104 protein-coding genes, 2 pseudogenes and 1 riboswitch (2 of these 107 only partly in view) are annotated in these 115,343 nt (G+C 61.8%); of the genes and pseudogenes, 83 read left to right on the top strand and 23 right to left on the bottom strand.

All coding sequences use genetic code 11. The annotated features are described in order from the left end of the window. The 33 genes from wecB to galU all read left to right on the top strand — a co-directional run. Positions 1-194, top strand: partial view of a non-hydrolyzing UDP-N-acetylglucosamine 2-epimerase gene (gene wecB / locus K2M58_RS12100; protein WP_220677743.1) — the final stretch only. The gene continues 979 nt to the left of window position 1, outside the view; only the last 194 of its 1,173 coding nucleotides appear in the window; its start codon lies beyond the left edge, outside the window; it ends in the stop codon at positions 192-194. Between the two features lie 126 nt (positions 195-320). After that, positions 321-578: an AtpZ/AtpI family protein gene (locus K2M58_RS12095; protein ID WP_248844457.1), complete on the top strand. Its 258-nt coding sequence runs from the start codon at positions 321-323 to the stop codon at positions 576-578. A gap of 1 nt (position 579) precedes the next feature. Then, positions 580-948 (top strand): hypothetical protein, encoded by a 369-nt coding sequence (locus K2M58_RS12090; protein ID WP_220677742.1) that lies wholly within the window; start codon positions 580-582, stop codon positions 946-948. A 5-nt stretch (positions 949-953) separates the two neighbouring features. Next, the gene (gene atpB, locus K2M58_RS12085; protein ID WP_220678926.1) at positions 954-1,664 is read left to right on the top strand and encodes a F0F1 ATP synthase subunit A; all 711 of its coding nucleotides are present in this window, start codon (positions 954-956) and stop codon (positions 1,662-1,664) included. Positions 1,665-1,777: 113 nt separating this feature from the next. Then, entirely contained in the window at positions 1,778-1,990 is a 213-nt protein-coding gene (gene atpE, locus K2M58_RS12080; RefSeq protein WP_220678925.1) for a F0F1 ATP synthase subunit C, read from the top strand. 88 nt (positions 1,991-2,078) lie between these two features. After that, positions 2,079-2,603, top strand: a complete 525-nt coding sequence (atpF, locus tag K2M58_RS12075) for a F0F1 ATP synthase subunit B (RefSeq protein WP_220677741.1) — start codon at positions 2,079-2,081, stop codon at positions 2,601-2,603. Further along, positions 2,600-3,169: an ATP synthase F1 subunit delta gene (gene atpH / locus K2M58_RS12070; protein ID WP_220677740.1), complete on the top strand. Its 570-nt coding sequence runs from the start codon at positions 2,600-2,602 to the stop codon at positions 3,167-3,169. Before atpF ends, atpH begins: the two co-directional genes overlap by 4 nt. A gap of 13 nt (positions 3,170-3,182) precedes the next feature. Next, positions 3,183-4,700, top strand: coding sequence for a F0F1 ATP synthase subunit alpha (gene atpA, locus K2M58_RS12065; RefSeq protein WP_220677739.1), 1,518 nt, complete (start codon positions 3,183-3,185; stop codon positions 4,698-4,700). A 21-nt stretch (positions 4,701-4,721) separates the two neighbouring features. After that, on the top strand, positions 4,722-5,636 hold the full coding sequence (atpG, locus tag K2M58_RS12060; RefSeq protein WP_220677738.1) for an ATP synthase F1 subunit gamma: 915 nt from the start codon (positions 4,722-4,724) through the stop codon (positions 5,634-5,636). A 21-nt stretch (positions 5,637-5,657) separates the two neighbouring features. Continuing rightward, on the top strand, positions 5,658-7,085 hold the full coding sequence (atpD, locus tag K2M58_RS12055; protein ID WP_082718256.1) for a F0F1 ATP synthase subunit beta: 1,428 nt from the start codon (positions 5,658-5,660) through the stop codon (positions 7,083-7,085). Next, the gene (locus tag K2M58_RS12050; RefSeq protein WP_220677737.1) at positions 7,082-7,510 is read left to right on the top strand and encodes a F0F1 ATP synthase subunit epsilon; all 429 of its coding nucleotides are present in this window, start codon (positions 7,082-7,084) and stop codon (positions 7,508-7,510) included. Before atpD ends, K2M58_RS12050 begins: the two co-directional genes overlap by 4 nt. Before the next feature lie 415 nt (positions 7,511-7,925). Continuing rightward, the gene (ndhC, locus tag K2M58_RS12045) at positions 7,926-8,294 is read left to right on the top strand and encodes an NADH-quinone oxidoreductase subunit A (RefSeq protein WP_066201548.1); all 369 of its coding nucleotides are present in this window, start codon (positions 7,926-7,928) and stop codon (positions 8,292-8,294) included. After that, positions 8,291-8,863 carry a NuoB/complex I 20 kDa subunit family protein gene (locus tag K2M58_RS12040; RefSeq protein ID WP_220678924.1) on the top strand — a complete coding sequence of 191 codons (573 nt, stop codon included), beginning with the start codon at positions 8,291-8,293 and terminating at the stop codon, positions 8,861-8,863. Before ndhC ends, K2M58_RS12040 begins: the two co-directional genes overlap by 4 nt. After that, positions 8,856-9,350, top strand: a complete 495-nt coding sequence (locus tag K2M58_RS12035) for an NADH-quinone oxidoreductase subunit C (protein WP_289628254.1) — start codon at positions 8,856-8,858, stop codon at positions 9,348-9,350. Before K2M58_RS12040 ends, K2M58_RS12035 begins: the two co-directional genes overlap by 8 nt. Before the next feature lie 2 nt (positions 9,351-9,352). Next, a complete protein-coding gene (locus K2M58_RS12030) occupies positions 9,353-10,462 on the top strand; it encodes an NADH-quinone oxidoreductase subunit D (protein ID WP_220677736.1) in 1,110 nt (369 codons plus the stop codon). Next, positions 10,462-11,418, top strand: a complete 957-nt coding sequence (gene nuoH / locus K2M58_RS12025; protein ID WP_220677735.1) for an NADH-quinone oxidoreductase subunit NuoH — start codon at positions 10,462-10,464, stop codon at positions 11,416-11,418. The genes K2M58_RS12030 and nuoH overlap by 1 nt, the downstream gene beginning before the upstream one ends. Before the next feature lie 118 nt (positions 11,419-11,536). Continuing rightward, positions 11,537-11,959: an NADH-quinone oxidoreductase subunit NuoI gene (nuoI, locus tag K2M58_RS12020; protein WP_220677734.1), complete on the top strand. Its 423-nt coding sequence runs from the start codon at positions 11,537-11,539 to the stop codon at positions 11,957-11,959. Further along, on the top strand, positions 11,956-12,639 hold the full coding sequence (locus K2M58_RS12015; protein WP_220677733.1) for an NADH-quinone oxidoreductase subunit J family protein: 684 nt from the start codon (positions 11,956-11,958) through the stop codon (positions 12,637-12,639). Before nuoI ends, K2M58_RS12015 begins: the two co-directional genes overlap by 4 nt. Positions 12,640-12,647: 8 nt before the next feature. After that, entirely contained in the window at positions 12,648-12,995 is a 348-nt protein-coding gene (nuoK, locus tag K2M58_RS12010) for an NADH-quinone oxidoreductase subunit NuoK (RefSeq protein WP_220678922.1), read from the top strand. 11 nt (positions 12,996-13,006) lie between these two features. Continuing rightward, on the top strand, positions 13,007-14,845 hold the full coding sequence (locus tag K2M58_RS12005) for an NADH-quinone oxidoreductase subunit 5 family protein (protein WP_252393628.1): 1,839 nt from the start codon (positions 13,007-13,009) through the stop codon (positions 14,843-14,845). Between the two features lie 7 nt (positions 14,846-14,852). Further along, a complete protein-coding gene (locus K2M58_RS12000) occupies positions 14,853-16,388 on the top strand; it encodes a complex I subunit 4 family protein (RefSeq protein WP_220677731.1) in 1,536 nt (511 codons plus the stop codon). Next, positions 16,385-17,920, top strand: coding sequence for an NADH-quinone oxidoreductase subunit N (locus K2M58_RS11995; RefSeq protein WP_220677730.1), 1,536 nt, complete (start codon positions 16,385-16,387; stop codon positions 17,918-17,920). The genes K2M58_RS12000 and K2M58_RS11995 overlap by 4 nt, the downstream gene beginning before the upstream one ends. 115 nt (positions 17,921-18,035) lie before the next feature. Further along, complete coding sequence (locus K2M58_RS11990) at positions 18,036-18,272, top strand: DUF1146 domain-containing protein (protein WP_066201567.1); 237 nt, start codon at positions 18,036-18,038, stop codon at positions 18,270-18,272. A 119-nt stretch (positions 18,273-18,391) separates the two neighbouring features. Further along, positions 18,392-19,741 (top strand): UDP-N-acetylglucosamine 1-carboxyvinyltransferase, encoded by a 1,350-nt coding sequence (murA, locus tag K2M58_RS11985; protein WP_220677729.1) that lies wholly within the window; start codon positions 18,392-18,394, stop codon positions 19,739-19,741. Between the two features lie 264 nt (positions 19,742-20,005). Next, a complete protein-coding gene (gene spoIID / locus K2M58_RS11980; protein ID WP_220677728.1) occupies positions 20,006-21,067 on the top strand; it encodes a stage II sporulation protein D in 1,062 nt (353 codons plus the stop codon). 43 nt (positions 21,068-21,110) lie between these two features. After that, a complete protein-coding gene (locus K2M58_RS11975) occupies positions 21,111-21,863 on the top strand; it encodes a M23 family metallopeptidase (protein WP_220677727.1) in 753 nt (250 codons plus the stop codon). Between the two features lie 183 nt (positions 21,864-22,046). After that, positions 22,047-22,310 (top strand): sporulation transcriptional regulator SpoIIID, encoded by a 264-nt coding sequence (gene spoIIID / locus K2M58_RS11970; RefSeq protein ID WP_220677726.1) that lies wholly within the window; start codon positions 22,047-22,049, stop codon positions 22,308-22,310. A gap of 86 nt (positions 22,311-22,396) precedes the next feature. Continuing rightward, positions 22,397-23,431 (top strand): rod shape-determining protein, encoded by a 1,035-nt coding sequence (locus K2M58_RS11965; protein WP_066201579.1) that lies wholly within the window; start codon positions 22,397-22,399, stop codon positions 23,429-23,431. Between the two features lie 124 nt (positions 23,432-23,555). After that, entirely contained in the window at positions 23,556-24,596 is a 1,041-nt protein-coding gene (locus tag K2M58_RS11960; protein ID WP_066201582.1) for a flagellar hook-basal body protein, read from the top strand. Beyond that, a complete protein-coding gene (locus K2M58_RS11955) occupies positions 24,596-25,468 on the top strand; it encodes a flagellar hook-basal body protein (RefSeq protein ID WP_220677725.1) in 873 nt (290 codons plus the stop codon). The genes K2M58_RS11960 and K2M58_RS11955 overlap by 1 nt, the downstream gene beginning before the upstream one ends. A gap of 79 nt (positions 25,469-25,547) precedes the next feature. After that, positions 25,548-25,871 (top strand): DNA-directed RNA polymerase subunit beta, encoded by a 324-nt coding sequence (locus tag K2M58_RS11950; protein WP_066201589.1) that lies wholly within the window; start codon positions 25,548-25,550, stop codon positions 25,869-25,871. Positions 25,872-26,000: 129 nt separating this feature from the next. Beyond that, on the top strand, positions 26,001-26,456 hold the full coding sequence (gene fabZ, locus K2M58_RS11945; RefSeq protein ID WP_220677724.1) for a 3-hydroxyacyl-ACP dehydratase FabZ: 456 nt from the start codon (positions 26,001-26,003) through the stop codon (positions 26,454-26,456). Positions 26,457-26,564: 108 nt separating this feature from the next. Beyond that, positions 26,565-27,470, top strand: coding sequence for a UTP--glucose-1-phosphate uridylyltransferase GalU (galU, locus tag K2M58_RS11940; protein ID WP_220677723.1), 906 nt, complete (start codon positions 26,565-26,567; stop codon positions 27,468-27,470). A gap of 32 nt (positions 27,471-27,502) precedes the next feature. Here the strand turns inward: galU and K2M58_RS11935 are convergent, their stop codons facing one another. The 4 genes from K2M58_RS11935 to K2M58_RS11920 all read right to left on the bottom strand — a co-directional run bounded on the left by K2M58_RS11935 (position 27,503) and on the right by K2M58_RS11920 (position 31,847). Then, complete coding sequence (locus K2M58_RS11935) at positions 27,503-28,420, bottom strand: copper amine oxidase N-terminal domain-containing protein (RefSeq protein WP_220677722.1); 918 nt, start codon at positions 28,418-28,420, stop codon at positions 27,503-27,505. Between the two features lie 390 nt (positions 28,421-28,810). Then, a riboswitch (cyclic di-GMP riboswitch) is annotated at positions 28,811-28,941 on the bottom strand. A gap of 113 nt (positions 28,942-29,054) precedes the next feature. Further along, the gene (locus K2M58_RS11930) at positions 29,055-30,755 is read right to left on the bottom strand and encodes a hypothetical protein (RefSeq protein WP_220677721.1); all 1,701 of its coding nucleotides are present in this window, start codon (positions 30,753-30,755) and stop codon (positions 29,055-29,057) included. A gap of 13 nt (positions 30,756-30,768) precedes the next feature. Beyond that, the gene (locus K2M58_RS11925; RefSeq protein ID WP_220677720.1) at positions 30,769-31,341 is read right to left on the bottom strand and encodes a PulJ/GspJ family protein; all 573 of its coding nucleotides are present in this window, start codon (positions 31,339-31,341) and stop codon (positions 30,769-30,771) included. Next, a complete protein-coding gene (locus tag K2M58_RS11920; RefSeq protein ID WP_220677719.1) occupies positions 31,338-31,847 on the bottom strand; it encodes a prepilin-type N-terminal cleavage/methylation domain-containing protein in 510 nt (169 codons plus the stop codon). Before K2M58_RS11920 ends, K2M58_RS11925 begins: the two co-directional genes overlap by 4 nt. 141 nt (positions 31,848-31,988) lie before the next feature. Here K2M58_RS11920 and K2M58_RS11915 point away from each other — a divergent pair, with 141 nt between their 5' ends. The 13 genes and pseudogenes from K2M58_RS11915 to K2M58_RS12905 all read left to right on the top strand — a co-directional run. Continuing rightward, complete coding sequence (locus K2M58_RS11915; protein ID WP_220677718.1) at positions 31,989-33,674, top strand: GspE/PulE family protein; 1,686 nt, start codon at positions 31,989-31,991, stop codon at positions 33,672-33,674. A gap of 2 nt (positions 33,675-33,676) precedes the next feature. Then, on the top strand, positions 33,677-34,885 hold the full coding sequence (locus K2M58_RS11910; RefSeq protein WP_220677717.1) for a type II secretion system F family protein: 1,209 nt from the start codon (positions 33,677-33,679) through the stop codon (positions 34,883-34,885). A 21-nt stretch (positions 34,886-34,906) separates the two neighbouring features. Beyond that, on the top strand, positions 34,907-35,410 hold the full coding sequence (locus tag K2M58_RS11905; RefSeq protein ID WP_066441801.1) for a prepilin-type N-terminal cleavage/methylation domain-containing protein: 504 nt from the start codon (positions 34,907-34,909) through the stop codon (positions 35,408-35,410). Positions 35,411-35,452: 42 nt separating this feature from the next. Beyond that, positions 35,453-36,211 carry a prepilin peptidase gene (locus tag K2M58_RS11900; RefSeq protein ID WP_066201615.1) on the top strand — a complete coding sequence of 253 codons (759 nt, stop codon included), beginning with the start codon at positions 35,453-35,455 and terminating at the stop codon, positions 36,209-36,211. Positions 36,212-36,281: 70 nt separating this feature from the next. Beyond that, positions 36,282-37,238, top strand: a complete 957-nt coding sequence (locus K2M58_RS11895; protein WP_220677716.1) for a type IV pilus biogenesis protein PilM — start codon at positions 36,282-36,284, stop codon at positions 37,236-37,238. Between the two features lie 12 nt (positions 37,239-37,250). Then, positions 37,251-37,871, top strand: a complete 621-nt coding sequence (locus K2M58_RS11890) for a hypothetical protein (protein ID WP_220677715.1) — start codon at positions 37,251-37,253, stop codon at positions 37,869-37,871. After that, positions 37,868-38,470, top strand: coding sequence for a hypothetical protein (locus K2M58_RS11885; RefSeq protein WP_220677714.1), 603 nt, complete (start codon positions 37,868-37,870; stop codon positions 38,468-38,470). The genes K2M58_RS11890 and K2M58_RS11885 overlap by 4 nt, the downstream gene beginning before the upstream one ends. 41 nt (positions 38,471-38,511) lie before the next feature. Beyond that, complete coding sequence (locus K2M58_RS11880; protein WP_220677713.1) at positions 38,512-38,862, top strand: hypothetical protein; 351 nt, start codon at positions 38,512-38,514, stop codon at positions 38,860-38,862. Positions 38,863-39,275: 413 nt separating this feature from the next. Further along, the gene (locus tag K2M58_RS11875; RefSeq protein ID WP_220677712.1) at positions 39,276-40,601 is read left to right on the top strand and encodes an extracellular solute-binding protein; all 1,326 of its coding nucleotides are present in this window, start codon (positions 39,276-39,278) and stop codon (positions 40,599-40,601) included. Positions 40,602-40,655: 54 nt separating this feature from the next. Then, positions 40,656-41,516: a carbohydrate ABC transporter permease gene (locus K2M58_RS11870; RefSeq protein ID WP_252393483.1), complete on the top strand. Its 861-nt coding sequence runs from the start codon at positions 40,656-40,658 to the stop codon at positions 41,514-41,516. A gap of 32 nt (positions 41,517-41,548) precedes the next feature. Continuing rightward, the gene (locus K2M58_RS11865; RefSeq protein ID WP_220677711.1) at positions 41,549-42,340 is read left to right on the top strand and encodes a carbohydrate ABC transporter permease; all 792 of its coding nucleotides are present in this window, start codon (positions 41,549-41,551) and stop codon (positions 42,338-42,340) included. A 27-nt stretch (positions 42,341-42,367) separates the two neighbouring features. Beyond that, complete coding sequence (locus K2M58_RS11860) at positions 42,368-44,182, top strand: sensor histidine kinase (protein WP_220677710.1); 1,815 nt, start codon at positions 42,368-42,370, stop codon at positions 44,180-44,182. Beyond that, positions 44,163-44,873 (top strand): annotated as a pseudogene (locus K2M58_RS12905) (response regulator); the annotation flags it as partial. The gene K2M58_RS11860 and the pseudogene K2M58_RS12905, both read left to right, overlap by 20 nt. 69 nt (positions 44,874-44,942) lie before the next feature. Here K2M58_RS12905 and K2M58_RS12755 read toward each other — a convergent pair. Continuing rightward, the gene (locus K2M58_RS12755; RefSeq protein ID WP_220676936.1) at positions 44,943-46,166 is read right to left on the bottom strand and encodes an IS256 family transposase; all 1,224 of its coding nucleotides are present in this window, start codon (positions 46,164-46,166) and stop codon (positions 44,943-44,945) included. A gap of 101 nt (positions 46,167-46,267) precedes the next feature. Between K2M58_RS12755 and K2M58_RS11850 the strand changes: the two genes are divergently transcribed. From K2M58_RS11850 to K2M58_RS11830, 5 genes are all read left to right on the top strand, one after another. After that, complete coding sequence (locus tag K2M58_RS11850) at positions 46,268-46,414, top strand: AraC family transcriptional regulator (RefSeq protein WP_220677708.1); 147 nt, start codon at positions 46,268-46,270, stop codon at positions 46,412-46,414. 3 nt (positions 46,415-46,417) lie between these two features. After that, positions 46,418-48,925 (top strand): beta-mannosidase, encoded by a 2,508-nt coding sequence (locus tag K2M58_RS11845; RefSeq protein ID WP_220677707.1) that lies wholly within the window; start codon positions 46,418-46,420, stop codon positions 48,923-48,925. Further along, positions 48,916-49,962 carry a zinc-dependent alcohol dehydrogenase family protein gene (locus K2M58_RS11840; RefSeq protein WP_252393482.1) on the top strand — a complete coding sequence of 349 codons (1,047 nt, stop codon included), beginning with the start codon at positions 48,916-48,918 and terminating at the stop codon, positions 49,960-49,962. The genes K2M58_RS11845 and K2M58_RS11840 overlap by 10 nt, the downstream gene beginning before the upstream one ends. A 27-nt stretch (positions 49,963-49,989) precedes the next feature. After that, positions 49,990-50,904, top strand: coding sequence for an ROK family protein (locus K2M58_RS11835; RefSeq protein WP_220677706.1), 915 nt, complete (start codon positions 49,990-49,992; stop codon positions 50,902-50,904). Positions 50,905-51,037: 133 nt separating this feature from the next. After that, positions 51,038-52,141 carry an Rpn family recombination-promoting nuclease/putative transposase gene (locus K2M58_RS11830; protein WP_252393627.1) on the top strand — a complete coding sequence of 368 codons (1,104 nt, stop codon included), beginning with the start codon at positions 51,038-51,040 and terminating at the stop codon, positions 52,139-52,141. A gap of 254 nt (positions 52,142-52,395) precedes the next feature. On the opposite strand, the gene K2M58_RS11825 is transcribed toward K2M58_RS11830, so the two are convergent. The 3 genes from K2M58_RS11825 to K2M58_RS11815 form a co-directional block, all read right to left on the bottom strand. After that, a complete protein-coding gene (locus K2M58_RS11825; RefSeq protein WP_220677704.1) occupies positions 52,396-53,823 on the bottom strand; it encodes an ABC transporter substrate-binding protein in 1,428 nt (475 codons plus the stop codon). A gap of 169 nt (positions 53,824-53,992) precedes the next feature. Further along, on the bottom strand, positions 53,993-54,811 hold the full coding sequence (locus K2M58_RS11820; RefSeq protein ID WP_066201638.1) for a carbohydrate ABC transporter permease: 819 nt from the start codon (positions 54,809-54,811) through the stop codon (positions 53,993-53,995). Beyond that, a complete protein-coding gene (locus K2M58_RS11815; RefSeq protein ID WP_220677703.1) occupies positions 54,808-55,755 on the bottom strand; it encodes a carbohydrate ABC transporter permease in 948 nt (315 codons plus the stop codon). Before K2M58_RS11815 ends, K2M58_RS11820 begins: the two co-directional genes overlap by 4 nt. 780 nt (positions 55,756-56,535) lie before the next feature. Between K2M58_RS11815 and K2M58_RS11810 the strand changes: the two genes are divergently transcribed. Further along, a complete protein-coding gene (locus tag K2M58_RS11810; RefSeq protein WP_220677702.1) occupies positions 56,536-57,333 on the top strand; it encodes a twin-arginine translocase subunit TatC in 798 nt (265 codons plus the stop codon). Positions 57,334-57,472: 139 nt separating this feature from the next. Here K2M58_RS11810 and K2M58_RS11805 read toward each other — a convergent pair whose 3' ends face one another. Both K2M58_RS11805 and K2M58_RS11800 read right to left on the bottom strand, forming a co-directional pair. Next, complete coding sequence (locus tag K2M58_RS11805; RefSeq protein ID WP_066201646.1) at positions 57,473-58,135, bottom strand: ABC transporter ATP-binding protein; 663 nt, start codon at positions 58,133-58,135, stop codon at positions 57,473-57,475. A gap of 250 nt (positions 58,136-58,385) precedes the next feature. Further along, complete coding sequence (locus K2M58_RS11800) at positions 58,386-60,023, bottom strand: ABC transporter permease (RefSeq protein WP_220677701.1); 1,638 nt, start codon at positions 60,021-60,023, stop codon at positions 58,386-58,388. 141 nt (positions 60,024-60,164) lie between these two features. Between K2M58_RS11800 and K2M58_RS11795 the strand changes: the two genes are divergently transcribed. Next, entirely contained in the window at positions 60,165-61,481 is a 1,317-nt protein-coding gene (locus tag K2M58_RS11795; RefSeq protein ID WP_220677700.1) for an RNA-guided endonuclease InsQ/TnpB family protein, read from the top strand. 124 nt (positions 61,482-61,605) lie between these two features. Here K2M58_RS11795 and K2M58_RS11790 read toward each other — a convergent pair whose 3' ends face one another. Next, complete coding sequence (locus K2M58_RS11790) at positions 61,606-62,772, bottom strand: Fe(3+) ABC transporter substrate-binding protein (protein WP_252393481.1); 1,167 nt, start codon at positions 62,770-62,772, stop codon at positions 61,606-61,608. Positions 62,773-62,953: 181 nt separating this feature from the next. Between K2M58_RS11790 and K2M58_RS11785 the strand changes: the two genes are divergently transcribed. Both K2M58_RS11785 and K2M58_RS11780 read left to right on the top strand, forming a co-directional pair. Then, positions 62,954-63,745 (top strand): WecB/TagA/CpsF family glycosyltransferase, encoded by a 792-nt coding sequence (locus K2M58_RS11785; protein ID WP_220677698.1) that lies wholly within the window; start codon positions 62,954-62,956, stop codon positions 63,743-63,745. A gap of 147 nt (positions 63,746-63,892) precedes the next feature. Continuing rightward, positions 63,893-64,966 carry a glycosyltransferase family 4 protein gene (locus tag K2M58_RS11780; protein WP_252393480.1) on the top strand — a complete coding sequence of 358 codons (1,074 nt, stop codon included), beginning with the start codon at positions 63,893-63,895 and terminating at the stop codon, positions 64,964-64,966. Positions 64,967-65,436: 470 nt separating this feature from the next. Here the strand turns inward: K2M58_RS11780 and K2M58_RS11775 are convergent, their stop codons facing one another. After that, a complete protein-coding gene (locus tag K2M58_RS11775) occupies positions 65,437-66,915 on the bottom strand; it encodes a transposase (RefSeq protein ID WP_220677697.1) in 1,479 nt (492 codons plus the stop codon). Positions 66,916-67,057: 142 nt separating this feature from the next. On the opposite strand from K2M58_RS11775, the gene K2M58_RS11770 reads away from it, so the two are divergent. Further along, entirely contained in the window at positions 67,058-67,594 is a 537-nt protein-coding gene (locus K2M58_RS11770) for a DUF2848 family protein (RefSeq protein ID WP_220677696.1), read from the top strand. 25 nt (positions 67,595-67,619) lie between these two features. Here K2M58_RS11770 and K2M58_RS11765 read toward each other — a convergent pair whose 3' ends face one another. Then, complete coding sequence (locus K2M58_RS11765) at positions 67,620-68,900, bottom strand: transposase (RefSeq protein WP_252393479.1); 1,281 nt, start codon at positions 68,898-68,900, stop codon at positions 67,620-67,622. A gap of 54 nt (positions 68,901-68,954) precedes the next feature. Here K2M58_RS11765 and istA point away from each other — a divergent pair, with 54 nt between their 5' ends. The 6 genes and pseudogenes from istA to K2M58_RS11735 all read left to right on the top strand — a co-directional run bounded on the left by istA (position 68,955) and on the right by K2M58_RS11735 (position 73,913). Next, entirely contained in the window at positions 68,955-70,232 is a 1,278-nt protein-coding gene (gene istA / locus K2M58_RS11760; protein WP_252393391.1) for an IS21 family transposase, read from the top strand. Next, positions 70,229-71,014: an IS21-like element helper ATPase IstB gene (gene istB, locus K2M58_RS11755; protein ID WP_220676869.1), complete on the top strand. Its 786-nt coding sequence runs from the start codon at positions 70,229-70,231 to the stop codon at positions 71,012-71,014. Before istA ends, istB begins: the two co-directional genes overlap by 4 nt. A 435-nt stretch (positions 71,015-71,449) precedes the next feature. After that, positions 71,450-71,737, top strand: a pseudogene (locus K2M58_RS13050) (DUF2848 family protein); the annotation flags it as partial. A 40-nt stretch (positions 71,738-71,777) separates the two neighbouring features. Continuing rightward, positions 71,778-72,326 (top strand): nitrilase-related carbon-nitrogen hydrolase, encoded by a 549-nt coding sequence (locus K2M58_RS11745; protein WP_220677694.1) that lies wholly within the window; start codon positions 71,778-71,780, stop codon positions 72,324-72,326. A gap of 10 nt (positions 72,327-72,336) precedes the next feature. Continuing rightward, complete coding sequence (locus K2M58_RS11740; RefSeq protein ID WP_220677693.1) at positions 72,337-72,591, top strand: nitrilase-related carbon-nitrogen hydrolase; 255 nt, start codon at positions 72,337-72,339, stop codon at positions 72,589-72,591. 35 nt (positions 72,592-72,626) lie between these two features. After that, positions 72,627-73,913, top strand: coding sequence for an MFS transporter (locus K2M58_RS11735; protein WP_220677692.1), 1,287 nt, complete (start codon positions 72,627-72,629; stop codon positions 73,911-73,913). Positions 73,914-73,921: 8 nt separating this feature from the next. Here K2M58_RS11735 and K2M58_RS11730 read toward each other — a convergent pair whose 3' ends face one another. The 7 genes from K2M58_RS11730 to K2M58_RS11700 all read right to left on the bottom strand — a co-directional run bounded on the left by K2M58_RS11730 (position 73,922) and on the right by K2M58_RS11700 (position 81,058). Then, entirely contained in the window at positions 73,922-74,677 is a 756-nt protein-coding gene (locus K2M58_RS11730; protein WP_220677691.1) for a GntR family transcriptional regulator, read from the bottom strand. A gap of 17 nt (positions 74,678-74,694) precedes the next feature. Continuing rightward, a complete protein-coding gene (locus K2M58_RS11725) occupies positions 74,695-75,891 on the bottom strand; it encodes an MFS transporter (RefSeq protein ID WP_220677690.1) in 1,197 nt (398 codons plus the stop codon). A gap of 49 nt (positions 75,892-75,940) precedes the next feature. Next, a complete protein-coding gene (locus K2M58_RS11720) occupies positions 75,941-77,152 on the bottom strand; it encodes a CaiB/BaiF CoA transferase family protein (protein WP_354667518.1) in 1,212 nt (403 codons plus the stop codon). A gap of 80 nt (positions 77,153-77,232) precedes the next feature. Next, a complete protein-coding gene (locus K2M58_RS11715) occupies positions 77,233-78,339 on the bottom strand; it encodes an ABC transporter substrate-binding protein (protein ID WP_220677689.1) in 1,107 nt (368 codons plus the stop codon). Positions 78,340-78,388: 49 nt separating this feature from the next. Then, on the bottom strand, positions 78,389-79,240 hold the full coding sequence (locus K2M58_RS11710) for an ABC transporter permease (RefSeq protein WP_220677688.1): 852 nt from the start codon (positions 79,238-79,240) through the stop codon (positions 78,389-78,391). Next, a complete protein-coding gene (locus tag K2M58_RS11705; protein WP_220677687.1) occupies positions 79,209-80,105 on the bottom strand; it encodes an ABC transporter ATP-binding protein in 897 nt (298 codons plus the stop codon). Before K2M58_RS11705 ends, K2M58_RS11710 begins: the two co-directional genes overlap by 32 nt. Positions 80,106-80,137: 32 nt before the next feature. Continuing rightward, complete coding sequence (locus K2M58_RS11700; RefSeq protein WP_220677686.1) at positions 80,138-81,058, bottom strand: hydroxymethylglutaryl-CoA lyase; 921 nt, start codon at positions 81,056-81,058, stop codon at positions 80,138-80,140. 358 nt (positions 81,059-81,416) lie between these two features. Here K2M58_RS11700 and K2M58_RS11695 point away from each other — a divergent pair, with 358 nt between their 5' ends. Beyond that, on the top strand, positions 81,417-82,784 hold the full coding sequence (locus tag K2M58_RS11695) for a UDP-glucose dehydrogenase family protein (RefSeq protein ID WP_220677685.1): 1,368 nt from the start codon (positions 81,417-81,419) through the stop codon (positions 82,782-82,784). A gap of 73 nt (positions 82,785-82,857) precedes the next feature. Then, on the top strand, positions 82,858-83,817 hold the full coding sequence (locus K2M58_RS11690) for an NAD-dependent epimerase/dehydratase family protein (RefSeq protein ID WP_220677684.1): 960 nt from the start codon (positions 82,858-82,860) through the stop codon (positions 83,815-83,817). A 77-nt stretch (positions 83,818-83,894) separates the two neighbouring features. Here K2M58_RS11690 and K2M58_RS11685 read toward each other — a convergent pair whose 3' ends face one another. Both K2M58_RS11685 and K2M58_RS11680 read right to left on the bottom strand, forming a co-directional pair. After that, complete coding sequence (locus tag K2M58_RS11685; RefSeq protein ID WP_220677683.1) at positions 83,895-84,755, bottom strand: SDR family oxidoreductase; 861 nt, start codon at positions 84,753-84,755, stop codon at positions 83,895-83,897. Between the two features lie 168 nt (positions 84,756-84,923). Continuing rightward, the gene (locus tag K2M58_RS11680; protein ID WP_220677682.1) at positions 84,924-86,351 is read right to left on the bottom strand and encodes an ISLre2 family transposase; all 1,428 of its coding nucleotides are present in this window, start codon (positions 86,349-86,351) and stop codon (positions 84,924-84,926) included. Positions 86,352-87,035: 684 nt separating this feature from the next. Between K2M58_RS11680 and K2M58_RS11675 the strand changes: the two genes are divergently transcribed. Then, positions 87,036-88,352, top strand: a complete 1,317-nt coding sequence (locus K2M58_RS11675) for an RNA-guided endonuclease InsQ/TnpB family protein (protein WP_220677681.1) — start codon at positions 87,036-87,038, stop codon at positions 88,350-88,352. On the opposite strand, the gene rpoN is transcribed toward K2M58_RS11675, so the two are convergent. Beyond that, entirely contained in the window at positions 88,335-89,822 is a 1,488-nt protein-coding gene (rpoN, locus tag K2M58_RS11670; protein ID WP_220677680.1) for an RNA polymerase factor sigma-54, read from the bottom strand. The two genes, K2M58_RS11675 and rpoN, sit on opposite strands and share 18 nt — an antisense overlap. A 105-nt stretch (positions 89,823-89,927) precedes the next feature. Here rpoN and K2M58_RS11665 point away from each other — a divergent pair, with 105 nt between their 5' ends. From K2M58_RS11665 to K2M58_RS11580, 18 genes are all read left to right on the top strand, one after another. Then, positions 89,928-91,685, top strand: coding sequence for a sigma-54 interaction domain-containing protein (locus K2M58_RS11665; protein WP_252393626.1), 1,758 nt, complete (start codon positions 89,928-89,930; stop codon positions 91,683-91,685). Positions 91,686-91,826: 141 nt separating this feature from the next. Next, a complete protein-coding gene (locus K2M58_RS11660) occupies positions 91,827-93,149 on the top strand; it encodes an ABC transporter substrate-binding protein (RefSeq protein ID WP_220677678.1) in 1,323 nt (440 codons plus the stop codon). Positions 93,150-93,254: 105 nt separating this feature from the next. Further along, positions 93,255-94,124 carry a branched-chain amino acid ABC transporter permease gene (locus K2M58_RS11655; protein ID WP_245637642.1) on the top strand — a complete coding sequence of 290 codons (870 nt, stop codon included), beginning with the start codon at positions 93,255-93,257 and terminating at the stop codon, positions 94,122-94,124. A gap of 65 nt (positions 94,125-94,189) precedes the next feature. Continuing rightward, positions 94,190-95,170: a branched-chain amino acid ABC transporter permease gene (locus K2M58_RS11650; protein ID WP_220677677.1), complete on the top strand. Its 981-nt coding sequence runs from the start codon at positions 94,190-94,192 to the stop codon at positions 95,168-95,170. After that, complete coding sequence (locus K2M58_RS11645; RefSeq protein WP_245637641.1) at positions 95,148-95,876, top strand: ABC transporter ATP-binding protein; 729 nt, start codon at positions 95,148-95,150, stop codon at positions 95,874-95,876. Before K2M58_RS11650 ends, K2M58_RS11645 begins: the two co-directional genes overlap by 23 nt. Continuing rightward, positions 95,869-96,573 carry an ABC transporter ATP-binding protein gene (locus tag K2M58_RS11640; protein ID WP_220677675.1) on the top strand — a complete coding sequence of 235 codons (705 nt, stop codon included), beginning with the start codon at positions 95,869-95,871 and terminating at the stop codon, positions 96,571-96,573. The genes K2M58_RS11645 and K2M58_RS11640 overlap by 8 nt, the downstream gene beginning before the upstream one ends. A 26-nt stretch (positions 96,574-96,599) precedes the next feature. After that, positions 96,600-97,982, top strand: a complete 1,383-nt coding sequence (locus K2M58_RS11635) for an amidase (RefSeq protein WP_220677674.1) — start codon at positions 96,600-96,602, stop codon at positions 97,980-97,982. After that, entirely contained in the window at positions 97,979-99,232 is a 1,254-nt protein-coding gene (locus K2M58_RS11630; protein ID WP_289628253.1) for a Zn-dependent hydrolase, read from the top strand. The genes K2M58_RS11635 and K2M58_RS11630 overlap by 4 nt, the downstream gene beginning before the upstream one ends. 176 nt (positions 99,233-99,408) lie before the next feature. Beyond that, positions 99,409-103,533, top strand: a complete 4,125-nt coding sequence (locus K2M58_RS11625) for an S-layer homology domain-containing protein (RefSeq protein WP_220677673.1) — start codon at positions 99,409-99,411, stop codon at positions 103,531-103,533. A gap of 373 nt (positions 103,534-103,906) precedes the next feature. After that, entirely contained in the window at positions 103,907-106,120 is a 2,214-nt protein-coding gene (locus tag K2M58_RS11620) for an S-layer homology domain-containing protein (protein WP_220677672.1), read from the top strand. Between the two features lie 137 nt (positions 106,121-106,257). Next, positions 106,258-107,679, top strand: a complete 1,422-nt coding sequence (locus tag K2M58_RS11615; RefSeq protein ID WP_220677671.1) for an Ig-like domain-containing protein — start codon at positions 106,258-106,260, stop codon at positions 107,677-107,679. Between the two features lie 216 nt (positions 107,680-107,895). Beyond that, on the top strand, positions 107,896-108,768 hold the full coding sequence (locus tag K2M58_RS11610) for a YveK family protein (protein WP_220677670.1): 873 nt from the start codon (positions 107,896-107,898) through the stop codon (positions 108,766-108,768). A 4-nt stretch (positions 108,769-108,772) separates the two neighbouring features. Further along, positions 108,773-110,140 carry a UDP-glucose dehydrogenase family protein gene (locus K2M58_RS11605; protein ID WP_220677669.1) on the top strand — a complete coding sequence of 456 codons (1,368 nt, stop codon included), beginning with the start codon at positions 108,773-108,775 and terminating at the stop codon, positions 110,138-110,140. Next, positions 110,137-111,090: an NAD-dependent epimerase/dehydratase family protein gene (locus K2M58_RS11600; protein ID WP_220677668.1), complete on the top strand. Its 954-nt coding sequence runs from the start codon at positions 110,137-110,139 to the stop codon at positions 111,088-111,090. Before K2M58_RS11605 ends, K2M58_RS11600 begins: the two co-directional genes overlap by 4 nt. A gap of 336 nt (positions 111,091-111,426) precedes the next feature. Further along, complete coding sequence (locus tag K2M58_RS11595; RefSeq protein WP_220677667.1) at positions 111,427-112,560, top strand: glycosyltransferase; 1,134 nt, start codon at positions 111,427-111,429, stop codon at positions 112,558-112,560. A gap of 39 nt (positions 112,561-112,599) precedes the next feature. After that, entirely contained in the window at positions 112,600-113,844 is a 1,245-nt protein-coding gene (locus K2M58_RS11590) for a glycosyltransferase family protein (RefSeq protein ID WP_220677666.1), read from the top strand. Further along, positions 113,831-114,961 carry a glycosyltransferase gene (locus tag K2M58_RS11585; protein ID WP_220677665.1) on the top strand — a complete coding sequence of 377 codons (1,131 nt, stop codon included), beginning with the start codon at positions 113,831-113,833 and terminating at the stop codon, positions 114,959-114,961. The genes K2M58_RS11590 and K2M58_RS11585 overlap by 14 nt, the downstream gene beginning before the upstream one ends. After that, positions 114,958-115,343, top strand: the 5' portion of a protein-coding gene (locus tag K2M58_RS11580; RefSeq protein WP_220677664.1) for a glycosyltransferase family 4 protein. Its footprint extends 727 nt past the window's final position; only the first 386 of its 1,113 coding nucleotides appear in the window; its start codon is at positions 114,958-114,960; the stop codon falls past the right edge of the window. The genes K2M58_RS11585 and K2M58_RS11580 overlap by 4 nt, the downstream gene beginning before the upstream one ends.

The following is a 115,343-nucleotide window of genomic DNA, read 5'->3' as shown; positions in this document are numbered from 1 at the left end:
CCCGCATCGAGGCGGCGGTCCGGACGCTTCTCACGGACGAGGCGGCGTACCGGGCGATGGCGACGGCGGTGAACCCGTACGGCGACGGCCGGGCGTCGGAGCGGATCGTTGCCGCCCTCCGGTACGCCTTCGGCGAGGCGCCGGAGCCGCCGCCGCCGTTTCGCCCCGTCCGTTCACGAAACGTTCACCGTTGAAGGGGGCTCGGGCCGACCGGGACCCGCCCGGTCGCGTTGACAAACAAAGTTCCATACGCTACGATTGGTGAGGATCATCGCGAATTCCGCGCACGACGGCGGTGAAGCGGGGAGGGCGGTGCGGCCTTGGACAGATCCGACGGTCCGTCGAGCCCGTGGCACTTGATGGCGCTGGTCGGGGAGGCGAGCGGCAAGCTCGTCGGGCCGATCCTCCTCGGCTACTGGCTCGGTACCGCATTGGACCGCCGGCTGGGGGTCGCGCCGCTTTTTTTGCTGCTCTTTATCCTCCTCGGGATTGCCGCCGGAATCTTTTTGCTCGTGCGGACCCTCATGGCGGTCCTCGGCGATGACCGCCGGCCGAATTCCGGCGGCGGGAGGGAATGAGATGGAGGCGGCCGGCGTGCCCCGGGCGATCGCCGCCCTCTTTGCCCTTGCCGGGGCCGTCGCTCTGCTCGGCTTCGCCGGCGTCTGGCCGCCGGTGAGCTTCGGCCTCGCCCTCGGGGCGGCGATCGGGCTTGTGAACGCCGTCCAGCTCGCCGGGCGGGTTCGCCGCCTGATCGAGGCGCCCGGCCGTGGCGGGCTGGGGACGGCCTTCCGTTTTGCCCTGGCGGCCCTCGGCGCAGCGCTGGCCGTCCGAAGCGGCGGGGCGATCGACGTCCGGGCCTACGCGGCCGGGCTTCTGGCCGTGCCGTTCCTCCTGGCCGCCGCGGCGTCGCTTCAGCGCCGCCTGCCACCCGGCGCCCGAAGGAGGTGAGACGCGTGACCCATGCGGCGCCGATCGTCACCTGGATGGGGATGCGCTTTAACCTTTCGACGATGCTCATGGACGTCGTCGCCGCGGCGATCGTCTTCATCCTTGCCGTCCTCGGGACGCGACGGCTCACGACCGGCGTCCCCCGGGGGATGCAGAACGTCCTCGAGTGGGTGATCGAGTTCGTCCGGGGCATCATCGGGAGCGCCATGAACCCCCGCCTCGGCGAGCGCTATCTCCTGCTCGCGACGACCCTCCTCCTCTTCATCTTCGTCTCGAACATGCTGGGGCTACCCTTTGCCATCGTCGTCGGCGGCGTCCAGTGGTGGAAGTCGCCGACGGCCGACGCCAACGTGACCTTGACGCTCGCGATCGCGGTGCTCCTCGTCGCCCACTACTCCGGCATCCGGGAGCACGGGTGGGGCGGCTATCTGCGGTCGTACTTGAAGCCCAATTTTCTCTTTCTTCCGATCAACGTGATCGAGCAGTTTTCCAACACCCTGACGCACGGCATGCGTCTTTACGGCAACATCTACGCCGGCGAGGTGCTCCTCGGCCTGCTCGCCGGGGCGGCCAAAGCCGGCGTGCTGGCGATGCTTCTGGCCGCCGTGCCGCTTATGGTCTGGCAGGCGTTCAGCATCTTCGTCGGCGCGATCCAGTCGTTCGTCTTCGTCGTGCTGGCGATGGTCTACATCGCCCACAAGGCCGAGGCCCACTAGGGAACGGACGCCCGGCCCCTGGCCAGCGGACGTCGCCGCGGGTTTTGCGGCCCGTCCCCTCAGCCCGTAAACCAATTTCAAAAAGACGATGAAGAAAGGAGATCCCGATGAGCATGGGAGTGCTTGCTGCTGCGATCGCCGTCGGCCTGGCCGCCCTTGGCGCCAGTTTGGGCAACGGTCTTGTCATCAGCCGGACGATCGAAGGGATCGCCCGTCAGCCGGAGTACCGCGGCGCGCTGCAGACGACGATGTTCATCGGCGTTGGCCTCATCGAGGCGATTCCGATCATTGCCGTCGTCATCGCCTTCCTCACCCTCGGCCGCTGACGGCCGTCCGGAGCCGACCGCCTGAGGCGGTCGCTCGTTTTATCGCCGCCAAAACCGATGGCACCGATGTGCGAAGGGAGGATTGGGCGTGCTCCTGGCCCAGCCCGAAGTCCACGCCCAGGGCGGGATCAACCTCGAGCTCGGCACGATGCTCTTTACCCTGGCGACGTTCCTCGTCCTCCTGTACCTTTTGAGCCGCTACGCGCTGAAACCGCTTCTTTCCGTCATGGAAAAGCGAGAAAAGCGCATCCATGACCTCATCACCGGCGCCGAGGCCGATCGGCGGGCGGCGGAAGAAAAGCTTCGGGAGGCCGAAGCCCGCCTTGCCGAAGCGCGGACCGAGGCGGAGGCGATCCTCGCCCGCGCCCGGCACATGGCGGAAAAAGAAGCCGAGGCGCTTCTCGTCAAAGCCAACGAAGAAAGCGTTCGCCTCCGGGAAGAGGCCCGGCGGGCGATCGAAGAAGAGCGCGCCCGGGCGGTGGCGGCCCTCCGGCGGGAGGTGGCCGACCTTTCCGTCCTCATCGCCGGCCGCATCCTCGAACAATCCGTCGACGAGGCGGCCGAGCGGGCGTACGCCGAACGGGTGCTGGAGGAAGTGGGGGGCCTCCGATGAGCTGGCGGGATGAGCGGATCGCCCGGCGGTACGCCCGGGCCCTCTACCAGGCGCTCCCGCCGGAGGCCCGCCGGCCGGCCGTCGAACGTCTGACCGACGTCGTCACCTGGCTCCGTGAGACGCCGGGCGCCCTCGAATGGCTCCGGCATCCCCTCGTCCGCTCAGAAGACAAGGTGGCCCTGCTCGAACGGGCGCTGGAAGGGGCCGACGAGCGCCTCGTCCGGTTCGTCCGCCTCCTCGTCGAGCACGGTCGGGCGGCCCTCCTCCCCGCGGCGGCGGACGCCTTTCGGGCGGAGGTCGACCGGGCGGACGGGCGCCTTCGGGTGCGCGTCCGAAGCGCCCGGCCGCTTCCGGAGCGCGTGCGTGAGCAGATTGAAGCCCTCTTTCTGGCCCAGGGCTATCGGGGCGTCGAGCTCGAGGCGACCGTCGACCGGCGCCTCATCGGCGGCTTCGTCCTCGAGGCCGACGGGCGCCTGTACGACGCGAGCATCGCCCGGGCGCTCGAGAAGCTGAAGGACCGCCTCATCGCCGACGCCGGCGCCCGGGAGCCCGGGAAGATCGGGTGAAGGGTGGGAGACGATGAGCGCCATCAAGGCGGAAGAGATCAGCGCGCTTTTAAGGCAGCAGATCGAGCGATACCAGACCGCCCTCGACGTCGCCGAAGTCGGCACGATCATCCAGGTCGGGGACGGCATCGCCCTCATTCACGGCCTCAAAAACGCCATGGCCGGCGAGCTCCTCGAGTTTCCCGGCGGCACGATGGGCATGGTGCTCAACCTGAACGAAGACAGCGTCGGCGCCGTCATCATGGGGCCGTACCAGCACATCAAGGAAGGCGACGTCGTCCGGCGGACGAAGCGCATTATGGAAGTGCCGGTCGGCCAGAACCTCATCGGCCGGGTCGTCAACCCCCTCGGCCAGCCGGTCGACGGCGGACCGCCGATCGAGCCGGAAGGCTATCGCCCCGTCGAGTCGCCGGCGCCGGGCGTCATCGACCGGCAGTCGGTCAAGGAGCCGATGCTCACCGGCATCAAGGCGATCGACGCCATGATCCCGATCGGCCGGGGCCAGCGGGAGCTCATCATCGGCGACCGGAAGACGGGGAAGACGGCGATCGCCGTCGATGCGATCATCAACCAAAAGGGCCAGGACATGATCTGCATCTACGTCGCCATCGGCCAGAAGGAGTCGACGGTGGCGAAGGTCGTCGAGACGTTCCGGAAGTACGGCGCGATGGACTACACGATCGTCGTCACCGCGAGCGCTTCCGAACCGGCCCCGCTTCTTTATCTCGCGCCGTACGCCGGCGTGGCCATGGCCGAACATTTCATGCACCAGGGCAAGCACGTCCTCATCGTCTACGACGACCTCTCCAAGCAGGCGGCGGCGTACCGGGAGCTTTCGCTTCTCCTCCGGCGGCCGCCGGGCCGGGAGGCCTACCCGGGGGACGTCTTCTACCTCCATTCGCGCCTCCTCGAGCGGGCGGCGAAGCTGTCCGACGCTAAGGGCGGCGGCTCGATCACGGCGCTCCCGTTCATCGAGACGCAGGCCGGCGACATCTCCGCCTACATCCCGACGAACGTCATCTCGATCACCGACGGCCAGATCTTCCTCGAGTCGGACCTCTTCCATGCCGGCATCCGGCCGGCGATCGACGTCGGCCGCTCCGTCTCCCGCGTCGGCGGCTCGGCGCAGATCCCGGCGATGCGGAAGGTCGCCGGCACGCTCCGCCTCGAGCTCGCCCAGTATCGGGAGCTCGCGGCGTTCGCCCAGTTCGGCTCCGACCTCGACAAGGCGACCCAGGCGCAGCTCGCCCGGGGCGAGCGGCTCGTCGAGCTTTTGAAGCAGGACCAGTTCCAGCCGATGCCGATCGAACACCAGGTCATCTCCCTCTTCGCCGGAACCCGGGGCTTTCTCGACGACATCCCCGTCGCCGACGTCCGGCGGTTTGAGCGGGAGCTCATCGCCTACTTCGAGGCGGAACAGAAGGCGCTCCTCGACGAGATCCGCGAGACGAAAAAGCTCCCCGACGAAGACAAGCTCAAGGCGGCGATCGCCGAGTTCAAAAAAGGCTTTCGGCCGTCCGGCCAGGCGTAAGCCGGCCGAAGGGGGGGTTCGATGGCCAAGGGCCTCAGGGAGCTTCGGGCCCGCATCCGAAGCATCAAAAACACGCAGCAGATCACCAAGGCGATGAAGCTCGTCTCGGCGTCCAAGCTCCGCCGGGCGCAGGAGCGGGCGGCGGCTTCCCGGCCGTACGCGGAAAAGATGCAGGAGATCATCCGCTCGATCGCCCGGGGCGCCGCCGGCGTCCGCCATCCGATGCTCGAAGGACGGGAGATCCGCCGCCGGGGCTACGTCGTCATCACCTCCGACCGGGGGCTCGCCGGCGGTTACAACGCCAACCTCCTGCGGGCGTTTCACCGGGAAGTCGCCGGCCTCGACCGGGAAGCCTACGTCGTCGTCGCCATCGGCCGCAAAGGGCGGGACTACCTCGTCAAGCGGGGCTTTCCCGTCCGGGACGAGATCACCGGCTTGAGCGATTTTCCGGAGTACCCGGACATCCAGGCCCTCGCCGAGCGGACGGTGCGCCTCTTTGCCGACGGAGAGGTCGACGCCCTCACCCTCGTCTACAACGAATTCATCAGTCCCCTCGTCCAGCGGCCGAAGATCGTCCGCCTCCTGCCCCTGACCCAGGAGGCGCTTCACGGGGGCGCATCCGCCGGCGGGGAGAGGGCCCGGCCGGACGGCGGCCGGGCGGAGGCGCCGGCCCTCTACGAGTTCGAACCGTCGCCGGAGGGGGTGCTCGCGGCGCTCCTTCCGCGCTACGCCGAGGCGCTCATCTTCAACGCCCTCCTCGAGGCCAAGGCCGGCGAGCACGCCGCCCGGATGACGGCGATGGGCGCCGCGACGGACGCGGCGGCGGAGATGATCGAAAGCTACACGTTGGAACTGAACCGCGCGCGGCAGGCGGCGATCACCCAGGAGATCGCCGAAATCGTCGGCGGCGCAAACGCCCTCGCGGCGTCGCGCTGACCGGAAGGGGGAGGGTCGAACGTGCACACCGGACGCGTCGTGGCCGTCATGGGCCCCGTCGTCGACGTCGCCTTCGACGACGGGCACCTGCCGGACATCTTGAACGCCCTCATCATCGACCACAAGGCCAAGGAAGGGGAGGGCATCGACGTCCGCCTTACCCTCGAAGTCGCCCAGCACCTCGGCGACAACGTCGTCCGCTGCATCGCCATGAGCTCGACCGACGGCGTCGTCCGGGGGATGGAAGTGAAGGACACCGGCCGGCCGATCTCCGTTCCGGTCGGACCGCAGGTCCTCGGTCGGATGTTCAACGTCCTCGGCGAAGAGATCGACGAGAAAGAGCCGGTCAAACCCCTCGAATACCGGCCGATCCACCGGCCGGCGCCGAAGTTTGAAGACCTTTCGACCGCCGATGAGATCTTCGAGACGGGGATCAAGGTCATCGACCTCCTCACCCCGTACCCTCGGGGCGGGAAGATCGGTCTCTTTGGCGGCGCCGGCGTCGGCAAGACGGTGCTGATCCAGGAGCTCATCAACAACATCGCCATCCAGCACGGTGGCTATTCGCTCTTCGCCGGCGTCGGCGAGCGGACCCGCGAAGGGAACGACCTCTACCACGAGATGATCGAGGCCGGCGTCATCGACAAGACGGCTCTCGTGTTCGGCCAGATGAACGAACCGCCGGGCGCCCGTCTCCGGGTCGCCCTCGCCGCCCTGACGATGGCGGAATACTTCCGGGACGACGAAGGCCGGGACGTGCTTCTATTCATCGACAACATTTTCCGCTTCGTCCAGGCCGGCTCCGAGGTGAGCGCCCTCCTCGGCCGCATGCCGTCCGCCGTCGGCTACCAGCCGACGCTGGCGACGGAAATGGGGCAGCTCCAGGAGCGGATCGTCTCGACGAAAAAGGGCTCCATCACCTCCATCCAGGCGATCTACGTCCCGGCGGACGACTACACCGACCCGGCGCCGGCGACGACGTTCGCCCACCTCGACGCGACGACGAACCTCGAGCGGCGCATCGCCGAAAAGGGCATCTACCCGGCCGTCGACCCCCTCGCCTCGACGTCCCGTCTCCTCGACCCGAACATCGTCGGCCGGGAGCACTACGAAGTCGCCCGGGGCGTCCAGCGGATCCTCCAGCGCTACAAGGAGCTCCAGGACATCATCGCCATCCTCGGCATGGACGAACTTTCGGACGAAGACAAGCTCATCGTCCACCGGGCCCGGCGGATCGAGCGCTTCCTCTCGCAGCCGTTCCACGTCGCTGAGCAGTTTACGGGCCTCAAAGGGAAATACGTCCCGGTCAAGGAGACCGTCCGCAGCTTCAAAGAAATCCTCGAAGGCAAGCACGACGACCTCCCCGAGGCGGCCTTCTACATGGTCGGGACGATCGACGAAGCGGTCGAGAAGGCGAAGACCCTCGTCGAGCGGGTGGAAGTCTCATGAACACGTTCCGCCTGGAGATCGTTACCCCGGAGCGGAAGGTCTTCTCCGACGACGTCACCTTCCTCTCCGTCCGGGGCGTCGAGGGCGACCTCGGCATCGCCGCCCACCACGTCCCCTTCGTCACCGCCCTCGCCATCGCGCCGGCGAAGGTCACCTTTCCCGACGGCCGGGAAATGCGCGTCGCCGTAAGCGGCGGTTTCCTCGAAGTGCGGGGGACGGAGGCGACGATCCTCGCCGAAGCGGCGGAGCTGCCGGAGGAGATCGACCTCGAGCGGGCCCGCCGGGCGAAAGCCCGGGCGGAAGCGGCGCTGGAGGAGGCCCGCCGGCGGACGGATGCCGAGGCGAAGATCGCCTACGTCAAGGCGGAGCTCGCCCTCCGGCGGGCCCTCATGCGCCTCGAAGTCGGAGGCGGCGACGGAGCGTAAGGCGCGGATCGAACGTGTCTCGGCCCCGGGCCCTCCTGCGCCTCGGGGCGGGGAAGAGCGGCCCGGAGACCGAGCGGCGCGGCGGCCCGGGCTCCGGGCGGCCTTCGGGTTCGGCTGCCGGCGCGTCCGGCGAGAGGGACGAACCCCAACCGGCAAAGAAGCGCGAAGGGCCCGGCGGGGAAGACATCTCGAGAAAAAGGGCACAATCCGGAAAAACGGCGTTTCACCGCCCAAAACGAGCGCCGGATCCGAGCTCGAGGACCCGGGCTTCGGCGCAAGGCAGACCGCCGGTCGCCGGCAGGCGATCGGCGGTTTTTGCATGTTCAATTGGGGAATCCATCTGTGATATAATGCACATAGTCAATAAAACGGTCGCCGCTCTGTCACAAGTGTTTAACTGAGGAGGGGTATGTGAATGGAGTCACATTATTGGAGCGATTACCTCCTCGTCGCCTGGTTCATCGCCCTCGGGGTGGGGCTCCCGCTCGTCGCCTTCGGCCTCGCCCGCCTGATCCGGCCCCACCGGCCGTATCCGGAGAAGCTCGCGACGTATGAAAGCGGCGTCGAGCCGTTCGGCACGAGCCGCGTCCGCTTCCGGGCGCATTACTACCTCATTGCCCTCCTCTTCGTCCTCTTCGACGTCGAGGTGCTCTTCCTCTATCCGTGGGCCGTCGCCTTCGGCCAGGCGAAGGCGTTTGCCTTCGTCGAAGGGCTCGTCTTTCTCGGTCTGATCGGGTTTGCTCTTTTTTACGCCTGGCGAAAGGGGGCGCTGGAATGGAAATGACCGGACTGAAACCGGAGCATGAATCGTCGGTGCTCGGGCCCCTCGACCTCGGGCTCGAGGCGGTCGCCGGCGAGGCGCAGGCCGAGGCGCTCCTCCGGAAGAACGTTCTCTTTACCACCCTGGAAGACGTTCTCGCCTGGGCCCGGTCCCACTCGACGTGGCCGCTCACCTTCGGTCTCGCCTGCTGCGCCATCGAGATGATGGCGACGAGCGGCAGTCACTTCGACGCCGACCGCTTCGGCATCTTTTTCCGGAACTCGCCCCGGCAGGCGGACGTCATGATCGTGTCCGGCACGGTGACGAAGAAGATGGCGCCGATTTTAAGGCGCCTGTACGACCAGATGGCGGAGCCCCGGTGGGTGATCGCCATGGGGAGCTGCGCCACCGCCGGCGGGCCGTACGTCCGTTCTTACAGCGTCGTCAAGGGCGTCGACCAGATCGTCCCGGTCGACGTCTACATTCCCGGTTGCCCGCCGAGCCCGGTCGCCCTCATCTACGGCTTTCAAAAGCTCCGGGCGAAGATCCGGGCGGAGGCCCGGCGGGGGCGGGAGGTGACGGCCCGTGGCTGAGGCGGCCCTTGCCGAGACGCTTCTCGAACGCCTGGTTTCGGCCATTCGCACCGCCGTCGGACCGGAGGCCATCCTCGAGGCGTCCGTCGGACCGCACCTCGGCCCGGCGCCCCTCCTCGTCGTGCCGCCGGAGCGGCTCCGGGCAGTCCTCGCCTTCCTCCGGGACGAACCGGCGTTTCGCTTTGACTTTTTGAACACCCTCCACGGCATCGACCGGCCGCCGGACCGGATGGAAGTCTTTTACTACCTGCAGTCGATGGAACACGGCCACGCCGTCGCCCTCAAGGTGTTCGTCCCCCGGGAAGACCCGCGCCTCCCGTCGGTGGCGGATCTCTATCCGGCGGCGGACTGGCAGGAACGGGAGGCGTACGACCACTTCGGCCTCCATTTCGAGGGGCACCCGAACTTGAAGCGCATCCTCCTTCCCGACGACTGGGTCGGCCACCCGCTCCGGAAAGATTACGCGCCGCACGACGAGGGGGTGTAAGCGTGGCGACGCTCCGCACCGAAGAGCTCGTCTTAAACGTCGGGCCGCAGCATCCGTCGACCCACGGCGTCTTTCGCCTCGTCGTCACCCTGGACGGGGAGACGATCGTCGACGCCCGGCCGGTCATCGGCTATCTCCACCGGGGGACGGAAAAGCTCGCCGAGGACCTCACCTACACGCAGATCATCCCCTACACCGACCGGATGGACTACCTCTCGGCGATGATCGGCAACTACGCCCTCGTCCACGCCGTCGAGACGCTCATGGGGCTCGAGATCCCCGAGCGGGCGGAGTACCTCCGGGTCATCGTCATGGAGCTCAATCGCATCGCGAGCCATCTCGTCTGGTTCGGCACCTATCTCCTCGACCTCGGGGCGATCACGCCGTTTCTCTACGCCTTCCGGGAGCGGGAGAAGATCCTTCAGCTCTTTGCCGAAATCTCCGGCGCCCGGCTCACCTACAGCTACATGCGGATCGGCGGCGTGAAGTGGGACGTCCCGGATGAGGGGTGGCTCGGCCGCGTGGAGCGTTTCGTCGACGACTTCGAGCGGGCGCTGGATGAATTCCACACCCTCGTCACCGGGAATGAAATCGTCCAGGCGCGCCTCAAAGGGATCGGTCGGATCGATCGGGAAACGGCGATCGCCTACGGACTCACCGGGGTGAACCTCCGCTCGACGGGGGTGGCGTACGACGTTCGAAAGGCGAAGCCGTATTCGATCTACGACCGGTTCGAGTTTGAGGTGCCGGTCCGGACCGAGGGCGATCTTTGGGCACGCTATCTCCTGAGGTTGGAGGAGATGGAGCAGTCCCGGCGGATCGTCAAGCAGGCGGTGCGGCAATTTCCGTCCGGCGGCGAGATCATGGCCAGGATGCCGAAGCTCATCCGGCCGCCGGCGGGGGAGGTGTACACGAGCGTCGAGTCGCCCCGGGGAGAGCTCGGCGTCTACATCGTGAGCGAAGGAAAACCGCAGCCGTACCGGATCCACTTCCGGCGGCCGTCGTTCGTCAACCTTCAGATCCTGCCCAAGCTCCTCATCGGGGAAAACGTCGCCAACATGATCGCCATCCTCGGTTCGATCGACATCGTCCTCGGGGAGGTGGACGCCTGATGCCCGCCGCCCTCGGCGCCGTCGTGCTCCTTCTCGTCGTCCTCGGTCTCGTGACGTATGCGATTTACTTTCAGCGCAAGCTCCTCGGCTGGATGCAGGGCCGCCACGGTCCGACCCACACCGGACCGTACGGCTTGCTCCAGACGATCGCCGACACGGTGAAGCTTCTCCAGAAAGAGGACGTCATCCCGGCCCGGGTCGACCGGCCGCTCTTTCGCTTTGCGCCGATCATCGCCTTTGCACCGTCGTTCGTCGTGCTGGCGGTGATCCCGTTTGCGCCGGGGCTCACCTTCGCCGACGTCGGCGTCGGCCTCCTCTTCTACCTCGCCGTCGCCTCCGTCACGACCCTCGGCGTCATCGCCGGCGGCTGGGCGGCGAACAACAAATGGTCCCTCATCGGCGCCCTCCGCTCGGCGGCCCAGATGGTGAGCTATGAGGTCCCCCTCGCCCTTGCGGCCCTCGCCGTCGTCCTCATGGCCGGAAGCCTCAATCTGAACGCCATCGTCGAGGCGCAGGCGCGATCGGTCTGGTTCGTCATTCCCCAGGCGCTCGGCTTCGTCATCTTCCTCATCGCGGCCCTCGCCGAGCTCAACCGGACGCCGTTCGACCTCACGGAGGCCGAATCGGAGCTCGTTGCCGGTTACCTCACCGAATACAGCGGCGTCCGCTTTGCCTTCTTTATGCTCAGCGAGTACGTCTACCTCTTTGCGATGGGGGCCCTGATCGCGACGCTCTATTTCGGCGGCTGGCTCCCGCCGCACCCGGCCCTTGCCTTCGTGCCGGGGATCGTGTGGTTTCTCTTAAAGGCGCTCTTTTTTGCCGTGCTGCCGTTCTGGCTGCAGGCGACGTTTCCCCGGGCTCGGGTCGATCAGCTGATGGGGTTCGCTTGGAAAGGGCTCATCCCGCTGGCGATGGTGAACCTCGTCCTCACGGCGGCGCTCAAGACCTGGCTCTGACGGCCGGCGCCGGAACGCGGGGCGAAAGAGCGGCGCTTCGTTTGACGCACCGGCGGCCGCAAGGCGCGGGCCGCGGGCGGCATGCGGCGCCGGACGGGATTTGGAGGGAGGGATTCCGATGGCGACGGGGCTTTTGAAAGGCCTCGGCGTGACGTTTCAGGAAATGCTTCGGCCGAAGGTGACGACGAAGTACCCCGATGAGCCGTACGTCTTTCCGAACCGGTTCCGGGGGATACAAAAGCTTTATGTAGAAAAATGCATTGTCTGCCATCAGTGTGCGAACATCTGCCCGACGCAGTGCATCACGATCAAGGAAAAGCCGAAGACCGATCCGGCCCAGAAGAAAAAAGAGCTGGCCGTCTTCGACATCAACTTCGAAATCTGCATCTTGTGCGATCTCTGCACGGAGGTCTGTCCGACCGAGGCGATCGTCATGACATCGAACGTCGAGCTCGCCGAGACGAGCCGGGCCGATCTCCACAAAGACATTCACTGGCTGGAAGCGAACAACACGAACGTCCGGGAGGTGAACAAGCCGTGAGCGGGCAGGCGGTGGCGTTTTTCGCCCTCGCGGCCGTCGGACTTTTGGGCGTCATCGGGTTTTTGCGGGCGCCGCGCATCCTCCATGCCGTCCTGGCCCTCGTGGCGGCCTTTTTGGCCGTCGCCGGCCTGTTCGTTCTCGTGGGCGCCGAGTTTCTCGCCGCGGCGACGGTGCTCCTCTACGCCGGCGCCATCACGGTGATGGCGGTGTTTGCCATCATGCTCACGCCGGGCGGCGAAGAGAAGCGGGTGGCCCCCCGGTGGGCCCGGGGTGCCCGAGGGTGGGCCGGCCTCGTGGCGGCGGGGGTGGGGGCGGCGGTGGCGACCTCTGTGCTCGCGACGCCTTTTCAGCGGTCGCCCTATGCCGCCGACGGGCCGACGGACACGGCGCTTCTCGGGACGCTTCTTCTCTCGGAACGTTACGGACTTCACTTTGAGGTGATCACGCTCGTTCTGCTCGCCGCCCTCGTCGGGGCGATCGTGCTGGCCCGCGAAGAGGCGCTCCCGGTGCGGGGCGGCGCCCGGGCCCTGGACGCGGCCCCGCCGCCGCCGCCGCCGGCGCCGCAAAAGACGCCGGCGGCCCTCCGGGAGCCGACGGCGGACGCCCCGGCACCGGAGGCGCCGGCGGAACGGGAAGCGGAGCGGGAGCTCGTCGGCGCCGGAAGGGGGGGCGGTCGATGACGGACGGAATGCTCGTGGGCCTGCTTCTGTTCGGCGCGATCCTTTTTGCCCTCGGCCTCTACGGCGCCCTGGCCCAGCGGAACGCGGTGCGGGTCCTTCTCGCGGTGGAGCTCATGCTCATCGCCGGGAGCCTGAACGTCGTCGCCCTCACCCGTTTTCTTCCGGCGGGGGCGGAGAACCGCCGCCTCGGCCACCTTCCGCTCGCCGGCGACTACGCCGCCGCCCTCGGCCAGACGACAACGCTCTTTTTCCTCGCGGTGGCGGCGGCGGAGGTCGCGATCGGGCTGGCGGCGGTGATCGCCGCGTACCGGCTCCGGCCGACGCCGAACGTCGATGAGATGGACGAAAGGGAGTGAGGGCCGTGGGGATGCAGGAATCGTGGCTGCCGTGGGCGGTGCTGGCGCCGCCGTTTGGGGCGTTCGTCCTCCTCGCGGCGTTTCGCCGGCCGCTCGGCCGCCTGGCCGGCTGGATCGGCACCGCCGGGGCGACGCTGGCCCTGGCCTTCGCCCTTCAGGCCGCCTGGACCGCCTCCGGCGGGGTGACGCTTTCCGCGCCGAACGTAGCGCTCCTTTCGGCCGGAGACGTCCGGATCGAGCTCGGCGCGGCGATCGGGCCCCTTCAGGCGGTGATGCTCGTCGTCGTCGCCGCGGTGAGCGCCTTCGTCCACCTCTATTCGATCGGCTACATGGCCGGCCACCGGCGGTACGGCACGTACTTCCAGCATCTTTCGTTGTTCACGCTGGCGATGCTCGGCCTCGTCGTGGCGACGAACTGGGTGGTCTTTTATCTCTTCTGGGAACTCGTCGGAGCGGCCTCGTATCTCCTCATCGGCTTTGACGTGGAGCGAGAGGCGGCCCGTCGGGCGGCGGTCAAGGCGTTCGTCGTCACGCGAATCGGCGATCTGGGGCTTTTGGCGGCGATCTGGGGGATGGCCCAGGGAGCGGGGAGCTTCGACATCGCCGAGACGCTCGCCTGGGCGTCGTCGGGGGCGGCGCCGGCGGGGACGGTGACGGCGCTCGGGCTTCTCATGCTCCTCGGCGCCGCCGGGAAGTCGGGTCAGTTTCCGCTCCACGTCTGGCTTCCGGACGCGATGGAAGGGCCGACGCCGGTGAGCGCGCTCCTCCACGCGGCGACGATGGTCGCCGCCGGGGCATATCTGCTCGCCCTCGCCTTTCCGATCGTCCAGGCGTCCCCGGAGGTCGCCCGGACGACCGCCGTCCTCGGAGCGTTTACGGCGCTGTTTGCGGCGACGCTGGCCCTCGGCGAGGGAGATCTGAAGCGGGTGCTCGCGTACTCGACGGTGAGCCAGCTCGGGTACATGTTCCTCGCCGTCGGCGCCGGAAGCCGGTTCGCGGCGATGTTCCACCTGACGACGCACGCCTTTTTTAAGGCGCTCCTTTTCCTCGCCGCCGGGGCGGTCTACCACGCGGTCGGGACGAACGATCTCGCGGCGATGGGCGGGCTTGCCCGCCGCATGCCGAAGACGGCGGCGCTCTTCGCGCTGGGGGGCCTGGCCCTGGTCGGCCTTCCGCCCCTGGCCGGCTTTTTCTCGAAGGATGCGGTCCTCGCCGCGGCCCAGATGGCCGGCGGCGTGCCGCTCGGCCTCGGCGTCGTGACGGTGTTCCTCACGGCGGTGTACATGGGGCGGCTTTACGTCCTCGCCTTCTTCGGGGAACCCCGGACGGAGGCGGCCCGGGAGGCCCGGGAGCCGGGCGGACTCTTCCTCGGGCCGATGGCCGGGCTCGGCGTCCTTGTTCTCGTCGCCGGGGCGGCGACGGCGCCGGTCGCGGGGCCGTCGGCGCGCCTCTTTGCCGCCCTCGGGCCGGCGCCGGAGGCGGGGGTGGGCCTCGGGGCGGCGACGGTCCTCCTCGGGATCGCCGGGCTTTTGGCGGGACGGCGACTCGCGGTCGGCGCGCGGTGCCCGATGACGGCCGCCGTCCGGAAGACGGAGCAGGCCCTTCAGGCGGGCTTTTATGTGGACGCTTTCTACCGGCGGACCGTCGTCGCGGCGAGCGTCTTCGTGGGTCGGATCGTTGTCGCCGTCGACGCGCTTGTTGACGGCCTCTACACCGGGACGGCGGCGGCGGTCGCCGAGGCGGGGCGGCGGCTCCGGGAAGCGGAAGCGGGCCAGGTGCAGCGCTACAACGCCGTCGCCTTGCTCGTCCTCGTCATCATCGCCCTCGTCGCCGTCATCCGGGGGCTCTAACCAGGAGGTGGACGCCGTGCCGGGAGATGGATCGTGGCTCCTTCTGTTTGTCGCGCTTCCCCTCGTCGGACTGTTCGCGACCGCGGCCCTGCCGTCTCGGCGCGTCGAGGCGATCCGCACCGTCGGGTGGGTCGTCCCGGCCGCCGCGGTCGTCGTCGCGGGCGGCCTCTACGCCCGGTTCAACCTGGCGGAGGCGGGGCGGCAGTTTGTGGTCTCGTTTCCGTTTCTTCGCTTCTCGTATCCGATTGTCGATCCCCAGGCGGGGACGATGGGCTTTCAACCGGTAAGCGCGCCGTTTTCCTTCGGGATCGACGGGCTTTCGCTTCCCCTCGTCCTGATGGCGGCGCTCGTGACGCTGGCGGCGGCCCTCGCCGCCCGGACGGAGCACCGGCGGGTGAAGACGTTTTTCCTGTTTTTCTTCCTGCTCGCCGTAGGCATAAGCGGCGTCTTTCTCGCCGACAATCTCATCGTCTTTTTCATCTTCTTTGAGCTCACGCTCGTGGCGCTCTATTTTCTGACGGCGATCTACGGCGGCTTCGGCCGGGAGAAGGCGGCAACGGCGTTTCTCGTCATGAACGGTCTCGGGTCGCTCCTCCTTTTCCTCGGCTTCGTCTGGATCTTTCGCCTGACGGGGACGTGGGAGATGGGCGAGATCGCCGTCCGGTTGCCGCTTTCGGACGTCCCGCCGGGGGAGCGGTGGGCCCTCTTTTGGCTGCTCGTGGTCGCCCTTGGGGTGAAACTTCCCCTCGTGCCGCTTCATCCGTGGATGCTCAAGGTGCACCGCGAGGCGCCGCCGGCGGTCGTCATGCTCCACAGCGGCGTGCTGCTCAAAATCGGCGCCTACGGCTTCGTTCGCTTCGTCCTCGGCTTTTTCCCGGATCTCTTCCCCAAAGCGGCGACGGCCCTGGCCGCCTGGGGGCTTTTGAACCTGCTCTACGGCGCTTTTTCAGCGCTGGTGCAAAATGAACTCCGGCTCGTCTTCGCGTACGCCAGCTTGAGCCACATGGGCATCGTCCTTTTCGGCCTGGCGGCCCTGAACGCGGCGGGGCTCATGGGGGCGGTGTTTCAGATGGTGTCCCACGGGCTCATTTCGGCCCTCTTCTTCCTCCTCCTCGGGATGATCGTCGAGCGGACGAAGACGAGCCGCCTCGACGAGCTCGGGGGGCTGTACCGGTCGGCGCCGGAGCTTTCGGGGCTCTTCGTGTTCGCCGCGCTGGCGTCCCTCGGGCTCCCGGCGCTGTCCGGCTTTGTCGCGGAGTTTCAGGCGTTTTACGGCCTGTTTTTGAGCCCGGCGCGGGACATCGCGCTGGTCGGCCTCCTCGGGCTCGCCCTGTCGGCGGCGTACAACCTCCGGGCGGCGACCCGGACGACGTTCGGCGCGCCGCGGCCGGAGTGGGGGGCGATGGCCGATCTCCGGCCCCTTGAAGCGGTGCCGGCGATCCTCCTCGCGGCGGCGATCCTCGTCATCGGGATTTATCCGAATGTGCTGGCGCTCCCGCTTGAGGCGACGGTGGCCGACGTCCTCGGCCGGGTGGGGGGATGACGATGATCTGGCTTCCGGAAGCGATCGTCCTCGCCGGCGCCCTCGTGTCGCTCGCCTTCGGCGTCCTCGGGCGCCGCTCGTCGCCGCGGGCGGCGATGGACCTCGCCCTCGCCTTTACGCTGGCGGCGCTCCTCGCCGCCGCCGCCCTTGCCGGCACGGTGGTCGAAGCGTTTGCCGGCGCCTTCCGCATCGACGGCGTCGCGCTTTCGTTCCAGCTCCTCCTCCTCGTCGGGACGGCGCTTACGCTCCTTCTCGCCCGGGAGGACGTAGGCGCCCCGGCGCCGGCGACCGGCGGCGCGGCGGCGTCGGGCGGCGTGCCGGCCGAGCACGCCGGCGAGTACGCCGGGCTTCTTCTCCTGGCGGCCCTCGGCGGGATGTTGATCGCCGCGGCGGCGGACCTCCTCCTGCTCTTCCTCGGGCTTGAACTCCTTTCGATCGCCGGCTACGCCCTTGTCGGCTTTCGCAAGGGGGATCCGCTGTCGACCCAGGCGGCGGTGAAGTATGTCCTCACCGGGGCGACGGCGACCGGCGTGTTCGTCTTCGGCCTCAGCTATCTCATCGGCCTCACCGGGACGACGGACGTCTACGCCGCGGGCGAGGTGATCGCCTCGCCGGGGTTTATGGATCGCTACGGCCGGCTCATCTTCCTCGCCTTCCTCTTCCTCTTCATCGGCGCGGCGTACAAGATCGCGGCGTTCCCGTTCCACCTGTGGGCGCCGGACGTCTACCGGGGGGCGCCGACGCCGGTGACGATGTTTCTCGCCGTCGTGTCGAAGGCGGCGGGGCTCGCCCTCATCGTCCGGCTGTACCTCGGCGCCTTCGCCTGGACCAACTGGGTCGGGGCGACCGGTCTCAGGGAAAGCTTTCTCCTGAAGAGCGGGCCCATCGTCGCGCTCGTGAGCGGCTTTTCGATGGTGCTCGGGAGCGTGCTCGCGCTTCGGACGCGGGACGTCAAACGGCTTTTTGCCTACGCCGGCATCGCCCACGCCGGGTACCTGCTCGTGCCGCTGGCGGCGGCAAACCCGTCGATGCTCGACCAGATCGTGTTTTATCTCCTCGCGTATCTCCTCGCGAGCGCCGGCGCCTTTGCCGTCCTCCGGCGGGTGACGGAGGAGAGCGGGACGAGCGACCTCAAGGCGTTTGCCGGCCTTTACCACCGGGCGCCGTGGTCGGCCTGGGCGCTCCTCCTCTTTTTCCTCTCGCTGGCGGGCATTCCGCTCACGATGGGCTTTTTCGGCAAGTGGTATCTCCTCGTCGGCGCCGCCTGGGGCGGCCACGGGCTTTTGGCGACGCTCATCGTCGTCACGTCGGTGATGTCTTACGCGTATTACTTTGCCGTCTTAAAACAGGCGTTTTTGCGGCCGGGGCCGACGGAACGGCCGATCCGCTTCCGCGGCGCCGAGGTGGCGGTCGTCCTCATCGCCGCCGCCGGCGTCCTCCTCGGCGGGCTTCTGCCCGGCGAAGTGCTCAAGACGATCGCCCAGGCGTTCGACGCGGCGCACTTCTTCGGCCTGTACGACGGACGGCTCTGACGTCCGGAGACGGGCGGCTCTGACGTGCGGCGGGCCGGGCGCCAACGTTCCGCGCGGACCGGAGCGGCTTTCGGCCGCTCCGGTTTTTCGTTATAATGGTCGGTGGTGATGGCGCGTGCTTCCGATCGGCGTGGAAAGCGCCCTCGGCATCGTCGTGGCGCTCGGTGCAATTGCGCTCAGCTTTTGGGCGCTGGAGGCGTTTCGCTGGGATCGGGTCGTCCGGGATCCGAAGGCGCCCCAGGCCGTCTGGCTCAGGCTCCTCGTGAGCGTGGCCCTCGGCGGGAGCGCCGCCGTCTTTTTGATGGCGTACGTCCGCTGGGCGACCGGGCTCGTTTATTTGTTTCAGCGGTGAAAAACGCGGTGTAAAATCGACCGCCTCCGGCTTTCGGCGCCGGCCTTTCCCGAGGCATGCGGCGCCGACCGGCGGTCGAGACTAAGAGAGAATCCGCTTTTTGGGCAGGAGGGCGGTCGATGGCGCCGCTTGTCATCGAGGGGGGTGTGCCGCTCGGCGGCACGGTTCGGGTGTCCGGGGCGAAAAACGCCGCGTTGCCCATTCTGGCGGCGGCTCTTTTGTCGTCGGAGTCGTCGGTGATCGAAGAAGTCCCGCGCTTAAAAGACGTGGAAACGATGGTGGAAGTCCTCGAGGCGCTCGGCGCCCGGGTCGCCTGGGACGGCGATCAGGTGCGGGTCGATGCCCGCGGGCCGCTTTCGCCGGAGGCGCCGCCGGCGCTCGTCGGCCGGATGCGGGCGTCGGTCCTCGTCATGGGGCCGCTCCTCGCCCGGCTCGGGGAAGTGCGGATCACGCTTCCCGGCGGCTGCGCGATCGGCAGCCGTCCGATCGACCAGCATTTGAAGGGGCTGGAGGCCCTCGGCGCCGAGGTGACGGTCGAGCACGGGTTCATCACCGCCCGGGCGAAGGCCCTCGTCGGCACGACGATCTACCTCGACCTCCCGAGCGTCGGCGCGACGGAAAACATCATGATGGCGGCGGTCCTCGCCCGGGGCGAGACGATCATCGAAAACGCCGCCGAAGAGCCGGAGATCGTCGATCTGGCGAACTTTTTGAACGCCATGGGCGCCCGGATCCGGGGCGCCGGGACGGGGACGATCCGGATCGAGGGCGTGCGGGAACTCAAAGGGACACGGCATACGGTCATCCCGGACCGGATCGAGGCGGGGACGTTCATGGTCGCCCTCGCCGCCACCGGCGGCGAGGGGTGGATCGAGGGGGCGATCACCGAGCACCTCGTGCCGGTCATCGCCAAGCTCCGGGAGATGGGCGTCTACGTTGCCGAGGAGGAGGACGGCCTCCACGTCGTCGGCAACCGGCTTTTGAAGCCGGTCGACGTCAAGACGCTCCCGTACCCCGGTTTTCCGACGGACATGCAGCCGCAGTTCATGGCGCTCCTTTCGACGGTGGCGGGGACGAGCGTCGTCACGGAGACGATTTTCGAAAACCGCTTCCGGCACGTCGAAGAGCTCCGGCGGATGGGGGCCAACATCCGCATCGAGGGACGGACGGCCGTCATCGAGGGCGGGGCGCTCACCGGCGCGACGGTTCGGGCGACGGACCTCCGGGCCGGGGCGGCCCTCGTCATCGCCGGTCTCGCCGCCGGCGGGACGACGGTGGTGGAAAACGTCTACCACCTCGACCGCGGCTACGAGCGGCTGGAAGCGAAGCTCCAGGGCCTCGGCGCCCGCATCCGCCGGGTGGACGAGGCGACGCCGGAGCCGGCGGAGGGGCTCTATCTCGCCCGTTACAGCGTCCTCGAGGGGACGGACGGCGCCTCGGAAGCGAAGGAAACGCCGGCCGACGCCTGACGCCTCATGGGGCCGACGGATCTCCGCCGTGATTCCATCGCTGCCGAGATCCTTCGGCGAAAAGCCGCCCCGGAACATGAACATGGGAAACGCCGGCCGCCTCCGGCGTTTTTTAATGCCTTCCGGCGATGTGCGGCGGAAGTCCGACCCCATGCGGAGATCGGGCGTCATGGGGAGGCCCGGCGGCATGCGGAAGCCCCCCTTCGGCATACGGTGAAAGAGAGTTCTGCCGGAAAGGGGGCGAAGAGAACGCAGCGGGCGGCCATGGGACGGGCGGTCTACGGCTGGCTGGCCGTTTTTGCAGCGGCCGCGACGTTTGCCTTCGGCGCGGCGCTCGAGGCGCGGCCGGCGGACGCGGTCGTCCCGCCGGAGGGGCGGCCGGAGGCGGCGGTCGGGCCGGAGGGGGCGGCAGCGCTCGGGCCCGGCGGTCGGGCCGCGGGGGCCCGCCCGGCGGTCGATGCCGCCGCGGAGGCGCTGGAGCGCTCGGCCGCCGTCGTCGTCTACCGGCGCGCCGCGGAGCGGGCGGAGCGGGTGAGCCTCCGGGACTACCTCATCGGCGTCGTCGCCGGCGAGATGCCGGCGGATTTTCCGCCCGAGGCGCTCAAGGCGCAGGCGATCGCCGCCCGGACGTACGTCGCCTGGGCCCGCGCCCACCCGCGCCGGCCGCTTCCCGGCGGCGCCTGGGTGGAAGACGGCGAAGCGGACCAGGTGTACGTCGACGTCGGGGCGCTCCGGGACCGCTGGAAAGATGCCTTTCCGGATCGGTACCGGCGGGTGGCGGAGGCGGTCGATGCGACGGCGGGGATGATCCTCACTTACGACGACGAGCCTATATTTGCGGCCTTTTTTGCGCTGAGCAACGGCCGGACGGAAGAGGCGGGGCGGTATTTTTCCAGGCCGCTTCCGTACCTCCCGTCCGTGCCCTCCCCGTGGGACCGGGAGGCGCCGGACTTCGTCCGGGTGACGACGCTCGAGGCGCCGGAAGTCGCCTCCCGGCTGGGCCTCCCCCTATCCGCCGTTCGGACGCTCCGGGTGGCGGCCCGGACGCCGGCGGGATACGTCGCCGAAGTCGCCGCCGGCCGGACGATGCTCACCGGCCGCGCCGTTCGGGAACGGCTGGGCCTCCGCTCGGCCAGCTTCGACGTCGACCCGGGCGGCGGGCGGATCACCTTCGTCACCTACGGCCACGGCCACGGCGTGGGCTTGAGCCAGTGGGGCGCCAAAGCGATGGCGGAGGCCGGCCGGACGGCGGAAGAGATTCTCGCCCATTATTATCCCGGCACGCGGATCGTCCGAACGCCGGTGATTTGGGAAAAAAATGTATAAACCCCTGCGCCTTTGTCCATGATGGGGACTGAGGTGATGCCCCATGGACAAAGAGCGCGAATCTCCCCTGAACCGTCCGGCGACGGACGGCGCGGACCAGGGTGGCGCCGGCGACGAAGGGAAGGCGCTGCGGCTTCGGCGGTGGCTCGGCGGGCTCATCGCCCGGAAATGGTTTTTCCCGGCCCTCTACCTCGCCGCGGCGGCCTTCATCCTGAGCTTCATCTTCTGGTACCAGAGCACCAAGCCGTACACGATGGACAAGGACCAGGGGCTGCCGGCGGTGTCGGACCGGGAGCCTCAGGCGGTGCTCGAGGTGCCGGCGGCCGACGACGTCCCCGTCACCAAGGCGAAGACGCCGATCTGGCCGGTTGCCCACGGGACGCCGGTGAAGATCGTCCGGCCGTTTTACAACGACGAGGCGTCCGCCGAAGAACGGGCCAAGGCGCTCGTCGAGGTGGCCCAGAGCTACTACCCGAACACCGGCATCGACCTGGCCGTCGACGGAAAGACGCCGTTTGACGTCGTCGCGGTGATGGACGGCACCGTCACCCGGGCCGACGTCGATCCGGTCGTCGGCGGCGTCGTCTGGGTCGACCACGGCGACGGCACCCGGACGACGTACGCCTCCCTCGGCGCCATCCGAGTCAAGGAAGGGGATGCCGTCCGGCAGGGGGACGTCCTCGGCACCGCCGGGACGAGCCCGATGGGGAAGGACCTGGGCCTGCACCTTCACTTCGAAGTGCTCCGGGACGGCCGGCCGGTCGATCCGCTGACCGTCCTGCCGAGCCAGAACTGACGCCGCGGACCGGAGAGGACGCCGCCGTCCGTTCCGGTGCGGTCAAGGCCGTGCGCCCAGCACGGCCTTTTTTAGCGGATGGGAGGCGGGGCGATCGAATAACCCCCCGGCGGGGCCCATATACTGTACCAGACGGTTGAGCGTCTGTCTGCGGCGAGGATGTGGCGAGGGGGGCGAGGCAGTTTGCATGATTACATCAAGGAGCGGGCGGTTCAGATCGGCCGTTACCTCGTAGAAAAGCGCCAGACCGTCCGCGCCGTCGCCAAGGCGTTCGGCGTCTCCAAGAGCACCGTTCACAAGGACCTCACGGAACGGCTCCCCGAAATCGACGCCGAGCTGGCCCGACAGGTGAAGGAAATTTTGGAATACCACAAAGCGATCCGACACCTGCGGGGCGGAGAGGCGACCCGCAACAAATATCGCCGCGACGGAACGGAAGGCGCCTGAAGCCTCGCCCTGGCCATCGACACCCTCATCCGTTATACTAGTGGAAGCGGAGGACCAGCGGAGCCCCGGGAGGAAATGCGCCGCCTATGTTCGCCCAAGACGTCGGCATCGATCTCGGTACGGCCAATGTGCTCGTCTTCGTCCGGGGCCGGGGCATCGTCCTCGACGAACCGACGGTCGTGGCCATGAACGTGGAGACGGGCGAGGTGCTCGCCGTCGGCGCGGAGGCCCGCCACATGATCGGCCGGACGCCGGCGCACATCCAGGCCGTCCGACCGCTCAAAGACGGCGTCATCGCCGATTTCGAAACAACGGAAAAGCTGCTCAAGTATTTCCTGGACAAAGTCGGCATCCGCCGCTTCTGGCAGCGTCCCCGGATGCTCATGTGCGTGCCGTCGAACACGACGACGGTGGAGCAAAAGGCGATCCGGGAGGCGGCGGAAAAGTCCGGCGCCCGCGAGGTCTACATCGTCGAAGAGCCGAAGGCGGCGGCCGTCGGAGCGGGCCTCGACATCTTCCAGCCGAGCGGCAACATGATCATCGACATCGGCGGCGGGACGACGGATGTGGCCGTCCTCTCTCTCGGCGACATCGTCACCGCCGCCTCCATCAAAGTGGCGGGGGACAAGCTCGATCAGGCCCTCATGTCCTACCTGAAGCGCAAGCACCGCCTTCTCGTCGGCGAACGGACGGTCGAGGCCCTCAAAATCCAGATCGGCGCCGCCCTCCCTGGGCTCCGGTCGGAGGCGATGGACGTCCGGGGCCGGAACGTCGTCACCGGCCTTCCGGAGACCGTCCGCGTGACGTCCGACGAGGTCGCCGAGGCGCTCGACGAGCCGATCCGGGAGATGATCGCCGCCGCCCGAAGCGTCCTCGAGCGGACGCCGCCGGAGCTTTCCGCCGACATCGTCGACAAGGGGATCGTCCTCACCGGCGGCGGTGCCCTGCTCTACGGCCTCGACCGGCGGTTTTCCGAGGAGCTTCACGTGCCGGTCGTGCTGGCAGACGACCCCATGCGGTCGGTCGCCCTCGGGACGGGGAAGATGCTGGAGGAGCTCGACCGCTTAAACCGCGCCCGGGGCCGGCGCATCGGCATGGGCTTCCGGCCTTTCCGGCCTTGAGGAAACGTCGGTCGCGCGGGAACGTCCGGCGGCCGCTTCGCGGACGGGTCGGGCGATCCGGGCGGTCGGACGATCGGGACGGAGAACGGCCCGGGGCCGACCCGGGCGAAAGGGGGAAGTCGAAGTGATCCGGGGGATCGAAGCGTCCGCGTCGGGACTGCTCGCCGGGCGGCGTCGGACGGAAGTCGTCGCGGACAACCTCGCCAACCTCGAGACCGCCGGCTATCGGGCCGATCAGGCGATCAGCCGGGCCTTTCCGGAGCTTTTCCTCGCCCGGCTTCGAGACCCCGGCCCGGGGGTCGGTCCGGCCGGCGTCGGCGCCGGTCCCATCCCGGCCCCCGCCGGCGCCGGGACCGGGGTGGGCCCTGGCCCGACCGGCGCACAGGCGCCGACGCCGGTCGGGATCGGTTCGACTTACGCCGGCGTCTACATCCATGAGATCGTTCCGCGCTTTGAGTCCGGACCGATCGTCGCCACCGGCCGGCCCCTTGATCTCGCCCTCGTCGCCGATCTCGATCCGACGGCGCTGCCGGAGGGGGTTCGCGGGCCGGGGGCTCCCCGGTGGATCCCGTTTTTCGCCGTGCAGCCGGCCGGCTCGCCGGCCGGGACGGTCGCCTACACCCGGGACGGCCGGCTTACGATCGACCCGGAAGGGTATCTGGCGACGTCCGCCGGCGACCGGCTGCTCGTCGTCGACGAAGGGCCGGACGGTCTTCCGATCGGAGCGCCGCACCCGCTGTCCGTCCGCTTCGGCGCGGCCGTCTACGACGTGCGGGTCGAGGAAGGCGGCCGGATCCGCCTCGTCGATCCGGCGGCGCCGGCGTTTTCCCTCGCTTATCGGCCGGCGGTGGCGGTCTTCGCCGACCGGCGCCTTCCGGCGGGGAACGATCCGGCGCCGGACGTGCCGGCGGTCACCGGCCTCGTCAAAGACGGCGGGAACCGCTTCCGCATGGGCGGCGCCCCGGTCTGGGCCGGCCTCGACGGGCGCTTTCCCCTCGGGGCGGTGCGGATCGAGCGGGGCGCTTTTGAGGCGGCCAACGTCGACCTCGCCCGGGCGATGACCGAAGCGATGGCGGCGTATCGGTACTTCGAAGCCAATCAGCGGGCGCTCCTGGCCGCCGACGGGACGCTGAACCGGCTCATCAACGAGGTGGGGAAGGTCTGATGGAGCGAAGCCTCATCGCCGTCCGGCACGGCCTTCTGGCGGCCCAGGCGCGCCTCGATGCGGCCGCCCACAACGTCGCCAACGCCGATACGGTCGGCGCCAAGCCGCGGGATGTCGCCTTTCAGACGCTGTTTTTCGACGCGTATCAGAACCAGCCCGGCGGCGAGACGGCGGGCCAGAGCCGCCTCACGCCGGAAGGCGTCCGCCTGGGCGGCGGCGCCGGCGCCGGCGGGACCTTTCTGCGCACGGATTTGGCCGGCGTCCTCGTCTCGAGCGGCGAGCCGACCGATCTCGCGATCGAAGGGGAGGGCTGGTTCCGCCTCCGGCCGCCGGAAGGAGACCCGCCGGGCGGCGTCGTCCTCGCCCGCGGCGGGCGGTTTTCCCTTTCGCCTGCGCCGGACGGGCGGCTTTTCCTCGTCGATGGCCGGGGGGCGTTTGTGCTCGACGACAACGGCGCTCCGGTGTCGATTCCCCGTGACGCCGCCGGCCTCGTCGTCCGGCCGGACGGGGCGGTCTTCACGCGGACGGCGGACGGCGCGGTCGTGGCGACCGGGCAGCGGCTCGCCCTCTACCGGGTCCATCGGCCGGATGCGCTCCGGGCGCTCGGCGACGGCGCCTTCTTCGCTCCGACCGGCCCCGGCGCGCTTCCGGCGGGGGGCCTGCCGGCGGCGGAGCCGGTGCCGGCGGCCCTCCGGGGAACCGAACGGGCCCGCATCGTCCAGGGCGCCCTCGAGCGGTCCGCCGTCGACCTCGGGACGGAGCTCACCGGGGCCCTCCTTGCCCTCCGGCATACGGGGCTTCTCGCCCGCCTCGCCGTTCAGACGGACGAGATGGACGGCTTAAGCGATGAGCTCGGAGGGCGGAACCGTTAAACGGGGCTTGAAAGCGGAGCCCCGGTGCACCCTGCGAAGCGAACGTCGGCGGGAACGTCGACGCGAAAGGAGCGGCGGAATGCGGGATTTCGACCCACGATTCCCCGAAAGCGGACGGACCGGAGACGGTTCCGGCGCCGGGCGGCCGCCGGGCGGCCGGCTCGCTTCCGGGCGGAACGCCGCGAACGCCTCCGGCGGCGCCGCGGCGGGAGGCGGCGGGAACCGCCCGCCCTCCCGCCGGCGCCGGCGCCGGGCGGATGTCGGGATGTTTGCCCTGACGGCCGCGCTCGCCTTCGGGCTCGGCCTCGTTTTGGGCTATGCCGTTCTCGGCCGCCGGACGGCGTGGTGGGAGGCGTTCCATCCCGCGACGTGGTGGCATCTCCTCGCCATCATCCTCGGATGACGCGTCCGTCCTCGCCCGAACGTTTCGGCTCGGGTCGCGGCGGCTTTCCCCGACCGCTTTTCCGGTCGACGCCGATCGTCGCTTCGGGCGGGCCGGGGTGAACCATTTCCTGGGAAATGAGGCGTCTGCATGCACACGATCGAAGACATCCAGGCGGTGCTTCCGCACCGGCCGCCGTTTCTTCTCGTCGACCGGATCCTCGCCGTCGAGCCGGGGGTGCGGGCGGAGGGGATCAAGGCGGTGACGATAAACGAACCGTATTTCATCGGCCACTTTCCGGGCTATGCGGTCATGCCCGGCGTCCTCATCGTCGAGGCGCTGGCGCAGGTCGGCGCCTTTGCCCTGTTGAGCCACGAGGACTACCGCGGGAAGCTCCCCCTCTTCGCCGGCCTCGACGGCGTCCGCTTTCGTCGGCCGGTTCGGCCGGGGGACGTGCTTTACCTTGCGGTCGAGATCGAGCGGATGAAGGGGCCGATCGGCCGCGGCCGGGGCGTGGCGACGGTCGAGGGCGAGGTCGCCGCCGAAGGGACGCTCCTCTTTGCCGTCCGGGCGGCGGCGCGGCCGGAGGCGGACGCCGCCCGCTGACCCGAAAGAAGATCGGGCCGGTCGGGGGTTTAGCCGGCGCGAACGAAACGTTGGAGCCGAGGCGGGCCGGGCTTGGCCTGCCGGATCCCCGTCGAAAGAGGTGCCGCCATGGTCATCCGCAAAGCGATCATCCCGGCCGCCGGGCTCGGGACGCGGTTTTTGCCGGCGACGAAGGCGATGCCCAAGGAGATGCTCCCGATCGTCGACAAGCCGACGATCCAGTACATCATCGAAGAGGCGGTTGCGTCGGGCATCGAGGACATCATCATCGTCACCGGCAAAGGCAAGCGGGCGATCGAGGATCATTTTGACGTCTCGCCGGAGCTCGAGCAGAATCTTCGGGCGAAGGGCAAATGGGAGCTCCTCGAAGAAGTCGTCCGACCGACGCAGCTCGCCGACATCCACTACATCCGGCAGAAGGAACCGAAAGGACTCGGGCACGCCATCTGGTCGGCGCGGAAATTCGTCGGCGACGAGCCGTTCGCCGTCCTCCTCGGCGACGACATCGTCGTCGCGGACAAGCCGGCCCTCCGGCAGATGATCGAGCAGTACGAGCGCTATCGGGCGTCGATCCTCGGCGTGAAGCCCGTGCCGCGGGAAGCGGTCTCCCGCTACGGCATCGTCGCCGGGAAGGAGCTCGCCCCGCGCGTCTACGCCGTGTCGCACCTCGTGGAAAAACCGCCCGTCGACGCGGCGCCGTCGAACCTCGCCATCATGGGCCGCTACATCCTCACGCCGCGGATCTTCGAGATCCTGGACGACCTTCCGCCCGGCGCTGGCGGCGAGATCCAGCTCACCGACGCTTTGGCCCGGCTGAACGAGCACGAGGCGATCTACGCCTACGAGTTCGAGGGGACGCGCTACGACGTCGGCGAAAAGCTCGGCTTCATCCAGACGACGATCGAGTTCGCCCTCATGCGGGACGATCTGCGCGCCGACGTGCTGGCGTATCTCCGCGCTGTGGTGGCCCGGGAATCGGTGGAACTCAAAGCGAAAAGCGCCCAAGCCGATTGAGGCTTGGGCGCTTTTTCGTGATCAGGACATGCTTACGGCGTCGTGACCGCGACGACTTGCCCCTCCGGCACCCAGTCGACGCCCGCCCCGAGCGCTTCGGAGACGAAGCGGAGAGGAACGAGGGTCCGTCCTCGTTCGACCGTCGGCGGCGCGTCGAGGGCGACGGCCTGCCCGTCGATCCTGGCCGTGGGGTTGCCGATCTGCAAGGTAATCGTCTTTTCGCCGTTCGCCAGCGTCACTTCGCGCGTCCGTTCATTCCACGTGACGGTGAGCCCGAGGGCTTCGGCGATGGCGCGAATGGGCGCGAGCGTGCGTCCGTTTTCCACCTTGGGGGCGACGTCAAACGCGAGAAGCTCGCCGTTGACGTAGACGCGGATGCCTTGTGCCGCCCCGGACGTTTTGAGCAACCGGCCGAGCTTCTCGTACGCTTCCCGGTCTTTGGGATCGCGCCGAAGCCGCTCTTCCTGCGCGGCGAGGGCCGCCTTCCGCTTGCCCAGCTTCTCGTAGACCTCGACGATCTCTTTTAAGACTTCGGTCTGCTCTTTGACGGACCGCTCGGCGAGCTTGACGAGGGCGGTTTGCGTCAAAACGGCATCGAGCGTGTCGTCGTCCAGCGCTTTCAGCGCGTTTTCGAGGTTTGTCCGTTCGTCCTCAGGCTGCCCGGCGGGATTTTGCTCGTTCGCGGCGGGGTTGGCGCCGCTTTCGCCTTTCAAGAGAGCCAATAAATTTTGCAGTTCTTCGAGCGTCGCGTCGTTCAGGCGCTGAATGATCGGCTCGGCCGGCGTGCCCTTCACTTTTTCGAGGGCTTTTTCCAACCCCTTCCGGTAATTTTCTTCCACCTTTTCGAGCTTTTTGAGATGCTTTTGTTCTTTTTTGCGCTCCTTTTTCAATTCAACTTTCTGTTTCTCATCCTCATCCTCATCTTCGTCTTTGTCTTCGTCTTCGTCCACGTTTTCGTCTTTGTTCTGTTTACCGCTCGAGACGTGGCCGGCTTGATCGGTCGGCGCCGGAGCGCTCGGTTTTTGAGAAGGCGTCGGTTCTTGTGAAGACGGAGGCGGCGCTTGGGTTTCATTGGAGGACGGGGAAGCCGCCGAAGTGTCCTGAGAAGCCGCCCGAACGGGTTTGAGCGCGGCACCGGAGTGAGCGAAGGCGAAGATCAGCGCCAACGCGACGATCAAGAGACGATGGACCGACCGCAACGCCCTTCCCTCCTCTTGAAGGTTTTTAAAGCGTGAACGCCGAAACGGGAATCCGCTTGAAGGGCGCTGCCGGAAAACGAAAACGCGCGAGCTGCCGTGAACTCGCGCGCATGGTCTGAGGTCTCAGACACGCGTGTGGAATCCGGCAGCTGGCTGGCATGGCCCCGTCGGCGATGCCGCGTTCCGTTTCACGTACCATCGGTCGCTCCGACGAGACTTTAGCCCCTATAGCTTTGCGCCCGGCGCTTTCGCGCCGTTTGCCCTGAGCGGATTGTGCGTCTATTATACAAGAAGACCCGCACGGATGTCGACAATGTATTCTTTTTGGCGACTTGGTCATCCATGGAGACGACGAAGCGCAGACCGTCATATTGGAATGGTTCATTTAATCTTGGAGTGACGTTGAATACACTTTATATGTCAACGGACCCGGCTGATAAATTCCCGAAGGCGGATTAAGAATGACGTCGGGATTATAAAAGATCTTCAGGCGGGACCGTTCGATCGGCAGCTGTTCCTGCGGTTCTTCAAAACAAATGTCGAGACCGAACCAGCATTCCCAAGTTTTTCCTTTTGCGGCGTTCAGTATCACATTCCTTCCCATGACGCCGCCGTGGATTTCGATATTTGAGCCGACGCCGTAAAGCGTTATATCCTGGTTTGAATAAAAATAAGCGTTCATCACGAGCGGTTGGCTGTTAAAGAGGTTATTGTTTTTGACGAGCACCTCTTTGTCGGCAGCAACGATCGTAAAGTTATTAGCCTGCATCTCAAAGTCTTCGATCGTTGCTTCACCAGCGGTGTAGATCGTGCTTCGATACCACAGGTTCTTTTGAATCCTTACGTTCCCTTTTGAATAAAGCGTTCCCTGGAAATAAGCGTCCTTCATGAGGGTGTCCTTTGCTACATACATCCATTGGCCGGGATTAAGTTGTAAAGCGCTACGAGCCGCACCATCCCCTTGCACTTCCGCTTTCCCGCCGACGTAAACATTACCGCCCCAAACGCTTAGAGAAGCGCCTTTTCCGATGATCAGGTCTCCTTCAACAAGCAAATCACCGTTTACGATGAGCCAAGTGACGTTGGGTTTTATCTCTAATTTGCCCTTAACCCAAAGTCCTCTATTTTTATTTAGAATATTCATTAATTCAATATCTTGTGCTTTGACGATCAAATCTGTCTCCCAACGCGTGCAGTTTCCTCGTTTATTCCATGCTTTACATTTTTTGTACACAACGTCCTCTGAAAGCAAAGGCTTCTGGCTTTCTTTTTCCGAAACCAGTTGCCTCACCGGTATGGTTTGTTTTTCAACCGTTCCGTGCGACAGCGTCGGCGGGACGACAAAACCTTTCTGTAAGTTTTCGGGTGTCAACGGAAGCTGTTCCTTTACCCAACTGCCGAATAACCGTTTGTAATGGGTCAAAATGATGTCATCGCGTTCGGAATAGAGTTTCCCTTTCAGTGCGGAATAGCCGGTTCTTTTCGTGTCCCCGCCGAACAGCCCCCAATCATAATGGGCATACGGCGATGATTCGAGCGGGCCGGTGATCAAAGCGTCTCCTTCCACATACGCTGCACCGTTAAAGGACAACTTTCCGTCCGTCACAAGTGCAAACATGAACGGTTTGGCCACGGTCGTTACCAGGTACGTCCGGGTGATTTTCCGTTCGCTTGCGCCGTACGTGCCTTTTACGGTGACGGTAACGTAGGCCGAGTAGACATTCGGATCTATTTTGCCGTGCTGGTCGCCGCTGATCGGTGAGACCGATTTTTCTAGCGTAAATCCTGCGTTATCGGGCGGCGTGATGGACGCTACGATTTGCGTGAGTGTTCGGTCTGCAGCGGAAGGATCGACGTTGCCGGCTTCTTTTATTTTCTGATCGAAGTTTGCTTCCCAGTAGACAAGGCCGTCGTCGGCCATCGATTGGGCGCGCAGGGCGTTGTCCCCTTTCGCACCGATTGAAGCAGACGTGATCGTCAGGCTCGCCAGCGCCAGTCCCGTAACGCTCGCAAAGAGGAGAAGGATTAAGGCAAGCGGAAGCGCATAAGCAGATGTTTTGGCGTTCTGATGTTTAATCCGGTCCAATTGATGATCACCCCTAAGGCAAGACAGACACGACGCGGAAAAAACGTTTTTCTGTTCCCCGATCGGTCTGACAAACAAGATTCAATGCAATCATTCCGCCGTTTATTTCAAAAGACGTCCGGTCGCCGGAAGCCGTTTGGCCGCTGCAGAAACGAAGGGGCAGCGTCGTTTCGTGCCTGTTGACTTGTTGGTTGTCGGGCGTTTCCGTCCATGTTTCAAGCCGCAAACCCCTCTCGACAAGCGTAAACTGCCGGACGATCTTTTGGGCATTTTCTTCTTTGACGGCACGGAAGGCCCGAACGGCGCCGGACGCGGGGTCGGACGCTTGTTCAGGGACGGGTTCGAGGCGGGTCGCGTCTTTCACCTGCCGTTCGATCATGTGGGTGATGGCGTCGACTTCTCTTTCGACTTCCAGATCGCGGGTCAGTCGGGCTTGAGTTTGTCCTACGGCCAACACGATGAACGTGGAAGCCAGCATCACCACCGCGGAGAGGGAGAGGGCGGCGAGCAGCTCAACGAGCGTGAGCCCCGCCTCGTGCTCAGAAGAGGGACGCTCAAAGCATTGAGGGGAGTTCAACCCTTTCACCGCCTTCCTCCGACGAGCGCTTCGTGCGTGACCTCGCCCATAGGCCCTTTGACCCGTACGGCGAGTTTGTACAGCGGCGCGTCGGTATTGTTCCGGTACGGCTTTTCAAGTTTGACGCAGACGCTGTAGCGGAACAATAGACGATCCGGGATCCCGTTCAGACGCGGCTCCGGCGGAACGTGCCATCCTGAGGTCGGATCGGGGGCGTCGGCACAGGCGGGCGATGGGCTTTGGAATTCGTCGTTCAAATCCTCCGCAGAGAGTTTGCGATACGCTTCGACGATCGCCAGGGCGACGTGCAGGGCCTCTCTCTTGTCTTGGCTTAGGGCATTGATCTGTGTCGATCCGAGGACAAGGCTGAGCACGATCAAACTGACGACGGTGAGGAGGAGAAGCGCCGCCAAAACTTCGACCAGCGTGAACGCCTGCGTCACGCAAATCGTCGAACATGCATGGCTTTTCGTCTGGTCCCCTGTTCGTTCCCTGTTTAAATCGATGCGTTTCAAGGCACGTCCCCACTCGGAATGTGATCATCGACCCGTCGTCATGTACTAAAATTATAATGGAAAACGAAGCGAAAAGGGAGTGACAGATAGGACGTTTTTCCTATATAATGGGCTCGACATCCTCCGAAAGGAGGGGAGTTTTTGACAGTCTCACGGGCACGCTTGCGCCTGGGTGATCTTTTGCTCCAGAGCGGAGCGATCACCGAAGAGGCGTTGGCGGAAGCGCTCGCCGAACAGCGGCGGACGAAAGAGCGGCTGGGCGACATTTTGATTCGCAGGGGACTGATCACCCCCGAGGCGCTCTATGCCGTCCTGGAGAAGCAGCTCGGCATCCCCCACGTCCGGTTGTCGCGCCAGGCGCTTTCGCCGGCATTGGCCCAAATCGTGCCCGAGGCGTTGGCCAGGAAATACCGCGTCATCCCGTATGATCGCCAGGGGAACGTCTTGTCGCTGGCGATGGTCGATCCGCTCGACTATTATGCCATCGACGACATCGAGCTGATCACCGGACTGACCGTCCGCCCGGCGCTGATCAGCCCCGACGAGTTTGCCGCGGCGCTCGCTCGCCTCTACGGGCCGGAAAGCGAAGTCGTCGAGGAGATGGCCCAGGGGGAAGAGGCCCTTCGGGAAGAGGAGATTTACGACGAAGCGTCGCCGATCGTCCGCTTTGTCACGCAGACGATCGAACGCGCCGTCCGCCTTCGGGCGAGCGACATCCACTTCGATCCGTTCGCCGAAGGCGCCACCGTCCGTTTCCGCATCGACGGGAAACTCCGCCGGGAGCAGACGATCTCCCGGCGCGTGATGCAGATGGTCGCCGCGCGCATCAAGATCGTCTCCGATCTCAACATCGCCGAGCGTCGCCGGCCGCAGGACGGGCGCTTCCGCCTCGTCGTCGACGGGCGGGAGATCGACATTCGCGTGTCGGTGCTGCCCACGCTGCATGGGGAAAAAATCGTGCTGCGCCTCCTCGATCAGTCACGCGGCGTACGCCGGGTGGAGGACCTCGGTTTGGCGGAAGACAACTTCAAGCGGCTCGTCGCCATCACCGACCGGCCGAGCGGCATGGTGCTCATCACCGGCCCGACGGGAAGCGGCAAATCGACGACGCTCTACGCCCTGCTCGACCGGCTCAATCAGGAAGCGCGGAACATCATCACGATCGAAGATCCGGTCGAGTATGAGATCGAGGGGATCAACCAGGTGAACGTCAACCCGCAGGCGGGGCTCACCTTCGCCAGCGGGCTTCGGGCGATCCTGCGGCAGGATCCGAACATCATCATGGTTGGCGAAATCCGCGACCTCGAGACGGCGGAGATCGCCGTGCGCGCGGCGCTCACCGGACACCTCGTCCTGTCGACGCTGCACACGAACGACGCCGTGGGGGCGGTCGACCGGTTACGCGACATGGGCATCCCGTCGTACTTGATCGCCGCCGCGTTAAACGGCGTCGTCGCCCAGCGGCTCGTGCGCCGGATTTGTCCTGAGTGTCGGACGCGCCGGAAGCCGGCGGAAGAGGAGGCCCTCGTCCTGGGCCGTTTCGGGTACGGCGAGGTGGATGCGCTCTACCGCGGCGGCGGCTGTCCGACGTGCGGTTTTACCGGCTACTACGGCCGCCTCGCCGTCCACGAGGTGTTCGTCCTCGACGAGCGGGCCAAGCGGATGATTGCCGAAGGGGCCGAGGCGCAGGACATCCTGCAGCACGCGCGGGCGCGGGGCATGCGACGGCTCATCGAGGACGCCCTGGAGAAGGTGGTGGCAGGAGAGACGACGCTGGAAGAAGTGTTCTCCGAAATCGGCTTTGCGGGATTTGACGAGGGGGCCTAGCGATGCCGGCGTTCGTCTACGTGGCCCGTGACCCTAAGGGTAAGCGCGTGCGGGGGAGAGTGGAGGCGGCGACGCTTCGCGAGGCGGCGGGAAAGCTTCGCGAGCAGCGCCTCATCGTCCTCGATGTGCGCGAACAGCGGGTGAGCGCGCTGGACCGGGAGATTTACCTTGCGCCGCCGGTGAAGGGAAAGGAGTTCGTCTTTTTCACCCGGCAGCTCGCCGCGCTCCTCCGCGCCGGGGTGCCGGTCGTGCGCGCGCTCACCTTGCTTTATGAGCAGGCGGCGAATCGCCGCTTTCGCCGCGTCCTCGCCGCGGTTACGGAGGCGCTGAGAAGCGGGCGGTCGTTCGCCGAGGCGATCGGCGAGCACCCGGCCTTTTTCCCGCGTTTTTTCGTCGCCATGGTGCGCGCCGGAGAGGTGTCGGGGCAGCTCGATGAGACGCTCATGCGCGCCGCCGATTTTTACGAACGCCAGCTTTCGACGCGCGAGGAGATCAAGTCCGCGCTCACCTATCCCGTCATCGTCGCCATCGTCGCCGCCCTGGCCGTCCTCTTCATGCTGACGTTTGTCATCCCGCGCTTTACCGCCCTGTACGCGGACCTCGGCGTGCCGCTCCCGGCGATCACCGTCTGGACGCTTACGGTAAGCGAGGCGCTCGTGCGCTTCTGGTACGCGTGGCTCGGCGGGGCGGTTCTCGTGGCCATCGGCGCGGCGGCCTGGATCCGGACGGAAGAAGGGAGGAGGCTTTGGGACGACCTGCGCTTCCGCCTGCCGGTCGTCGGCCCGCTCGCGCAAAAAGGGGCGATGGCGCTCTTCGCCCGGACGATGGCCACGTTCTATGCCTCGGCCGTGCCGACGATGGAGGCGCTGACGATCGCCGGAGAGGTGGTGCAAAACCGGGCGGTGGCGCGTGACCTCGAAGCGGTAAAGACGGCGCTTCGCGACGGGCAATCGTTGTCCCGCGCGCTGCGGGGGCGAAAGACCGTCCCGCCGATCCTCGTGCAGATGGTCGCCGTCGGCGAGGAGACCGGCTCGCTGGACGACGTGCTCGGGAAGATCGCCGACTTCTACGAGCTGGAGGTGCGCCATACGGTGGCGCGGCTGAAGTCGCTCATCGAGCCGCTTTTGATCGTCGGCCTCGCCGCCGTCATCGGCGTGATCATGCTTTCGGTTTTGCTCCCGATGCTGACGCTGTATCAAAATCTCCGATGATCCGGGGGAGGAGGAATGAAGATGTTCGTCGAAGTCATGAAGCAGGGTGAAGTTTTGGCCGCCGATCGCCGGAAAGCCGATGTCCGCCGCGCGCGCGAGGCGGGGTTTACGCTCCTTGAACTCCTTGCCGTCGTGGTGATCCTCGGCATCATCGCCGCGATCGCCATTCCACTGATCGGGGGGATCATCGACAGCGCGAAGAAAGATGCGACCCGCGGCGTGGCCATCTCGATGTATGAAGCGGCACGGTTGTACATCGTGAGCGAGAAAGGCGGCGATTTTAAAAACGCAGTGGTAACGCTTGAAGAATTGCAAAATAAGGGGTACATGCAAAAAGATACAAGGGACGGGTATGGGGAACCCATTGAGGCTGAAAATAGCAAAGTCGAGTTCGACAAAGACGGAAATCTATCCCAAGTTGTGATTAAATCGCCGAAAGTAGATGAGAAATATACTGCGGAACAGATCTTTTCAAGACAACAGACCCCAGGGCAACAGACCCAAGAGCCACAGCCCAATCCATGAATGATCGAACACGGTTTACTTGCCAAAAGGGAGTTTACCTAAGTGCTTTACGGCATCCTGATCACGCTTTTCGGCCTCGTCTACGGTTCCTTCCTCAACGTCGTCGCCCTGCGGACGCTTGAGGGACGGTCGATCGTCCGTCCGCCGTCGCAGTGCCCGCACTGCGGCGCGCGCCTGTCGCCGAGAGAACTGATCCCGGTCGTCAGTTATGTCGTCCAGAAAGGGAGATGCCGCGCGTGCGGCGCGCGCATCTCCTTCCTTTATCCTCTGGGGGAAGCGCTGACGGCCGCTCTTTTTCTCTGGCTGTTCCTTCTCTGGCGAGAAGGGCGGCTTTCCGCCTGGGAAGCGCTTTCCGAAGCGGTGTTCGCGAGTCTCCTCATCGTCGTCACGATCGCCGATCTCAAGAGCCTGCGCATCCCGAATCCGGTGCTTTTGTTTTTTGCGCCGGTCCTCTTTTTCCTTCGGTGGGCGGCAGATCCGTCGGGGATCGGCCGCATCCTCCTCGGCGGGCTCTTGTTTGGCGGCGTTTTTGGACTGATCTATGCGTTAAGCCGCGGCGGCATGGGCTTCGGCGACGTGAAGTACGCCGCGGTCCTCGGCCTCTACCTCGGCCCGGAAGCGCTCCTGCCGCTCATCCTCCTCGCTTCGCTATCCGGGTTCTTCGTGGCCCTCGCGCTCATCGCCGCCGGCCGCAAGACGCGCAAGGACGCCGTTCCCTTCGGGCCTTTCCTCAGCCTGGCCGCCTGGGTGCTGTCGCTTTACGGGCGGGATCTGGTCGTTTGGTATTTTTCTCTGTGGTGAGCGTTTCTGCGTCGTCGCCGTATGATCATAGATAAATCCGAAAGTTCAATCCGATAAAGGGGGTCTCCAATTGTCTTCATGGGGGGTCTATCCGACGCTCGGCGTGCAGATCATGCCGGAGGGGGTCTACGTCGTCAAACGCCAGAAATGCGGCGGCGGGCCAGGGGCACCGGCGCTTTGCGTCAAAGCGCACATCCCCTTGCCCGGCGGCGTCGTCCTCACCGATCGCCTCGGCGATCCGCTCCGGTTGTTTGACGCCTTAAACGCCTGGCAAGCGCAGGGCGGTCCGCGCCGCGGGCTCGTCTTGCTGCAGATGCCGCTCGGGCATTACGTCCTCCGCACGGTGACGCTGCCCAAAGTCCGCCGGCGGGAGCTCGCGGCGCTGATCGCGACGGAACAGCGGCTGGGCAACCTCGTGCCGCTCGCCGACGCGGCGCTGGCGTACGATCTCTTGGACGAGGCGCCGGACCGCTACCGCGTGGCGGTGACGGCGGTCGAGCGGAGGACGGCCGCCGCGTACGTCGATGTCTTCACGGCGCTCGGGTACCGCGTCGCCGGCGTGCGCCATCCGGCGTACGGCTATCGTCATGCGCTTGGGGCCGCCGGAGCGTCGCTTTCCGGCGTGACGCTGCTCATCGTGCGGACCCTCTCCGGCGATGAAGCCATCCTGTACGACCGCGGGAAGCCGGAGTTCATCCGGATGCTCTCCCGAGAATCCGGCGGTGCGACCGGAGGGGCGATCGATGTGCCGTTCGTCGAGCGCCTCGAGCGCTTCACCCGCACGACGCTGCACGAGGACGGACGGACCATCGAGCGCATCTGGGTCTGCGATGAGACCGGGACGGCGGAGGCTTTCCTGGCGGAACTCAGGGCGAATTTTCCCGAATCGGCGATCGAGCGGTGCCCGGACCGTCTGAAGGAAGCGCCGCTTGGCTACTGGCTGGCCTACGGCGCGCTGGCCGCAGGGCGCGCCGGATTCACCGGGGCGGCAGGCGGCCGGGCGCCGAGAACATCGGTGACCGCGTGAGGGGGTGGCGCCGTGAGAGCGGTCGACTTTCTCGGCGGCGTGCGCCCCTCGCCGTGGGCGAAATACGCCGCCGTCTGGGCGCTCGTCGCCTGGGCCTTTGCCGCCGTTTTCCTGTGGTCCATGTGGGAGATGCGCATGAGCGCCGTCCGGGAAGAGCAAACGCTCGCCGGCGCCCTTTCCGCCAAGCGCCAGGCGCTCGAGGCCGAACTGCAGGGCGCGCAGGCCGGTCTGGCGCGCGCCGCCGATCGCAGCCGGGCGGTCGCGGCCATCCGGTCGTCGCGCACCAGCGTCGTCCGGTTGTTCACCGACATCCGGGCGCGCCTGGCACAGGGGAGCGGCATCGGCCGCCTTCAGTACTCGGCGGCGGAGGGGCTCCTCATCACGCTGGGCGCGCGGGATCTGTCGACGGCGGCCGAAACGATCGACCGGCTGCGCGATCTTCCGCTTGATCAGGACGAGGCGCAGCCGGCGTTTCACCGGATTTCCCGGGAGCAGGACGGCACGTATCGTTTTGAAGTCCAGTGGACGGTCGCGAAGGAAAGCGCCAAGGCGGAAGACGCGAAGGCTCAAGAGGCTGGGGGCGAGAACCGCAACGAGCCGCAGACGATGAACGACGCGGGGGGTGTGCCATGACCGTTTTCTCGGGTGCGGATCATCGCGCCGAGACCGCCCGCCGGCTTGCGCCGTACGGGCTTCTCCTCCTGTGGATCGCGCTGGGGGCGGTTTGGGCGTTCGTCGGGTGGAAAGCGGGGCAGGCGCTCGAGGCGGCGAAGCAGGAACGGCGCCGCCTGGAGCAGGAAGTCGTCGCCGTAGGGCAGGCGATCCGAAGGCTTTCCCAGTCGGTGGAACTGGTCGATCCGGCCCGCGCCGCGTTGGCCCTGCCGGATGCGCCGAAGGATACGGATCTGCTCAGGCTCTGGCATCGGCTGGCCGCCCAAACCGGCGTCGCCGTCGAGTCCGTCGATCGCGCGGCGGTGGACGACCTCGCGGGGACGCTTCCGGCGGTCGCCGCTGTCCTGCAGAGCGATCGCGTCCGGGCGACGCGCTGGACGCTCGCGCTGTCCGGCAGCGGGGCCGCCGTGGAATCCTTCCTGAAGGCGGTCGAGGCCCAGGACCGGCTGCTTGTGGTGAGCCGGCTGGAGATGATGGGCGAAGGGATTTCGCTTTTGACGGCGCCGGGCGGGAAGGTCGGCGCGAACGTCGACATCATCAGCTTTTCGTATGCGCCTTGATCGGTTGGTGGGAATGATTCCGATCGAAAGGAGGAGAAACAATGTGGGGAGTGGCCGTGGCGGCCATCGCCGCCGGGATCTTCGCCGTCGCTTTGCTCCTGCTCTCCCCGTGGCTCGGCTGGCGCTCGCCGGTCGTCGGGGCGTTTGTCCTTGTGCTCTTTTTTGCGGCGCTTGCCGTCGTCGCCGTGCCGGCCGGCGCGCGCCTTGTTCTTCTTCCGTTCGCGGCGGCGTTCGTCGCCCTGCTGGTCCCGGTCTTTGAACACTGGAACGAGGTGCAGGCGGCCAGAGCGCGCCTTCAGGCGCTCCGCGCCCGGCGGGAAAGCTTCAGTGAGCCGGCCGACGCCCCGACCGCGTCGGGAGCGCCATTTGAAGGAACGGGCCTTTCGTCATGAGGGAACCGAGATCAGCAGGCCCTGTCGTCGGCAGTATCTTACTCGACGGTTGCATGTGATAAGCCATGGGTCGGTTAGCGTGGCCCGTGGCTTTTTGTCGTATCGGTATACGGCCAGCAAAGGTATACGGCCAGCAAAAACGGAACGAACAAGTGGCGCGCGCGGTGTTGGGCCCGCCAAGCATCTTGCGAGGCGCTTATGGCGAAGGCCGCGGTGAACGACAGGAAGGTAAGGCCGATCAGGAAAGCGGCGTTGACGACCTAAGTGGCTATAGATTTTTGGATGTAATTTTAGTTTATCGGTATTTTTCTCTTTGGCCGCGAAAAGTAAAATGAAGACACGAATGAAGGCGATTACAAATCGGGATCGACGGGTTGTCATCGACGAGAACAAAGGCTCAAGGAGGGATGAAGATGAACCGATCATGGAGGAAATCGCTGACGAGCCTATCTTTTTTCCTTCTGGGTGTTTTTCTTCTTGCCCTGGCGGGTTGCGGCGGAGGAAAGCAAACATTGCCGTCGGAATCTACACAAACTCAATCCAAGCAAGTCGAATTGACGTTTTGGAACAATTGGACGCAACCCATTCCTGAGCACCAGATCTTGCTCAAGCGCGTAGAGTCGTTTCAAAACGAGTATCCGGACATCAAGATTAAAATGGATACCATCCCTCACGATCAGTATAAGATCAAAATAAAAACGCAGGCCGCCGGGAAACAATTGCCGGATATGTTTCAAGTATGGCCTGGGGCGGAATTGGAGCCGCTCGTGAAAGGCGGTGTGGTTGCACCGATCGACGATCTCGTGAACGAATGGAAAGATAAGCTCATCCCGGCGGACCAACTGGCGGATTATGCCATTGACGGCAAACAATACGCCATTCCCGGAGTCGTCGTGTATACGCATTTAATTTATTACGATAAAGATATTCTCTCCAGCGTAGGATATGAAGAGTTTCCCAAGACATATGAGGAATTGAAAGATCTGATCAGGAAGCTCCGGGAGCGTGGCATCACGCCGATTGCTCTGGGCAATAAAGCCAAGTGGGTGCTTCAGTCTTGTTACGCCTCGATGATCGGTGACCGGATGACCGGTAGCGATTTTCTCCCGAAGGTCCTGTCGGGTGAAAAGACGTTTACGGATCCCGACTTCATCCGCTCTCTGGAAATCATAAAAGAATTAACCGATCTGAAGGCGTTTAATGAAGACATGAACAGCATTGACAACATCCAGCAGAGGGACTATTTTTACCAAGGCAAAGCGGCGATGTTCATCGAAGGGACTTGGGTGTTCGGCGACGTGATGGAAAAGGCAGGAGACCGAAAGATCGGGCTGGCCGTGTTCCCGACGATCGAGGGAGGAAAAGGGGACCCGCGGAGCATTCCCGGCGTCACCGGCGACGGGATAGCGATCAACAGCAACCTGACACCGGAAAAGAAAGAGGCCGCGTATACATTTTTGAAATACTTCTACCATGAAGACTTGTATAAAGAGCTGTTGGCCGGTGGTGTGCTGGTGCCGGCCCAGGTGAATCCGCCGGAGGATGCTGCGGATTTGTTCAAGAATGAATTGATGCCCCTTGTCTCGAACAGCAAAATTTCCCCGGTGTATGACGCCGTGCTTCCCGCACAGCTGACGGACATCATCAACAATGGCTTGCAGGCGATTACGGTCGGAGGAACTACGCCGCAAGGGCTGGCGGAAGAGATGCAAAATGCCCTGGGCAAGCTGAACAAATGATGGGGGCGAGAATTGTTGCATTTGCTCCACAGACGTCGATGGATTGTTCTGGGCTTGGCCCCGGCGCTGCTCGTCTACCTCCTGTTTGTCGTTTTCCCCATTCTCCAATCCGTGTATCTTTCCTTTATGGATTGGGATGGGTTGACAGCGATGCGCTTCATTGGACTCGACAACTATATCGAAGCACTCCAGAACCCCACTTTTTGGAATTCATTTAAAAACAACCTATACGTTGTTGTGGCCTCCGTCTTCGGGCAGGTGCCGATCGCGTTGGCTTTGGCGCTTCTCTTGAACCGCCGGATCAAGGGAGCCAAGTTTTTCCGGACCACCGGCTTTTTGCCGGTGATCATCTCCACGGTGATCGTTTCTTTAACTTGGAGCATGGTCTATAATACCGAATATGGGTTGCTCAATCGCTTTCTCAAAGCCGTCGGTTTGGGTTTCCTGGCCCAAAACTGGCTGGGGGATCCGAAGTGGGCGATGCTTTCGGTCTGTATCACGATTATTTGGCAGTTTATCGGCCTATATTTCATCATTTTCCTGGCGGCTTTGCAGAATGTTCCCCAGGAACTCTATGAGGCGGCCGAGCTGGACGGCGCTTCGGAATGGGTCAAGACGTGGAAGATCACCATTCCCATGATCAAAGAAACCCTCCTCGTCTCCGTCATCCTCTGTATCAGCGGGAGCCTTCGCACGTTTGATCTCATCTACGTCATGACGAATGGCGGACCGGCCCGTGCCACCGAAGTGATGGCGATTTATATGTTCAATGAAACCTTCTCCTCGACCCGATACGGGTACGGAAGTGCAGTGTCCGCCCTGATTCTCGTGTTTAGTCTGATGTTGATTTACGTTGCATCCAAGGTGTTTAAAACCAAGACCATCCAGGAGAAAGGGGAAAGGGGAGCGGTTTGAGCACGGCGATTTTCCGAAGAGGATTCATTTACATGGTCTTGATTCTTTACAGCCTTATCAACACGTATCCCCTGCTTTGGATGGTGTTGAATTCGTTCAAGACAGAGAAAGAATTTTCGCTCAATCCGTTTTCTCTTCCAACCGTATGGCACTGGGAAAACTATAAAGAGGCCTGGCGCGTCGCCAATCTGGGCCTCTATTTTTCCAACAGCATGCGCGTTTCGGTTTTGGCGACGGTGCTGACCGTATTGTTGGGCGCATTGGCTTCTTACTTCCTTTCCCGTTTTGAGTTCAGATGGAAAAAATGGGTTTCTGCATTATTTCTTTTCGGGATGCTGGTTCCGGTGCACGCCATGTTGGTGCCGATGTTCATTCTCATGCAAAAATTAGGAATCCTGAATACACTGTGGGCCCTGCTCTTTCCGTACATTGCCTTTAATTTGCCCATTACCATCTTTATCCTCAGCAGTTTCATGGAGGCATTTCCAAAGGACATTGAAGAATCGGCGGTGATGGATGGCTGCGGCGTGTTGCGCATCTTCTGGTCGATCATTCTGCCGATGTCCAGGCCGGCTTTGGCCACGGTAACCATCTTGAATTTCATCAATCACTGGAATGAGTTTGCGTTCGCCCTCGTTTTGATCAATCGATCCGAGCTGAAGACCGTACCGCTCGGCCTGGCGAATTTTGCCGGAGAATACAGCACCAACTACGTCGTGCAGATGGCCGGGCTGACGATGGCGCTTCTTCCCGTGGTCATCATTTACCTGTTTTTGGAGAAATACCTCGTGAAAGGGATGACGGCGGGCGCGGTGAAGGGATAAGGGTGCGGTGAAGGGATTCGATCGAGGATGGTCCGGACCCGATTCAAAGACTGGAAGCTCAGCCATAAAACATTGGTCCTCTTCATTGGTTTTGTCTTATTGCCGTCGATCGTTTTGGGCTCGTATGCCTTATGGAAAATGAATCGCATCCTGACGGTGAAGGCGATCGATGCGACGGACCGCATCCTGAACACGGTGGAGCGCAACGTGAACACCGTGATCCGCGATGTTGAAGACATATCGACGTATGTCATTTTCAGCGACGACTTTCGCGCCCTGATGACCCTGCCGGACGTCGAACCCAACAAGCCGCGCCTTCGTCAGTTGGCGGAACGGATCACGGGATTCGTTCTCTTTCACCTGCTGTCGAAGGAATATATCAATTCGGTGATGATTGAAGGGACCAACGGAATCACCATGCAGTTTGGAGAACCTGTCCGCGGCGACGAAACGAGGTGGGAAAAAGCGGCCGACCAGGCCGGCGGGGCCATCCGCTGGAGCAATGGGTATGCCTTGACCAGCGACTGGGGCGGCCGGCGACATGTGATTTCCCTGTTTCGGGTGATCAACGACATCAACGACATCAATCGCCCCATCGGCATGGTCAGGATCCGGCTCAACGAACGGAGTTTTTACCGGCTGATCAATGTCGGCGTCGCGCCGGATGTGGGTTCCGCCTTTGTCCTGGACCGGGACGGCAACGTGGTGTCCCACCGGGACGTGGGGCTCCTCGGGAAACCGTACCCGGACACCAGGCTGGTGGCGCGCATCCTCGGCGATCCGGCAACATCCGTTTTCCGTTATTCCCAGAATCAAGAGGAATATCTGGTGGTCACCCGGGAAGTGAAGGATACCCCCTGGTTCCTCGTGGCGATCGTCAATCAACGTCAGGTGCTGAGAGATTTAATGGGGCTCCGCATATCCATGGGGATTGCCATGGGCCTTCTGATGCTGTTGGGGATCCTGGCGTTTGTGGGTTTTTACTTCTCGATCATCAGGCCCATCCTGGAGCTGACGGAGGAGACCCGGAAGGTCGAGAAGGGGGATTTTAAAGCCCGTGTGCCCGTGCGTTCCGGTGATGAAATCGGGACATTGGGCCTCCGTTTTAACCGGATGGTCGGGGAAATCGAGCGGTTGATCGATACCCAATATCGCCTGGCGATCAAACAGCGGGAATCGGAACTCAAAAGCCTCCAAAATCAAATGAACCCTCATTTTCTCTATAACACCCTGGACATGATTCGCTGGACGGCACGCATGGAGCAGGCGATGGAGACCAGCCATTTGATCGAACTGTTGTCGCGTTTCTTCCGTCTCAGCTTGAGCCAGGGAAAATGGTGGATTCCGCTGGAAAAAGAGGTTCAGCATGTCAAGACCTACCTGGAGCTGCAGAAAAAGCGGCTGGGCGATGCGCTGAAGTATTCCATCTTCATCGATGAGGAGATCAGACAGGCGTTTGTGCTCAAACAAATCATCCAGCCTTTGGCGGAGAACTGCATTGTTCACGGTTTTAAGGAGAAAAGAAAGCACTGCCGTATTCAAGTGCGCATCTATCGAAGCGGCGACGATCGGCTGTGGATCGATGTGATCGACAACGGGACGGGCGTGGACGCGACGAAGATGAACCGCGCGCTTTGGGACGAAAACGGCGCCGGGTTTGCGCTGCGCAACATTCACGAACGCCTGGCCGCAGCCTTCGGACACGGGTACGGTTTGGAATTTCTTCCTGTTCCCGACGAGGGAACCTGGGTCAGGATTAAACTGCCGGTCCTCTTTTCGGAAGAAGAGGTTCACCATATGATGGCCAGGGTGGGGAACCCAGATGAAGATGATGAAGATTAAGGGATTGATCGTCGATGATGAGCCGGTGATCTGCAAAGGACTGCGCTATACGTTTCCCTGGGATCAGCTGAATATCGAAGTGATCGGGGAAGCGCACGACGGCGCGGAAGCACTGGATTTCATCCGCGATCATCCGGTGGACCTGGTGATTACGGACATCGTCATGCCGCGTCTGGACGGGTTGGGGCTGGTCAAGATTCTGCACGAAGAAATGCCCTCCGTCCAGGTCGTCATGATCAGCGGCTATGAGGAATTTGCGTACGCGCGCCAGGCGATTCGTTATGGGGTCAAGGATTATTTCACCAAGCCGGTCGATCTGGATGAACTGTTTGAACGGCTGATAGAGATCGCGAAGGAGATCATCGTCCAAAAGAGGTGGGAGAATGACATTTCCATGACGGTGAAAGAGCGCGGAACGCAAGGGATTCGGGACAGCGAAAATGGATCAGATGCCGTCCGCCCCGTCAGCCGGAGCCGCTGGCTGGTTGAAAAAGCCAAGCGGTATGTGGCCGAGCATTATCATGAGGAGATTAAAGTGCGGGACCTCGCCGGGTTCCTACAGATTACGCCGAATTATTTCAGCCTCGTTTTTAAACAGGAGACGGGCAAGGGATTTAACGCATTCCTCAACGAATTTCGCATCGAGAAAGCCAAGCGGTTATTGCGCGATTCGACTTTACGCGTGTTTGAGATCGCCGAAAAGATCAAGTCCAGTATCATGTGTAAATTGCCCTCTTCGGCGAATGAAAGGACAGGTCACTCAGGCATTCACAACGTGCAGCATGGCCGGCTCAGTGGATTTCTGTTGTTCCTTCTTCCACTGCCAATACTCATCCATATTCAGGTAGCGGTGCCCAGTGGTCCACGTCTCGTCTATCTCCATGAGTAGCGCTCCAAGCAACCGTATCACGGATTCCCGGTTGGGAAAGATGCGGATGACTCTTTCACGGCGGCGAATCTCCTCGTTGAGTCGTTCCACGCCGTTCGTGGTACGCAAGCGCCGCCGATAGCGATCCGGCAAGACCAGCACGGCCGTGACGTCGTCAAAGCCCTCCTCTAGCACCTTGACGGCCTTGGGTGCCTTCTCAGCGTACTCCTCCACAAATTCATTCATGAGCAGTCGGGCCGTCTTGAGGTCGGGCGCATCAAGAATGGCTCGTACACGCTTGTAGACCTCCTTCTGCAACGCCTTGGGTGTGGCGTCCAAGATATTGCGCATGAAGTGGGTCTGGCACCGTTGCCAGGTGCATCCCTGAAACTCCGTCTGCAGTGCCTTCACCAGCCCGCCATGACTGTCAGACACCACAACGTCAACGCCGCGGAGACCCCGGTTCTTCAGCCAGGCAAAGAACTCCCGCCAGCTGGCCTCCGATTCGCTGTCGCCCAACATCAAGCCAAGAATCTCACGGTACCCTTCTTCGTTGATGCCAACAGCGATCATGGCCGCTCGAGAGCGAACACGCCCTTCCTCCCGAATCCGGAGTACCAAAGCGTCCACCAGCAGGAACGGATAACGATGCTCAGCAAGGCTGCGATTATTCCATCCCTGAACGATGGGATCAAGGCGCTTGCACAGCTCGGAGACCGTGGACTTCGAGAACGTCGTGCCGCACAACTGCTCGGTGACTTTCGCCACGTCCCGGGTGGACACGCCGTTCACAACCATCTCCATCAGGGCGATGATGAACGCTTGTTCGCTGCGCTGGTACCGAGCAAACAGCTCTGTGGAGAACTGGCCATTCCGGACCCTCGGAACCCGCAACACCAGCCGCCCCACACGGGTTGTCAGGGTGCGGGTGACTGTTCCGTTGCGATAGCCTTGGCGTTCTTTCGTGCGCTCGTATGGCGCCGCTTTCAGATGCTCCTGCACTTGCGCTTGGAGGATCTGGTTGACCACACTCTCCACCAGCTTTGCCACGCCTCCATCCCGCTGAAAGAGGCCTTCCAAAATCTCGTCGTCCACGGTAATCTGGTACTGAGCCATCCGGTATCCCTCCTGGTGAAGTGGTTTCTTCTCCGCCTCACATTCTACCAAAGAGGGCCGGATGGCTCATTTTATGTTACCTGGACCATCCGTTTTTACACATGATACCGGACACGACTGCCGAAAAGGTGGGCTACCGGGAGTACAAATATTTTGTTCAAGTCTTTAAAAAAGTCACCGGCGTGACGCCGACCGACTTTCGGAATTTGATTTATGCGAATGATTCAAGGAGAAAGGAGCATAAATGAAAGATGTTGATCGATCAAAACTGGAAGATTCAGTGGTTTGAGCCGGGCGAAGTGCGCGACCTCGACGTGGCCGATCCGGAGTACCCCGACCATTTCTGGATTCCGGCGAAGGTCCCGGGGGATGTGCATTCCACTTTGCTTGAGAAAAAGATCATTGACGACCCTTACGTCGGGCACAACGATCAAAAATGCCGGTGGATCGAGCGGAAGGTGTGGTGGTACCGCACGGAATTCCATTTCCACGATCCGTTGCCAAAAGAAGACCGTCTGGAGCTCGTCTTTGAAGGCCTCGACACCTATGCCACGGTGTATTTGAACGGCGTTGAACTGGGCAGCACGGAAAATATGTTCATCGCCCACACGTTTGATGTGACCCGGGAAATTCGCCCTGGGAGGAATGTCCTGGCCGTCAAGTTTGATCCGATCCATCTTCACGTGCAGGGAAAAAAGATGGATTTATGGGCACCCTTTGCCAAAGAGCGGGTTTGGATCCGCAAGGCGCAAATGAATTTCGGCTGGGACTGGGGCCCCCGGCTGGTCACCGTAGGGATCTGGAAAGAAGTCCGCCTGGAAAAGCGGTCGCTGGCCAAGTTGGAGAGCGTCTTTGCGAAAACGCTGGAAGTGCGAGACGGGATAGCGTTGGTGGAAGTGGAGACTGAGGTCCGGCGATTCGTCAAGGATGTGGAGCTGGACGTCGAAGTCTCCCTTTCCTTCGGCCATGAAACGTTTGTCCAAACAGCCCCTGTTCGCGGCCATAAGGCTTCCGTCGTTTTGGAAGTGACCGATCCGAAGCTGTGGTGGACGCACGATGTGGGGATGCCCCATCTGTATCAGCTGGAAGTGCAATTAAGGAGCGGCGGCCGCACGCTTCAGATTCATCGGGAGGAATTCGGCATCCGCACCCTGGAAGTGCAAAGGCGGGATGATGAAGGAAAGCCGGTTTTTACGTTCGTGCTGAACGGCGTCAAGCTGTTTGCCAAAGGGGCCAACTGGGTTCCTGTGGACAGCATGATCGGAGCGGCGCCGGATTCCCGCTACGCGCAGTTGATCCGCCTCGCCCGGGAGGCCCATATGAACATGCTCAGGGTTTGGGGCGGCGGCATTTATGAGAAGGATATTTTCTACCAAGAGTGCAACCGGCAGGGAATCCTCGTATGGCAGGACTTTATGTTCGCCTGTGCCCTGTATCCGGATTTTAACCGGAATTTTATGGAGAACGTCCGTCAGGAGATCGCCGCCGTGATCAAGCGCCTGCGCAATTATGCCTGTCTTGCGCTATGGTGCGGCAACAACGAAAACGACTGGCTTTGGGAAGCCCTTTCGGCTTCAGGTGAAATCGATACGCCCTTTTACGGGGAAAAAATTTACCATGAACTCATCCCGGAACTTTTGGAGACCTTGGATCCGACCCGCCTGTACTGGCCCAGTTCTCCTTACGGAGGCAACGACCATAATTCGGCGGAAGAAGGGGACCGCCACAATTGGCAGGTCTGGCACGGCAATGTCGAGCCGCGCCGTTTTGGCGAACCGTTGAAGCAGGACTACAGCGTGGAAGGCGTGTCGTTCAAGAACTACAAGAAGGATCTTTCGACCTTTGTGAGCGAGTTCGGCATGCACGCGTCCGCCAACCGCTACACCTTGGAACGCCGCATTCCGGCGGGGAAATTTTACTGGGGAAGCGACGAACTGGCGTACCGGAACAAGGATTTTCATCACCAGAAGGGCCTCCTTTTGATGCAGGGGTATACCGGGATTCCGACGAATGTGGAAGAATATCTGGACTATTCCATGCTGACCCAGGCCGAAGGATTGAAATTCGGCGTCGAACATTACCGCAGAAGAAAGCCTTCGTGCAGCGGTGCCCTGATCTGGCAGCTCAACGACTGCTGGCCGGGGACAAGCTGGTCGATGATTGATTATGACCTGCTGCCCAAGGCATCCTACTATTATGCTAAGAAATTCTTTCAACCGGTGCTGTTGTCCATCGATCACGAACAAGGGAAGGATTTGACCGTATGGGTAGTCAATGATACCTTACAGGCGATCGATGATGTGCTTCATGTGGACGTCTGCCGCTTTGATGGCGAACGCGTATTTCAGGCGGAAATTCCCGTCGCGATCGGAGCGAATCGATCGGTCCGGGTGGCGCGTTTTACGGAAGAAGAGATTTTAAGGGGAACGCCGGCCAACCGGGTGGTCGTCCGTCTTTCCTTAGAGGGGGGCGACTGTGAGAATGTCTATTATTTGCGCGATCAGAAGGACCTGGAACTTCCGGAGTGCCGGCTGCACGTGACGGTCGATGCGGATAAGCAGGAAGTGACGGTTTCGACCGATACGCTGGCGCGTTTTGTGAAACTGGAGCTTCCGGCGGAGAAGGTGATCTTTTCGGACAATTATTTCGACCTCTGGCCCGGCCGGTCCAAAACGGTTTCCATCGGCCATCTGGAAGGAAAGCCCGTTCCGTTGTCCGAGCTGAAAGTGTCGGCGATCAACGGAGATCGATGGATATGAAAGCGGCCGTATTGAGAGGCATCGGCCGGATCGAACTGGAGGAGCGGGAGGTTCCGTCTCCTGCTTACGGGGAAGTCGTGATCCGCGTCGAGGCTTGCGGGATTTGCGGCACCGATCAGCATATCTATCATGGGTTGCCGGGTTCGGCTGCGGTCACTCCGCCGAGGGTCCTGGGGCATGAGCTTGCGGGAGAAGTGGTGGAGATCGGAGAAGGGGTAAGCGAACTGTCGATCGGGGATCGGGTCTCCGTGGATCCCAATATTTATTGCGGTCGTTGTCGGTATTGTCGGGACGGGCGTCCACATTTGTGTGAATCATTGCAGGCGGTCGGGGTGACCCGAGACGGAGGAATGGCGGAATATTGCCGGGTTCCGGTCGCCAATTGTCATCGGCTCCCGGATTCGATGAGTTCGATCGAAGGGGCGATGGTCGAACCGCTGGGATGCGTGCTGCATGGGATCCGGAAAATCAACGTTTGGCCGGGGGCTTCCGTTTTGATCATCGGCGGCGGCTTTATCGGCCAGCTGATGCTCCAGGCGGTCAAACTTCACGGCGCATCTCCGGTGATCATCAGTGAACCGGACGAAGCAAAGCATGAACTCGCCCTTCGGCTTGGGGCCGACGTCGTGGTCAATCCGCTTCGAGGCGACGATCTTGAACGGGAGTTGAAGCGGATCGGCGGCGCGGACATCGTCGTGGAGTGCGTCGGGAAAGCGGAGACCATGCAACAGGCCGTTCAATCCGCGCGAAAAGGCGGGCAGATCCTGTTGTTCGGCGTGTCGTCACCGGATACGCGCATTGCGATTTCGCCTTATGAAGTATTCTCCAAAGAGCTCACGATTCGCGGTTCCTTCATCAATCCGCATACGCATACCGCGGCCATCTCTCTCATCGAGCAGGGGAAAGTCCGGATCAGCCCGCTGATCAGCCACACCTTCCGTTTGGAGGAAGTTCCGGAAGTCATGCGGAAGTATCCCGAACTGCACGTGATGAAGGGAATCATACGAATTGCCGCTACCTCGAAGACGACGTCTTAAAAGCTTAACGGAAGCGGGGAAGGGACCATGTTCGGCGCGATCGAAGCCGGCGGCACCAAGTTCGTCGTTGCCGTCGGACACATAAACGGCCCCGACAAGCCGCCCGCGATCATCGACCGGGCGGTCATTCCGACGCGGGAGCCGGAAGAGACGCTCGCCGACGTCCTTGATTTTTTCCGCCGGCAGAGCGAAAAGCGGCAGGAAGCGCTCGCCGCCCTCGGCGTCGCCTCCTTCGGGCCGCTCGACCTCAATCCGAAAAGCCCGACCTACGGCGCGATCACGACGACGCCGAAGCTCGCCTGGCGCGGCTTTCCGCTGAAAAAACGCCTGGAAGCGGCGCTGGCCATCCCGGTCGCCATCGACACCGACGTCGCCGGCGCCGCGCTGGCGGAGGCGACCTACGGGGCGGCGGCGGGGGAGCGGGACGTCGTTTATTTCACCGTCGGTACGGGCGTCGGCGTCGGGGTCTTAAGCGGCGGTCGGATCGTCCACGGGATCGGCCATCCGGAGTTCGGGCATCTCCGGGTGCGGCGCCTTCCGGGGGACGATTTTCCCGGCGTCTGCCCCTACCACGGCGACTGCCTCGAAGGGCTCGCTTCCGGGCCGGCGATCCGCGCCCGGGCCGGCCGTCCGGCGGAGGCGCTTTCGCCGGACGATCTGGCGTGGGCGCCGGTCGCCGACGCGCTGGCGGAGGCGGTGGCGGCGGTCGTCCTCCTTCTGGCTCCGGCGAAAGTCATCCTGGGCGGCGGCGTGATGAAACAGCGTCACCTCTTCCCGCGCATCCGCCAGGGGGTGAGGGAGAAACTCGGCGGCTACGTCGCGTACCCGCCGCTTATGCCGGGACCGGAGGGGCTCGATGCCTACATCGTCCCTCCGGGCCTCGGCGATGACGCCGGCCTCATCGGCGCGTTCGAGCTGGCCAGGCGCGCGCTTGCGCGCTGATGGGACGTTGAACGTTGAGCCGGTTTTTCGGGCCGGCGATGATCACGAATTTTAAGCGCGTGTTGGATGAACTTTCGCTCGAGGAGGGTCGGCAGCGATGTGATATAATTTTAAACAAGGCGAGGTGACGTCTATGCCGTCGTCCTCGGGAGATCGATGGGAAGACGATCTGTTTGCTCAAGAATCGCCGCGGGATATTCACGACCGGGGCTACAAGTATCTTCTTTCCAGCAAACGGACCTTTGTTCAGCTGCTTCGATCATTTGTCCGATCCGCATGGGTGGCGGACATCGACGAAACCCGACTCGAGCGCCTCGACAAGTCGTATGTCCTTCCGGATTTTCGGGAAAAAGAGGCGGATCTCGTCTATCGGCTCGTCATCGTGGATCAAAATAATGATGGGACGCCAATAGAGCGCATCTTTTATGTCCTTCTCGAACACCAGTCGACGGTCGATCCTCAGATGCCCTACCGCCTTCTCGTCTATCTGCTGGAAATCTGGCGGGATCACCTCAAAAATGTGGACCCGCGCCAGGTGGCGCGAAGGAATTTTCGCCTGCCGCCGATTGTGCCGATCGTCCTGTACAACGGCCGACCGATGTGGACCGCGCCCCGGCGTTTTCGGGATTTGATTGACGCCGATGAACGATTTGGACCGGAACTTGTCGATTTTGAGTACATCCTCATTGACGTGCACCGCTATCGGGATGAAGAGCTTCAAGCTGTGGCCAACCTGATGGCCGCCGTATTTTTCATCGATCGGGTGCGGCAGCCGGATGAGATTCGCGAGCGGCTCCGGGCTCTGGTGGCGATGCTCGTCAGGCTTACGCCAGACGAGCGCCGAGCGTTTTTCCGCTGGTTGGCGACGATGTTGCGGGCGCGCTTTCTGGACCAAGCTCGTACGGAGGAGCTATCATGGCTTGAAGGGGCGTTTGATCGTCTGTTAGGGGAGGAGGAAGAAGCAATGGTGACGAATTTTGAGCGCGTGCTGGATGAAGCGTTTCGTCGGGAACGGGAACAGGGCCGCCGGGCGGGCTTGGAAGAGGGTCGCCGAGCCGGTCTAGAAGAAGGTCGCCGTCAGACGGCGCGCAGGCTGCTGGAAAGAGGGCTGGACGAGGCGCTTGTCGCCGAGGTGACGGAACTTTCGATCGAAGAGGTGCGGCGGCTTAGGGCCGCGCTCCGAAGCGAGTCGGGCGAAACGCCTCCGCCTTCGGATGCGGCAGGGCGGGCGGATTGACGCCAGCGTCTAAGCGGCGACTTTTTCCGGATGGGAAGACGGGAAGTTCACGTCCTTCCTGCCGGGAAGCTTAAGCTCCCAGGCCGGGAAATTCAAAAAAGCGCCGGAGCAGCTTACCTCCGGCGCTTGTCGTTCAGTTGCCCCACAATCCCGGACGGCGTCGGCGCGAACCATCGGCCGCATCTCGCTGACCGCATCTCGCCGCTTCCCGTTCGTGCGGCGGTTTCCTTTCCGATCTACTTTTCCAATCCGATCTACTTTCCTATTGAACGATTGTACTGCTGGATCTTTTCCGTGATCTCTTTGGCCGCCTGATCGAGCGCTTCCTGGATCGGCTTTTTCCCGCTCAGGGCTTCTTCCATCGCCCGCTCGGTGATCTGTCGCGCCTCGGGGAAGACGCCGATGACGGCGCCCTGGGTGGCGCGGTTGAGCGGCGTGGCGTGGAGCTGGTCGACCGCCGTCTTGAATTGCGGGTACTTTTGCATGTTTTCCTGGACGATCGCCTCATCATACGCCGCCTTCGTCACCGGGAAGTAGCCGGTATTCACGTGCCAGAGCGCCTGCATCTTCGGCGAGACGACGAACTTGATGAACTCCCAGGCCGCCTTTTTCTCTTCTTCCGGCTTGTCCTTCAGCATCCAGAGGCTCGCCCCGCCGATGATGACTCCGCCGTCCTTCGCGTCCGCCGGCCGCGGGAGGAAGCCGGTGCCGACCTCGAACTTGTCGCCGACTGCGTTCAGGATGCCCCGAAGGGCCGCCGTCGAATCGAGGGTCATCGCCACCTTGCCGGCGGCGAACGCCTGCTGCGTGTCGCTCGTCTTCCGGCCGAGGTTGAGCATCGACCCGTCGTCGATCATGCCCTTCCACCAGGTGAGTGTCTTCACGCCGGCTTCGCCGTTTAGAAGCGACTCCGTCGCGAGGCCGTCCCGGCCGTTCCCGTTGTTCACGAGGAGCGCCCCCTGGTTGGCGAAAAACTGCTCCATAAACCAGCCGTAGATGGCAAACGACGCGCCGTAGCGGCCGTCTTTCGTCAGTTTCTTCGCCGCCGCCGCCACCTCTTCAAACGTCCGGGGCGGCTTGTCCGGATCGAGGCCGGCCTCCCGGAAAAGATTTTTGTTGTAGTAGAGGATCGGGTTCGACGTGTTGAAGGGCATCGAGTAGAGCTTCCCGTCGAAGGTGTAGTAGCCGAGGATGTTTTCCTCGAAGTCGCTCATGTCGAAGTGATCCCGATCGATCCACGTCTGCATTGGCTCGACGGCGCCGGAGTCCAGCATGAAGCGGCTCCCGATCTCGTACACCTGGACGAGGTGCGGCGCGTTTTTCGTCCCGAGGGCCGCCTTGAGTTTCGTCAGTTCCTCGTCATAGTTCCCCTGGAAGACGGCCTTCACCTGGATGTCGGAATGCGTCTTGTTGAACTCGTCGACGAGGGCGTTCACCGCCTCGCCGAGGGGACCGCTCATCGCGTGCCACCAGACGATCTCGATCGGCTTCTTTTCGCCCGCGCCGCCGGCCCCGGCGTCCGGGGCGGAGCTCGATCCGGCGCCGTCGGTTTTGGGGGCAGCGGCGTCACCCGACGTGGCGGTCGGTTTTGCCCCGCAGCCGACGAGGGCGGCGATGAGGACGGCCCATCCCGCGAGGGTGAGGGAGCGGCGAACCCGAAGAACGGACCACAAGCGAGGCATGATGAACGCTCCTTTCGCTTGGTTCTGCGTTTAGAGCTGCGTTTGGATCTGCGTTCGGCGAATAACGCAGATTAAGCGGTTAACGGCGTTCCGTCTCTCACCCTCTTGGCGCGCTTTGGCGTTCGCCCGTCCGACGATTCGATGGCCGGCGGTTCCCGGGGGCACCCCCTCATCCCTTCAACGCGCCGGCGCCCAGGCCCCCGATGAGGAAGCGGAGCCCGAGCGCGAGGGCGATCACGCTCGGGAGAAGGACGATCACGATGCCGGCCAGCACCGTGTTCCACTCGGTAAACTCCTGAAACATCAGCATCCCGACGCCGATCTGCACCGTCCGCATCGCCTCATCGTTCGTGAGGATGAGCGGCCAGAGGTACATGTTCCACGTCGTAAGAAACGTGTACGCCCCGAGGGTGAGAAGCCCCGGCCGGGCCATCGGCACGACGACGCGGGCAAACGTCCAGAAGTGCGATGCCCCGTCGATCTTCGCCGCCTCGACCACCTCCATCGGAATCTGGAGAAACGCCTGCCGCAGTAGGAAAATCCCGAAGGCGCCGGCAAGAAACGGAACGATGAGTCCCTGATACGTGTCGAGCCAGTCGAGCCGGACCATCGTCAGGTAGTTCGGGATGAGCGTCACTTCCCACGGAATCATCATCGTCGCCAGCACGATGAAAAAGAAGGCCGTCCGGCCGGGGAAGCGAAGGAAGACGAAAGCGTACGCCGCGAGGCTCGCCGTGACGAGCTGTCCGGCCGTCACCGCCGCCGAGACGAGGAAGCTGTTTTCTATGAAACGCAAAAGCGGCGCCCCCGCGAGGGCGCGGGCGTAGTTGGCGAGGGTCGGCTGCTCAGGCAGGAGGTGGGGATGGCCCGACAGCATCTCCTCCGGCGACATGAGGGACGTCGCGACGGTGAAGACGATCGGAAACAGGACGAAACCGAGAAGGGCCAAAAGCCCCGTCCCGACGACGAGCCGTTCCGCGTTCGTCACCGGTAGTGCACCCGCCTTTCCAGCCGGCGGAACTGAAGAAGGGTCAGCCCCAGCACGAGGCCGAAGAGAAGAAGCGCCATGGCGGAGGCGGTGCCGAAGCGGTAGTTCCGGAACGCTTCGAGGTAGAGATTGTACACGTAGACGTTCGTCGCGTTCATCGGCCCCCCCTGGGTGAGGAGGTGAATCTGCCCGAAGGCCTGAAGCGCCCCGATCACCGACACGACGGCGAGGAAAAAAAGCTGCGGCGAGACAAGCGGCAGCACGATGCGGAAAAACCGCGTCCCGAGCCCGGCGCCGTCCAGGCGGGCGCTTTCTTCGATCTCTACCGGGATCGTCGCCATCCCGCCGAGGAGGACGACGTAGGCGAAGCCGAAGCCGAGCCACACGGTGACGAGGCTCACCGAAAAAAGCGCCCAGCCCGGCTCGCTCAACCAGAAAACGGGTCCGAGACCGAACCGACCCAGGAGGGCATTCAGGAGGCCGACCGACGGGTTAAACAGGAGCCCCCATACGACCGACGCCGTGCCGACGGAAAAGGCCATCGGCAGGGCGAACATCCAGCGGACGGCGCCCTTCCCGCGCCGGATCACGTGGGTGAAAAACGCCGCCAAAAGCGCCAGCCCGATCGTCGGCGGCACCGTAAAAAGGGTAAAGAGCGCCGTCGTCTTGAGGCTTTCGAGAAAATACGGATCGGTGAGCACCGTCCGGAAGTTCTCCAGCCCGACAAACGCCGTCATCCGCCCCCGGGGATCCGTCAGGTGCAGGCTCAAGACGATCGAGGCGGCGAGCGGATAGAACCAGAAGGCGGCAAAGATCACGAGGGATGGCACCAGGAACAAAAACGCCGTGCCCGCCTCGCCGAGCCGGAGGCCGAGTCCGACCCGCTTGCTTTTCCCGGCGATCGCAGCCGCGTTCGGCCGTCCCGTCCGGTCGTTCCCTGGCATTGAGACGCGCCGGCTCGCCCCGCCGCTTGTCGACGGCGCGACTGGCCGATTCGTCCGTTCGCTTGTCGACCGCGCGTCTTGCCCATCCGTCCGCTCGCTTGCCGATAGCGCGTCTTGCTGAGGCGTTCGGTCGCTTGCTGGCAGCGCGCCTTGTCGAGGCGTTCGGTCGCCTGCCGACACCGTGACGGGCCGCTCTGCCCGTCCGCTTGCCGGCTCCGTGCCCGGCGTTCGGACCTGACCCGCCTGTGCCGGGGCCGCCTTCTGCGACGAGATCGGTCGCGCCTGCGGCGGCACCGCGGTCGGCGAAGTCGAGCCCGCCTGTGATGGGCTTCCCGTCGGCATCAGCGCCGGACTCGCCTGTGGGGGGATCGCTGCCGGCGTCGGGGCCGGCCTGGCCTCATCCGGCGCCGCCGGTGTCGGCGCTCGCTCCGGCGCCGATCCCTCGAGCGGAGGTGAGAGCGTCTTGGAGGCGACCCCCTCGCGGACGGCCTCTTCCGACCGCACCGCTTTTCCCTCCTCCATCCCGTCATGGTCAAGCAAGGCGGACACTCCCGATCGTAACAGACGCGGACAAGCGAAAGGTTAATCTTCGGTAAAAAGGTTGTAAATGATCGATTAAAAAAGCGTAAAGAAACCGTAAAGACGGGCGTTCGCGGCCGGGCAACCGGGCAGTCCGTGGTCGGATCGCATCCCGGCCCGTATGGTAGAATGACTCAAGGCGGGTTCTCACGGACCGCAAGATGACCCGAGACGGATCGGCGGACGACGGAGGGGTCCCCCATGCTTCAGATCGAACCGCAAACCCTGGCCCGCCGCCTGGTGCGCCTGTACGTCGAGCACGGCGACCGCATCGCCCGGCGGCTCCGGCCGGTCGTCTTTCTCTTTTTGGGCGCCTGGCTCGTCGGACTCGGCGTGGCGCCGTTCGTCTTCCGCCTCCTCATCCTCCCGTCGGTCACCGTCGTCGCCTTCAACCTCACCGACGGTCTCGCCATGCTCATCCGCGTCGCGGCCCTGTTTGCCGCCGCCGTTACCTTTCCCGCCTTCGTCTTCGCCGTCTTTCGGCTGCTTCGCGAACTCTTCCTTCCTCCAACCCCCCAAACCCCGAACCCGGGGGAGTCCGACGCCGGAGGGGGGCCGTCCGGCCCCGATCGCCTGCCCGGCTTTCCTTTCTCCATCCGGACGACGTGGCTCATCGCAAGCGGCCTCTTTCTCGCCGGCCTCGCCTTTGCCGGCTTGGGCCTTTTTCCGCTCATCCTCCGCTTCATCCTGCGCCTGTCCGGTCAGCTCGGCATCACGCCGCTTTTCGGCGCCGCCGAATACTTCAGCTTTCTCGTCGGGCTCGCCCTGCCGATCGCCCTTTTTTTCGAGCTGCCGCTCGTCATCGTCGTCCTCGTTTCCGCGAACGTCGTCCGCCTCGACGTCCTGAAAAGAATCCGCAAGTACGTCTATTTCTTCCTCTACGTCATCGCCTCGATGATCACCCCGCCGGACGTCCTCACCCACATCCTGGCCGCGCTTCCGCTCATCGCCCTCTACGAACTCGGCCTCTTTTTTGCGACGCGCCTCAAAAGGCCGTGACGCGCCGCCGATGGCGCGCCGGTCCTTGAGGTCGCTCAAGTCGCGCCGGTCGTTCAGACCGCTCATGCCGTCCCTGAGTCGCATGCCGCTCATGCCAAAAATAAAGCGCCTTCTTCCAGGCGCTTCAGATCGACTCTTGTTATGGCGCTCCGAGCCGGAGCGCTTCATCGGCGACCGCCGCCGCATCGTCCGAATCGTGGGTGACGACGAGGGCCGTCATCCCCAGCTCCCGGAGAAGCCGGCTCACATCGGCGATGAGCTCCGCCTTAAGCGCCCCGTCGAGGTTGGAAAACGGCTCGTCCATGAGGAGAAGCTTCGGCGCCGGCGCCAGCGCCCGGGCGAGCGCCACCCGCTGCTGCTCCCCGCCGGACAGTTCGTGCGGATATCGCTCTTCCTTTCCTTCCAGCCGGACCAGCCGGAGAAGCTCCCGCACCCGCGCCGCCCGCTCCGGGCGCGGCCGGCGGAACAGGCCGAAGGCGATGTTTTCCGCCACCGAAAGGTGCGGAAAAAGCGCATAATCCTGAAACACCATGCCGACGCCCCGGCGCTCCGGCGGGATCACCCGCCGCGGCGTGCTCAGGACGAGCCCGTCCAGGACGATCGTTCCCCGGGTCGGCCGCTCGAGCCCGGCGATGAGACGAAGCAGCGTCGTCTTGCCCCGGCCGCTCGGCCCGCTCACCGCCACGATCCGGCCCTTGGCCACAGAAAAAGAAAGGCCCTCCAGCACCCACGGCCCTTTTCCGTAACGAAAGGCGAGATCGTTGACCGCGAGGAACGCTTCGCCCGCCGCGACGTCCGTCATCCTTCATCCCTCCGCCCGATGCCCCGCCTGGCGCCCGCCCTGCCCCTCCGAGCGTCCGCCCTGCCGATCCGAACGCCCGTCCGGACGATCCGAACGCCCGCCCTGCCGATCCGGGAGGCCGACCGGCCGCATCTTACGCCCGTCCGGTCCATTTTGTCGCCCATCCCCGCCCATTCTGCCGTCCTGCTGAAGCGGACACTGTTTTTGCCTCCTCCTGAGGGCGTCCCTTCACGTGGATCGAGGATCGCGTTTATCGCGCCGGCCCCGCCCCGTCGCCGTCCTCCTCCCGGCCTCCCCGCGCCTCCGGCGGCTTTGCCCCGGCTCCGCTTCTTAAGCCGAGCGTCGCCGCCATCGCCAGCCCGACGATGACGAGGCTCGGCAGCGCCGCCTGCGGCAGCCGCTCGTCGGCGGCGTACCGGAAGGCCGCCGTCGCCAGCGTCTCAAAGTCAAACGGCCGGAGAAGGAGCGTAAGCGGCAGCTCCTTGGCCAGCTCCACCGCGGCGACGAGCGCCGCCGACCCCATGGCCGGCCGGAGCTGCGGGAACTCCACCCTCCAGATGGCCTGAAGCGGGCCGGCGCCGAGGAGTCGCGCCGCCTCGACGGTGCGCCGGCCGAGCCGGGCCCCGGCCGATCCGATCGCCTCCACCCCGACGGCGAGGTAGCGGGTGTGGTACGCGTACAGAACGAGAAGCGGCGTCCCGAACAAAAAAGCCCCGATCGCCGGCGGCAGGTGCGCCCGAAGCGGCACCGCCAGTCCCAGCACCCCGATGGCGATCACCGCCCCCGGCACCGCGTACGCCGCGAGAAAGATCCGGGGAAACGCGGCCGTCCACCGCCCCGGACCGTGCCGGCCGACGACGCTGAGGAGCGTTCCCAGCGCGACGATCCCCACCGCCCCGAGGACGGTGAGCGCCAGCGTATGGCGAAGCGGCGCGACGACGCTCCCGACCGTCCCGGCCTGGACGGCAAACCGGAGCAGCCGCCCGAGCTCGTAAAGGGGCACCAGGACGCCGAACGCGATCGGGAACAAAAACGCGGCGACCGCCCCGGCGGCCCTCCATCCGGGAAGGGGGACCGGGCGGATCGGCCGGGGGCGGGGGACCGACGGAAGTCGCTTTCGCCCGAGGGCCCGCTCCGCGAGGACGAGCCCGAAGAGGAGAAGCAAAAACCCCGCCGCGATCCGCTCCGCCGACCGGAGATCCCCCAGCTGATACCACGCCCGAAAGATTCCCGTCGACAGCGTCCCCAGGCCGAGGTAGGCGGCGAGCCCGTAGTCCCCCAGCACCTCGAAAGCGACGAAAAAGGCTCCGGCGACGATCGCCCGGCGGCTCATCGGCACGACCACCCGCACGAACGTCCGTCCCGGTCCCGCCCCGAGCAGCCGGGCGCTTTCGATCACCGCCCCGTCCTGCCGCGCCAGATCCCCGAGGACGAACCAATACACGTACGGAAACAAAAACAGCGTGTACAGGCCGACGGCGAGCGCCGCCGGCGGCAGATGCACGTACGCCGCCTGGGGCGGAAGGCCCAGACCGTCCCGCAAAAACGACTGCACCGGTCCGGTGAAGCTGAGAAAATCGACGTATAAAAACGCCGCGATGTACGGCGGCACCGCCAGCGAAAGCGGCGCCAGCCGGCCGAGTCCCCGCCGGAAGGGAAAATCGTACGCCGTATACAGCCACGCGAGGCCGGTGCCGAGCCCCGCCGCGAGCCCCGCCGTGATTCCTGCCAGCGCGAGCGTCGTCAGCGCATCGGCGAGGAGCCAGTGCCGGACGATGAACGCCCAGTGTTCGCTCGGCGGGGCGAGGAGGCTCCGAATCAAAGGCGCCGCCGGAGCGATAAAGATCGCCGTCACGGCGGCGGCCAAAAGTCCCCAGCGAACTCCCATTTTGATTTCCATCCGAGATTTTATAGTCTTATAGTACGCCGCGGGAAGACCCGCCTCCTTCAGGGGGCGGGATGAAAGCGGCGCTTGAACGTTTGTGCGAATTTCGGTATCCTTGCCTTGGACTGAAAGGAGGTGTAAGGCATGGCCTGGAGTTCCGCCTCCCATCCCGATCGGCTGCTGCTCACCCGGCAGTTTCCGATCGGACCCGACCGCCTGCCGGAGTTCGAACCGATCATGCAGGCGGCCAACCGGATCTGGAATTCGTGCGTCTGGCATTCGCGGGAGATCCGGGAAAAAGAAAACCGGTGGCCGAACGAAGGAGAGTTGAAGGCGAAATTCAAGTTCTTCAAGGTCTGGAAAGAACTCCACTCCCAGTCGGCTCAGGCGGTCGTGGAAGAGTACTTTGAGGCCGTCTCCGGCTACCGGAAGCACCGGGAAAACGGGCACGAGGAAATGCGTCCGCCGGATTTCAAGCCAAAGAAGCATCTTCGGACGGTCACCTGGAAAAAGCAGGGCTTTGACGTCCGACCGGACGGCCTTGGGCTGAAGCGATCGCGGGGAAAAGACCCCGTTTCGGTTCCGCTGCCTGCGGGATGGAACGTCATCGTCCTGCCGGACGGACGGAGCGTGACCGGCACCCCGGTCGAGGTCAAGGTGAAGGCGATCGTCCGTCGCCGGAAGGTGGAAAACCTGATCCTCCACGTGACCTTCGATTTCGGGGTCGTGCCGGTCCGTCCTGAGACGGGGCCCGTCGCGGCGTACGACTACAACGCGGCCATGCTTGCCCGGGCGACCTCCGCCGGTGTGCTGGATCTTTTCGTCGGCCGCGAACTCCTGGCCCAGATCCAGTACCGGAACAAAGTGCTGGCGGAATTTCAGGCGAAGATGAGCCGCCTCAGGGAAGGATCGCGGCGCCGGCGCCGGCTTCAGGCGGCCAAAGCCCGGGTGCTTGAAAAGCTCGATCGCCGGAACCGGCACATGGAGCACGTCCTGACGAAAGCGCTGGCCGAACTCGACCGGAAAGAAGGCATCGCCGTCAGTGTCCTCGGCGATCTGACCGGCCTTCGCCGCTCCGCCGGAACCGGGATGAAAGGGAAGAAGGCCAACCAGAAGATCAACCAGATGGCCTACGATCGCCTCGGCTCCCAGCAGGGGTACAAAAACCTCATGCGCGGGATTCGGACGATCTTTCTTCCCGAAAAGTACACGTCATCGACCTGCTACGCCTGCGGCCGGCGAGACCCGTCGTCGAGAAGACATCGCGGGCACTGGAAGTGCAGGCGATGTGGCTTCTCTTTGCAGGCGGATCTGAACGGCGCCGGCAACCTGCTCAAGTTCCGGCTTGCCGAAAACGTCGTCGGTGTACCCGGTCCGGTGTCTTTCCACACGATCCGGCACTGGCGCTGGGACAGGCGGCATAACCGCTTTGTACACGTATCGTCAAGGGCCGGGGCTTAAGCCCGGTACCTGACGTAGTCGGGACTTCAGTGACGGTCCCCTCCGGAGGCGTGAAGCCTTCGGTGTAACCCGGCAGGAGTTCCTGCCGCCAGGAAGCCCTTCCCCTTTAGGGGGAGGGAGAAAGTCACTTCCATCCGACTTCGGCGAAGATCTTCACCGCCTCTTCATTGTACCGCCCGAGGTCGGCAAAGTCGAGCGTCTGCGGCTTGAACCGGCCCCACGATTCGAGGAGCTCCGGCCAGCGGGCCTTGGGGTTCGCCGGATACTCGAAGTTGAGCGCGGCGAGCTTCTCCTGCGCCGGGACGCTCGTGAGGTACGCGAGGAGCTTCTTCGCGTTTTCCGGGTGCTTGGCCCCTTTGACCAGCCCGGCGCCGCTTACGTTGATGTGGGTGCCGTGGCCCGTCTGATCGGGGAAGAAGACGCCGATCTTCGCGCCGACTTCCCGCTCCTTCGGATCTTCGGAGGTGAGGAGCAGCCCGACGTAGTACGTGTTCACGAGCGCGACGTCGCCGACGCCGGCGGCGATGGCCTTCATCTGGTCGCGGTCGTTTCCTTCCGGCGGGCGGGCAAAGTTTTTCACCATTCCCTCGGCCCATCGCTTCGCCCAGTCGCGGCCGTTTAAGGCGATGAACGACGCGAGGAGCGACTGGTTGTAGAGGCTCGTCGAGGAGCGGACGAGCACCTTGCCGCGCCACTTCGGGTCGGTGAGCGCCTCGTACGTCGAGAGATCGTCCGGCTTGACGCGATCTTTGGCGTAGACGATGACCCGCGCCCGGGTGGCGAGCCCGACCCAGGCGTTCTCCCGGTCCCGGAGCTCGGCCGGGACGTTTTGGAGGATCGCCTCGTCGTCGATGGGCGCGAGGATGCCCCGTTCCTTGGCCCGGTTCAGCACGCCGCCGTCGACGGTGATGAAGACGTCCGCTTCGGTCGCGTCTCCTTCCCGGGCGATCCGCTCGATGAGCTCCTCGGCCTTGCCGGAGACGACCTTGACCTCGATCCCCGTCTCTTTGGTAAAATCGTCGAAGAGCGCCTGGTCGGCGTCGTAGTGCCGGGCGGTATAGACGTGGACGACCGGCGGTTCGGCGGCCGCTTTGCCGGCCGACCCTTCGCCTCCTGCCGCCGCGTCGGTGCCGGCGTTTTCGCTTCCGGCCGCCGCGCCCTCCGACCGGGCGGCATCGCCTCCGGCGGGGCCGCCGGTCGCCTGCCCGCAGGCGGCAAGAAGAACGAAAGAAAAGACGAGGAGGAAGAGGGCGAGCGGTCGGGCCGCCGCCGAAACGGACCTGAGATGCACGTCGATCGAACCCCCTTGGACTTGGAATGATGGAAAAGAGTTGGAATGGCAAAAAAGAGATGGTGGAAAAGAGAAGGTAGAGATGAATGATTGAAATTGAGGATCGATCTCAACAACGATTATACCGACCCGGTTTCGGCAAAGCAAGCGGAGAATGGAGAACGTAAGGAGCCGGGTTCCCATGCCGACGGAGGGAAAGCCGCCGGTCGTCCCCCTTTTCGGCCTGTCGTTTGCGGCGCTTTCGCTGGAAGCGGCGGCGGATTTTTTGGCCAAAGAGGCGGCGACCCGCCGGACGGCGGGCACGGCCGGGCCGCTTTTCGTGGCCACGGTGAACGCCGAGATGCTCATCCGCGCCCGGGAGGACGCCCAAGTTCTCAGCGTCCTCCGGCAGGCGGACGTCGTCGTCGCCGACGGCATCGGCGTCGTCCTCGCCGCCCGGCTGCTCGACCGGCCGCTTCCGGGGCGGGTTGCGGGCATCGACCTCATGGAGGCCCTCCTCGAGCGGGCCGCGGCGGCGGGCTGGCCGGTCTTTTTCCTCGGTGCCCGGCCCGAGGTGCTCCCGCGGGCGATGGCGGCCGTACGGCGCCGGCATCCGAAACTCGTCCTGGACGGCCATCACGGTTATTTTACCCCGGAGGAGGAAGCGGCCGTCCTGGAGCAGATCGCCGCCTTCCGCCCGGCGCTCCTCTTCGTCGGGCTCGGCGCTCCCCGGCAGGAGGCGTGGATTGCCCGGCATCGCCCCCGGCTTTCCGCGGCCCTCGCGATGGGCGTCGGCGGGAGCTTCGACGTCCTCGGCGGCGCCGTCCGCCGCGCGCCTTTACGCTGGCAGCGCCTTGGGCTAGAATGGTTGTGGCGCCTCAAAGAAGAACCGTGGCGCGCCCGGCGGATGGCGGCCCTGCCGCGCTTTGCGCTGCTCGCGGTCGCCGTGCGCCTCGGCCTGGCGCGGGAGGAGCCGGGGCGGGGGAGTCCTTGAGAGGGGTTAAAAAGAACATGGCTCCCAACGCTCGAAACCGGGTTGGGCCCATGAGAAGCGGCATTCGGGACAGGGGGATCCGGGCTTCGAACTGAGGAACTGAACTTCAGACGAGAACCGGACTTAAGCCAAAAGGAGAGAGAAGGCGTGCTGTATTACCTTGCGCTCGCCGCAATCGCCTTCGGCGTGACGTTCGTCGCCACGCCGCTGGTGCGCCGGCTGGCGTTTGCCGTCGGCGCGGTGGACGTGCCGGACGCGCGGAAGGTCCATCGGGGGGTCATGCCGCGGCTTGGCGGGCTGGCCATTTTCCTCGGCTTTCTGGCGGGGGTCGGGTGGCTTTCGGCCGGTTTTGCGGAGATCGGCGCCGCGCTTCTGGGCGGCGTAATCGTCGTCCTCACCGGTGCGCTCGACGATCGTTTCGGCCTCTCGCCGCTCGTTAAGCTTATCGGGCAGATGCTCGCCGCGGCCGTCGTCATCGCCGCCGGCATCCGCATGGAGTTCATCCATCTGCCGTTTGCCGCGGAGAAGACGCTGGAGTTCGGCCTTCTGGCCGTTCCGATCACGCTTTTCTGGATCGTCGGCGTGACGAACGCGATCAACCTCATCGACGGCCTGGACGGCCTGGCCGCCGGGGTGACGGCGATCGCGGCGGCGACGATGTTCGTCCTCTCCCTCCAGCTCGGCAACGTCCCGGCGGCGCTCATGGCCGCGGCCCTCGTCGGCAGCCTCGCCGCCTTCCTCATTTTTAACTTTCATCCGGCCAAGATTTTCATGGGCGACTCCGGCTCCCTCTTTCTCGGCTACATGATGGCCGTCATGGCCCTTCTCGGCTTCAAGCAGGTGGCCTTGACTTCCTTCATCGTCCCGCTCCTCGTGCTGGCGGTGCCCCTGTCGGACACGCTGTTCGCCATCGTGCGGCGGATGTTAAACGGCCAGTCGATCGCCGCGCCGGACAAGCGCCACCTCCATCACGCCCTCCTGGCCGTCGGGCTTTCGCACCGGCAGGCGGTGCTCGCGATCTACGGTCTCAGCGCCTTTTTCGGCCTGAGCGCGATCCTCTTCTCCCGGGCGACGGTGTGGATCGAGGCGGCCGTCCTCGTCGCCGCCGGTTTCGTCCTCGTCGTTTTGGCGGACGTTTTGGAGCTCGTGCACCGTTCCTTCCATCCGATCCGGCGGATGCTGCGTCTCCCGCCACAACCGCAGCGAAGCCGGGGAAGATAATCAAAAGCGCCCGTCGTGCGGGCGCTTTTTTCATGGCTTCAGCCGGAAGGGAGAACGTCGGACATCGCTTTCAAACAGGGCCTGAAGCAGCGTGGCCTACGAGGCGTCAGACTCGTAATGAGCGATGCTCAATGGGCGCCATCCTGCAGGTGCAGCATAAGGCGCGGTGGGGATCTCGGCCAGCGACATCACCAAAGTAGACGCAAACGGTGAAATTACATCACTTGACGCGGCATTACTAAAAGATTATAGTTAAAAGAAGGATGAATTAAGTCTACTTGATCTCCCATCTTCATCCGATGATGTTTGATCTCCTTTCGGGAAAGTTAAAACGAATTATTTTTAACCGGCCTTTTAATGATACGGCTTTAAAAGCATGGCGAAGGGTGAAAACAGACGAAATAACCCAAGGGAAGTCCCGATTAAATGAGGAGGGATGCATATGGTAATTCATCTAGAAGGCTGGTGAATTAAGTCCACTGGATCGACCATCTTCGCCTGACGAGGTGTGATGTCATAACGAATAGAACCGTCAAAAATGCGGCCGCTCCCCTTGTGAGCCTTTCGTATGCCGGTTTGAGGCACACGAAACTCCCGGTCTGTGGGCGCTTCCGCACATACCGGCTTAATCGTTTGAGATTCTGCACCACGGCCGTCAGGATGGCTTGCTCTTGCATCGCTTCCAAGCCACGGCTTCGAGCACGGCTTAAGCCGTGCTGCTCTTTGCCTTCGGCAAAAAGGCGTTCAATGACAACGCGTCGTTTCCGAATGGCTCGGTAATGCGTTTGACCATTCAGGCGACGCACTTTGTTCCGCACGAGCACCGCCTTGATCTTGCTCCATCTTTGGCGTGCTTTCTCCGGATCCCGAACGGCTCGGCGCCACCCGGGGAGCGCTTCTTTTTGAAGCGATCGCACGGGAATGAGGGGAACGACGTCCATCTTCAAAAGCCGATCGAGCGTTTCCGTATCGGCATATCCACCGTCTCCGGAGACGCTTTGAATGCGAAGAGAGGGGTGCTCACGCCGGATGTGCAGCAGAGCTTCGATGGCGGCCTCTCGTTCCGCAGTGCCCGTGATGATCTTGGCCTGGGTCCGCAAGATGACGGAGGAGCGGGTGTCCACCGTATGATGAATGAGATAACGCAAATGGGCTTCTTGGCCGGAGCTCTTTCGATAAAGGCGGGCATCCGGATCGGTCATGCTCCGGTGGGTCCGGTTGGAAAACCGCTCCCCCCGAAAATCGCCCGGCTTCTTGGGTGGCCTTCCCGACGAAGCCGAAGGGGAGCCGGGGGATGAAAGGTTCGGGCCCGGATCGGGAGGATGGGGGTCAGACGGAGAGGAGTCGTCTTCGTCTCCGCCGTCGGAAAACGAGCGATCTTCTTCCTCCAGCCGGGCCAGATAAGCGTCAAGCGACTCCACGGGGACCGGCGCGATGGGCTTTAAACTGTGGATGGAAGCATTGGCTCGGACAAGCGTACCGTCCACCGCGACATGCACTTCCGGCTGAACGAGCCCTGCGGCGATGCACTGATCCACCACATGGCGCATGGCTTTCTCAAAAATGCCGTGCCTGCGCCAAAGTTTCCGTGTTTTGACCACGGTCGTACGATCCGGAAGCCGCGGACCCCCGGCCTCCGGGTGAAGTACGGACTCAAAATCGAGCCCTAAGAACCACAAATAACCGGCGTGCATGGGGAGCGTTTGAAAGAGTTCCCGCTCAGAGTGATTGAAGAGGTAAGACAGTAAGATGATCCGCATGACGAGTTCCGGATCGACGGCCGGACGTCCGGCGCGTTCCGAATAAAGCGGGGCGACCCACTCATGGATCGCAGAGAAGTCCAGGACGCGATCGATTTGGCGAAGGATGTGATTTTGTGGCACGAGGGCTTCCATATCAATATGCTGAAACAATTTGGGTTGATGGGAAGTCAATCGTCGAGGCCGCATGTTTGAATCTCCTTTTTGGGAAAGGAATGCTTGCTTGCTTTGATGGAATGAATTCGATCCATGAGTCCAGTTTTCCTTCAAAACGATGGGGTTTTTCACCGGCCTTCTAGAAGTGATTAACAAAAACGGGTCAACTGAATCCGTGGCCTTTCAAGTTCAACATCTGGTTCTCGGTGGATTCAGCGGTAGAAATACAAGTGAAGTTATGAATCATATTGAAGAGCTTGAAAAAATAGGCGTTCAAAGGCCACCGCAGGTTCCGATGTTATATCCGGTTTCACGGGATCGGTTGAAAGTCGATGACAAAATACAAGTTCTCGATGACGCGACAAACGGAGAAGTGGAGTATGTGCTTTTCGTCGACAAGGAGATTTTATACGTCACGGTGGGAAGTGATCATACGGACAGAGATCTTGAAAAATACAGCGTTCGGAAGAGCAAGCAGATGTACCCTAACATCATACCTCGAAAAGTATGGCGGTATGAAGACGTTAAAGATCACGAGCTTTTTTCGCTGTGCCTGTATCTCGGTCTGACCTGCATCAGGCCATCTTCAGTTTTGGGGGATTCCACGATTCTTTCTTTAAACAAGATTGGTTTTCATGCATATATTCCCCGTGTTTTTAATAAAAAAGACAATACTCCACCTCCCTTTTTCCAATCCACGGAAAAAAGGTAAACAAATCTATCCTTCTTTTCCTTCACTACGCTACCTGCACAAAACTCCTCAATTTCCCCGACCATCCCTCGCGCAGACGTCCAAGCGCCATCCCCAGCATGACCACCAGCGCAAACCCCACCCGCACGCGCATCTTCTTCAGCCCTCGGATGGTGTGCGTCTCAAAGCCGTACATCGTATCCAGACGGGAAAACACGCGCTCCACCGCCGTGCGTTTGCGGTACTCTCGCACCCATCTCGCGCTCCCGCGCGCAATCGGCGGAAACAAACGCCGATCCACGTCCATCCGAATGCGCCATCCTCTCGCCACGGGGCACCGGGCCACTCCGGCACAGGAGAGGCCGTAGGCCCTGGCCGGACACCGCTTTTTCAGCGTTCCGCGCTTCTCTTCAAAGCCTCCTTCGGCCATGGTCCGCATGGTCCCCGTTTCCGGACACACGCAGAACACGCGGCCTTTGTTGTCATACACCACGTTTGTTTGCCCCTCAAAAAGCCGCGTTGCCTCACCGTCCCGCCAGCTTGCCCGAATGTCGATCACCGGTCGGATGCGGTGTTCGTCCCACAGGCGCATGATAAGTTTTGAGTCGTCATAGCCTTTGTCCGCCACAAGCACTTCGGCACGCGTGAGCACTTCTGGACGTTTTGCTTGCAGCTTGTCCAAAAGGGCATGGGCTGTGGCGACATCGGCTTTTGAGGCGGGGGTCACGGTGTAGACCACCGGCAGTTCATGAGTGCTGTCGACGATGAGATGCAGCTTGTATCCAAACCACCGGAGCTTTGTCGCGTTTCCCTCGCGGTCGTGCACCGTCTTAAACCCATAATCCGCATCTCTGTCTCGCCGCCCGTCGGGTGCGGTGTTTTTCGGCCGGTAGCGCGCGTACGACCGGATGGCTTTGCTGTCTAGGGCCAGGCGCTTGCCGTAGTCGGGAAGGTACGCGGCCACAGCTTGCTGGAGCGCGACAAAGAGGGACTCCAGCTCGGCTTCATGGGCTTCAATCCGTTTCCAGAAGCGACTGAAGGCCGCGGCACTTGGCACATGGTCACCAAAGCCCAAAAGCCAGCGCAACTGTCCGTTTCGGCTCAGTTCGCGTCGCAGGGATTCGACGCTCGGGTGCTGGAACACGACGAGGGCGATATACGCATTCCACATGGCCCGCACGGGATAATCGTCCCGGCCCCTGCCGCGGGCTTTCTCCAGTTTTTGCATGAGCGCTTCGTCCGGGAGATGTTCAAGGACAAGCCTCAGGCGTGTCAACATCGGATGTAAAATCCCCAATAGCAGCGGATAAAGATTCCCCAAAATCACCGGCATGATTTCCTCAAAATCATCGGGATGAATTCCCCACCCCTGTGTCGAACTATGGCACCTGCCATCACTTTTGGGGAGGTGCCGGTGATGAGGGAGAGTGAGAAGATGGAGATCAGGAAGCTGTATGAGGAGGGCGTCAGCATCTCGGAACTGGCCAGAAGATACGGCCATGACCGCAAAACCATCCGCAAGGCTGTGAGTGAGCCGAGGCAGCAGGAGGAGGGGAGGGTGAAGTCGCGCAGCCGTAGGGTGAAAGGCCACAAGCTGGAGCCGTACAAGGCCTATGTGGAGCAGCGCATGCGTATCGGCGTCCTCAATGCGGAGCGAATCTTTCGCGAGATCCGGGAGCAGGGATATACCGGCGGAATTACCGTACTGCGCGAGTTCATGCACCCTCTCCGCCCGGTTGTCTCTGCCAAGGCAACCGTGCGGTTTGAGACGGCTCCGGGGGAACAAGCGCAAATCGACCTGGGCGCATTCCCCTACCTGGATCCGCAGGGCCATCGGCGCAAGGTATGGTGCTTTGCCATGGTCCTCGCCTACTCCCGCATGCTCTACCTGGAGTTTATCAGAGCGGCGGACCAACGGCATATCCTCCAGGCGCTCCGGAACGCGCTGGAGTTCTTCGGCGGGGTTCCAAAGGTCATGCTCAGCGACAACTGCTCCCCGCTGGTCGTGGCCAACGACGGTCATGGACACGTCGACTGGCAGCCGGCGTACATGGACTTCGCCAAGTACTACGGATTCGTGCCCAAGGCCTGTAAGCCCTACCGAAGTCGCACCAAAGGGAAGATTGAACGGCCCATCGGGTATATCCGGTCCAGCTTCTGGCCGGTTTCGTTCGTGGACCATGACGACCTGAACCGGCAAGGTGCCATCTGGCGGGATACGGTGGCTAATGTGCGCATCCACGGCACGACGCGGGAGCAGCCGGTGGTGCGGTTTCAGGCCGAGACGCTTAAGCCCCTGCCTAAGAGCCGGTACACGCTGGCGTACGCCGATATGCGCAAGGTCATGAGCGATTGTCGCATCTCCTGGAACACGAACATGTACACCGTTCCATGGCGGTATGTGGGGCACACCGTGCTGGTCCGGGAGTTTGAGTCAGGCCGCCTGCAGATCGAGTACGGCGGGCAGGTCATTGCCGAACACCGCGTGCTCACAGGCAGGCACCAGGTCTCAACCGACCCTGAGCACTTCAAGGGCATCCCGGCTGGGACGCCTCATCCGGATCGAGGCAAGGTGCCAGGGTTGCAAATCGGGCCGGACGTGGAGCAGCGGGAGCTGTCCGTCTATGAGCAGATCGCGATGGGAGGTCAGGGGCAATGAGTGAGGCGTTGGTTTTGGCCAAGGCCGAGGAGCAGCTGCTGGAGCTGGGATTGAAGCGCGCCGCGGCGGTGCTGCCGGCGTGCGTGGAGTGGGCAGCGGGGCACCAGGCGACCTATGCGGAGTTCCTGCACAGACTGCTGGATGCTGAGCAGGAGGAGCGATACAGCCGTTACATGCACGCCAGACTCCGCATGGCCAACTTCCCGTATCACAAGACCCTTGCAGATTTCGATTTCTCGTTCCAGCCGTCCGTCGATGAGCGACAAATACGCGAACTGGCCGGCTTGACGTTCATCCGGGAGGGCAGCAACGTCATCTTCCTGGGACCGCCGGGGGTGGGCAAGACCCACCTTGCGGTGGCCCTGGGGATGGAGGCGATTCGACAGCGCATGAGCGTCTACTTCGTGACCATGCAGAAGCTGGTCGCTGACTTGCGACGGGCGTACCAAGAGGGACGGCTGGACAAGCGCCTGCGCATCTACACCCAGCCGAAGCTGCTGATCTGCGACGAAGTCGGCTACTTGCCGCTTGACGCCTTGGACGCCGCGAACTTCTTCCGGCTCGTGTCGGAGCGCTACGAGCATGGCTCCCTGATCATCACGTCCAACACCAGCTTCACCAACTGGGGGACACTCTTCGGTGACCAGGTGCTGGCCTCTGCCTTGCTCGACCGGCTCCTGCACCACGCCACCACCATCAACATCCGCGGCAACAGCTACCGGATGAAGGACAAGCTGCGCGCCGGGGTGACCCATGCGCTGAAGGAGGAGGTGACCGCGTAGATCGAACATACGTCTGGGGAATGATGCGCGATGATTTTGGGGAACTGAATCCGCTGTTTGTGGGGAATCGAACGCGATTTTTTTGGGGAGTTTTAATCCGCTATTGACAGGCGTTCGAGATCGCCGAGTCCGGCAATTTCGTTCCACGAAAACAGGGAGCCTTGTGGTATAATGGCCATACAGGTCTACTCCTTTGGGCAGGTTCTCCTCCTTTTGAGTTTACCAAAAGGAGCGGCAACCTGCTTTTTTATGTTCAAATTTTGGGTTCCTCTTTTGTGGGGTAAGTATTGTCAGACAACTTTTTCGACATGGCTCTGAACGACCCAGAAAGCGTTTGCCCCCACCTTTTCGGTGGGGGATTGACCGTTTTGTGAAGGTGAAAGTGAGCCGAATACCAAGGGATTCGGACAGCGAAAAAGGCTCGATCACTGGGATTCTATTAGAATTCGGAGTTTTATTTCGGAGGGTGGAAAAGAAGATCTATATCAAGATGACACTCTCGGCTCCTTGCTGCGTCCGGAAGATTTAATAGAAGAGATCGAAAGGGAATTAAAAATAACCATGGAAGGGCTGGTGGTTTTTTCGGGTACCATTTCATCCCTCGGGGGAGAAATGAGATATGGGGAGGCGTTTAAAATTGTGATGGACGATCCGGTGCTGAGTCGTCGTATAGAGCATCGGTACGTTGTTCAAAAACTCCCCGGGCTTCCGGAAACCAAATGAAGAGAAGATATGAAGAAAGTGAAGAAAGGAAAGAACGCAAATGAACCCTTTCACGGTCGGGCTTGTACAGTTTGGCGTCGATCAGGCCAAGGAACGGAACTTGGAAAAAATAAGAAAACTAATGTCGAGCAAACGAGATGCGGAGCTTATCGTGCTTCCGGAGTATGTCAATTTCAACTTGGAACACCTGTCTCCTGAAGAAGCGTTTCAACTGGCCGATTCTTTGGACGGGGCATTTATGACGTCGCTTCAAGAGATGGCCAAGACCCATAAAGTTTACTTGGTCGGGGCGTTGCTCACGAAAAGCCCGTATCCGCCTAAAGTGTATAACACCGCATTCCTCATTCGGCCGGACGGTCATCTCTTGGCAACCTATAGAAAAATTCATTTATATGATGCCTATCATTACAAGGAGTCCGAATATGTGATGCCCGGAAATGAGAAGCCTCGTGTGATCGATATCGGCAAAACGAAGGTCGTTCTTTCGATCTGCTTTGATCTTCGATTTCCCGAGCTGTATCGAACGGCGGCGCTAGAAGGGGCCGAACTGTTTCTCACCCCCGCGGCGTGGTATTCCGGACCGATGTAAAGAAGAAACTTTGCTAACGCTGGCCAGGGCGAGAGCGATTGAAAATACCTCGTACATGGTCATGGCATCCCAATTCAGCAAAGTTTTTACCGGGCGATCGGCGGTCGTTGACCCTTATGGAACGGTCATGATGGATATGGGAGCGGGTGAAAAGTATGGAGAGATCACCCTCGACCTAAATGTTGTTCGGGAAAGCCGAACGATTATTCCTACTTTGACCCTTCGAAGGCCGGAAGTGTATTTTTCCCGTAATGGTGGGGCATGATCAGATCAACCAATGTTCAACTTGGAGGGATGGTTATGAACGGCGCCAAGGCCTCCTCGCCCCCCTCTCGGCTTTCGCCGGCCATTGCGACGGGCGTGATGACCGGCACGATTCTTGAATGGTATGACCTTTTTTTGTTTGCCATCGGGGGCGCCTATGTCGGAAAGGCTTTTTTCCCCTCCGACGACCCGCTGGCGGCGCTTCTGGCCGTTTATGTGACGTATGCCATCGCCTTTGCCATCCGGCCGATCGGGGCCATTTTGTTCGGCTATATCGGGGATCGGCGCGGGCGAAGAGAAGCGCTGTTCTGGACGCTTTTCCTCGCCGGGATCTCGACATCCTTGATCGGTCTAATCCCTTCGTATGCGCGGTGGGGTGTGTGGGCGCCGATCGCCGTCGTCTTCCTGCGTCTTCTCATGGGCCTTGCGGTCGGCGGAGAATGGGGAGCGGCGACCAGCTACATTTACGATGCGACGAAGCGGAAAGTCGTCGCCCAGATCGTCGTGCAAAGCGGGGTGCCGGGCGGGATCATCTTGGCAGCGGTCGTGCTTTTGGGAATCGAATCCCTCCTCGGAAAAGGCCCCATGGAAGCGTGGGGTTGGCGGATCGCCTTTCTTCTCAGCATCGTTCTCGTCGGCATCGGCCTCATGTTTCGCATTCGATTCCCGGAGGCGTTCGAATACGAAGCGGCCAAAGAAGCGGCCAAAAAAGAAGCGGGTGAACTTCCCGATCCGCTGAAGACGGTGATCGTCCGCCACCCGCTTAAGACGCTCGCGGGCATTTTGCTCACGGGGGCGGTCGGCGCAGGGTTCATTTACAGCTGGACGACGCTTCCCGCAACGGCGATGGCCAAAGGCGTCATCTCCACCGACGCCTACATCAAGATCGTGCTTCTCTACGGCGTGGTCGAACTCATCGGCGTCATCTTGGGCGGGCTTTTGAGCGAAGCGTTCAGCAACCGCACCTTTGTCTATGTGGGACTTTTCGGGCTTACACTAACCGGGCTCTCGGCGGTCATTGCGCTTTCTTCCCCGTGGTTCCTGGTGCTCGCGGTGGCCTTGGGCGGCCTTTCGCACGGGCTGGTGTACACCGCCCAGGCGTCGTACCTGACGGGCCTTTTCCCCACCCTGGCGCGCACGACGGGCATCAGCTTCTCCTATCAAATGGGGAACGGGCTGGTGACGGGAACGACACCGATGATCACGACGTCGCTCGTCAAAGCGTACGGTTTTGCCGCGGGCGGGATTTACGTCGCGCTCCTTCTCGTTCTGGCGGCGGCGGTGGTGACGTCGATCTCCAAAAGGCCTTCAACCGGCGCGTGATGTCGACGTCATAACTTCGAATGTGTTGAATCATGCTCCTCCTCCTGCGTCGGTTGGGATTCGGAAAGGGGCGAGGCGGACATCGCGTTCAAAATTGCGTGCCTGCCGGTATAAAGGTGGGTTCGCATGATCGATTCCGCCATGTCCGGATCGCGGGCTACAAACGCTTCGATCAGCATGCGATGTTGCCGGAGAGACGTTTTCAGTCCTTCCTCTCCATAGACTTGTAGCGTGCGGTATACAAAAGGTAAAAACGTATACCGTTCCCACAGCCCTTCCAGAAAAGTATTGGCGCCGGCTCGGGCGATGAGTCGATGAAACTGCACGTTGTTTTCGACCAGGCGGCGAAGACCGTCGTTCCACGGCATCCATCCACGACCGGCCCGGTCCAGAACCTCCTCCGCTTCCGAGAGCAGGCCTTTCAGTACGATCAGATCGGCGTCGGTGATCCGTTGAGCCGCCCGTCGGGCGGCGTAGCCTTCGATCAGCAAGCGAAGATCGTAGATATCGTATATCTCTTTTTTGTCATACTTCCTAACCACTCCGCCTCTGTTTCGCTGCAAAATGATTAATCCGTCTGCTTCCAGGAGCGTCAGCGCTTCTCGGATCGGGGTACGGCTGACGCCATAGCGGGCCGCAAGCTTTTCTTCGATCAGCCGTGCTCCCGGCGGAAGGCGCCCTTCGACGATTTCTTGCCGAAGTTCCGTATAGATAAACTGTGCCTTGTCGCCAGATTTGAGGCGAACCGCTTGTTCCCGTTTCATGAACCGCTCCCGAGACTTTAAAGTGATACGGTATTTTGAGACTTTCTAGCGAATATGAGCCAGGCCCCCGCAATCAGCGCCAGCATGGCCAAAAATCCCCACGCCCATCGGTATCCACCCGTTCGGTCGAGGATCCATCCGAAGACCGGAGGAATCAGGACGACCCCGAGTGAGCCGATGCTCAAGCTGAGGCCGCTGGCCAGTCCGGCCAGCGATTTCGGTGCGCTTTCCGCCGCTTGTACCATCCACAGACCGTTAAACCCGACCACGGTGAGCCCGAGCCATCCGACGATGAACGCGGTAAGGTAAAACGACGTTTTGGCGGGAAGCAGGGCCAGCGCCCCGTTCAACGCGAACGTTGAGACGGCGATGATCATGAGTCCTCGCCATCGATCACCCCGAAACGCTCGATCGCTGATGAAGCCCCAGGCGACCCTTCCAACCGAGCCGCCGACTTCGGAGAGAAATAGCAGCAGGCCGGCGGCGTAAGGCGGATACCCCATGTGCTCTTGGCCATAAAAGACCACATAGGCCGTTAGGCTCATCTGCGCTCCGGTTAAAAATAGGGCGGCCAAACTGATGCCCCAAAGGGGACGGGAGCGAAAAAGGGAGAGGGTGGCCGACCAGGAAAAGGAGGGGTCAGAAGCGCGATCGAAAGGAAGACCGTGCTGACCTTTCTCTGGATCTCGGTAATGCCAGGTGGCGATGAGACCGGTGACCAGCACCGTTAAAGCCGCGACCAGAAACGCCGCCCGCCAGCCGGCATGAAGCGCCAGTGGGAACAAAACGATGACGGCCAGAGCCGATCCGGCCGTGACGCCCATCTGCTTCAGGCCCATGGCCGTTCCCCGCCGCTCTAGGGGGAACCAGTAAAGAATGCCCCGGTTGGACGTCGGGTGCATGGCGCCGTATCCCAGCCCGCCGATCGCCGTCAGGGTGACGATCCAGGCATAGCGATTCGTGAAGGAGGCGAGGGCAAAACTCAATCCCAGAAGCAGCGTGAGCGCGACGAGCATCCGCCGGGAGCCGAGGCGATCGGCAAGGTATCCGCTGGGAAGGCTGGTCAGCGACTGCCCCAGGAAAACCGCCGCCGTCAGCGTGCCGACCTGCGCTTTGGTCAGGTTCAGATCTTCGGCGATCCTCGGGCCGAGCGGAGCCAGGCTGCGGCCGACAAAGGCGACCGCAATCTGGGTCACAAAGAGCCATCCCAGCATGCGCCATGGCAATCGGTGATCGTCTTTCTCTGCCGTGTTCCCCATATTTCTAGATAACGCCTTCTTCCTTTAACCTTCGCTGCTCTTCCGGCGAATACCCGAGGCGGGTGAGCACTTCCGCCGTATGGGCGCCCAGTTTCGGCCCGAGCCACCTCGTCTCTCCGGGGGTCAGGCTGAGCTTGGGCACGATGCCGGGGATCATCAGCTTCCGGCCGTCGTCCAGCGTCGCTTCTTCCAGCATTCCGCGGGCCTGATAGTGAGGATCCTGGGCGATGTCGGCGATGCTGTAGATTTTTCCTGCCGGTACTTCCGCCTCCTCCAGAACTTCCAGCACTTCGTCCAGATCGCGCGCTTCCGTCCAGGCGGCGATGGCCGCGTCGATTTCTTCGGCCCGTGGCACGCGGCCGCTGTTGGTCGAAAGCGCCGGGTCGTCAGCCAGGTCGTCCCGGCCGATGGCGCGCATGAGGCGCTTGAAGATGCTGTCGGCGTTACCGCCGATGACGACATACTGCCCGTCCCGGGTCCGGTACGTGTTCGAGGGGGTGATCCCGGGCAGAACGCTGCCCGTGCGCTCTCGCACGTGACCGAAGAGGGAATACTCCGGCAGCATGCTTTCCATCAGGCTGAACACCGCTTCATACAGGGCGACGTCCACGTACTGGCCTTTTCCTTTGTTGACGCGCAGATGATAAAGGGCCATCAGGGCGCCGATGACGCCGTAGAGGGCCGCGATGGAATCGCCGATGCTGATGCCGACCCGAACCGGCGGGCGGTCGGGGTAGCCGGTGATGTACCGGAGCCCGCCCATCGCCTCCCCGATCGAGCCGAACCCCGGACGGTTCCGGTACGGGCCGGTCTGGCCGTATCCGGAGACGCGGACCATGATCAGGTTGGGGTTGATCGCCGAAAGCGTCTCCCATCCGAGATTCCACTTTTCCAGCGTGCCGGGCCGGAAGTTTTCGATGACGATGTCTGTTTCCTTCACCAGGCGGCGGACGATCTCCTGACCTTTTTCGGATTTCAGATCGACCGTCACCGATTTCTTGTTTCGCGCCTGAACGTACCACCACAAGGAGGTGCCGTTGTAGAGAAGCCGCCAGGTGCGAAGAGGATCCCCGCCGTACGGCGCTTCGATTTTGATCACTTCGGCGCCGAATTCGGCCAGGATGCGCGAGGCGAACGGCCCGGCGATGAGCGTCCCCAGCTCCAGCACCCGCACGCCTTCGAGAGGCGGATGGGCCTTCATTACGCGTTCCGTCAAGCCGGCCCCTCCTTTCGGGCGGTTCGCTTCCTTGTGGACGCGTCGCTCACGCGGTCGCGTCGTTCACGCGACCGCGCTCTTCATTTTGAAAGAAATTCATTGGTGTACGTCTGCTGGACGTCCACGTCGGCCTTCCGGACGTCTTCGATCGACACGGAAAGCACTTTTTTCACGGCCTCCGCGCCGCTTTGGTGCATGAAGCCGTCCGGCGAAAACATCGGACGCGTATGCGACAGCGCTTCGATATACGTCTCCCGGTCGTCGCCGTAGAACTCCGGCGGCATCCGCTCGGCAATCGCCTGTGCGTCGTGTTCCTGCATCCACCTGAGCGTCTTCTGGATGGCGCGGGCCAGGCGTTTGGCCGCTTCGGGGTTCGCCTCGATCCATTCCGCTTTGCTGTAGAGGACGGACGCCGGATAGGAATCCGTGCCGAAGAGCTTCTGCACGCCTTCCGGGGTGCTCGTATCGGCCAGGATCGTAAGCTCGGGGTATCGCTTTTTGAGGACCGTGTACGCCGGATCGAGCAGCACCGCGGCGTCCACCTGGCCTTTTTCCATCGCCGCGATCGCCGAAGCGGAGAGGCCGATCCCCGTGACGCTGATGTCCGTCTGCGGATTCATGCCTTCTTTGCTCAAAAGATAATTGATGAACAGATGCGTGGACGATCCGGGGGCGCTGACGCCGACGACGGCCCCTTTCAGATCGGCGAGGGTCTTGATGTCCTTTTTCGTGTTCGGGGAGACGACGAGGATCATCCCCGGATACTGCAGCATGGTGACGAAGGCCTTTAACTTCTGTCCCTGAGCCGCCAGCTGGATCGTGTGGTCGTAGAAGCCGGAGACGACGTCGACGCTGCCGCCGAGGAGCGCCTCCAGCGCTTTGGAGCCGCCCTGAAAGTCCTGAATGGTCACATCGAGCCCTTCTTCGGCGTAGTAACCGAGCCGTTCGGCCAGCGTCGTCGGCAGGTAGACGAGGGTCGCCTGTCCTCCGACGCCGATCGTCACCGGGATGCGCCGGGCGTCCGCTACGCTTTGATTTTGTTCTCCCCGATCGGCGGCGGACGGCGTTCCGGACGCTCCTTGGGGCCCGGAATCCGGTCGACCGCAGGCAGAAAGAAGGACGAGACCGAGAATCAGAACCCAGATCCGGCTTTTCCGCCCGTGAAGCGAAGCATGATGGGAACGCATCTTAACTTCCCCCTTTTTGAATTTATAAAAGATGCGGCGATGGATGCGATCAGCTTTCGGCGGCGCTCTCTTCCGGCTTCCAGCGCAAAAGATACCGCTCCACGTGATGCACGGCCTGATCCACAACGAGCACGATGAGCATCAGGACGACCATTCCGGCAAATACGCCGGTCGTGTCGAAGACCCCTTCGGCATGGGCGATGAGATACCCCACGCCCTTTGAAGCGCCCATATATTCGCCGACGACGGCGCCGACGATGGCGAAGCCGATGCTGGTGTGCAGGCTGGAAAAAATCCACGACAGCGCCGAGGGCACAAGGACGTGCCACAGAAGCTGCCGCTCGGTGGCGCCGAGCATGCGGGCGTTGTCGATGACGACCCGGCTGACCTCCCGCACGCCCTGATAGACGTTGAAAAAGACGATGAAAAAGACGAGCGTCACCCCGAGGGCCACTTTGGACCAGATGCCGAGGCCGAACCAGAGCATGAAGATCGGCGCCAGAACGACCCGGGGCATGGAGTTGAACATGTGGATGTACGGTTCCAGGACTTTGGAGACGAACGGCAGGCGTGCCAGAGCGAAGCCGAAGACGATGCCGAGCAGGGCGCCGATGGCGAAGGACAGAAACGTCTCTTCCAGCGTGACCCACAGGTGCGGCCAGATGAACCCGCTCCCGAACCATTGGGCGATGCGCAGGAGGATCGCCGACGGCCGGCTGAAGAAAAAGGGATCCACGGCGCCGGCGCCGACCGCCGCCTCCCACGCGAGGAGGATCGCCAGACCGAGAAGGACCTGCCACAGGCGGACGGAGCCGAGAAGGCTTGCGGCCCAGGACCGGCGCCGTCCGGCCGCCCACACGGGGCGCTCTTCACGCTCGGGCCAGGGATTTGTGGCGCTCATAACTTTTCAGCACCTCCTCCCGCAAGATGGCCCAGATCGAGCGGTACAGCTCGCCGAAGGCCGGTTCGGCGCGGATGTCGATCAGATTTCGCGGCCGGGGGATGTCCACCTTGAAGCGGCCGACGATGCGGCTTCCCGGTCCGGCGGAAAGAACGACGACCTCGTCGGAGAGGGCGATCGCCTCTTCCAGGTCGTGCGTGACGAACAGGACCGTCTTCCGGGATGAAGCCCAGAGTTCCAGCAGTTCGTTTTCCATCATCTGCCGCGTCTGGACGTCCAGGGCGCTGAACGGTTCGTCCATATGCAGGATGTCCGGGTCGACGATCCAGCTCTGGGCCACCGCCACCCGCTTGCGCATGCCGCCGGACAGCTGATACGGATACCGGTCGGCAAACGGCCTGAGCCCCACCTTCTCCAGCCAGTAAAGCGCCCGTTCCCGGGCTTCCCGGCGGTCGACGCCACGGAAGATCAGGCCGAGCATGGCGTTTTCCAGCACCGTTTTCCATGGCAGAAGGGCGTCCTGCTGAAACATGTACGTCGCCCGCCGGTTCAGCCCCCGGAGCGGCTCGCCGAAAACTTCGATGGTCCCCGCCGACGGCTCCGTAAGCCCGGCGGTCATGTTCAAAATCGTGGACTTGCCGCTTCCGCTGGGTCCGACGATGGAGACGAACGTCCCGGCGGCAACGTCCAGGTCGATGTCTTCCACCGCCGTGTATGTGCCGCCGCTCGGCGTCCGGAAGCGCTTGGTGACCCCATTCAGACGGAGGGCCAACCCGGATGCCGGCGCCTGATCCCGATTGCCGACCGAGGCGGGCCTGTCGATCCGTTCGGGATGGGCGGTCGGCCTTACGGCTTGGTCTTCCACGATGTATCCTCCTTTCCATCGTTCAAGAAAGCTCAGGTCCGCCGGGCACCCAGGGGCCGGAAGGGACCGGCCTTCATCACCATGCCCTCTAGGGGGTGTCCGACGATCTTTTCCGCCCAGCGGGCCACGTCGATCAGAGCGTCCAGGTCGACGCCGGTGGCGACGCCCATCCGTTCGAACATGTACACCAGATCTTCCGTGGCGATGTTGCCCGTGGCGTTGGGCGCAAACGGACAGCCCCCGAGCCCGCCGACCGAGGCGTCGAACGTCGTGGCCCCGTTTTCCAAAGCGGCGTAGGCGTTGGCGAGGCCGGTGTTGCGGGTGTTATGCAGATGTACGCCGATCGGCACGCGCCCCTCCGTCGCTTCGCGGGACCGCCGCACGAGGCGCCCCACCTGGCGGGGATCGGCGACCCCGATCGTATCTGCAAGGATGATTTCGTCGAACCCGGCTTCTGCCGCCCGCCGGACCCATTCGACGACCCGCCCTTCGTCTACGGCGCCTTCGAACGGGCAGCCGAAGGCGACGGAGAAGGTGATCGTCACCGGGCGGCGTCGATCTCCGCGCCCTCTGATGTCCGCGAGGGCGGCGAGGAAAGCCTGAAAATTGTCTTCGGGGGAGGTCCCCTGATTGGTGCGGTTGAACGATTCCGTCACGCCCAGCGACAGGTGAATCTCGTCGACATCGGCCTGAAGGGCCCGTTCCACGCCCCGGCGATTGAGGGCCAATCCGGCGTAGACGATGCCGTCCCGCCGGTGGAGCCCCCGGAAGACCGCATCGGCGTCGGCCATCTGGGGCACGGCTTCCGGGCGAACGAACGACGCCGCTTCGATGAACCGCAGGCCGGCCTCGACAAGGCGATGGATGAGTTCCAGCTTCTGTTCGGTTGAAAGCAGGGTGCGTTCGTTTTGCAGGCCGTCCCGGGGACCCACTTCTTGAATCTTGATCGCCATGGCCCCGCTCCTTTTCACCGGCTTTTAATTTGTATACAATCACAGAGTACAAACGTATTTTTCATCAATAAATAAGCCATAAAACAGGCGCTCACATCGAAATCATCGTTTGATTGTATACATCATAGTCGGGCGAAGGCCGAAAGTCAAGAGAATCGTATTAGAATTTTTGCGTTTTCTCCTGCTTTCTTTTGTTTTTCCACGGAGTACAACGGAGTACAATGGAACCGTCCGGACAAATCGAGACGACGCGCCCGATCATCGTCACGGTTCGCAATTTTACCGGTCTCGAATCTGGTCATCCGCCCGGTCATTCGTTCCCCGATCATTCGATCTGATAAGGGAAGGGTGCCCCAAAATGCAGATCGTCATCGTCGGCGCGGGCTACGTCGGCCTTACGACGGCGGTGCTTCTGACTTACATCGGCCACCACGTCACCGGCGTGGACATCGATCGGCGAAAGCTCGAGCTCCTTCGCCAGGGGAAAAGCCCGATCCACGAGCCGGGCGTCGAGGCGATGCTGGCCCGGCTCGGGGACCGGCTTTCGTTTACCGACGACCTCAAGGCTTCCGTCGGCGAGGCGGACGTCATCATGATCGCCGTCGGCACGCCGGAGAAGGCGGACGGCGAGGCCGACACGCGGTACGTCGAAGCGGCGGCCTGGACGATCGCCGAAGGGATGGCGAGCGGCCACGCGTACACCGTCGTCGTCAAGTCGACGGTGCCGATCGGGACAAACCGGCGCGTCGCCCACGTCATCCGCCGGACGCTGGAAGCGCAGGGGACGGAGGCCACCGTGTGGGTCGCCTCGAACCCGGAGTTTCTCCGGGAGGGGATGGCCCTTTACGACAGCTTTTACCCCGACCGGATCATCGTCGGCGTCGACGATCCGGAGGCGGCAGAGGTGCTACACCGCCTGTACCGGCCGCTTCTCGAGCGGACGTTTGAGCCGCCGGACGTCATTCCCCGGAGAGAAGAAGGCGGCCTTCCGCCGTTCATCACGACGGACCCGGTGAGCGCCGAGCTCATCAAGTACGCCGCGAACGCCTTTCTGGCGCTTAAGATCAGCTTCATCAACGAAATCGCCGGCCTCGCGGAAAAGGTCGGCGCGGACGTGATCGAGGTGGCGCGCGGCATCGGGCTCGATACCCGGATCGGCCCGCGCTACCTGGCGGCGGGACTCGGCTGGGGCGGGAGCTGCTTTCCGAAGGACACGGCCGCCCTCCTCGCCGTCGGGCGGGAACATCGGTATGAGATGCCGATCGTCGAAGCGGCGCGGCGGGTGAACGAGCTGCAGCGCGAGCGGGTCGTCGAGAAGCTGCAGTCCGCCTTAAAAGGCGTCCGCGGGCGGACGGTCGCCGTCCTCGGGCTTGCCTTCAAGCCGAACACGGATGACGTCCGCGAATCGCCGGCCCTCGCCGTCCTTCGCCGCCTCGTCGCCCTCGGCGCCCACGTCCGCGCCCACGACCCGATCGCCGTCCCCAATGCCGAGCGGGCACTCACTGAGGCGGAGCGGGCGGAGGTGACCTTCGTCTCCGACCCGTACGCCGCCGCGGACGGCGCCGACGCGCTCCTTCTTGCGACGGAGTGGGCGGAATACCGCCGCCTAGATCTCCCGCGCCTGAGGGACCTCATGCGCACGCCGGTCTTCCTCGACGGACGGAACGTCTACGCCCCGGAAGCGGTCCGGGCGGCCGGGCTCTTGTATCTCGGCGTGGGGCGATGATCGGCTCGATTCTGGATCATCAACCGTCGTGGAGTCAACCGTCGTCGAGCGGTTCGAACCCGGAGGCGAGACCGTGAAACATGCCCTCGTGACCGGCGGTGCGGGATTCATCGGGAGCCACCTCATCGACCGCCTCCTGGCCGAAGGCTGGGCGGTGACCAACGTTGACAACTTCGATCCCTTCTATGACCCGGCGATCAAGCGAAAGAACATCGCCGCCCACCTTGACTATGAGCGTTACCGCCTCGTCGAAGCCGACATCCGCGACCGGGAAGGGCTCTTCCGGTCGCTTCGCGATGATTATGACGTCATCGTCCATCTGGCGGCCAGGGCCGGCGTCCGTCCGTCGATCCGGGACCCCCTCGGCTACCAGGCGGTAAACGTCACCGGGACGCAGCACCTGCTCGAACTCGCCCGCGAACGGGGCATCCGGCAGTTCGTCTTCGCCTCCTCGTCGAGCGTCTACGGCGTGAACCCGAACGTCCCGTGGCGGGAAGACGACGGCGTGCTTCGGCCGATCAGTCCGTACGCCTCGACGAAGGGGAGCGGCGAGCTCCTCGGCCACATCTACAGCCATCTGTATGGGATCCGCTTCATCGCCCTCCGCTTTTTCACCGTGTATGGTCCCCGGCAGCGGCCGGATCTTGCGCTTCATAAGTTCGCGCGGCGGATGCTTCGCGGCGAGCCGATCCCGATCTACGGCGACGGAACGAGCCGGCGGGACTACACGTACATCGACGATATCGTCGATGGCGTGCGCCGGGCGATGGACTATGCGGCCACGTCCTATGAGATCATCAATTTGGGCAATCAAAAGACCGTCGGGCTTCTGGAAATGGTGCGGGCGCTGGAGGAAGCCCTCGGCGTGCGGGCGCGTCTGGAGTTTTTACCGGCTCAGCCCGGGGATGTGCCTCGGACGTGGGCGGATATCAAAAAAGCGAAACGGCTTTTGGGGTATGCGCCGAGGATGCCCTTTTCCGCCGGTGTCGCCCGCTTTGTCGACTGGCTGGTCGATCAAGGAAGACAAAAATAATCCGCCTGAGGTCATCCGGCGCCCGTGCCGCATGACCCCGGGCGGAACGATTCGACCGGGCGGAACGATTCAATCGGTCAGCGGTTCTGCTTCAGCCACGCTTCCACCGTGCGCGCCATCGGCGTGGTCGGCCGCTGGATCAGGGCGCTGAGCTGCCGACCGTCGTCAAAGAGGCTGCCGGCGGCGATCGCCACGTCCCAGCCGGCGATCATCCTGGCGTACGCTTCGGGAATGCCGGAACGGATGAGCAAAGACGCGTACTCCTCAGGGTCCACGTTCCGATAGGGGATAACGCGACCGACCTGACGGGAGATTTCTCGGGCGAGGTCGTCCATCGTCCAGGCCTCATCTCCGGCCAGCTCGTAGACCTTCCCTTCATGTCCTTCGGTCGTGAGGACGACGGCGGCGGCCTCCGCATAATCGGCCCGGCTGGCTGAAGAGATCCGCCCGTCTCCTGCGCTTCCGACGAGCACGCCGTTTTGGACGGCGCTGCGCACTGTGTCTTCATAGTTTTCCGTGTACCAGCCGTTCCGCAAGATCACGTACGGCAGACCGGACGCGCGAATCGCCGCTTCGGTCTGGCGATGCTCCTCGGCCAGATTGATCTGCGACGTGTCGGCATGAAGCAGGCTGGTGTAGACGAAGAGCTTTACGCCGGCGCGCCGGGCCGCGTCGATGACGTTCCGGTGATGCTGGACGCGCTGGCCGATCTCGCTGGAAGAGATGAGAAGCAGCTTGTCGATGCCGGCAAACGCCGCCTCCAGCGTTGCCGGTCGCGTATAATCGGCTTCCCGGATGGTGACGCCCTGCGCGGCCAGTTCCGACGCCTTGCCCGGATTCCGCACCGCCGCCACGATCTCGTTCGCCGGGATTCGCTGCAAAAGGGACGCGATGACCAGCCGTCCGAGCTTTCCCGTCGCCCCCGTCACCGCAATCATCGGTCTGCCCCCTTCCGTTTGGGTCCGATCATCATCCATATCCTGACCGGCTCGTACGCTCCATATTCTATACAATTTATAGATGCTTTGTCAATTAAAGTATAGCGATGGGCCGTGTCAAGGTTCGGTAGGCAGGGATCTCACCGAAAGGGAAATCCGCGCTCAATCTCATGGGAAGACCGGTCTTGTAAGCTCGCGCAAAACGTACTTCACCCACGGTTTCCCAGCGAACGGACCTTCCAGCGCCGGAAGATGCCCCCGCAGCCACTCCCCAGCCGCGTGAGCCAGCCCCTGCCGGACATCCGGCTTCCGCCAACGGTGCTTTGCTTCTTTCGCCTCGGACTGGCGCCCTTGCGCCTCTGACCGCCCCGCTTCCCCGAAGCGCCCATTCGCCCGGGCCGTCAGTAACCGCGCCAGGGCATCCGCCCCGTGACGGCTCCACCGCGCCCCCTGTCGCTTCATCCGGCGGGCGATGATGTGAAACACTTCCCCTTCGACCGCCCCAAGACGCCAGGCCTCCGGCAGGGCGATAATGCCTTCCCAATTGTGACGGAGGTATTGCTCCAGTCGACGCACGCGCGCTTTTCCCCGCCGCGTCGCCCGGACCCACGCTTCCCGTAAACCCTCCTCCACCGCGTTCCAGTCCCCCTGGGCGATCCCTTCGGCAACCCGCTCGTACGCTTCCCGGTCGCTTCCCAGCGCCTCAAGAAGCGCCCGCCGGAGATGGTAGCGGTCCAGGCGAAAGACGGCTCCGGGAAGCCACGCCGCCCCCGCCTTGATCCATCGCTCACCGTCACCGCCCAGCCAGATCCGCCGAACGACGCTCAGATCCCACCTCTCGCCCAACTGGGCCACCGTTTCTTCCCAAAAGGCCTCCGCTTCCATCACGCCGGCGACCGCCTGCCGGTTCTTAAGCCGTCCATTCTCACTCCGCCCTTCATAGGCGACGCCGAGCTTGATCTCCAGGAACCCGGCGTCTTCCGGCCGCGCCTTCCGCGCCCGAATCCATACGCCGTCCGCTTCGACGCCAAGCGCTTCAGCTTTCCGCGCCCCGGCCGGCACTTCGCCCCGCTCAAACACCCGCCGCCGGCTCTCCGCGGCCCGCCGGCGCTCCGCTTCCCCCAGCTCCTGCACCGCCTTCCACACGCTCATGGCGCTCACGCCGGGAGCCCAGGACGCCAAAATCTCCGCCGCCCGCCGGTAAGACACTTCCGTCGCCAGCCATGCCATCCGCTCTTTCAGCCGGTCCGATACCCGCTGCCCAGAAGAAAGACCCAGCGCGTCATCGAGCAAAAAAGCCGTCTCGCCGGTCTCGGTGTTTCGATAGAAGCGCCGCCGAATCCGAAGCTCCCCAAACAGGGTGAGGATGCTTCGCGTTTTGGCATGTACCAGTCGCCACTTCCGGGTATCCCGCGCTTCCATCAGCTCGATGTCGACCTGTTCCAGAAGGAGCGTCATCACTTCTCGGGCCGGCCAGCGGGTCGCGTCGGCCACCTGTTCCTCCAGCTGTGAAAAGGTGAAATTCCGCCTCGAAAGGTGAAGCATTTTGCTAAGGAACAGAAGGAGAATCGGAAGCAGGCGTCGAAAGAAGTCCATGGAGATCACCTTCCCTTACCGGCCCAAAGGGCCGGTATTTTTTTTCGGTGAGATCTCCATTCGCTTTGAACAGCGTGGACTCCTGCCTGCCTACCTAAACTTTACACGCTCATAGCGATGATCCGTGAGTGGGTCGCCCCGCTTGACTCGGAACGCACCGGACGTCCGGCCGTCGATCCGGAACTCGTCATGCGGATCATCTGACCGTCTTCCCTCTTCCATCCCTCTGGGCGGGAACGCTTTCACTCGCTCCCCATGCGCGCCGGTGATGTGGGGTTCTGAGGGCTCGATTTCGCGTCCGGGCTTCACCCGAAGACCGGGGGGCCGCGGCTTTAGGATCGCCCGACTTCCAAAAGAAGCGCTCCCCGGGTGGCGCCGAGCTGTTCGGGATCCGGAGAACGCACGCTGTTCGGGATCCGGAGAACGCACGCTAAAGACGGAGCAAGATCAAGGCGGTACTCGCGCAAAATATTGCCCGTCAATGACGCGTCGTCATGGAACGCCTTTTTGCCGAAGACAAGGATCAATGGCGATAAACGGGTTCGATTTCTTCCGAAAAGGGTTTTCCGGCGCCTTTTTATAGAACGCCGCGGGAAGACCCGCCTCCTTCAGGGGGCGGGATGAAAGCGGCGCTTGAACATTTGTACGAATTTCGGTATCCTCGCCTTAAAGGAGGTGAAAAGCATGGCCTGGAGTTCTGCCTCCCATCCCGATCGGCTGCTGCTCACCCGGCAGTTTCCGATCGGACCCGACCGCCGGCCGGAGTTCGAACCGATCATGCAGGCGGCCAACCGGATCTGGAATTCGTGCGTCTGGCATTCGCGGGAGATCCGGGAAAAGGAAAACCGGTGGCCGAACGAAGGAGAGTTGAAGGCGAAATTCAAGTTCTTCAAGGTCTGGAAAGAACTCCACTCCCAGTCGGCTCAAGCGGTCGTGGAAGAGTACTTTGAGGCCGTCTCCGGCTACCGGAAGCACCGGGAAAACGGTCACGATGAAATGCGTCCGCCGGATTTCAAGCCAAAGAAACACCTTCGGACCGTGACCTGGAAAAAGCAAGGGTTTAAAGCCGGAGATGACGGCCTTGTGCTGAAGCGATCGCGGGGAAAAGACCCCGTTTCGGTTCCGCTGCCTGCGGGATGGAACGTCATCGTCCTGCCGGACGGACGAAGCGTGACCGGCACCCCGGTCGAGGTCAAGGTGAAGGCGATCGTCCGTCGCCGGAAGGTGGAAAACCTCATCCTCCACGTGACCTTCGATTTCGGGGTCGTGCCGGTCCGCCCTGAGGCGGGGCCCGTCGCGGCGTACGACTACAACGCGGCCATGCTTGCCCGGGCGACCTCCGCCGGTGTGCTGGATCTTTTCGTCGGCCGCGAACTCCTGGCCCAGATCCAGTACCGGAACAAAGTGCTGGCGGAATTTCAGGCGAAGCTGAGCCGCCTCAGGGAAGGATCGCGGCGCTGGCGCCGGCTTCAGGCGGCCAAAGGCCGGGTGCTTGAAAAGCTCGATCGCCGGATCCGGCACATGGAGCACGCCCTGACGAAAGCGCTGGCCGAACTCGACCGTAAAGAAGGCATCGCCGTCGCCGTCCTCGGCGATCTGACCGGCCTTCGTCGTTCCGCCGGAACCGGGATGAAAGGGAAGAAGGCCAACCAGAAGATCCACCAGATGGCCTACGATCGCCTCGGCTCCCAGCAGGGGTACAAAAACCTCATGCGCGGGATTCGGACGATCTTTCTTCCCGAAAAGTACACGTCATCGACCTGTTACGCCTGCGGCCGGCGGGACCCGTCGTCGAGAAGACATCGCGGGCACTGGAAGTGCAGGCGGTGCGGTTTCTCTTTGCAGGCGGATCTGAACGGCGCCGGGAATTTGCTCAAGTTCCGGCTTGCCGAAAACGTCGTCGGCGTACCCGGTCCGGTGTCTTTCCGCACGATCCGGCACTGGCGCTGGGATAAGCGCTACAACCGGTACGTACACGTATCGTCAAGGGCCGGGGCTTAAGCCCGGTACCTGACGTAGTCGGGACTTCAGTGACGGTCCCCTCCGGAGGCGCGAAGCCTCCGGTGTAACCCGGCAGGACATCCTGCCGCCAGGAAGCCCTTCCCCTTCAGGGGGAGGGAGAAAGTCACCGTGTTTCCGCTGTTGCGAAGAAGGAATGCCCGAGAGGGAACGGTACTTAGCCACCGTTCGTCGAGAGATGTAAATGCCCTCCCTATTTAAAGCGGCGGCGATCTCTTCGTCAGATAGCGGTTGGGTTTTGTCTTCGGCCTCGATGTACGCCTTGATTTTGCGGATGACGGTTTCCGAAGTGGCTTCTCCTTGCGCTTCTGTCCCGCTTATCGCTGAGGGAAAAAGGCGTTTAAACTCGATCACACCCCAGGGTGTTTGGATGTATTTATCGCGTACGGCCCGAGAGACCGTTGAGACGCTCAATCCGACAGTTTCGGCGACGGTCTGCATTGTGAGCGGTTTTAGGTGATCGAATCCATAAAAGAAAAAATCCTTCTGATAATGCGCAACCGCGTGTAACACCCGTGCAAGGGTTGTCTTGCGAGCGTTTAGCTGTTCAATCAGCTTGTTCGCTCTGGCGACTTGGCGCGCAAGATACGCTTTCGTCTGCGTGTCCAGTTTCTCATGGCGCAGCATCTGTAAGATATCCGGTTCCAGCGTCAGGCGCGGTAAAACATCGTCGTATATCCTGACCTCAAGCGTGCCTGTGTTGTTCTGCACAGCCGCGTCGGGAATAATGTAGACAGTCGGCTCTGAATCGGTAGAATAAAGCTTCCCTGGTTTGGGATGAAACGTTTTTAGGAGTGACACGGCTTCAAGAACCGCTTCGAGAGAAACGCGCAAGCGGCTGGCGATTTTCTTGAATTGACCTTTTGCGACATCAAGCAAATGTTCCTCGATAATCGCGGTTAAAACCGGTAATGGTTCTCCCAGTCGCCGGTGTTGAAGATGAAGGCATTCGCGCAAGTCGCGTGCGCCGATTCCCGGTGGATCAAGCGATTGAACGACTTCTAAAGCTTTTTTTAATCGATCCATGGGGTAGTTAAAGCGCTGAGAGATTTCTTCGAGAGGCATCCCGAGGTAGCCGCGTTCGTCAAGCGCGTCAATAATGAGATGGGTACCTTTTAAAAGTTCGGTATCCAGCTGATAAGTCGGGAGGGCCGCTTTTAAGCGATCGGCTAACGTTGGCTCCGGTGCCTTAAGTGCCATCACCGGATCTGGAGTCTTTTCGTCCAGCGGCTGCCGGTTTTTTTTATGAGGGCGCCTTGCAAACGATGCCGACATCTGCCATGTTGGTGGGTCGACGCGGATCGCCGGATTGTCCAGGGCCACGTTGTTTACATACGAAGCGAGATCCGTCACGCCTAAGGTCAAGATATCCAGTGATTGTTGGAGATCGGGGGTAATATAAAGTTCTGTTTTGAGCTTTTGTTCAATCCTAACTTCTGGCCGGTGGATCATGAGAATCCCTGCTTTCTAAACAGCTTGGTCGTTTGTATAATATTATACTACGCTAAAGTTAAAGAATGGGGTTAACGCTGGCTGCAGATTGAGGGGGTGAAATTAATGGAAAGGGGCTTGAGTTTGCAAGAGCCCGTCATCCTCGACGCCCTGCCCATCGGGATCTTAATCGTCGATGTCGAAGGGAAGATCTTGTTTCAAAATCGAACCGCCGTCGCCTGGGGGATGCTGGTCGAGCATCTTGTCAGACAGATGGACTGGATGAAAATCATTCAGGAAGATATGCTCGTAAGGGAGCAAGTCCATGTGAATGAACGATGGTATGCGTTTCAGGCGATGTCCATCGGACTAAAAGAGCGGTCGCAAGAGGGGATAAACGCCATTGGAATGATGGTCATCGAAGAGATTACCGAATATCAGAAGCTCAAAAAGGAACTCGACGAATATCGAACGTCATTTCAAGATCTGCAAACGATATTTGATAATTCATATGATGTGATTTATGTGTCGGACGGAAGTGGCATCACCATGCGCGTCAGTTCCGCGTGCGAACGGCTATGGGGGATGAAAAAAGAAGAATTGGTGGGCAGAAGCGTCTTTGAGCTTGAAGCAGAAGGTGTTTTTCGCCCATCGGTCACGCGCTTGGTGCTGGAAACCGGACGCAAAGTCCAAGTGTTGCAAGAGACGATGACGGGGCGACGATTGATGGTGGTGGGAACACCGATAAAAGACGCATCCGGCCGCATCGTTCGCGTCGTCAACGCCTCCAGGGACGTGACGGAAATCGAGGAATTAGAAAGGGAGCTCCATCAATTAAAAAGCATTGTCGAGGGATATCGGCGTCAAATTGTCAAGTTGCAAGAGCGACGGGAGGCTCATGGAGAACGACTTGTTTATCGAAGCAAAGCGATGGAAAAGTTGGTTGCGCTCATTGAACGAGTCGCAGCGACCGATTCTACGGTGCTCATTCTGGGAGAGTCGGGCGTCGGAAAGGAGATCATCGTCAATTACATTCATCGACTCAGCAGCCGGGCCAATAAACCGCTGATCAAGATCAATTGTGCTGCGATACCGGATTCCCTCCTGGAAAGCGAGCTCTTCGGGTACGAGCCCGGGGCGTTTACCGGGGCCGATAAGCATGGAAAAGCAGGGTTATTTGAATTGAGCCACGAAGGGACGCTGTTTTTGGATGAAATCGGAGACATGCCCATCGGCCTTCAGGCAAAGCTTCTGCGGGTACTCCAGGAAAAGGAAGTCGTCCGTATCGGCGGGCATAAGCCGATCCGCGTGGACGTGCGGATTATCGCGGCAACGAACCAAGATTTGCAGTATCTGGTGGAAAAAGGGAAGTTTAGGCAAGACCTCTATTACCGGTTAAACGTCATTCCAATCATCGTTCCGCCTCTGAGAGAACGGAGGGAGGACATTATTCCGCTGATCCATCATTTTCTCAACCTGTATCAATCAAAAATTGGCCGTTCCATCACGCTTGCAAAAGAGACGCTGGAGTTGCTGGAGGCGTACGACTGGCCGGGGAACGTACGTGAGTTGCAAAATATTGTTGAACGATTAGTGGTGACTGCCGAGAGTGAAGTTGTAACGGTCGATCAATTGCCTGCTGGCCTAAAACAACGCACTTCATCTCGATCAAAGCAAGAACGTCAGGGTGAGGGGGCCGCGGAAGATAAAGATGGGGTTGACGTTAAGCGGATCATCCCCCTTCGGGATGCGGTGCGCACGGTTGAAATGAAACTGATCCGGATGGCATTGAAAGAATACGGGACGATCAGCAATGCAGCCAAAGAACTTAAAGTCGATCAATCGACTTTATCGAGGAAAATACAAAAATTAAATATGCGTTAGCGCATGTTCATTATGTCATAATGCATGGAGCGGAAGGCGGTGATGGGGCCGTTCTCCGGCAATTGAGTCCCCGTTGATGCTGGCATGCTTTTTGCTAAGGGATATGAAGTGAAGACGAATCCATCGAAGGGGGATGGCTACATGTTTCAACGCAAACGAAAGGTTTTTTGGCCGATTCTACTCCTGGCCATCGTCTTCGCTGCCGGATGTTCGGGCTCGCCCTCTGCGCCGGCCGATCAATCGACGGGGCCGTCTTCGTCTCCGGAGAAGAAAGATCCCATTAAGATCGGTGCTATTTTTCCCTTGAGCGGTTCGCTGGCGCTTTTGGGGACGGAATCGTTTGAAGCCGCTGACCTGGCTCGGAAAATCGTCAATGAGCAAGGTGGGGTTAACGGGCGTCCGGTGGAATTCATTAAAGCGGATGCCCCCGATGCAACGGCGGCGGCCAATGAGGCCAATCGATTGATCTCTAAGGAAGGCGTCAAGTTGATCATCGGAACGTACGCGAGCGGACTGGCGCTGGCCGCGGCGCCGGTGGCTGAGCGCAATGGAGTTGTTTATTACGAATTAATTGCGTCCTCGGACAAGCTCAACCAGCAAGGATTCCGATATGTCTTTAGGGTAAACGATAACTCCACCAAGCTGGGCACGGCAGCGGTCGATTTTGTCGAGGAGGCCTTGGCTCCGAGATTACAAATCGAGCTGGAAAAACTAAAGCTGGCGGTCATTTTTGAAGACGGAGCCTTTGGGACGGCCGCTGCGGAAATTGTCAAATCTCGAGCTCTGCAAAGCGGTATCAATTTGGTTGCCTACGAAAACTATAAGGCCACAAGCGTCGATTTGTCCTCTCTCGTACTCAAATTAAAAGAAGTGAATCCGGACGTGATTATCGCCGCCTCCTATGTGAACGATGCCGTCCTTTTTCAAAAGCAGGCGAAGCAATACGACCTCAATCCGAAGGCCTTCATCGGGATTACGGCCGGTTACGGCCTTCCGGACCTGGCGGAAAATCTGGGGAAAGACGCAAACGGCATCTTTGTCGTCGAGGCGCCTGCGATGGTGAATCCTGAAGCGCTCACCGAAGAGGCGCGCAAGCTCGACGAGGAATTTCGGAAACGCTGGCAAGAGATGAAAGGGCGCGATCCCGCCGGCCACGCCTATCGGGCATTTAGTGGAACGTATGCCTTACTAACGCAAATTCTACCAAATGCGGCATCTGTGGAAGATTCCGAGGCGATTCGCGAGGCCCTTCTTAAGGCAGATATTCCGGAGGGGAGCCTTCCGAACGGATGGGGCATCAAGTTTTTGCCGGAAATCGATCCGAACGCGGGATTAAATGAGCGGAGCTTCGCCGCCATCCAACAGTGGCAAGATGAGAAGCTCGTTATGGTCTGGCCGGAAAAATTAGCTACCGCCGAGATCAAAGACGTGCCTCTCCCTCCGTGGAAAGATCGAAACAAGTAAAGAGCGGGTGAAGAATTCGATAGAACGTTGAAAAAAGTCCAGAAGGAGTGGGCCGGTTTTGCCGGCCCCCTTCTCTTCATCATTTTTTGGAGGAGGGACCGGTTGGTGCTTTTACAGCTGACGGTCTCAGGCATACTTTTGGGCGGGATTTATGCCTTGATTGCAGTCGGTCTCACGTTGATTTTTGGCGTGATGCGCATCGTCAATTTTACCCACGGCGATCTGGTGATGCTTGGCATGTATCTGACGTATCTCCTATACAAAGGATTTGGACTGGATCCTTACATCTCGCTGTTCATCGTTCCGCTCGCTCTGTTTTTGATCGGCGTCCTCATCCAAAAATTGGTCGTCCAACGCGTCGTGGGTCGGCCGCATGAAGTGCAGATTTTTGCTACGGTGGGGCTGTCGATGATGTTGTCGAACGCCGTTTTGGCCTATTTCAAAGGCGATTATCGCTCCGTTCAGACGACTTACTCTACCGATACGATTCAAATCGGGCCCGTTTTCCTGGGCGTTCCTCAGATCGTAGCCTTCGGGATTTCGGCTGTCATTACGCTGGTTCTTTTTCTCTTTCTCAAATTCACGTATACCGGCAAAGCGATTCGAGCGACGACGCAAAATCGTATTTCGGCTACGTTGATGGGGATTGACGTTCGACGCGTGTATACGATGACGTTTGCGATCGGATCCGCTCTGGCCGGGATCGCCGCCGTTCTGTTGATGCCTCTTTATCCAACCTATCCGTCCATCGGTGAGGCGTATCTTCTGATCGCTTTCGTGGTCGTGGTGCTCGGCGGATTGGGGAGCATTCCCGGCGCATTGGTGGGGGCGCTCATCATCGGGGTTGTGGAGACCGTGAGCGCCTATTACTTGGGTTCGGGATGGAAGCAGGCGGCGTATTTCGTCATCTTCATTCTGGTTTTGATTATGCGTCCACAAGGTTTGTTCGGACAACGGGGCGCCGAGCAACTGTAGTTGAACAACTGGAAGTAATTAGCAATTGCATCTGAGCAGCAGTAAAGGAGGAAACAGGAGGGTTCATGCTTAAAAAAGGTGGATTCGTTTTGAGCGCCGGATTGGTCGTGTTGCTTATGGTAGCGCTCATCTATCAAATAAAAAATAAATACTATTTGGATATCCTGTTTATGACGTTTTTCTGGGCCTCTCTGGCTGCCGCATGGAATATTTCAGGGGGGTATGCCGGACAATTTTCTCTGGGACATGCGGCTTACGTGGGCATTGGGGCGTATTCGACGGCATTGTTGTACATTAACTTTCATGTCTCCCCGTGGATCGGCATGGTCGTCGGGGGGCTGTTTTCGGCGCTGCTGGCCCTTTTCATCGGCGTCATCACGGTTAAGGTGCGGGGGCCGTTCTACACGTTGATTACCATCGCCGTCGCGGAGTTGCTGTACATTAGTGCTATTCAGCTGAAAGAACTCACGCACGGTTCGGAAGGCGTATCGCTCCCGTTTAAACCCGGTTGGGTCAACATGACGTTTCGGGAACGCGAGACGTACGTTGTCCTCGCTTTGCTCTTTGTGGCTTTGATTTATTTCATTACGAAAACGATGGAAAGGCGAAGAATCGGCTATTATCTCATCGCGATCCGGGAAAATGAAGACGCCGCGCGGGCGCTGGGCGTGCCCGTGAAAGAGATGAAGCTCCTGGCCACGGTGCTGAGCGCGTTCTTGACCGCGGTCGGCGGCGCCATATATGCGATGTACATTATGTTTATCGAGCCGGACTCCGTGTTGTCGTTTGCCTTTTCGATTCAACCCGCGCTGATGTCCATCATCGGCGGCCTGGGCACCTCCCTGGGGCCGCTGATCGGGTCGTTCGTGCTAAGCCCGTTAGATATGTTTTTGCGCGAATCCTTTAGCCATATCAACGGTTTAAACCTCTTGATTTATGGGTTTTTGCTCGTTCTGTTTGTGCTGTTCTGGCCGGAAGGTTTGTGGCCCAACGCGGTCAGGGCTTATCGAAAGTGGAGGGGTGGTGGCGTTGAAACTAAAAGTTGAGCGTTTAACGAAGCGCTTCGGGGGGCTCACCGCCGTTCGCGATGTGAGTTTTGAGGTGCGCGATCAGGAGATTCTCGGGATCATCGGACCGAATGGGGCGGGAAAGACGACGCTCTTTCACTTGATCAGCGGATTCGAGCGTCCGGACGCGGGGCGCGTGTTTTTGGAGGGGCAGGACATCACCGGAAAAAGCCCGGAAGCCATCAGCCGGCTCGGGCTCACGCGGACGTTTCAGCTCGTCAAGCCCTTCGGCAAGATGACCGTCCTCGAAAATGTCTGTGTGGGCGCGTTTTTGCGTCGCTCCGATTTGACGGACGCGCGCGCCGTCGCCGAGGACGTCGTGGAATTGGTCGGACTGAAGCCCTTCGCCGATCAGCCTGCGGCGACGCTGCCGATCGGTCATCGCAAAAGGTTGGAATTGGCCCGGGCGCTGGCTACAGAACCGAAGATTTTGTTGCTCGATGAAGTGATGGGGGGGCTTACGCCGGCGGAGATCGGCCAGATGATCGACACGATCCGCAGGCTGCGGGAAGGGGGCCTGACCATCGTCATCATCGAACATCATATGCGGGCGATCATGTCGCTCTCCGACCGGGTGGTCGTCATGCATCAAGGAGAAAAAATAGCGGAAGGGACGCCGAAAGAGATCGCTCAGGATTCACGCGTCATCGAGGCCTATTTTGGGGGGGAACTCCGCTTTGCTTAAAGTGGAAGATTTGAACGTCTTCTACGGAGATATCCAGGTCTTGCACGAGGTGTCGATTGAGGTTCGGGAAGGAGAGATCGTGGTCATTTTGGGGGTCAACGCCGCCGGGAAAACGACCCTTCTGAATACCATTGCCGGATTGACCAAAAAGTGGAACGGGACGATGACGTGGATGGGGCAGCCGCTCCAGCGCGTTCCGGCCTTCCGGCGCGTCGAGATGGGAATCGTGCTCGTGCCGGAAGGAAGACAACTGTTTCCGTTTATGACCGTTTTGGAAAACCTGGAGCTTGGCGCGTACAGCAAAGCGGCTCGAAGAGAAAAGGAACGATCGCTGGAATTCGTCTTTCAGCTGCTTCCTAAGTTATACGAACGCCGGCATCAACTGGCGGGTTCGCTTTCCGGAGGAGAACAGCAGATGGTCGCGATCGGGCGGGGGTTGATGGCCAAGCCGAAATTGCTCATGCTGGACGAACCGACGCTCGGTTTGGCGCCGAAGATTGTAAACGACGTTTTTCAGCTGATCCAGGACATCCGTAAAAGCGGCGTGACGATTTTGCTGGTCGAACAGAACATGCATCAGTCGCTTCAAGTGGCCGATCGAGGATACGTCCTGGAAAACGGCCGCGTCACGATCAGCGGTTCGAGCGAAGCGCTTTTGCGGAACCCGACCATCCGGGAAGCGTATTTGGGGATCTGACCGTACGGCTTCAGGAGGCTTTCGGAATGGATGTTTTGGCGCTCAGCATTCAGACGCTGGCCGACCGAATTCGGGCCCGGGCGATCTCGATTCCGGAGCTCGTCGGTGAAGTCTTGCGGGAGATCCGAAATCGGGATCCGGAATTAAATGCGTATGTAACGATTTGCGAAGACGGGGTGCAACACCAGGCCAAACGGCTGCAGGCCGAAATCGATCGGGGGCGTTGGCGCGGCCCTTTACACGGCATTCCCATCGCGGTGAAGGATATGGTGTATACCCGAGGATGCCGGACGACGATGGGTTCAAAAGTGTACGCCCATTTTGTCCCCGATGATGACGCCACGGTGATCCGCAAGTTGAAGCGGGCGGGAGCGGTGATCATCGGAAAAACGAACACGCATGAATTTGCCTTTGGGCCGACGGGGGATCGGTCCCTCATTGGCCCGACGCGGAATCCGTTTGACAAGCGTAAAATCAGCGGTGGATCCAGCGGTGGCTCGGGGGTCGCGGTTGCGGCTCGACTGGCCTTCGCCGCGGTTGGAACCGACACCGGAGGTTCGATTCGCATCCCGGCTTCAGCCAACGGCATCGTGGGGCTGAAGCCGACGTTTGGCTTGGTCAGCCGTTCCGGCGTCTTCCCCCTCTCCCATTCCCTCGATCATGTGGGCCCGATGACGCGAGACGTCATCGACAACGCTCTTCTTCTCCAGGCTATGGTTGGTTTCGATCCGAAAGATCCACATTCGGTCCGGAAGCGGCGGGAAGATTATTTGCGATGGATAGGCCGTTCCATTCGCGGGCGGACCGTCGGGGTGAGCGCGTATTTTTCGGAGCGCGTCGAAGCGGAAGTGTTACGGGCTTTAGAAAAAGCAATCGACGTTTTTGAGGCGCTCGGGGCGAAGATCGAACGGCTCGATCTTCGTCCGGAATTCGAAGCGATCGTGAACGCGCAGCAAGTCATATTGCAAGCGGAAGCCTACGCCGTTCACGAAACCACCGTTCGAGAACATCCGGATCTTCTGGACCCGGAAGTCTATGAAAGGTTGGTAAAAAGCAAAGAAGTCTCGGGTTATAAGTACGTACAAGCTGTGCAAAAAAGAAAAGAATATATTCACTTGTTAAACAAGGCATTCGAGAAAATCGATGTTTTGCTGACGCCGACGCTCCCGATCCTGCCGCCGGAGATCGGGCAGCGCGAGGTTAACGCTCAATGGAAAGAACCCGTCCGTGAAGCGCTTTTGCGCTTCACGTCGCCTTTTAACTACACCGGTCATCCGAGTTTGTCGATTCCCTGCGGATGGTCGAAAAGCGGCTTGCCGATCGGATGTCAGTTGGTCGGCCAATTCTATCATGAGGCGCTTTTATATCAGTTCGCGTATGCGTTTGAGAAAGCGAGGGAAAAAGGGTGAAGGACTTATGCGCGACGGTCGACGGAGCGCGGCTTATGGATCGGCTGGAGGCGCTCGGCCAAATCGGGCGCCAGCCCGAAACCGGAGGCATCACGCGCCTGGCGTTCAGTGAAAATGAGCGGAGAGCCAAGCGGTTGGTCGCCGGCTGGCTGGAGGAGATCGGCGCGACCGTCGTCGAGGACGCGGTCGGCAATTTGATTGGACGGGTAGAAGGAGAAGAAAATCAGGCTCCCGCGATTTTGATCGGCAGCCACCTCGATACGGTCGTCGACGGCGGCATGTTCGACGGCGCTTTGGGGGTCGTCGCCGGAGTGGAAGCGTTGACGGCGATGAAAGAACGCGGCATCCGGACCCGACATCCGATCGAGGTCATCGCTTTTACGGATGAAGAAGGGGCGCGCTTCGGGGCGGGCATGCTCGGCAGCCGGGCGTTTGTCGGAATGCTTTCAAGGAAAGAGCTCGAACATGCCGATGCCGAAGGATGGACGATCGCCGAAGCCATGCGGGCCTACGGTCTCGACCCGGAACGCCTCGAAAGCGCCCGTCGCGCGCCTGCATCCATCCGTGCGTACCTCGAGCTGCACATCGAACAAGGAAAGGTGTTGGAAAACGAAGGGCTCCCGGTCGGCGTCGTCACGGCGATCGCCGGGCCGCTCTGGCTTCACGTGAAGGTCCAAGGGGAGGCCGGGCACGCCGGAACGACGCCGATGAGGCTTCGCCGAGACCCGTTGGCGGCCGCGGCCGCGATGATCGCTTTCTTGGACGCCGAAGCCCGCCGTCGGGATGAGGTCGTCGCGACCGTCGGGAAGATCGAAGCGCTTCCCGGCGGGGTGAACGTCATCCCGCATACCGTCGAATTCACGGTGGATCTCAGGGCGATTGACGAAGCGGTGCGCGATGCCGTCGAACAGACCCTGCGCCAAGAAATGGAGACCATTGCGGCAAAGCGCGGCGTCTCTGTAAGCATTCGGGAAGGCCATCGGTTAAAGCCGGTGGCCCTCGATCCCGCCGTGAGCCGGGTGATCCGTCAAGCCGTCGATTCGCTCGGCATACGCCCTTTTCACCTGCCAAGCGGCGCCGGACACGACGCCATGCAGTTGGCTCAGTTTGTGCCAACCGGGATGATATTTGTTCGTTCTCGCGGTGGAATCAGTCATCGGCCGGACGAATGGAGCGATCCGGAGGATTGTCGCTTGGGGGCTGAAGTGCTGTTGCGTTCGGTTTTATGGTTAGACAGGCTCGGTTTGTGAATGGGGTTGGGCGGAATGCCGTGCCCGAAGTCTCTATCGAACTCTTGACACGGTCTGCGGTCATCCAAATCCTTGCGACCGTCCTCAATCTTCCTCCCGATTCGTCCGATACTCCCTGATGAACCGTTTTCGGGATCACAGGATGGTGAAAGTCAGCCGTTCGGGAGGTCGATGGGATGCACCGCTCAGGAAGACGCCGATTCCGGATTCTCCGTCCTCACGATGGCCGGCCGGGCGGCCCGCGGGCGCCGCTTCTGGCCGCCCTGCTTTCGCTCTTCCTCATCGCCGGTCTTTGGCCTCCTTCGGTTTTTACGTCTCTGCCGCAGGCGAGCGCGGCCAACGATCCGCCGCTCATCGTGCTCGATGGCTTCGGGGGACTGGGGACGGAGCCGGACAAGCCGGTTCTCTACGGTAGCCCGACGATTACCCTCTCCGGGAGCGTCGCGGCGAACATCGACCCGAGCGGGCTTCGCCTTCGCATCACGAACCAGGGCCAGACGGAGGATCTCGCCTCGGTCAAGCCCATCGTCGACGGCACCCGGTTTACCTTCCGCGACGTTCCCCTCCGGCCGGACCTCAACACGATCGTCTTCTACGACCGGCAGGGCGTCGTCGAGCGGACGCTCCTTACGTTCTACGTCCGCTACAACGACACGCCGCTCATCACCGAGCTTCGGGTCAACGACCAGCCCCTTTCGGTGCTGGAGGACACCCCGGCGATCGTCACCCTCCCCAACCCGGACCGCCTCACCCTTTACGTCGACGGCCGCGGCGTCAACCTCGAACAGGTGTGGGTGAAAAACAACCGCACCGGCGACGAAGCGCAGGCCGACGCCGTCGGCGGCACGTTTTCCGTCCGCCTGTCGGCCAAGACGGGAGAAAACGTCCTCTCCTTCCGGGCGGTGAAAAACAACAAAGAAGTCGTCTACCTGAACCGGACGGTCATCGTCACCCTCATGAGCGACGGCGGCGACCTCCTTTACGACGTCCGGGTCGGCACCGGGCAAAACGGCGCGCCGGTGACGACCTTAAGCCCGGACGCCGATCCGACGCAACCCACCCTGGTGCCGGTGAATCGCGACACAGGGAACGTCGTTCGATCCGACGACTTCTCACAAAACCTTCGCTGGACGCTCGCCCTGGACGTATCGAACCCGGACCGCCGGCCGGTGAAGTACGAGCTTGTCGCCGTGCGGACGAAGCCGGACGGCACGCAGGAGACCTATGTGCTTTATCGTAAAAGCGGCACCCCGCTTTCCCCCGACGCGACGAGCGGGACGAAGGCGCTCTTTTACGCGCCGGCCAATGCGGCGAGCGTTGCTCAGGACGTCGACGGAAATTCCCTCCCCTTCGACCCCGCCGACCGGTGGGCGCTCTCCGCCCGCTACTGGGTCGAGGAGCGGATCGGCGGAAACTGGACGCTAAACCCGACGGAGATCGCCGTCAAACCGGCGTTCTTCTTCCGCTTCGTCGACGCGTCGCTTCCCCGCTTTCTTGCCGTCACCGAAGCCGCCGGCGGGAAAGCGTGGACCGACGGCGGGACCGTGAGCCTGCCGACGCTCCCCTTTGAACTCCTCCTCGAGACGCGGAACATGCTCGATGCCAACGGCGCGTTTGATGCCACCCGTTTTGACGTGCTGTGGAACGGAACGCCTCTTGCCTCCGGAACAGACTATTCCTGGAAGCCCGAACGTGTCGATCAAGCGACCCAGACGGCCACGGTGCGGCTTACGCTTCAGGCCCTTCCGGGGAAAAGCGGCACCCTCACCTTCCGGTATGTGCGCGATCCGAACGACCCGAGTACCGCCGCCACCTTCAGCGTGCGCTTAAATCTCCTCACCGCGCCGTACGTGGCCCTCACCGCCGTCTTAAGCGGCCCGAAAACGGTCAGCGTCGATCGCGCCCTCGACCTCAAACAGCCAGAGGATCTCATCCGTCTCATCGGCCGGGTCTACAATTATCCGCTGGGCAAGGACAACGCCGATCACCCGACCAACCTCACCCTCACGCTGAACGGCGTCTCCATTCCGAGAGACCAGATCACCATTGGAAGCGACGGGGGGGTCCCGACTTTTACCGTCGACGGATCGGTATTGACCGGGACGCTCAAGCTCGCGCCGGGCAACAACCTCTTCGTCGTCCGGCTGGACGACGTGCCGGAGGCCCGCTTCCAGTACGAGATCCGGGTGCTCTCCGGCGAGGCGCCGATGATCCAGGACATCGTCTTGAAGACGGAACAGGACGGCAAGGCGATCGAACTTCGGCCGAGCGGCGCCGACAACGTCTACCGCACGAACGCCGCCTATCTCCGGGAGCTGAGCTTCCGCATCCCGAACCCTCAGGACAAAATGGTGCTGACCATCACCAAAAACGGCCGCGCGATCGGAAGCTATGAATTTGACGATACTCAAAATCGCTGGCTTCTCAAAACCGGAACCGGAAGCCTGTATCAGGCCTACCTCGACGAACTGAAAAACCGTTTTAACGACAGCATTCAGGGTTACGGCACGACGCCGAACTATCACTTTCCGCAATCGGTGTCCGGAAGCGATGCCTTCTCCGGCGGGCTCACCCTCTCCCGCTACCGCCAGACCCTCGATGCGGTAAAAACCTTGCAGAACGCCGACGACCAGGATGCGGCGCTGGCCCTCCTTCCGTTCACCCTCCGGCGAACCGGCCAGACGATCTACGTCTTGACGCTGGAAGACGCTCAGGGCCGGCGGGCGGAGGCGACAATCGTCATCGAGCGGGCGGCGGCCGGCTGGAAGGTCCTCGCCCCGCTCAAAGCCAAGCCGACCGACCCCTACCCGATCGTGAACAGCAACGCCGCCGTCGTGAAAGTCTTTGCCGAAAAGGCGACCAAGGTCCTCATCGGCAAGGAAGAGGCCAAGACGTCCAACACGACGAAGCCGGACTTCGTGTTCAACGAAAAGCTCGGCGACGAGGCGCCGGAGACGTACTACGTCTTCACGGCGACGGTGCCCCTAAAGCCCGGTCTGAACAAGATCCCCCTCACCCTCACCTTTGCCGACAAGACGTACAAGGACGAAGTCCTCATCTACAACGCCAACGCCCCCATCACCGGCGCCGAGTATTACGACACCCTCGGCAAAAAGACGAGCTTTACCGCTTTCAACAAAGCCGTGACGCTGACCTTCCCCAGGGGGACGGTCCTCCTCAAGCCGCCGCCCAAGCGGTTCGACGACGAAGTCATCGACCGGCAGACCGACCTCTACACCGACGTGCCGCTTTACTTCGGGCTCGCCAACCGGACGACCGGCGAGGTGACCGAGCCCGGTTCTGCTCTTGCGTCTTCCCTCATCCTGCCGGCGAATTTCATCTACGCAAGCCCCCTCTACTACATCGACGCCGGAGACGTCGCCGCCCCCGGTGGGCGGGATCCGTACCTGGTGAGCAACACCCTCGGCCTTCGGGACTTCCGCAGCCGGGCGATCCTGAGGGACAACCTCATCCCGAGCCAGCGGGGGACGCTCACGCTCGCCTACGATCCGTCCATCGTCCAGCAGGCGGCGAACCAGCTCACCGTCTTCTACCACGACGGCACCCGCTGGCAGAACCTCGGCGGCGTCGTCGACCCGAAGAAGCACACGATCACCGTCCCCTTCAAGCGCTTCGGCTACTACATGGTCATGAAGCTTAACCAGTCCTTCGCCGACGTCGTCAACCATCCGTTCGCCCAGCCGGCGATGGAGACGATGTATGCGAAGGGCATCATGCCCAACTTCTCGAGCTCGACGTTCGGTGCCTACCGGCCGGTGAGCCGGGGCGAACTCGCAAGCGACCTCGTCCGGGCGCTGGATCTTCCGATCAACGCCGGCCCGTACGAAGACAGCGAGGGTCGCTATCCGCTGGAGCCGTCGTTCTACGACGTCCGTCCCTCCGGCGATACCTGGGACTACGCCTACCGCTACATCGAAACGGCGGCCCGGGCCGGGATCGTGAGCGGCAAGCAGCCCGGCTACTACTACCCCGACGCCGACGTCACCCGCCAGGAGGCGGCGGTGATGATCGCCCGGGCGATGAACCTGAAGCTCCCGGCGACGCCGGAGGCGGCCCAGGCGATTCTCGCCAAGCAGTTCACCGACGTCAATCAGATGCATTACTACGCTCTCCCGGCGATCGCCGCGGTGACGAAGGCCGGCCTCATGCAAGGCTCGCCGGTGAACCCGAACGACAAAAAGTCCCTCTACACCTTCAATCCCCGGGCCCCGCTCACCCGGGCCGAGATGGCCGTCATTCTGCAGAAGATGATGGTGCAGCTGAAAAAGCTTCCCAAATAGATCATTCCTTCCGGCGCGCAGAGAAAGATTCTGCGTGCCGGATAAATTTTTGGCTATGCATTCAATTTCGATCGCATCACAATTCCATTCATCGTCCGTGATCCGCCGGCCCTTCCCCGTATTCAAAGCGCCCCGTAAGGCTGCGGTTAGGCCGATATGGTGCGGACTGGCTTGATCAACGGCATACGATGGAAAACAAGCCGGGAGCAGGCTGATCGATCCACTTTTCTTGGTAAACGGAGAGGCGATCCCCGCATGGCAGTGAACTGGTTGGCAGTGAACCGGGAGCCGTAAAAGGGGTGGTAAAAGTCCTTTTCTTCCTGTAAATTGGAGCTGAGGATTCTCTCGCTGTGGAATAAGGGGGGGGAAGGCGATGCCTCTGCATCGGACGAAAGAGAAGGCGAACAGATGGTTTGCCATGCTTATTCTGCTGCTTATTCTCGTCCTGGGCGTCGGGAGCCTGCCGTGCGCAACGCTGGCCGCAACGGATCCGCTTCAAGATTATGTTCTCCGGATGAAAGGCGTCTTGGAAAGCCTGGATGAGGGCGGTCGGGCGGCGCTTGCCACGGTGCGGTCAAATGTCGAGGGCATCACCGACGATGACTGGGAAGACATTCTGACGGTAAATGGAAAGAACCTCCAAGAATTCGTGGACGGAAAAATCGGCAACGGCAAGTCCAAGGAGATCATCGGAAACCTGATCAAGATTATTTACGGCACAAAAGAGGGGCTGGAATCGGATATTCGAGTATATCGCATTAATTATGCACCCTACTTCGACATTATCTTTGGGGATGAACACGCCGTTGACGCGTTCTTCGCCTTTCTGAACGAATCTTTGCGTGAATATGAGGTCCGGTTGCGGGCGCTTCTCTCCGGGTCTTTTCCTAAAAGGTACACGTCGCTCGATGAGGTCATTCGCGATGCCATGCGAACGGCGGCCGAGAAGACAGGCCTGGACCAGACGCTGGCCAAAGGTCTCGAGATCGGCGTGGAGGACTTTTTGACGATCAAAGAGCGGCTTGACGCGAATATCGATCCGGACAGACGGGGGCTTCAAGCGTTGGTATGGGGCCTGGCCCGTGCTGGAGGCGTTTCGATCTCTGGACCGGAGACCGTCAGGGCGGGGCAGGTGGGGCAGTATACGCTTTCCTTTATCGACGGCAAGACGGTCCAAAGCGGCGCGTCGGAATCGTCGGTCGGCTTGGAATGGAAAAGTTCCGACCCCCGCCTCGCCTCTTTCGACCCGGATAGCGAAGGCCTTCTGAAAGCCCACAGCGAAGGGAAAGTCAGGATTGAAGCATGGTTGCTCGGTTATAAAATCGCCGAAAAGGACGTGGTCGTGACGGTGTCGAGGACCGGCGGGGGCAACGAAGCCGAGGGCGACAAGCAGGGAAAAGGGCGGGAGCCGCTGGAACTCAAGATCTCAGAAGACACGGTGACACGGGCGCTGGCCGAAAACCCGGGTAATGAATCGCGGTTCATTCGGCTCGAGCTGGCCGATGTGGCGCTCAAACCGGGGGATACGGTGAAGGTGACGCTTTCCGGCCACTCCCTTTCAAAAATCCAATCGGCCCAAAAAGGACTAAACATCACACTGAGCGGACTTGGCCTGGTCCTTCCTCATGACGCGCTTCCGGCGTTTGGGGATGCCGACGGGGACTTCTCGCTCACGGTTCGTGTTGAGGAAGCGAAGAATACGCCAGTGCGCATTGCGTCCGCGCCGACGACCGAGGTCGTCTCCTTCGCCTATGCGATCGAAGGGCCCGGAAGTCTGAAACGGCCGATCGACGTCACGCTCAAACTCGCCGACGGCGGCACCGACGTCCGCAAGGTCGGCGCCTACCTGAAGCAGGCCGACGGCAGCTGGAAGTACATCGGCGGAAGGGCCGACGCGGCGAAGAAGACGCTCACGGCCAAGATGAGCCGCTTCGGCACCGTGGCGGCGATCGCCTATCACAAAACGTTTGCCGACCTCCAGAACCACTGGGCGAAAGACGTCGTCGAAGTGCTGGCCGCGCACCACATCGTGAAAGGGAAAAGCGAAGACGTCTTTGCCCCGAACGAGAACGTCACGCGGGCGGAATTCGCGGCGCTCATGCTGAACGCGCTCGGCCTCCCCGTCGAGCGGGCGGCGCATCCGTTCCGCGACGTGCCGGAAGGCGCCTGGTACCGCGACATCGTGGCGACGGCTTACCGGCACGGTCTTATGGCCGGCGACGGCCAAACGTTCCGGCCGAACGCGCCGATCACGCGGGAAGAGATGGCCGTCGTGCTGGTGAACGCGCTGGGGATGAAGGACGAGGCGGCCGGGAAAGCGCCGACCTTTGCCGATAGCGCCAGCATCAGCGCCTGGGCCAGAGGGGCGGTCGGCCTGGCACAGGAGAAAGGACTGATCCGAGGCGTCGGCGACAACCGCTTCGCCCCGAAAGCGAACGCCAAGCGGGCGGAAGCGGCGGCGCTTCTCTACAACGTCGTCTTTCAATCCGATTCAGCGTCACAGGATGGTATCGCACCCTTGGATGCAACAAAGCGTTTGCCTGGAGATGCCCGTGGAATGGCAGAGTGGCCATTTTTCGGCATTTGAAGGCTCCTCGGCAGATCGGCCGTGGGTGAGGTACATTCGGTGAGGTCTCCGCCTACCGAACCTGGAGTGCGACCTGCTACCCTATAAGTCCTAAACAGGACAAAGGGTGCGGTTCCCCCTTCGGCACGGCGCATGAGATGCTTTATGCCGATGCGGTGCGCCTGGAGAAAATTCTGAGCGCCTTCAAAAAGGCCCATCCGGACAAGGCCGTAACCGTCCTCTTCGGACACCTGCACGCCGCTTTGAGCTGGGAAGTGGACGGCGTTCGCTACATCATCAACGGAGACGGCGCGCTCAAGCGATACGTCCGACCCGAGTGGGGCGGCATGCTCGCGTACACTAAGCTTATCATCGACGGAAATCGGATCGACTTCAAGTTCATTCCGCTCGTCAAAAAGATTTCCATCGTCGACGAAGCCATTCAGAGCGGCGCACTCAAGCTCCCGGTCGGCGCCGAACGCAACTTGCAACTCTACGGCGATTTTTCCCTCCTGACGGCCAATTACATCTTGCCGCTCAACAAGACCGTTCCCATCAATCCATTCGCCGACCACATCGAGATGACGTGGACGTCGTCCGATCCCGATGTGATCGCGGTCGATGAACGCGGTCGAATCACCGCGAAACGGCAGGGGAGCGCCACCCTCACCGTCGCCGTCGGCGGCGCCACCCAATCGCTCACGGTGACGGCCGTCGATCCGAAGGTCATCCGGCCGCTCAAGCTCATCCTGGATCCCGCCGAAGCCGTGACGGAAGGCGAGCCGATCACCTTCCAGGTGACCGCCTTCGACGCCTATAGCAACGCCTTCGCCCTCGACAATAAGGAGGTGGCCTGGTCGGTCAAAGACGACATCGGATCAGTCCAGGACGGCGTCTTCACGCCGGGGATCACAGATGAGGATCGCGTCGGCCATGTCGTGGCGCTCTTCAACCAGAAGCGCGCTGAGGCCAAGGTAACCGTCAAGGCGACGTCCCGTCCGACGAGCTTGATCGTCGTGCCGGATGAAGCGCATCTTCGAAAAGGCGAACGGCTCCCGCTCACCGTGAGACTCCTCGACCCGTACGGCCGGGAAGTGCCGCTTTCCGGGAGCGCCCTGCACTTTGAAAGCTCGGACGTGCGCATCGCCGCTGTGGACGATCACGGCGTGATCACGGCGGTCGGGGCGGGGCAGGCGACCGTTCAGGTGACGTATGAAGGGCTTGAGGCGATCGTGAACGTGACCGTGACAGAAGCCGAACCTTCCCCCTTCCACGTGATCAGCTCACGCCTCGAACGGAAGGACGGCATCCAAGCGACGGTCACCATTCAGCCTGCCGCGCCGTTCGCCTCCAGCGCGGTGGTCGTCTTCCAACTTACGAAGCGCGTGGGCGATATGGTCGAACCGGCAGGCATCGTGGCGACCGAAAAAAAGAGCTGGAGCGATACGCCCGAGACGTTTACCGGTTACTTCAACGTGATCGGCAGCGATTATCAGGTGAACGTCTTCGTCCTGGATGAATTCAGCAGCGCGCCAGAGCGCTCACCAAGGAGTCTGATGACGCCGATCGAACTGAAATAAGCCGAAATTAAATAGGGAGACCGGGCGCGCCTTGCTGAAAGTCTTGAAAGACAAGGCCTTGCTGCATGCAAACGTCAAAAGCTTTCCGTGCCAAAAGCCCGGGAAGCTTTCAGCTCTTTACGTTGACTTTCACTTCGAATCTCTGTACGCTAGGTTTTGGGCAGCGTGATCGACAAAATCAGCGTCCGTGTGTCGGCCTGTTATGGGAGGAAGAAGATGGAAGAGCAAGTTCATCGCAGAGCGGCGGATGTGACGGACGAGATCGAACTCATCGACCTGATCCGGATCATCTGGAAGCACCGTCTGCTCGTCGTGATCGTCCCGATTCTGTTCGGCGTCGCCGCCTACGGCATCAGCTTATGGATGAAGCCTACATACGAATCGTCGGCACAGATCGTCTTGAGCAACATGGACGATCCGGTCTACAGCGATGCGGAAAATGCCAAAGCCCTTCTGTTAAGCCGTGATACACTGGCGCCGATCATGGAAGAGCTGGATCTTCCTTTTCACGGGGTTGGTGATTTTAAAAAAACCTTACAAGTTGAAGGGCAATCGAAGCGCATCGCCATCACCATGAAGTATCACGATCCGAAGGTCGCACAGGCCGTGGTCGACCGGATCGTCAAGCATTTCATGGAACAGAGCAACGCTGCCTATCTCGAGAAGCGGAAGCTGGTCGAAGAGATGCGCAGTTCGCTCCTCCAGTTGCAACAAGCGACCCAAGAAAGTCTTGCGCGCAATAAGGCGGCGCTCGCGTCGATTGAGGCGAATCCCCATCTGTCGAATGAAGAAAAAGACATCACGCGCGCTCGTCTGATCGACTACATCTCACGCGATGAGTATTCGCTCAAGGATTTCATCCAGCAGATCCAACAGATCGATCAACAGCTCTTATCCATGAAAGAAGCGCAGATCATCGAACAACCGACCTTGCCTCGGCGGCCGGTGGCGCCGAAGAAAGGGCTGAACGCAATCATCGGCTTTGTGCTGGGGCTCATGCTTGCGTTCGTGTATGTCTTCATTCGCGCGTATTTTGAGCAGTACGGTTATCGGCTGAAAGACGATTGGCAAAAAACGGTAGGAGTTTAAAACGATGCGCGTGGTGATCGTCGGCGCGGGCTACGTCGGCCTCACGACAGCGGTGCTCCTGGCCTACATCGGGCACCACGTCACCGGCGTGGACATCGATCGACGGAAGCTCGAGCTCCTTCGCCAGGGGAAAAGCCCGATCCACGAGCCGGGCGTCGAGGCGATGCTGGCCCGGCTCGGAGACCGGCTCTCGTTTACCGACGACCTCAAGGCTTCCGTCACCGAGGCGGACGTCGTCATGATCGCCGTCGGCACGCCGGAGAAGGCGAACGGCGAGGCCGACACGCGGTCTGTCGAGGCGGCCGCGCGGACGATCGCCGAAGGGATGGCGAGCGGCCGCGCGTACACCGTCGTCGTCAAGTCGACGGTTCCGATCGGGACGAACCGGCGCGTCGCCCACGTCATCCGCCGGACGCTGGAAGCGCGGGGGACGGAGGCCACCGTGTGGGTCGCCTCGAACCCGGAGTTTCTCCGGGAGGGGATGGCCCTTTACGACAGCTTTTACCCCGACCGGATCATCATCGGGGCTGAGGCGCCGGAGGCAATCGAGGTGCTCCGCCGGCTGTACCGGCCGCTGCTCGAGCAGACATTTGACCCGCCGGAGGCTGTCCCGAAGCGCGAAGGGTACGGCTTCCCGCCGCTGATGACGACGGACCCGATCAGCGCGGAGATGATCAAGTATGCGGCGAATGCCTTCCTGGCGCTTAAAATCAGCTTCATCAACGAAATCGCGGGGCTTTCGGAAAAGGTGGGCGCGGACGTGATCGAGGTGGCCCGGGGGATCGGGCTCGACGCGCGGATCGGCCCGCGGTACCTGGCTGCGGGGCTCGGCTGGGGCGGGAGCTGCTTCCCGAAAGATACGGCGGCGCTTCTGGCCGTCGGGCGGGAGCATCATTACGAGATGCCGATCGTCGAAGCGGCGCGGCGGGTGAACGAGCTGCAGCGCGAGCGGGTCGTCGAGAAGCTGCAGTCCGCCTTAAAAGGCGTCCGCGGGCGGACGATTGCCGTCCTCGGGCTTGCCTTCAAGCCGAACACGGATGACGTCCGCGAATCGCCGGCCCTCGCCGTCATCCGCCGTCTCATCGCGCTCGGCGCGCACATCCGCGCCCACGACCCGATCGCCGTCCCCAATGCCGAGCGGGCACTCACTGAGGCGGAGCGGGCGGAGGTGACCTTCGTCTCCGACCCGTACGCCGCCGCCGAAGGCGCCGATGCGCTCCTTCTCGCGACGGAGTGGGCGGAATACCGCCGCCTAGATCTCCCGCGCTTGAGGGGTCTCATGCGCACGCCGGTCTTCCTCGACGGGCGGAACGTCTACGCGCCGGACGTCGCCCGTGCGGCGGGACTCACGTATATGGGGGTGGGACGATGAAGCATGCGCTGGTGACCGGCGGTGCGGGATTCATCGGGAGCCACCTCATCGACCGCCTGCTTGCCGAAGGCTGGGCGGTGACGAACGTCGACAGCTTCGACCCGTTCTATGACCCGGCGATCAAGCGAAAGAACATCGCCGCCCACCTCGACTATGAGCGTTACCGCCTCGTCGAAGTCGACATCCGCGAATTGAGCATGCTCCGCCAGGCGCTCGCCGACGACTACGACGTGATCGTGCATCTTGCTGCGAGGGCGGGTGTGCGCCCGTCGATTCAGGATCCCCTCGGCTACCAGGAAGTGAACGTCACCGGGACGCAGAATCTGCTCGAGCTCGCCCGGGAACGGGGCATCCGGCAGTTCGTCTTCGCCTCCTCGTCGAGCGTCTACGGCGTGAACCCGAACGTCCCCTGGCGGGAAGACGACTGCGTCCTTCGGCCGATCAGCCCGTATGCCTCGACGAAGGTGAGCGGCGAACTTCTCGGGCACGTGTACAGCCACCTGTACGGGATTCGCTTTATCGCCCTCCGCTTTTTCACCGTGTACGGCCCCAGGCAGCGGCCGGATCTTGCGATTCATAAGTTCGCGAGGCGAATGCTGCGGGGCGAACCGGTGCCGATCTACGGCGACGGGATGAGCCGGCGGGACTACACGTACATCGACGATATCGTCGATGGCGTGCGCCGGGCGATGGACTATGCGGCCACGTCCTATGAGATCATCAATCTGGGCAATCAGCAGACCGTGAGTCTTCTGGAAATGGTACGGGCGCTGGAGGAAGCCCTCGGCGTGCGGGCGCGTCTGGAGTTTTTACCGGCTCAGCCCGGGGATGTGCCTCAGACGTGGGCGGATATGGGAAAAGCCGAGCAACTTTTGGGCTTTAAGTCGAGGACTCCTTTCCGAGAAGGACTCAAACGTTTTGTGGAGTGGATAGCCGCCCAGGCATCGTAGCCTTAACGTCCTTTACCTTTGTGTCTCGGGGTCTGCCGGAGTTTTGGTTAACCCCCTGACCAATACGTTAACCACTTTCGGCTTCTTATCTTCAGTATCTTCGTCCGAGCTTAGGTGATCCTCTTGATCTTTTGTCTGCTACGGCATCCCGTCATACAAAACATTTTGCACCTGCAGGGAATGCGTATCGCAACATATATTTTTCCGCTTATAACATTGCCTTATCTAGCACGAGTATTGGGAGCCGATATCTTTGGTCCTTTTTCCTTTTTTTAGCAGAAAGTAAATGTCTTGACCTGGAAGTTTGGATCGAACAGGTCATTGGGGTGTATCGAGATGTCCTCGTCAAACAAAAATAATCCAACTGTCTCTCTTTTCCTCCCCTCTCTCCGCGGCGGCGGAGCCGAGCGTGTCATGGTGAACCTCGCCCGGGGCTTTGCTGAGCAAGGCCTGTCGGTAGACCTCGTGCTGGCCAAGGCCGAGGGGCCTTTCCTCTCACAGGTCCCTAAAGGCGTAAGGGTGTTGGACTTGGGTGCAAGGCGAGTGCTCCTTGCGCTTCCTGGACTGGTGCGCTATCTCCGGCGCGAAAGACCGCGCGCCATGCTTTCTGCTTTAAGCCATGCCAACGTTGTGGCCATCTGGGCGAGATTGATGGCACGGACCGGTACACGCTTGGTTGTTTCTGAACATAGCACACTGAGTCAGTCCACGATGAATGCTGCTGTACGACGGGAGAAGGCCATTCCCTTTTTGATCCGACGCTTTTATCCACTGGCGGATACGGTAGTGGCCGTGTCCCAGGGGGCGGCCGAAGACCTCATTCTCCAAACGGGTCTGCCAGCGGAAAAGGTGCGGGTTATCTATAACCCCGTGGTCACACCGGATCTTTTCGCGAAGGCGGACGAACCCTTGGACCATCCCTGGTTCCGGTCTGGTGAATCACCGGTGATCCTTGGGATAGGACGGCTCACTACGCCAAAGGATTTTCCCACGCTCATTCGCGCTTTTGCCTTGGTACGTAAGAAGCGTCAGGCGCGGCTTATGATTTTGGGCGAAGGCGAAGAGCGCCCCAAACTGGAGGCGTTGGTGCGAGAGCTGGGTGTAGAGGAGGACGTTGCGCTGCCGGGATTTGTGGAGAATCCTTACAGTTACATGAAGCGTGCCGGAGTATTTGTACTTTCTTCTCGTTGGGAAGGATTTGGGAACGTACTCGTCGAAGCCTTAGTTTTGGGGACTCCTGTAGTATCTACCGATTGTCCTCATGGACCTCGTGAAATTTTAGAGGATGGAAAATGGGGACAACTCGTGCCGGTGGGAGACGTGGAAGCCTTAGCTCAGGCTATTGTAGTGGGTTTGGATGAAGAACGAAGTCGGTCTATGGCACGAGCTAAAATCTTTGCATTGGAGGAGATTGTGAAGCAATATGCTGAAGTCCTTGGAATTGCCATCACAAAATTAGGATTAAACTAATGAGTTCGATTCTAAATTAAACTAAGAGGCTGATTTGAAATGACAGAGATCCTTCTTGCTGCCCCATTCTTTTTGGCCGCTTTGCTTTTTGTTGTAGTGATAGGATTTGTGCGCCCAAAGGTGTTTTTCGTTTTATTGATGGCTTTGATTTTGCGTACGGCTTTGGCTTTGATCCATGCGTTTGTCGTACCTCTGCCCGATTCACAGGCCGATGCCGTAATGTATCATCACACAGCGGAGATGTGGTCTTCTGAAGGGCTTGGAGGGGCGTTAAAACATTTTACGACCGGTGCCTTTTTATATTCTTGGGTTTTGGCCGTCATCTACAGTTTGACCGGACCGGTAGAGCTGGCCGGTCAGAGTTTAAACGTATTGTTGGGCGTCGCCAGTGTGTATCTGGTCTGGCGGATCGCCATGTGTTTAACGAACGGAGACGTCCGAACAGCAAAACGGGCGGCCTGGATCGCCGCCTTTTTTCCGACGCTGAATTTGTACTCGGCCATAACCATGCGGGAGGCCTTTATCGTTTTCTTCTTTTTGCTTGGTACGCTTTACATTATCAACTGGAGTCAAAACTGGTCACCTGTTCAATTCGTCAAGGGAACGGCAGCCTATCTGGCATCGGGATTTTTTCATACCGGCATGTTTATGTCGATTATAACCCTTGGTTTTTTATTGTCTTCTATGCAGGCATACAAATTGCTCAAACAGCGGGGAAGGCTGTCATTAAAATTGCTGGGTGCGGCAGTCTTTCTAGTCTTCGCTGCAGCCGTCGTCCTCATGACAGGATGGGGAATGGATAAAATCGGTATAGCGAAAAACATATCATACTTTCATGAGTATACTTCATCGGAAAGAGCCGGCTATCTCCAAAGCATGACGGTTGAATCCCCTCTTGATTTAATATGGCAAGCCCCTATTCGTCTTTTTTACTTTTTGTTCGCTCCGTTTCCCTGGATGGTTCGTTCGGCGATCGATCTGTTCGGTTTGGTTGATGCGCTTTTGTACTTCTTGATGACATCCATGATTATCGGCAGATGGAAAAACATAGATTCACGAGCTTTAAAATTCAGCTTGGCGGTGGTGGCGGTGGGGCTACTGGCATTTGCGCTCGCCACTTCAAATTACGGGCAGGCGATTCGACATCGCGCCAAATTTGCTCCTTTGTTGATTCCGATGGCGCTGGCTGTAAGCCGGAAGGCCAAGGCTAGAGCCAGAGACAGGGTCAAGGGAAAAGCAATGTGGAACGAACGCCAGGAGGTCGGCTCCGGTGCAACGTCCTAAAGTCGATTTTCTTACGACGGCCCTTAATTATGGGGGAGCAGAGACTCAGCTTGTGCGGCTGGCGATGCGTCTCAAAAAACGGGAATGGAACGTTCGGGTTATCTCTATGCTCCCTCCGGCGGCTTATGTCAGCGAACTGGAAGTGACGGGCATACCGGTATTCTCGCTCGATATGCGTCGGGGGATCCCTGACCCCAGGGCACTATTGCGCTTGGCCAGTATTCTCCGCCGGGAGAGACCGCTCGTTCTCCACAGTCATATGGTCCACGCCAATCTTTTAGCGAGAGCGTCGCGGTTCTTGATCCGGACGCCCGTTCTGGTGTGCACGGCTCATAATATTGTTGAGGGCGGACGGCTTCGCGAAATGGGTTATCGTTTGACGGACCCTCTATGCGATCTCACGACCCAGGTCAGCCGGGCCGGGCTCGAACGGTATGTGCGGGTGGGAGCGGTCCCGAGAATCAAAATTCGCCATATCCCGAACGGGGTGGATACGCATCAGTTTAGGCCCAATACAGAGTCGAGGCATCGCCTTCGGAAAGAATTGGGCATTGAAGATGAGTTTGTGTGGCTGGCGGTCGGACGTCTAGAAGAGGCAAAGGATTATCCCACGATGCTTAAGGCGTTTGCTGAGATCAAAAAGAATCGGCCTCATTCGAAGCTCTTGATCGCCGGACAGGGTTCGCTGAAGGATGGAGTCGAAAAACTGGCGCGCGACTTAGGCCTTACGGGCAGTGTGATTTTTCTCGGTGTGCGCCGGGATGTGCCTGACCTCATGAACGCGGTCGATGCGTATGTCATGTCTTCGGCGTGGGAAGGCATGCCGATGGTTCTTCTGGAAGCTTCGGCGGTCGGCCTTCCGATTGTCGCAACGGATGTCGGCGGCAATCGCGAGGTCGTGTTGGACGGGGTGACGGGTTTTTTAGTCCCTCCAAAGAAACCGCAAGCTCTTGCCGGGGCGATGATGAACGTGATGGATCTATCTCCGGAAGAGCGAGCCGCGATGGGATCGGCCGGACGCAAGCACATTGAGGCCAATTACAGCATGGATCGTGTCGTGGAGATGTGGGAGGCGTTGTATTTTGAACTTCTTGAACGCAAGGGGGTAAGGGTTTGAAGATCGCGTACGTCATCACCCGCTCCGATGCGATCGGAGGCGCGCAGGTTCATGTGCGAGATCTTGCCACGGCCATGCGGAAAAAAGGACATAAGGTCACCGTATTGGTCGGAGGTCAAGGGGTGTTTACAGAAGCGCTTGCCATAAGAGGCATTCCGCATCGAGCCCTTCGATATCTGGTTCGCCCCATTCGCCCCTGGGTGGATGTTATGGGGCTTTGGGAGTTGCGCTCCGTTTTGGCCGAGCTTAAACCTGACCTCGTTAGCGCGCATTCTTCTAAAGCGGGGTGGCTGGGGCGATTGGCGGCACGAAGTCTCGGGATCCCGGTCATCTTTACCGCCCATGGCTGGGCCTTTACGGAAGGCGTGCCGAGGCCAAAGCG

Origin of the sequence: Hydrogenibacillus sp. N12, from assembly GCF_019645935.1 — a bacterium.
GTDB lineage: Bacteria > Bacillota > Bacilli > Thermicanales > DSM-22653 > Hydrogenibacillus > Hydrogenibacillus schlegelii.
Note: the sequence above shows the minus strand (reverse complement) of the source record. Positions and strands in the feature narration are given on the sequence as shown.

Coding starts and splice junctions, on each gene's coding strand:
- K2M58_RS12090 (WP_220677742.1), top strand. CDS start 580: ATGGAGGCGGCCGGCGTGCCCCGGGCGATCGCCGCCCTCTTTGCCCTT.
- atpE (WP_220678925.1), top strand. CDS start 1,778: ATGGGAGTGCTTGCTGCTGCGATCGCCGTCGGCCTGGCCGCCCTTGGC.
- atpH (WP_220677740.1), top strand. CDS start 2,600: ATGAGCTGGCGGGATGAGCGGATCGCCCGGCGGTACGCCCGGGCCCTC.
- atpA (WP_220677739.1), top strand. CDS start 3,183: ATGAGCGCCATCAAGGCGGAAGAGATCAGCGCGCTTTTAAGGCAGCAG.
- atpG (WP_220677738.1), top strand. CDS start 4,722: ATGGCCAAGGGCCTCAGGGAGCTTCGGGCCCGCATCCGAAGCATCAAA.
- K2M58_RS12050 (WP_220677737.1), top strand. CDS start 7,082: ATGAACACGTTCCGCCTGGAGATCGTTACCCCGGAGCGGAAGGTCTTC.
- ndhC (WP_066201548.1), top strand. CDS start 7,926: ATGGAGTCACATTATTGGAGCGATTACCTCCTCGTCGCCTGGTTCATC.
- K2M58_RS12040 (WP_220678924.1), top strand. CDS start 8,291: ATGACCGGACTGAAACCGGAGCATGAATCGTCGGTGCTCGGGCCCCTC.
- nuoH (WP_220677735.1), top strand. CDS start 10,462: ATGCCCGCCGCCCTCGGCGCCGTCGTGCTCCTTCTCGTCGTCCTCGGT.
- nuoI (WP_220677734.1), top strand. CDS start 11,537: ATGGCGACGGGGCTTTTGAAAGGCCTCGGCGTGACGTTTCAGGAAATG.
- nuoK (WP_220678922.1), top strand. CDS start 12,648: ATGCTCGTGGGCCTGCTTCTGTTCGGCGCGATCCTTTTTGCCCTCGGC.
- K2M58_RS12005 (WP_252393628.1), top strand. CDS start 13,007: ATGCAGGAATCGTGGCTGCCGTGGGCGGTGCTGGCGCCGCCGTTTGGG.
- K2M58_RS11995 (WP_220677730.1), top strand. CDS start 16,385: ATGACGATGATCTGGCTTCCGGAAGCGATCGTCCTCGCCGGCGCCCTC.
- murA (WP_220677729.1), top strand. CDS start 18,392: ATGGCGCCGCTTGTCATCGAGGGGGGTGTGCCGCTCGGCGGCACGGTT.
- spoIID (WP_220677728.1), top strand. CDS start 20,006: ATGGGACGGGCGGTCTACGGCTGGCTGGCCGTTTTTGCAGCGGCCGCG.
- K2M58_RS11975 (WP_220677727.1), top strand. CDS start 21,111: ATGGACAAAGAGCGCGAATCTCCCCTGAACCGTCCGGCGACGGACGGC.
- K2M58_RS11965 (WP_066201579.1), top strand. CDS start 22,397: ATGTTCGCCCAAGACGTCGGCATCGATCTCGGTACGGCCAATGTGCTC.
- K2M58_RS11955 (WP_220677725.1), top strand. CDS start 24,596: ATGGAGCGAAGCCTCATCGCCGTCCGGCACGGCCTTCTGGCGGCCCAG.
- K2M58_RS11950 (WP_066201589.1), top strand. CDS start 25,548: ATGCGGGATTTCGACCCACGATTCCCCGAAAGCGGACGGACCGGAGAC.
- fabZ (WP_220677724.1), top strand. CDS start 26,001: ATGCACACGATCGAAGACATCCAGGCGGTGCTTCCGCACCGGCCGCCG.
- galU (WP_220677723.1), top strand. CDS start 26,565: ATGGTCATCCGCAAAGCGATCATCCCGGCCGCCGGGCTCGGGACGCGG.
- K2M58_RS11910 (WP_220677717.1), top strand. CDS start 33,677: ATGCCGGCGTTCGTCTACGTGGCCCGTGACCCTAAGGGTAAGCGCGTG.
- K2M58_RS11905 (WP_066441801.1), top strand. CDS start 34,907: ATGTTCGTCGAAGTCATGAAGCAGGGTGAAGTTTTGGCCGCCGATCGC.
- K2M58_RS11885 (WP_220677714.1), top strand. CDS start 37,868: ATGACCGTTTTCTCGGGTGCGGATCATCGCGCCGAGACCGCCCGCCGG.
- K2M58_RS11880 (WP_220677713.1), top strand. CDS start 38,512: ATGTGGGGAGTGGCCGTGGCGGCCATCGCCGCCGGGATCTTCGCCGTC.
- K2M58_RS11875 (WP_220677712.1), top strand. CDS start 39,276: ATGAACCGATCATGGAGGAAATCGCTGACGAGCCTATCTTTTTTCCTT.
- K2M58_RS11865 (WP_220677711.1), top strand. CDS start 41,549: ATGGTCTTGATTCTTTACAGCCTTATCAACACGTATCCCCTGCTTTGG.
- K2M58_RS11860 (WP_220677710.1), top strand. CDS start 42,368: ATGGTCCGGACCCGATTCAAAGACTGGAAGCTCAGCCATAAAACATTG.
- K2M58_RS12755 (WP_220676936.1), bottom strand. CDS start 46,166: ATGGCTCAGTACCAGATTACCGTGGACGACGAGATTTTGGAAGGCCTC.
- K2M58_RS11850 (WP_220677708.1), top strand. CDS start 46,268: ATGATACCGGACACGACTGCCGAAAAGGTGGGCTACCGGGAGTACAAA.
- K2M58_RS11845 (WP_220677707.1), top strand. CDS start 46,418: ATGTTGATCGATCAAAACTGGAAGATTCAGTGGTTTGAGCCGGGCGAA.
- K2M58_RS11840 (WP_252393482.1), top strand. CDS start 48,916: ATGGATATGAAAGCGGCCGTATTGAGAGGCATCGGCCGGATCGAACTG.
- K2M58_RS11835 (WP_220677706.1), top strand. CDS start 49,990: ATGTTCGGCGCGATCGAAGCCGGCGGCACCAAGTTCGTCGTTGCCGTC.
- K2M58_RS11830 (WP_252393627.1), top strand. CDS start 51,038: ATGCCGTCGTCCTCGGGAGATCGATGGGAAGACGATCTGTTTGCTCAA.
- K2M58_RS11825 (WP_220677704.1), bottom strand. CDS start 53,823: ATGCCTCGCTTGTGGTCCGTTCTTCGGGTTCGCCGCTCCCTCACCCTC.
- K2M58_RS11815 (WP_220677703.1), bottom strand. CDS start 55,755: ATGCCAGGGAACGACCGGACGGGACGGCCGAACGCGGCTGCGATCGCC.
- K2M58_RS11810 (WP_220677702.1), top strand. CDS start 56,536: ATGCTTCAGATCGAACCGCAAACCCTGGCCCGCCGCCTGGTGCGCCTG.
- K2M58_RS11805 (WP_066201646.1), bottom strand. CDS start 58,135: ATGACGGACGTCGCGGCGGGCGAAGCGTTCCTCGCGGTCAACGATCTC.
- K2M58_RS11800 (WP_220677701.1), bottom strand. CDS start 60,023: ATGGGAGTTCGCTGGGGACTTTTGGCCGCCGCCGTGACGGCGATCTTT.
- K2M58_RS11795 (WP_220677700.1), top strand. CDS start 60,165: ATGGCCTGGAGTTCCGCCTCCCATCCCGATCGGCTGCTGCTCACCCGG.
- K2M58_RS11785 (WP_220677698.1), top strand. CDS start 62,954: ATGCCGACGGAGGGAAAGCCGCCGGTCGTCCCCCTTTTCGGCCTGTCG.
- K2M58_RS11775 (WP_220677697.1), bottom strand. CDS start 66,915: ATGCGGCCTCGACGATTGACTTCCCATCAACCCAAATTGTTTCAGCAT.
- istA (WP_252393391.1), top strand. CDS start 68,955: ATGGCACCTGCCATCACTTTTGGGGAGGTGCCGGTGATGAGGGAGAGT.
- istB (WP_220676869.1), top strand. CDS start 70,229: ATGAGTGAGGCGTTGGTTTTGGCCAAGGCCGAGGAGCAGCTGCTGGAG.
- K2M58_RS11745 (WP_220677694.1), top strand. CDS start 71,778: ATGAACCCTTTCACGGTCGGGCTTGTACAGTTTGGCGTCGATCAGGCC.
- K2M58_RS11735 (WP_220677692.1), top strand. CDS start 72,627: ATGAACGGCGCCAAGGCCTCCTCGCCCCCCTCTCGGCTTTCGCCGGCC.
- K2M58_RS11730 (WP_220677691.1), bottom strand. CDS start 74,677: ATGAAACGGGAACAAGCGGTTCGCCTCAAATCTGGCGACAAGGCACAG.
- K2M58_RS11725 (WP_220677690.1), bottom strand. CDS start 75,891: ATGCTGGGATGGCTCTTTGTGACCCAGATTGCGGTCGCCTTTGTCGGC.
- K2M58_RS11715 (WP_220677689.1), bottom strand. CDS start 78,339: ATGCGTTCCCATCATGCTTCGCTTCACGGGCGGAAAAGCCGGATCTGG.
- K2M58_RS11710 (WP_220677688.1), bottom strand. CDS start 79,240: ATGAGCGCCACAAATCCCTGGCCCGAGCGTGAAGAGCGCCCCGTGTGG.
- K2M58_RS11700 (WP_220677686.1), bottom strand. CDS start 81,058: ATGGCGATCAAGATTCAAGAAGTGGGTCCCCGGGACGGCCTGCAAAAC.
- K2M58_RS11695 (WP_220677685.1), top strand. CDS start 81,417: ATGCAGATCGTCATCGTCGGCGCGGGCTACGTCGGCCTTACGACGGCG.
- K2M58_RS11685 (WP_220677683.1), bottom strand. CDS start 84,755: ATGATTGCGGTGACGGGGGCGACGGGAAAGCTCGGACGGCTGGTCATC.
- K2M58_RS11680 (WP_220677682.1), bottom strand. CDS start 86,351: ATGGACTTCTTTCGACGCCTGCTTCCGATTCTCCTTCTGTTCCTTAGC.
- K2M58_RS11675 (WP_220677681.1), top strand. CDS start 87,036: ATGGCCTGGAGTTCTGCCTCCCATCCCGATCGGCTGCTGCTCACCCGG.
- rpoN (WP_220677680.1), bottom strand. CDS start 89,822: ATGATCCACCGGCCAGAAGTTAGGATTGAACAAAAGCTCAAAACAGAA.
- K2M58_RS11665 (WP_252393626.1), top strand. CDS start 89,928: ATGGAAAGGGGCTTGAGTTTGCAAGAGCCCGTCATCCTCGACGCCCTG.
- K2M58_RS11660 (WP_220677678.1), top strand. CDS start 91,827: ATGTTTCAACGCAAACGAAAGGTTTTTTGGCCGATTCTACTCCTGGCC.
- K2M58_RS11650 (WP_220677677.1), top strand. CDS start 94,190: ATGCTTAAAAAAGGTGGATTCGTTTTGAGCGCCGGATTGGTCGTGTTG.
- K2M58_RS11635 (WP_220677674.1), top strand. CDS start 96,600: ATGGATGTTTTGGCGCTCAGCATTCAGACGCTGGCCGACCGAATTCGG.
- K2M58_RS11625 (WP_220677673.1), top strand. CDS start 99,409: ATGCACCGCTCAGGAAGACGCCGATTCCGGATTCTCCGTCCTCACGAT.
- K2M58_RS11620 (WP_220677672.1), top strand. CDS start 103,907: ATGCCTCTGCATCGGACGAAAGAGAAGGCGAACAGATGGTTTGCCATG.
- K2M58_RS11615 (WP_220677671.1), top strand. CDS start 106,258: ATGCTTTATGCCGATGCGGTGCGCCTGGAGAAAATTCTGAGCGCCTTC.
- K2M58_RS11610 (WP_220677670.1), top strand. CDS start 107,896: ATGGAAGAGCAAGTTCATCGCAGAGCGGCGGATGTGACGGACGAGATC.
- K2M58_RS11605 (WP_220677669.1), top strand. CDS start 108,773: ATGCGCGTGGTGATCGTCGGCGCGGGCTACGTCGGCCTCACGACAGCG.
- K2M58_RS11600 (WP_220677668.1), top strand. CDS start 110,137: ATGAAGCATGCGCTGGTGACCGGCGGTGCGGGATTCATCGGGAGCCAC.
- K2M58_RS11595 (WP_220677667.1), top strand. CDS start 111,427: ATGTCCTCGTCAAACAAAAATAATCCAACTGTCTCTCTTTTCCTCCCC.
- K2M58_RS11590 (WP_220677666.1), top strand. CDS start 112,600: ATGACAGAGATCCTTCTTGCTGCCCCATTCTTTTTGGCCGCTTTGCTT.